The organism is Streptomyces sp. 3330 (genome assembly GCF_031456635.1).
Classification (GTDB): Bacteria; Actinomycetota; Actinomycetes; order Streptomycetales; family Streptomycetaceae; genus Streptomyces.
Window position 1 is genome coordinate 1 of sequence record NZ_JAVDVA010000026.1, and the last position, 99650, is coordinate 99650.

The window sequence follows — 99650 nt, forward strand, 5'->3', positions numbered from 1 at the left end:
GGTACTGCAGGGGGGACCCTGTGGGAGAGTAGGACACCGCCGAACAAATATTACGGGAAACCCCCGCACCTCACGGTGCGGGGGTTTTCTGCGTTCGGGCTCGTTTACAGGGCGTGATTGTTTTGACGGGCTCTCCTCAGGAGAGCCCGTTTTTGTTTTCTCTTTACAGGCGTCCTGCTGCTTTCAATGCCAGGTAGGCGTCCGCGAGGGCCGGGGCGAGTTGGTCCGGTGTCGCGTCGACGACGGTGACGCCGTGCCGGCGGAGTTGGTCGGCTGTGCGATGACGTTCCGTCTGGGCCTGGGCTGCCGCCGCTGCGTCGTACACCGCTTCGGCGTTCCCGCGGGACGTGGCCATGCGGGCGATGTGGGGGTCGGCGACCGATGCCACCAGGACCGTGTGGCGCTGGGTGAGCTGCGGGAGGACGGGGAGGAGGCCTTCCTCGACCGGGGCGGCGTCCAGGGTGGTCATCAGGACGACCAAGGAGCGTCGGCGGGCCGTGCGCAGGGCCGTGGCGGTGAGGCCACGCGCGTTCGTCTCGACCAGTTCGGGTTCGAGGGTGGCCATCGCGTTGACGAGGGAGGGGAGAACGTCGCGTGCTGTGCGTCCTTGGACGAGGGCGCGGACCCGGCGGTCGTAGGCGAGGAGGTCGACCCGGTCGCCGGCGCGGGATGCCAGCGCCGCGAGGAGGAGTGCCGCGTCCATGGAGGCGTCGAGGCGAGGAGCGTCGCCCACGCGTCCGGCGGAGGTGCGGCCGGTGTCGAGGACCAGGAGGATGTGGCGGTCGCGTTCGGGGCGCCAGGTGCGGACCGCGACCGACGCGTGGCGGGCCGTGGCGCGCCAGTCGATGGAGCGGGTGTCGTCGCCGGGAACGTATTCGCGCAGGCTGTCGAATTCGGTGCCCTCGCCGCGGGTGAGGACGCTGGTTCGGCCGTCCAGTTCGCGCAGGCGGGCCAGTTTCGACGGGAGGTGCTTGCGGCTGGTGAACGGGGGGAGGACGCGCACGGTCCAGGGGACTTTGTGGGTGCCTTGGCGGGACACGAGGCCGAGGGGGCCGAAGGAGCGGATCGTGACGCGGTCGGTCCGGTGGTCGCCGCGGCGGGTGGGGCGCAGGCGGGTGGTGACGCGGCGGCGTTCGCCAGGCGGGACCGCCAGATGGTGGCGGGAGGCCTCCGTCTCCGTTCCCGGTTGCCGGCTGCTGGGGGGCCAGGCGTCGCGGAGGTGGGCGCGCAGGGGGCGGTGGGACGGGTTGGAGACGGTGAGGGTGATGTCCGCCGGGTCGCCGAGGCGGGCGGAGGTGTCGCCGGAGCGGGTCAGGCCCAGTCGGCGTACCGGGGCGGCCAGTGCGTAGTCGCAGGCGCAGGCCACGGCCAGGGGGGCGTTGACGGCGAGGATGCCGGTCCAGCCGGCGTCCCAGATGCCGACGGGGAGGGATCCCAGGGCCGCGAGGAGCGCGGTACGTCCGGTGAGCGCCATCAGCGGGGTACGGGGACGTGGGTGAGGATCGCGGTGATGACGGAGTCGGCCGTCACGCCTTCCATCTCGGCCTCCGGGCGCAGCTGCACGCGGTGGCGGAGGGTGGGGAGGGCGAGGGCTTTGACGTCGTCGGGGATGACGTAGTCGCGGCCGGTGAGCCAGGCCCAGGCGCGGGCGGTGGAGAGAAGCGCGGTCGCGCCTCGGGGGGAGACGCCCAGGGTGAGGGACGGGGACTCGCGGGTGGCACGGCAGATGTCGACGACGTAGGCGGTGATCTCGGGGGAGATCGCCGTCTTGGCGACGGCGGCGCGGGCCGCTTCGAGGTCGGCCGGTCCCGCGACGGGGCGTACGCCGGCGGCGTGCAGGTCGCGCGGGTCGAAGCCCTCGGCGTGGCGGGTGAGGACGTCGATCTCCTCGTGGCGGGAGGGGAGCGGGATCGTCAGTTTGAGGAGGAAGCGGTCCAGCTGGGCTTCGGGGAGGGGGTAGGTGCCCTCGTACTCGACCGGGTTCTGCGTCGCCGCGACCAGGAAGGGGTCGGGGAGCGGGCGCGGGGTGCCGTCGACCGTGACCTGGCGTTCCTCCATGGCTTCGAGGAGGGACGACTGGGTCTTCGGCGGGGTGCGGTTGATCTCGTCGGCGAGGAGGAGGTTGGTGAAGACCGGACCGGGCTGGAAGGAGAACTCGGCGGTGCGGGTGTCGTAGACCAGGGAGCCGGTGATGTCGCTGGGCATCAGGTCGGGGGTGAACTGGACGCGCTTGGTGTCGAGTTCGAGTGCGGAGGCGAGGGCGCGGACCAGCAGCGTCTTGGCCACGCCGGGGACTCCTTCGAGGAGGACGTGTCCGCGGCAGAGGAGGGCGACGACAAGGCCGGTCACGGCGGGGTCCTGGCCGACCACGGCCTTGGAGATCTCGGCCCGCAGGGCCTCCAGGGAGGCGCGGGCGCGGCCCGGGTCCCCGGTGTTCCCGGCGTTGTCAGTGGTCGGGTCCATCATGGACGGCGTACCTCTCTTTCGAGGGCGTCGAGTTGGTCGGCGAGCGCGATCAGGGCCGCGTCGTCGCCTGGCGGTGGGCCGAAGAGGAGGAAGTGCAGGGACTGTCCGTCGCCGTGGAGATGGGCGGACAGGGCGGGGACGAGGGTCTCGGGCGTGTGTGCCTGGGTGACGGGGACACCGAGGAGGGGGGCGAGGCGGGTGCGGGTGGTGGAGCGAAGAGCGTCGGCCGCGCGGTCACGGGCGTCGGCTTTGCGGTAGAGGCGGGCGCGGCCTTCGACGGTTTCGGAGGCACGGATCGCCACGGGGAGTTTCTCGGGCACGAGGGGGCCGAGCCGGCGTGCCCGCCAGAGGGCGGCGAGGGCTGCCGCGACGAACAGCTGAAGTGTGCCCCAGAGCCAGCCGGACGGCAGCAGGTCGAAGAAGCTTTTTTCGTCGTCCGGGTCGGTGGCTGAGGTGTCGGAGAGCGAGGGGAGGTACCAGACCAGATGGCTGCGGGAGCCGAGGAGTTGGAGGGCGAGCGAGGCGTTGCCCTGTTCGTCGAGGCGGTCGTTGTAGAGGATGTCGGGCGCGCCGAGGACGACGGTGTCGCCGCCGCCGGTGGGGTCGGGGATGCGCAGCAGGGTGGCCAGGCGCTCGCTGGGGTAGCACTTGTCGGCGTCGAGGTGGCGGGTGGTGTAGCGGATGCCGCCGGTCTCGGCGGTGCCGGCGCGGCGGGCGGCGGGCAGCGCGCAGTCGGGGGAGAGCGCGGAGCCGCGGCTGTTGGCGGGGTCCGCGGTCACGCCGGGTGCGAGGGTGCCCACGGACCAGCCGCTGGGCGCGACGAGGACGGTGCGGCCGCCCGAGCCGGTGATCGCCGTGTGCAGGTCCCGCTGCCGGCGTTCCGTCAGGAGGTCGGGGGCGGCGACCAGGAGCGTGGTGTCGGGGCGGGCCGCGGCGCGGGCCTCGGCGAGGGTGGTGACGACGCGGGTGGACACGCCGCGGTCGGCGAGGAGTTCGGCTGTCGCGCGGCTGCCGTAGGGGTCGGCGGAGCGCGGGTCGAGGGCGCCGCGGCGGGTGTCGGACTGGAGCGCGGCGAGCGTGACGGCTCCCGCGAGGAGCAGCACGAGCGCGAGGGTGACGCCTCGCGCGCGGGTCCACAGCCGCAGGGCGGTGGGCGAGGCCGAGGTGGACGGGAGGGTGGTGGCCCCGGTCGTCATTCGGCGGCTCCCCGGCCGGCGGGGCGGGCCGCGTCATGGGGCGCGGTGTGCGTGCTGCTCGCCGCCGTGAGCTGGGGTTTGGTGCGTTCCAGGGCCAGGTCGAGTTCGGCCATGCGGCCGTACGACTGCGCGGTGGCGCGCCGGCCGCCGTATGTCACGTCGTCGAAGTCGCGGGCGGCGGCGCGGAGTCCGTCGGTGTGGGCGGGCAGCGTGCGACCGGCGTCGGCGGCTGCCTCGTCGGCGGTGCGGCCGGGGCGGGTGTCGAGGAGGGCGCGTTCCTCCAGGGAGCGGACGATGGCGCGCATGCGTTCCTGGACGGCCTGGTTCCAGTGGCCCTGGGCGGCGTGTGCCTCGGCGGCCGCGCGGTGTTCGGCGGCGCTGCGAGGGCGGTCGTCGAAGAGTGCGGCGGCGGAGGCGGGGCGGCGGCGCGGGGAGCCCAGGCGCCACCACAGGGCGGCCACGACGGCTGCCGTGGCCAGGATGACGACCACCAGGCCGAGGGTGCCGCCGGGGGTGGCGGTCGAGGCGGTGTCGAACAGGCCGCCGATCCAGTCCCAGAGGGCGTCCAGGGCGCGCTGGAAGAGGCTGGGGTCGTTCTGGTGGTACAGGTCCTTGGACAGTTCACGGCGGGCCGCCTCCCGCGCGGGATCACGCGGGACGGTGAGTGGCGGTTCGTCGTCGGAGCGCGCCGACAGGGACAGCACGGCCGCGTCGGACGCCCGCAGCAGGGCTGCGGCGGCCTCGCCCGCGCCACGGGTCAGGGCCGCCGGAGCCGCTTCGGCGATGCCGGGCGGCCCTGCCCGCACGGGCAGGGCGCCCGGGAGCGGTACCGCGGTGAGAACTCCCCCCGTCAGGCTCACCGCATCAACTCCCCGGGGTCGTGCCGGTGGCGGAGGCGCCGTAGTCCTGGAGTCCCGCGGCGCGCGCCAGGTCGAGGTCGAGGGCCTCGCGGCGGATGCGCTGGTCGACGTAGAGGAGCACGGTGACGCCGGCCGAGATCGGGAAGGTGATCATGGAGCCGATGACCGAACCGATGCCGCTGACGATCAGGTACGTCCAGCCGTAGTCGCCGCTCGCGTCGACCACGCCGCTGACGCCCCCGTCGCTCAGGGCGGCGCCGAGGATCGCGAACGGGACGACGACGATCATCGCGACGATGTTCGCGATGATCAGGGCGAGCAGCTGGATGCCGAAGACCCGCCACCAGGAGCCGCTGGTGAGCTTCGCGGAGCGGCCGAGGGCCTTCTTGATGCTCTGCTTCTCCAGCATCAGCGCGGGCGAGGCGAGGGAGAGGCGGATCATCAGCCCCAGCACCAGGACGATCGAGCCGAGGATGCCGAAGGCCTTGAGCGCTGCCCCCGCGTCGGAGTTTCCGGCGGCGCTCACGAGGATGCCCGGCAGCAGGCACACGAGGACGATGGCGGCGGCGATGAGCATCAGCAGGAAGATCAGGCCGAAGAGCTTGAGCACCTGGGGCCGGGCGTCGCGCCAGGCCTCGCCGAGGGTGACCGGTCTGCCGAGCACCGCCCGGCTGGTGACGGCGGTGAGCAGGGCGGTGGCCGTGATGGTGCCGATGAGAGTGATGAGCAGGACGGGGCCGGAGGCGCGCATGGCGTCGCCCATGGCGTTGAGCTGCTCGTCCGCGGTGGCGCTCGGGTCGCCGAGAGCGTTCGTGTCCGTGGTGGCGTCCAGGACGAGGCCCTGCAGCAGGACGACGAAGATCTCGGTGATGACGGCGACGGTCAGCGAGATGCCCAGGACCGTGCGCCAGTAGGTGCGCATCGTGGCGACCGCGCCGTCGAGGATCTCGCCGACGGCGAGCGGGCGCAGCGGAATGACGCCGGGCTTCGCCGCGGGCGGGGGGCCGCCCCAGCCGGCACCCCAGCCGGGGGCGCCGTAGCCGCCGTAACCGCCCTGTCCGGGACCTGCGGGGCCGCCGGGGTATCCGGCGCCGGGGCCGGTGGGCGGGGGGCCGCCCCAGCCGGGGCCGGGCGGCGGAGGCGGTGGGGGCGGCGGGGTCCGGCCCGCGTCGCGGCCCGGGTCCGGGGCTCCTGCGGGCGCGGACCACTGGCCGGGGCCGGGCGGCGGCTGCTCCTTGGACCACTTCGTGCCGGGGCTCTGCGGGTTCGCCTGTGGCTGGTCCGCGGGCTGGGCGCCGGCGGGGCGGTCCGTGGGCTCGGCGGGGTGGGACGCGCCGGGCTCCTGTCCGTCGGACGGGGCGGATCCGGGCGAGGCCCAGCCCGGAGTGTCTTTCATCGTCGCTCCTTCACGGTGCCCGTCCGCGGTCGCGGCGGCAGGTTGGGAGCCATCGTGCCATGGGGTGCGCATCGGTTGACCGGCCGCGGTAGGGGCTGCGCACCTTCAATTGTCCGCCGGATCGGGGGCAGACTGACGGCATGGCTGATCAGTACGCGCAATCCGGCGAGGACAAGCGGCCGGCCGAGATACCTGCGATCCGTTGGGAGGAGCTGCCGGAAGGTCCCGTGCTGGTCCTCCTCGACCAGACGAGACTGCCGGCGGAGGAAGTCGAACTCGTGTGTACGGACGCGTCCGCGCTGGTCGAGGCGATCCGTTCGCTGGCCGTGCGCGGGGCGCCGCTGCTCGGGATCGCCGGGGCGTACGGCGTCGCGCTCGCCGCCGCGCGCGGGTTCGACGTGGACGACGCCGCGAACGCGCTCGCGGGCGCCCGCCCCACCGCGGTGAACCTGTCGGTGGGCGTGCGCCGGGCCCGGGCCGCCTACCGCACGGAGATCGCCGACGGCGGAGACCCGGCGCAGGGCGCGCGGGCCGCGCTGGCGGCCGCTCGGCAGCTCCACCGGGAGGACGCCGAGGCCAGCGTCCGGATGGCCGGGCACGGGCTGGCGCTCCTCGACGAGCTGCTGCCGGGCGGCGGGCACCGGGTGCTCACGCACTGCAACACCGGTGCGCTGGTGTCGGGCGGGGAGGGGACGGCGTTCGCGGTGGCGCTCGCGGCGCACCGGGTGGGCCGGCTTCGCCGGCTGTGGGTGGACGAGACGCGTCCGCTGCTCCAGGGCGCCCGCCTCACGGCGTACGAAGCGGCCCGCAACGGCATGGCGTACACCTTGCTGACGGACAACGCGGCGGGGTCCCTCTTCGCCGCGGGCGAGGTGGACGCGGTGCTGATCGGGGCCGACCGCATCGCGGCCGACGGGTCGGTGGCGAACAAGGTGGGGAGCTATCCGCTGGCGGTGCTGGCGCGGTACCACCATGTGCCGTTCATCGTGGTCGCGCCGGTGACGACGGTGGACCTGGACACGCCGGACGGGGCGTCCATCGAGGTGGAGCAGCGCCCCGGCTTCGAGGTGACGGAGGCCATGGTCGCCCAGGCGCCGGTGACGGGCGCGGGCGGCGGGATCCCGGTGGCGCCGCTGGGGACCCAGGCGTACAACCCCGCGTTCGACGTGACGCCGCCCGAACTGGTGACGGCGATCGTCACGGAGGCGGGAGTGGTGTCGCCGGTGACGGCCGACGCGCTCGCCGAGCTGTGCGGCAGGGCGCGCCAGGTCCAGGGAGGGGCGGGAGCGGCACGCTGAGAGTCTCGTCGATCGGGCGATCGGTCGGGGCGGGCGGGCGGGCGGTCGTCCGGTCGCTCGCCTGGGTGGTTCTCCGGTCGTTCGGGCGGCCGTCTGCCGGTCGTTCGGTGGTCGCCTGCCGGCTTTCGGGCAGTTCGGTGGTCGCCTGCCGGCTGTCGGGCGGCTGATCGTTCGTCAGTGTCCGGTTGTTCGTCGCGTGGCCGGGTGGTCGTCGGGCGACCCGTCGGGCGGTCTCCGGGCGGCCGTCAGGCGGTCGGTCGTCGGCGGTTCGGCGGTTGCCTGTCTGTCGTCCGGTGATCACTTGTCGATCGCTCGTCGGACGGCCGTGAGGCGGGCTCGGTGTCACGAGCGTGCGGGCTGGTCGGCGATCAGCAGGGTGGTGCCCGCGGGGCGGAAGCCGAGGCGGGCGTAGATGCGGGCGACGGTCTCCTCCGCGTAGGCGAGGAAGACCGTCTCGACGCCGTGGGCGCGGGCGTGGGCGACCAGGGCCGCTGTCACGGCGGCGGCCAGTCCCTGGCGGCGGGCGGAGGGAAGGGTGCCGATGCCGCCGATCTCCGTGGTGCCGTGCGCCGGGTGATAGTGGCCGACGGCCAGGGGGGTGCCGTCCGGGGCGAGGGCGGCGACGAGGGTCTTGTGCCCGGCGCGGATCGTGGCGGCGACCGTGGCCACCGTGCCGTCCGCGGTCAGTGCCTCGGTGAGCCGCGACAGCTCCGTACGGTCCGCCGAACCCGTCGCTGGGGAGGGCTCCGTGACGGGTGGTTCTGTGGCGAGGGGCCGCGTGGCGGGGAGTTCGGTGGCGGGGAGTTCCGGGGCGAGAGGTTCTTCGGTGAGGTGCGCTTCGGGGAGAGGCTCCTTGGCGAACGCCAGGCGCGGGAGGGCCAGGGCCGCCGGAAGGGCGGGGTCGTCCGGGGTCAGCGCGCGCAGTGTCACGCCGCCCGGGAGGGGCTGCGGAGGCAGCGGCCGGTCGGGCGGCAGCACCATCAGCGGGCGCCGCAGCACCAGGCATCCGGCGGCCTCGATCCGCTCACGCAGCGCGGGGGCAGACTCGGCCAGCCATTCGAACGACTCCGGCACACCGAGCTCCCGTTGCCGGGCACGCACCCGGGCGATGTCAGTGGCGCCCACGGGGGCCGTGCCGGTGGGCCGGGCGTGGCTCGGGCCGCCGTAGTAGGGGGCGCCGGGTTCCTTCCGCACGAACAGGCGCAGGGGGCCGAAGTCCTCGGCGTCGGCGAACAGCAGGGGCACGGTGGCGTAGTACCGCTCGATGCGGTCGCGCAACGGGTCGCTCATGCGGCGCATCCCACCACTGGACGGGGCGCGCCGCACCGTCATTTCCCGGCGGGGCCGTCGGCGGGAGCGGAACGGGCACGAGCACCGCCGGGCTTCTTCACGCCGCGCGCCCGGAGCCGCGAGCGGCAGAGGGGGTGACTCGACGGCGGACCCCCGCCGACCTCGTCCGGCCCGGTCCCGGACGGTCCGGTCCCGGACGGCCACAATGCCGACCGAGCCGCCCGCACGCCTGCCCGCCTGTAGGTTTGTGCAGGTGAGGGGAGGGGTCGTTGTGACGATCCGGCGGATCATCGCATCGACATGTCGAGGGGTTCCGAGTGGGGGGCGAAGTGCGGAAGAAGCACAGGGTGGGGCTGGCCGCGGTAGCGGTGGTGCTCGTGGCGGTGCCGGGCGGGCCGCTGGTGAGGAGCCAGGCGGCGGCCGCCGAACGCGAGGCGGAGGAGAGGTCTCTGGAGCAGGCCGCCGAGGAGGTCTTCCAGCGGCAGGCGGACGCGCCCGATGCGTTCTGGCGGAAGGACGTTCCGCCGGCGGGCAAGGTCTGGAACCAGGCCGACGCCGGCGCGCACATCACGGCGGTGACGAGGAAGGGCGCGGAGTTCACGGTGGACGTCACGGAGTTCACCACTCCGTAGACCTCCGACAGGTGGGGCAGGGGGCTGGAGCCGACCGTGCCCCACGTCGGGTCCCACCGGTTCGTCTTCGAGCGGGACGGGGACGACTGGCGCCTCGTCGAGGACCTGACGGAACGGGATTCGAAGTAGCGCGCCGGCCCTCTGCGGGTGCCTGCGCCGTGACCCGTTCGGCCGTACCCGGTGGCGGCGGAGCGGGCGCGGCGAGACCTGGCGGGCGGGATGCCACGCACGCCCGGCGGGACCGGCGAGCCCGGGGCCGAGGGCTGAGCGCGTGCGCCGAGGGGCTGACGGCCGGCCCGCCCCGTGGTCACCGGAACGGAGGCCGTCGAACCGGGGTGAGCGGCCGGACCGCGGGCAGCCGCCGTCGGATGAGCTTTCTCTGAGTGACGACGTCCGTGCGCCGAGTGGTGGTGACATCGACGTCCGCGGACCGGGGCAGACAGTGACGGCCCCGTACGACTATCGTCACTGGCCGGTGAGGCTTCTCACCTGCGCCACCTTCACTGTTATGAGAATGGGATGATGTCGTTTATGAAGGGACGAGTCCTTGTCGTCGACGACGACACCGCACTGGCCGAGATGCTCGGCATTGTGCTGCGTGGTGAAGGTTTTGAGCCGTCTTTCGTGGCCGACGGCGACAAGGCGCTGGCCGCTTTCCGTGAGGCGAAGCCCGACCTGGTGCTGCTGGACCTGATGCTGCCCGGCCGGGACGGCATCGAGGTGTGCCGCCTGATCCGGGCGGAGTCCGGGGTGCCGATCGTGATGCTCACGGCGAAGAGCGACACCGTCGACGTCGTCGTAGGACTGGAGTCCGGCGCCGACGACTACATCGTGAAGCCGTTCAAGCCGAAGGAGCTGGTCGCCCGGATCCGGGCGCGGCTGCGGAGGTCCGAGGAACCGGCGCCGGAACAGCTCGCCATAGGCGACCTCGTCATCGACGTGGCCGGTCACTCCGTGAAACGGGAGGGCCAGTCGATCGCGCTGACCCCGCTGGAGTTCGATCTGCTGGTCGCCCTGGCGCGCAAGCCCTGGCAGGTGTTCACCCGCGAGGTGCTCCTCGAGCAGGTGTGGGGCTACCGGCACGCCGCCGACACCCGCCTGGTGAACGTGCACGTACAGAGGCTGCGCTCCAAGGTCGAGAAGGACCCCGAGCGGCCGGAGATCGTGGTGACCGTCCGTGGCGTCGGATACAAGGCAGGACCGAGCTGACATGTCCGGGGACAGTGCCGCTTCGGCCCCCGGTCGTTCCGGGGCCCGTCCGGAGCGGCCTGTCGGCCGTAGGACGCCGGGTTCACGCTTCGCACGCCTCCTCGAAGGCGGGCTGCTGCAGGGCGGGGTGCAGGGCAGCCCCGTCCTGAGGCTGCTGCTGCGCTGGGTGCGCAGGCCGCTGCTGCCCGTCATGCGGCTGTGGCGGCGCAACATCCAGCTCAAGGTCGTCGCCACCACCCTGCTGATGTCGCTGGGCGTCGTCCTGCTGCTCGGCTTCGTCGTCATCGGGCAGGTGCGCAACGGTTTGCTGGACGCCAAGGTGAAGGCGTCCCAGAGCCAGGCCACCGGCGGATTCGCCGTGGCCAAGCAGAAGGCCGACGAGGCCGCCGGCGCGGCCGACGCCGACGGGACCCCGGCCGACGGGGGCGCCTCGCAGAACGTCATCGAGTGGATGAGCGAGCTCGTGCTGTCGCTGTCCAGCGGCGGCCAGGGCGCCTTCGACGTGGTCACCCTGCCTCCCGGCGACGTCAGCGGCGTCGCCCGCGGACCGCGCGCCTCCGGCTTCGTCGACCCCGACAAGAGCGTCCCGGAGAAACTGCGCGAGCAGGTCTACAGCAGCACCGGCGCGGCCCAGAGCTACTCCCGGATCATCTACCTCAGCGACAAGGAATCCCAGCCGGCCCTGGTCATCGGCAAGCAGGTCAACGACCCCAACGGCGATCCGTACGAGCTGTACTACCTCTTCCCGCTCACGCAGGAGGAGAAGTCGCTGAGCCTGGTCAAGGGGACGCTGGCGACCGCGGGGCTCTTCGTCGTCGTCCTCCTCGGGGCCATCGCCTGGCTCGTGGTGCGGCAGGTCGTCACGCCGGTGCGGATGGCCGCCGGGATCGCCGAACGGCTCTCCGCCGGGCGCCTCCAGGAACGCATGAAGGTCACCGGCGAGGACGACATCGCACGCCTCGGCGAGGCCTTCAACAAGATGGCCCAGAACCTCCAGCTGAAGATCCAGCAACTGGAGGACCTGTCGCGGATGCAGCGACGGTTCGTGTCCGACGTCTCGCACGAACTGCGGACGCCGCTGACCACCGTGCGCATGGCCGCTGACGTCATCCACGACGCCCGCGTCGACTTCGACCCCGTCACCGCACGCTCCGCCGAACTGCTCGCCGACCAGCTCGACCGGTTCGAGACCCTGCTCGCGGACCTGCTGGAGATCAGCCGCTTCGACGCCGGCGCCGCCGCCCTCGAGGCCGAGCCGATCGACCTCAGGGAGGTCGTCCGGCGGGTCGTCAGCGGAGCCGCCCCGCTCGCCGAACGCAAGGGGACGACCGTACGCGTCATCGGCGATCAGCAGCCCGTCGTCGCCGAGGCCGACGCCCGGCGGGTGGAGCGGGTGCTGCGGAACCTCGTGGTCAACGCCGTGGAACACGGCGAGGGCAAGGATGTCATCGTCAAGCTGGCCTCCGCGGGCGGGGCCGTCGCGATCGCCGTGCGCGACTACGGCGTCGGCCTCAAGCCCGGCGAGGCCACCCGGGTCTTCAGCCGGTTCTGGCGTGCCGACCCGGCACGCGCGCGTACCACCGGCGGTACCGGTCTGGGGCTGTCCATCGCCCTGGAGGACGCGCGGCTGCACGGCGGCTGGCTGCAGGCCTGGGGCGAGCCCGGTGGCGGCTCGCAGTTCCGGCTGACGCTGCCCAGGACCGCCGACGAACCGCTGCGGGGCTCGCCGATACCGCTCGAGCCCAAGGACTCCCGCCGCAACCGGGGAGCCCTCGACGACGCCGGGGTGCCGCGCGGCGGCGGCCAGAAGAGCGCCACGGTGCCCGTGCAGCACACCGGCGAGCAGTCGTCGGCCGCACGGAGCCCGCTCGCGCCCCGAATAGCCACCGCGGCCCCCACGGCCGACCCGACGGCGCTGCCCGGCAACGGCGCGCGCGTGGTGCCCCGACCCGCCCCGCCGACGGGTGGTGCGGGCACGGCGACGGGCTCGGGCTCCGGCTCGGCAACCGGCGGTGGTGGCGGTACCGGTAGTGGTGTCGGCGGGCGCGGAGAGGACGGGCCGCGGACCGCGGACGAAGCCCAGGAGGCCGGGGAAGTGCGGCGGGCCGGGGAAGCGCGGGGCGGCGAGGACCGGGAGCGGTCGGACGCGGCCCGCGAAGAGGGCCCGGGCGGCACGGACGGCGCGGCCGACACGGGCGACGCGCGGGAAACGGCACCGAGGGGGACTCCGGACCGGCAGAGAGCCGGGGCGGAGGGCTCGAACGAGCAAGGGGAGGCATGTCGTGGGCGCTGAGTGGCGCGAGGGGGGACCCCGGCGCACGCCGGGGCGCGCGGTGGCGTACGCCACCTGCGGCGCCGTCCTGCTGGCCGGGTGCGCCTCGATGCCCGACAACGGGGATCTGCGCGGCGTGGAATCCACACCGCGCCAGGAGACCCAGGTACGGGTGTTCGCGATGCCGCCCCGGGACGACGCGCAGCCCCTGGAGATCGTCCAGGGCTTCCTCGAAGCACTCACCAGCGACGACCCCGGCTACGCGACCGCACGGCAGTACCTGACCCAGAAGGCCGCCCAGAAGTGGGAGCCCGAACGGTCCACGACGGTCCTCACGGACGGGCCGGCGACCGACGCCGGGCCCACCGGGAGCAGGGACGACGGCGACGACTACTCGTACACGCTGACCGGCACCCGGGTCGCCACCGTCGACGCGCAGCAGTCGTACGCGCCCGCCTCGGGCGACTACGGCCAGGTGGTCCACCTCAGCCGCGACAAGAAGAACGGGCAGTGGCGCATCGACGCCCTCCCCCAGGGCGTCGTCATGGGCAAGTCGGACTTCCAGCGCAACTACGTGTCCGTCAACAAGTACTACTTCGCCTCCAACACCACGGCCGACGGCTCCCGGCAGCCCATGGCCGTCGCCGACCCCGTCTACGTCCGTGAACGCGTCGACCCGATGACGCAGATGGTCCGTTCCGTGCTCACGGGCCCCACGAGCTGGCTCCGTCCCGTCGTCCGATCCAGCTTCCCGACCGGGACCGCGCTGCCCAAGGGCGTCAGCGCGCTGACCCCGGACGACCAGAACAAGCTCACGGTGCCGCTCAACGACAAGGCCGCCCATATCGGCCAGGGCAAGTGCGACGAGATGGCGGCCCAACTGCTGTTCTCCCTCCGCAGTCTGACCCCTGCCGTCGACGAGATCGCGCTGCGCGCGGGCGGCACCCAGCTGTGCTCGCTCACCCAGGAACGGGCCGCGGCCGTCGCCGCACGCGGCTCCGACACCAACCCCGGCTACCTGTACTTCATCGACGGCCAGCACCGCCTCGAACGGATGACGAGCGGCAGCGGCAACACCAAGGCCGACCCCGTCCCCGGAGCGCTCGGCGACGGCACCAAGGCACTGCGCTCGGTGGCCGTGGCCCGCGACGAGCACAGCGCCGCGGGAGTCGCGCTCGACGGCAGGACGCTCTACGTCACCTCCACCGTCTCCGGCAGCTCCCTCGGCGACCCCGTGCTCCAGAGCAAGGGCAAGACCGAGACCGACCGGCTCACCACCCCCAGCTGGGACACCCAGGGCGACCTGTGGGTCGCCGACCGCGACCCCGCCGCGCCTCGGCTGCTCCTGCTGGAGAAGGGCGCCGGCCAGCCGCTGGAGGTGCTCACCCCGGGTCTCGACGGCCGGATCAACGCCGTACGGGTCGCCGCCGACGGGGTGCGGATCGCGCTGATCGTCGACAAGGGCGGCAAGCAGTCCCTGTTCATCGGCCGGATCGAACGCGGTCCGGGCAACGGCGAGCAGCCGTCCGTGTCGCTCCAGGAACTGCGTTCCGCGACACCGGAGTTGGAGCAGGTCACGGCCATGTCGTGGGCCGGGGACAGCCGGCTCGTGGTCGTGGGGCGCGAGGCCGGTGGCGTGCAGCAGGTGCAGTACATGCAGTGCGACGGCTCGGTCCCCGAGGCGGGGACGCTCCCGGGCCTCACGGAGGTCACGAGCATCGCGGCCTCCGAGGACAGCGAGATCCCGCTCTTCGCGACCTCCAAGGACGGGCTGCTGTGGCTGCCCGGCGGAAGTGGCTGGCGGACGCTGAAGGAGACGGCTTCGGTCGCGTTCTATCCCGGGTGATCGGGTGCGGCGGTCGCGATCCCTCCCGACCGGGTGATCGGGTGCGGCGGTCGCGGCGTATCCCGATCAGGTGAGGGGGTGCGGCGGTCGTTGTACCCGATCGGGTGATCGGGGGCGGGCGTCGGTCGCGTTGTGTCCGGGGTGACCGGGGGCGGCGGTCGCGTTCTGTCCCGGCGCGCCGAGGAGCAGGCGGCCGGTGGCCGGTAATCCGTGGCGCCGGGTGCGTGTCCTGCCCGGGTGCTGCGCGGCTGGGGTGTAACTCGGGTGGCCCGAGTGGCCCAAGTGGCCAGGACGACGCGGGGAACTAATCGGACTGGTTCTCCGTTTGGTCCCGCGGATTCCTGAGAGCCGCTTTTCGTCTGAGCCTTTTGGTGTTCCGGTCGCTGCAGATGCCTTCGGGTCGACTTCCCGAAAGTTTTCCACAGGCCGCTCCGGGGTGTTTTCCACAGGGGTGGCGGCCGCCTTCCGGCGTCGGCACAGTAGTGCACGTGGAAGGCGTTCGCGGATGGTGGCAGGAACTCGCCGGCCTGGTGCTGCCCGCCGAGTGCGGGGGCTGCGGAAGGGCGCGCACGGTGCTCTGCCCAAGGTGCCGTGCGGCGCTGGGCGGGGCCGCGCCGTTCCGGGTCCGTCCGGTGCCGGAGCCGCCGGGGCTGCCCGCCGTGCACGCGGCGGCCCGGTACGCGGACGAGGTGCGCGCGACGCTGCTGGCCCACAAGGAACGCGGCGCGCTGGCACTGGCGCGACCGCTGGGCGCGGCGCTGGCGGGGGCTGTGCGGGCGGGGCTGGGGGAGGTGGGGTGGGGGGAGGGGGAGGGCCCCCAACCCCCCGGAGATCTGCTGCTGGTCCCCGTCCCCTCCGCCCGCGCCGCGGTGCGGGCACGTGGACATGACCCGGCTCGGCGGATCGCGTTGGCGGCGGCCGGTGAGTTGCGGCGGGCCGGGGTGCCGGCGCGGGTCGCCGCGGTGTTGCGGCAGCGGCGGGCCGTGGCCGACCAGGCGGGGCTGGACTTCCGGCAGCGGCTGGACAACCTGGTGGGCGCGCTGACGGTGGTGCCCGGGGGCGCGCGGGTGCTGTGCGGTGGCCCGGTGGTGCTCGTGGACGACGTGATCACGACGGGTGCCTCGCTGGCGGAGGCCGCGAGGGCGGTGCGCGCGGTTCAGGCGGTGCGCGTCGTGGAGGTGGTGCGCGCGGTTCACGTGGTGCCTGCGGTCCAGATGGTGCGGGCGACCGATGCGGTGCGGGCGGCTGCGGCGGCGGAGTGTGCGGGACAGGGGGAGAGTGGTCGGTATGGGGAGGAAGCGAGGGGTGCGTTGTGTGGTGAAGGGGCGACGGCCGGGTACGTGGGTATCACTCGGGAAGACAGTAAGAGGCTGTCCGGAGTGGAGGAGGCAGGTGTGGGTGAGGTGCCGGTGGGACCGTCGGACGACGCGGGCGGCGCCGGGTACGTCCTCTGCGCGGCCGTGGTCGCCGCGTCGCCGGACTCTTTGGAAATAAACCGGAACTGAGCGGGAAGTTGCGTCGTTGCAGGTAATGAGAGGGCCAATTCGCCTGAACGGAGGTACGCCGCAGTAGAGGGTGACGACATCCGTCCGGGCGAGATATGTTCGGTTGTGAGGGAAAGCCGCAGGCCACACCTCTCATATCCGAATGCCGTGCTGCGGTTTTCGAAATCTTCCGCGGCACCTGGGGTGTAGATCTCGCCCATGGGGGAGGAGGAGGTGGAAGTCACCGAGTCCGAGGTTCCGGTGCTCACCGGGACCTGGTGCAAAAGGGAGACGCTCCGCATCGAGGCGGAGCGATCCGGGAACGGAGTTCTGCGTGGACATCGTCGTCAAGGGCCGCAAGACCGAGGTGCCCGAGCGGTTCCGCAAGCACGTGGCCGACAAGCTGAACCTGGAGAAGATCCAGAAGCTCGACGGCAAGGTGATCAGCCTCGACGTGGAGGTGTCCAAGGAGCCCAACCCGCGACAGGCCGACCGGTGCGACCGAGTGGAGATCACACTCCGGTCCCGCGGCCCTGTGATCCGGGCGGAGGCGGCGGCCAGTGACCCGTACGCGGCACTCGACCTGGCGGCGGAGAAGCTGGATGCCCAGCTGCGCAAGCAGCACGACAAGCGTTACACGCGCCGCGGTGCGCGCAGGATCTCCGCGGCGGAGGTTTCCGACTACGTCCCCGGTGTGGCGACGCTCAACGGCAACGGCCGTCCCGTCCCCGCCGACGAATCGGACAGCGTGCCGACGAAGCGGATCGGCTCGCTGGAGGTGCAGGGCGACGGCCCCCTCGTGGTGCGCGAGAAGACCCACGTCGCCGCTCCGATGACCCTCGACCAGGCCCTCTACGAGATGGAACTGGTCGGACACGACTTCTATCTGTTCGTCGACTCCGAGACCAAGCAGCCCAGTGTCGTCTACCGGCGCCACGCCTACGACTACGGCGTGATCTACCTCGACACCGACCCGATGGTGGCCCAGGCCCACTCGCCCGAGGCGGGCGGCGCGTTGGGCGGCTGACGCTGCCCGGTGACAGCTGAGCGGTGTGCCCCTGGAGCGCTGTGTGCGCCCCCAGGGGCACCCGTGTGCGACCCCTTCGGGCACCGCTCTGTCACCGCGTTGTCGTCCGGGCATGGAATCATGGCCAGGCGGCTCAACCGGTGGGCCGCTGCCTTGGGTTGGCGACGGCACAGGACCACGGCCACAGCCTTCAGGGGGAGGAACGATGGCGGACAGCTTCGGACCGATGCGGGACGACGATGCCGACGACGGCGTCGTCGGCATGGGCCCGGACGGCGGCACCTCACGCAAGGAGCCGATCAGAGTCCTGGTCGTGGACGACCACGCCCTGTTCCGCCGCGGACTGGAGATCGTGCTGGCGGCCGAGGAGGACATCCAGGTCGTCGGCGAGGCGGGGGACGGCGCCGAGGCCGTGGACAAGGCGGCCGACCTGCTGCCGGACATCGTGCTGATGGACGTGCGGATGCCCAAGCGCGGCGGTATCGAGGCGTGCACCTCCATCAAGGAGGTGGCCCCCAGCGCGAAGATCATCATGCTCACGATCAGCGACGAGGAGGCCGACCTCTACGAGGCGATCAAGGCGGGCGCGACCGGTTATCTCCTCAAGGAGATCTCCACGGACGAGGTCGCCACCGCGATCCGCGCGGTCGCCGACGGGCAGTCACAGATCAGCCCCTCCATGGCGTCGAAGCTGCTGACCGAGTTCAAGTCGATGATCCAGCGGACCGACGAGCGTCGTCTCGTCCCCGCGCCGCGGCTGACGGACCGGGAGCTGGAGGTGCTCAAGCTGGTCGCCACGGGGATGAACAACCGTGACATCGCCAAGGAGTTGTTCATCTCCGAGAACACCGTGAAGAACCATGTGCGCAACATCCTGGAGAAGCTGCAGCTGCACTCCAGGATGGAGGCGGTCGTGTACGCGATGCGGGAGAAGATCCTCGAGATCCGGTGAGCCGTCGGGGCCGGTCCCCCGATGAGCCGTGGAACCGGTCAGCTGGTGGGACCGGTGAGCCCGGTCAGCCATCGGCCTGTGACCCTTTCCGCGGAGCCGGAGCCGGAGCCGGGACCCTGGTGCGGGTCGGTTCCGGCCTGACGCGGCTTCGGCTCGGTGCGGCTCGCCCGGGTCAGGCCAGTGCGCGGGTGAGTTCCGTGACGAGGGCCTCGCGCAGCTCCGGGGCGTCGACGCGTTCCACGCGTACGTCCGTGCAGTCCACCCAGCTTGCCGCCTCGAGCAGGGCCTGGGCCACCGCCGGGACCGCCTTCGCGCCGTCCAGGGTGACCTGTCTGGCGATCAGCGTGCGGCCCTCGCGGGCGGGGTCCACGCGGCCGACGAGCCGGCCGCCGGCCAGGACCGGCATCGCGAAGTAGCCGTGGATCCGCTTCGGCTTGGGGACGTAGGCCTCCAGGCGGTGGGTGAAGCCGAAGATCCGCTCGGTGCGCGCCCGCTCCCAGATCAGGGAGTCGAAGGGGGACAGCAGCGTCGTGCGGTGACGGCCGCGCGGAGATGTCTCCAGAGCCGCCGGGTCGGCCCAGGCGGGCTTGCCCCAGCCTTCGACCGTGACCGGGACCAGGCCCGAGTCGGCGATCACGGTGTCGACCTGCTCGCCCCTGAGACGGTGGTAGTCGGCGATGTCCGCGCGCGTGCCCACGCCGAGCGACTGGCCGGCCAGGCGGACCAGGCGGCGCAGGCACTCGGTGTCGTCCAGCTCGTCGTGCAGCAGGTCGGCGGGGACCGCGCGTTCGGCGAGGTCGTACACGCGCTTCCAGCCGCGGCGCTCCACGCAGACCACCTCGCCGTACATCAGCGCGCGTTCCACGGCGACCTTGGTGCCGGACCAGTCCCACCACTCGCTGGTCTTCTTCGCCCCGCCCAACTCCGTGGCCGTGAGCGGGCCTTCCGTGCGGAGCTGCTTGATGACCTGGTCGTACGTGCCGTCCGGCAGGGCGTGGTTCCAGTGCGGGCGGGCCCGGTAGGCGCGGCGGCGGAAGGCGAAGTGCGGCCATTCCTCGATGGGGAGGATGCAGGCGGCGTGGGACCAGTACTCGAAGGCGTGCGGACGGGCGGCGGGCGTGCCCGCGGACTCCGGCTTCCAGTACGCGTCCTCGATCGTCCTGCGGCCCACCGCGCCGAGGCGGGCGTAGGGGATCAGTTCGTGGGAGCGGGCCAGGACCGAGATGGTGTCGAGCTGGACCGCGCCGAGATGACGGAGGACGCCGCGGACTCCGGCCCTGCGGTCGGGTGTGCCGAGGAAGCCCTGCGCGCGCAGGGCGATGCGGCGGGCTTCGTCTGCCGAGAGGGTGGTGTCGGGGCGCGGGGTCGTCATGGCTCGCACGATAGGGGGTGGGACTGACAGTGCGGTGTGAGCTGGGGATTCGGCCGGGCTGCGGGTGGTCCCGGGCCGGATTCGCGCCGCGCCTGCCTCTGTGCCTGCCTCATGTGTCGGACGGGCTGGAGGGACCGGACGGGGCCGGGAGGTACGGGGCCGTCGAGGGGAGTCCCAGGTCGGACGGGAGGAGGGAGGCCAGCCAGCAGTCGCGTCGGACGCCCTTGTTGGCGATGGCCGAGCGGAGGGTGCCTTCCAGGGTGAAGCCGGCGTTCTCGGCGACCGTGCGGGAGGCGGTGTTGCCGATCTCGGCGCGCCATTCGACACGGTCGACGGGGAGGGTGGTGAAGGCCCAGCGGGCCGCGGTGAGGGTGGCCTCGGTGATGTAGCCGTGGCCGCGGTGTTCCTTGGCCGCCCAGAAGCCGACCTCGGCCGTGCCGGGGGAGCGCATGGTGAGGCTGAGGACGCCGGTGAGGGCTCCGTCGGGGAGGAAGACGCCGAAGGTGAACATGGAGCCGCTCTCCCATCCCTCCGGGGCGAGCGTCTCGGTGAAGCTTCGGGCGTGCTCCGGGAGGTAGGGGGAGGGGATCGTGGTCCAGCGCTGGATGTCGGGGTCCTGCGCGGCCGTGTAGACGGCGTCGGTGTCCCGCGGGTCGAGGGGGCGCAGGACGAGGCGGGGGGCGGTGAGGGTGACGGGCTCGGGCTCCATCGGCCGATTCTGCGCGGGGTGTCCCGGCGCGCGCCATCTTTTTGCGGTGTGTGAGCGCGTGATCACAATTCGCGCAATTCGTGCGGCGGACGCGGCACCATCGGCGGGGCCCGGCCGTTGTCCCCTGTGAAGAAGATTTTGGAGCAGGTGCGCAGCAGTGTGTGGTCCTCGTCGCGGCAGGTCTCCCGGGGCGGCGGGGTCCTCGCATACGATGGCCGTTGCTCAGTTAGTCCACTGAAACCGACCGTCCCAGGCCCGACCGGCAAGGAGACCAACCCCCGTGTCCGTCCTCTCGAAGATCATGCGTGCAGGCGAAGGCAAGATCCTGCGCAAGCTGCACCGCATCGCGGACCAGGTCAACTCCATCGAAGAGGACTTCGTCGACCTCTCCGACGCCGAGCTGCGGGCCCTCACCGATGAGTACAAGCAGCGGTACGCCGACGGTGAGAGCTTGGACGACCTGCTGCCCGAGGCGTTCGCCACCGTGCGCGAGGCCGCCAAGCGCGTACTCGGTCAGCGCCACTACGACGTGCAGATCATGGGTGGCGCCGCCCTGCACCTCGGCTATGTGGCCGAGATGAAGACCGGTGAGGGCAAGACGCTCGTCGGCACGCTGCCCGCGTATCTGAACGCGATCTCCGGCAAGGGCGTCCACCTGATCACGGTCAACGACTATCTGGCCGAGCGCGACTCCGAGATGATGGGGCGCGTCCACAAGTTCCTTGGCCTGGAAGTCGGCTGCATCCTCGCCAACATGACGCCGGCGCAGCGCCGCGAGATGTACGCGTGCGACATCACCTACGGCACGAACAACGAGTTCGGCTTCGACTACCTGCGCGACAACATGGCGTGGGCGCAGGACGAGCTGGTCCAGCGCGGCCACAACTTCGCCATCGTCGACGAGGTCGACTCCATCCTGGTCGACGAGGCGCGTACGCCGCTGATCATCTCGGGTCCGGCGGACCAGGCCACCAAGTGGTACGGCGACTTCGCCAAGCTGGTGACGCGCCTGAAGAAGGGCGAGGCGGGCAACCCGCTCAAGGGCATCGAGGAGACCGGCGACTACGAGGTCGACGAGAAGAAGCGCACGGTCGCCATTCACGAGGCCGGTGTCAGCAAGGTCGAGGACTGGCTGGGCATCGACAACCTCTACGAGTCGGTGAACACCCCTCTGGTGGGCTACCTGAACAACGCCATCAAGGCGAAGGAGCTCTTCAAGAAGGACAAGGACTACGTCGTCATGGACGGCGAAGTCATGATCGTCGACGAGCACACGGGTCGTATCCTCGCCGGCCGCCGTTACAACGAGGGAATGCACCAGGCGATCGAGGCGAAGGAAGGGGTGGACATCAAGGACGAGAACCAGACGCTCGCCACGATCACCCTTCAGAACTTCTTCCGCCTGTACAAGCGTCACGACCACAACGGCAAGGAGCAGCCCGGCCTCTGCGGCATGACCGGTACGGCGATGACCGAGGCCGCCGAGTTCCACCAGATCTACAAGCTCGGCGTGGTCCCGATCCCGACGAACCGGCCGATGGTCCGCAAGGACCAGTCCGACCTGATCTACCGCACCGAGGTCGCGAAGTTCGAGGCGGTCGTCGACGACATCGCCGAGAAGCACGAGAAGGGCCAGCCGATCCTCGTCGGCACGACGTCGGTCGAGAAGTCCGAGTACCTGTCGCAGCAGCTCTCCAAGCGGGGTGTCCAGCACGAGGTGCTGAACGCCAAGCACCACGAGCGTGAGGCGTCGATCGTCGCCCAGGCGGGCCGCAAGGGCGCCGTGACGGTCGCGACCAACATGGCCGGCCGTGGTACCGACATCAAGCTCGGCGGCAACCCCGACGACCTCGCCGAGGCGGAGCTGCGCCAGCGCGGTCTCGACCCCGAGGAGCACATCGAGGAGTGGGCCGCCGCGCTGCCCGCCGCCCTGGAGAAGGCCGAGCAGGCGGTCAAGGCCGAGTTCAACGAGGTCAAGGAGCTGGGCGGCCTCTACGTGCTGGGTACCGAGCGGCACGAGTCGCGTCGTATCGACAACCAGCTGCGCGGTCGTTCCGGCCGTCAGGGCGACCCGGGCGAGTCCCGTTTCTACCTGTCGCTGGGTGACGACCTGATGCGGCTGTTCAAGGCCCAGATGGTCGAGCGCGTGATGTCGATGGCGAACGTGCCGGACGACGTGCCGATCGAGAACAAGATGGTCACGCGCGCGATCGCGTCCGCGCAGTCGCAGGTGGAGCAGCAGAACTTCGAGACGCGTAAGAACGTCCTGAAGTACGACGAGGTGCTCAACCGCCAGCGTGAGGTCATCTACGGTGAGCGGCGCCGCGTCCTGGAGGGCGAGGACCTCCAGGAGCAGATCCACCACTTCATGGACGACACGATCGACGCGTACGTCGGCGCGGAGACCGCCGAAGGCTTCCCGGAGGACTGGGACCTGGACCGGCTGTGGGGCGCGTTCAAGCAGCTCTACCCGGTGAAGGTCACCGTCGAGGAGCTGGAGGAGGCGGCCGGTGACCGTGCCGGTCTGACCGCCGAGTTCATCTCCGAGTCCATCAAGGACGACATCCGCGAGCAGTACGAGTCGCGGGAGTCGCAGCTCGGCTCCGAGATCATGCGTGAGCTGGAGCGGCGGGTCGTGCTGTCGGTCCTGGACCGCAAGTGGCGCGAGCACCTCTACGAGATGGACTACCTCCAGGAGGGCATCGGCCTGCGCGCGATGGCGCAGAAGGACCCGCTGGTCGAGTACCAGCGCGAGGGCTTCGACATGTTCTCCGCGATGATGGACGGCATCAAGGAGGAGTCCGTCGGCTACCTGTTCAACCTGGAGGTCCAGGTCGAACAGCAGGTCGAGGAGGTCCCGGTGGAGGACGCCGCGCCGGTCGACATGGAGAAGCAGGACGTGGTGCCGGCCCAGGGGGGTTCGCGTCCGGAGATCCGGGCGAAGGGGCTGGACGCTCCGCAGCGTCGGCAGCTGCACTTCTCGGCTCCCACGGTGGACGGCGAGGGTGGCACGATCGAGGGTGACTTCGACAGTGACGAGGACGAGCCGGTGCGCTCCGAGGCCGATGGCCTCACGCGCGCGGAGCGCCGCAAGCAGGCGAAGGCCGGGCGGCGCCGCAAGAAGTAGGGCGCGGCACGAGCGGCAGGGCGCGGGCCTCCGGCGGCGCGCTCTGCCGTCTGCCGGGGCGTGAGGCGTTCGGCGCTCGGTGGACGTGGATGCGTTCGGCGCTCGACGTGACGGCGGTGGGTTCGACGACGTGACGGCGGTGGGTTCGACGACGTGACGTCGGTGGGTTCGACGCGGGGCGTGACGTCGATGTGCGCGACGTTTCGACGCGACGCACCCGGCGTGACGGGGCTGTGGGCCTCGTAGCGGCTTGAGGGCCGGGGCACCTTCGGGTGGCCCGGCCCTTCGCTGTGCGGCGGCGCCGTCCGCTGCCGGGGCGGCTCAGCCGTCCTGGGGGCGGGGCCTGCGGGTGCCGTCGAGTTCCACGGCGGTGCAGCGCCAGCGGCGGTCGGCGCCGAGTTCCAGGCGGAAGGCCATGGCCCGCAGGCGGTCGCCCGCGCTGATGCGGGCGAAGGCCTCGATGGCTCCGGCGCGCGGGACGTAGTAGCCGATGTCCCGGACGACGGGACGGGCGCCCCGGGTGTCGCGCAGCGGGCTGCGTTCGGCGAGGTGGGCCAGGTCGTCGTAGGCATGGCCGACGGTGTGCCGGAGCATGAAGTGCACGGGGCGCCGGCCGGTCAGGACCGCGAGGAGGCGGTCGGCGAAGAGGTCCGTGGGGCGCGGTGGGGAGACGGGGCGGCGGGGGGTCTGGACGGGGACGGCGCCGACGCCCGGGGAGGCGGTGGGGTCCTCGGGGGAGACGGCGGTCCTGGTACCGGGGCCGACTCCGGTACCGGTTCCGGTTCCGGCCCCGGTCGCCTGGGCGGAGCGACCGACTCCGGCCCCGGCGCCGCTCCCGGTGCCCGACCCGGGGCGGGGGGCCGAGTGGTCGGTCAGGGACTGGGGGGCGGTGGGGCGGCCGTCGGCGGGGCGGGTGCGGGTCGGGGCGCCGGTGCCGGGGGGACCGGGCGGCCGGCCGCCGGCGGGCGCCGTGCGGGGCGCGCCGGCGTTCGGGGTGCGGGGCGGGGCGCCCGTCGGGCGGCGCGTGTCACGGCGCCCGGGCGGGCGGGTGCCGGGGTGGTGCTGCGTCCTGGTCATGACCTTGTTCATGGGGTCCCCGTTCGGTGGGCTCGGCTCTACCGGTCGGTAACTTGCCGCTGTGGATCTTGTACGCGGTCGCGGTGCGTGACGGCAAGAAAGCGGAGAGTGCCCTTCGAGGGGTCGGGAAGTTCACCTATCAGGGGTGGTGGGCGATGGTGGAAGCCCGGTGCTGCCGGGGCGGGGAGGGTGAGGGGCAGGGCGCGGGGTTGACGGTCGCAGGGGTGCGGGCGGGGGCCCGAAAGGGGACGGCCGCACGTATCCTGAAGGCCCTCGGGGAGGCGCGGAAACGTGACCCGCCCGGGGTGTCGAGTCCGAGCCCGCGACCACGAAAGAGCGGCCCGCCATGCGCGTCTACGTCCCTCTGACCCTCCCCGGCCTCGCCGAGGCGCACAAGACGGGTGAGCTGGGGGCCGGGCCGCTCGTCGCGTACGCCGTCACGCCCGCGCTGCGCGAGTGGTACGTCTCCGACGACATCGAGGAGCTGGAGTACGCGGCGCTCAGCAGGGCCGCGCTCGCCTCGCTGCGGCTGCTCGCGGCCGATCCGGGCGCCCCGCGCCGCCGGGTCGTGGTCGCGGTCGACGTACCCGACCGCGCGGCCGCCGCGGACCCCAGCCGGGGGCTCGATCCGGCGGCGCTGGGCGAGGTCCGGGTGACGGGCGCCGTGCCGCTGTCCAAGGCGGCCGCGGTGCACGTCGACGCCGGGGACGCGGAGGCGGACGTGACCGCGGCGGCGGAGGCGCTCGCGGCGGCGGACGGCGGGGACGACGACGCGCAGTTCGTCGTCGACGGGGCCGAGGACCATGAGCTGTTGTGGTTCGCCCGGCAGGAGATCCCGACGCTGGTGGGGTCCGACGACTGAGGCCGCCGTGGCTCGGCGCGCACGCCATGGCTGCGTTCGTCCGGGTCGGCTGTCGGCTGCCGCCGGACTGCGCGCCTGCTTGCCCGCCGGCCGGGCCGTTCGGCTGCCGCCCGCTCTTCCTGCCTGGCCTGCCTGCTTGCCTTCGGCCTGGCCGGGCGGTGTCCCGTGACGCTTCGGTCGGCCACTTGATTGTCGGTGGCGGCGGGTACGTTTGCAGGTATGGGGAAGCAGAAAGCGGCGCATATCGTCTGGGACTGGAACGGGACGCTGTTCCACGACAACGACGCGATCATCGGGGCGACGAACGCGGCATTCGTCGAGCTGGGGCTGGAGCCGATCACGCTGGAGCAGTACCGGGCGCTGTACTGCGTGCCGGTGCCGAAGTTCTACGAGCGGCTGATGGGACGGCTGCCCACGGATGCCGAGTGGGAGGTCATGGACGACGTCTTCCACCGGTACTACGCCGAGCACCGGGTGCGGTGCGGGCTCACCGAGGGCGCGGTGGAGCTGCTGACGGGGTGGCGGTCGGCGGGGCACAGCCAGTCCCTGCTGAGCATGTACGTGCACGACGAGCTCGTGCCGCTGGTGCGCGGGTTCGGGATCGAGCCGCACTTCGTACGGGTCGACGGGCGGACCGGGCCCTCCGGGGGCAGCAAGGCCGAGCACATGGTGCGGCACCTCCAGGCGCTGACCGGGGTGCAGGCGGCGCGCACGGTGGTGATCGGGGACGCCGCCGACGACGCGGTGGCCGCGTTGCACGTGGGCGCGCGGGCGGTCCTGTACACCGGCGGGTCGCACAGCCGGGCCAGCCTGGAGGTGGTCGGGGTGCCGGTGGTGGACACGCTGGGGGAGGCGGTGGAGGTCGCGGGGCGGTTGGCCGCGGCTGCGTAGAGGGGCAAGGGGTGCCGCCTCGCGGGCCGTGCCCCACCCGCCCCCGCACAGGTGCGGCACCCCTGAGGCGCGGCACCCCTGAGACGCGGCACCCCTGAGACGCGGCACCCGATCCGAGGGCGGGGTGGGGCCGGTCGGCCGTCGCCGGTCCCGGCGTTCTGGGGGCCGGGCGTTCCGGGGTCCGGCGGTCGGGGGGCCGGGCGTTCCGGGGTCCGGCGGTCGGGGGGCCGGGTGGGGCGGGGGTCAGGTCATGTCACCGGTGCCTTGGCGCGCAGCACCGTCAGGAACTCGCGCATCCACGCCGGGTGGTCCGGCCAGGCGCGGGCGGACACCAGGGTGCCGTCGACCACTGCCTCGGTGTCCTGGAAGGTGGCGCCGGCCGACTGCATGTCGAGCTCCAGCGCCGGGTATGCCGTGACGCGTCGGCCGTGGAGGGCGTCGGCGGCCGCGGTGAGCAGGGGGCCGTGGCAGATCTGGGCGACCGGTTTGTCGGCGTCGAAGAACGACTTGAGGATCTTGCGGAGTTCGGGGTCGTTGCGGAGGTACTCGGGGGCCCGGCCGCCGGGGATGACGACGGCGGCGTACTGGCCGGGGTCGACCTCGGAGAAGGCGAGGTCGGCGGGCCAGGTGTAGCCGGGCTTCTCGGTGTAGGTGTCGAAGCCGGGCTCGAAGTCGTGGACGACGAACTGGAGCTTCTTGCGGGTGGGGGCGGCGATATGGACCTCGTAGCCCTCCTCGCGGAGGCGCTGGTAGGGGTAGAGGACTTCCAGGGACTCCGCTGCGTCGCCGGTGACGATGAGGATCTTCGCGGTCATGGTGGGCGGCTCCTCTCGGGCGGGGCGTTGCCAGGGACAACGTGCCTCTTGGGGGTGGGCTTGCCAAGAGGGGGGCGCTTTCAGCGTCCCGCGCGGTGGGGCCGGCGTCGACTTTTCTCGCCCCCAGCGCCCCTACCCGTCCCGTCCGAGGAACTGCGCCCCTTCCACCCCCTCAGAGGCCCGCCCCCTTCCCACGCCCGGGCCCGATTCGCCTCTGTGCAGAACGGCAAAGTTATGGGCTGTCTTTTGTACACATACGGCTCATGACGGGAGGCCCGGGAGGGGCGATAGCCTTGGTGGCGTGATCAGCGCGATAGCTTGCGGGGGCATCGTCGCCCCTGCCCTGCGCCCGGTGTGTGCGGACCATCTCCGCAGCCGGGCGGCGGACGCTGGTCGGCGCGGGCGGGACGGGGCCGAGAGGGCCCCCAGGACGCCGTGCACCCCCCGGATGCGGTCGACGCGGAGAGCAGCGTCACACCCGGGAGTGGTGTCGAGAATGGCCGATAACCCCCCGCTCATCTCACCTTGCGGCATAGCGTCGGAGCAGACCGGAGACCCCGGGCCGTGGCGTCGAGCCGCAGGGGAAGAGACCGTACTTCCTTCTACGTCACGCAACGGCGCGCGACAGGAGCCAGAGGACAATGCAGACCAAGCTGGACGAAGCCAAGGCCGAGCTGCTCGAGAGGGCGGCGCGGGTCGCTGAGAACAGCCCGGTCGGGGGGCACCTACCGACTGGGACGACGAGCGAGGGCACTCCGGGGACCCCGGACCACGCCACCCTCCTCGCGTTCCTCCAGCGCTACTACCTGCACACCGCTCCGGAGGACCTGAGCGGCCGTGACCCGGTCGACGTCTTCGGAGCCGCGCTCTCGCACTACCGGCTGGCCGAGAACCGGCCGCAGGGGACGGCCAACGTACGGGTCCACACGCCGACCGTCGAGGAGAACGGCTGGACGTGCAGCCACTCGGTCGTCGAGGTCGTCACCGACGACATGCCGTTCCTCGTCGACTCCGTCACCAACGAGCTGACCCGGCAGGGGCGGGGGATCCACCTCGTCATCCACCCGCAGGTCGTCGTGCGGCGCGATGTGACCGGCAAGCTCATCGAGGTGCTCAGCGCCCCGCCCGTCGCCGCCGACCTGCCGCACGACGGGCACGTCGAGTCGTGGATCCACGTCGAGATCGACCGTGAGACCGACCGGGCCGACCTGAAGCAGATCACCGCCGACCTGCTGCGCGTCCTGTCCGACGTCCGGGAGGCCGTCGAGGACTGGGAGAAGATGCGGGACACCGCGCTGCGGGTCGCCGATCACCTCCAGGAGGAGCCCGTCCCCGGCGATCTGGCGCGGCCCGAGGTCGAGGAGGCCCGTGAGCTGCTGCGCTGGCTGGCCGCCGACCACTTCACGTTCCTCGGCTACCGCGAGTACCAGCTGCGCGGGGACGACTCCCTCGCCGCCGTTCCCGGGACCGGGCTCGGCATCCTGCGCTCCGACCCGCAGCACGCCGACGCGGACAGCCACCACGCCCACCCCGTCAGCCCCTCCTTCGAGCGGCTGCCCGCCGACGCCCGCGCCAAGGCGCGTGAGCACAAGCTGCTGGTGCTGACCAAGGCGAACAGCCGGGCCACCGTGCACCGGCCCTCCTACCTCGACTACGTCGGCGTGAAGAAGTTCGACCAGGACGGGAACGTGGTCGGGGAGCGCCGGTTCCTCGGGTTGTTCTCCTCCGCCGCCTACACCGAGTCCGTGGTCCGGGTGCCGGTCGTGCGGCGCAAGGTCGAGGCCGTGCTGAAGGGCGCCGGGTTCTCGCCCAACAGCCACGACGGGCGCGACCTGCTCCAGATCATGGAGACCTACCCGCGCGACGAGCTCTTCCAGACGCCGGTGGACGAACTGCGCTCCATCGTCACGTCCGTCCTCTACCTCCAGGAGCGCCGCCGGCTGCGGCTGTACCTGCGCCAGGACGAGTACGGCCGCTACTACTCGGCGATCGTCTACCTGCCCCGCGACCGGTACACCACGGGTGTGCGGCTGCGGATCATCGACATCCTCAAGGAGGAGCTGGGCGGGACGAACGTCGACTTCACCGCCTGGAACACCGAGTCCATCCTGTCCCGGCTGCACTTCGTCGTGCGGGTCCCGCAGGGCACCGAGCTGCCGGAGCTGTCCGACGCCGACAAGGAGCGCATCGAGGCGCGGCTGGTCGAGGCGGCGCGTTCCTGGGCCGACGCGTTCCAGGAGGCGCTCACCGCCGAGCTCGGCGAGGAGCGGGCGGCCGAGCTGCTGCGGCGCTACAACAACGCTTTCGCCGAGGGGTACAAGGCCGACCACAGCCCGCGTGCCGCGGTCGCCGACCTCTGCCACCTGGAGCGGCTCACCGAGGAACGGAACTTCTCGCTCAGCCTGTACGAGCCGGTGGGCGCCGCGCCCGGCGAGCGCCGCTTCAAGATCTACCGCAAGGGCGACGCGATCTCGCTGTCGGCCGTGCTGCCGGTCCTGAACCGGCTCGGCGTCGAGGTGATCGACGAGCGGCCGTACGAATTGCGCTGCGCGGACCGCAGCAACGCCTGGATCTACGACTTCGGTCTGCGCATCCCCAAGTCGCTGGCCGGTCCCGGTGGGGACTTCCTCGGTGACGACGGGCGCGAGCGGTTCCAGGAGGCGTTCTCGGCGACCTGGACCGGCAAGGCGGAGAACGACGGGTTCAACGCGCTGGTGCTGGGCGCCGGGCTGCACTGGCGGCAGGCGATGGTGCTGCGCGCGTACGCCAAGTACCTGCGCCAGGCCGGGTCCACGTTCAGCCAGGACTACATGGAGGACACCCTCCGGACCAACGTCCACACCACCCGGCTGCTCGTGTCGCTGTTCGAGGCGCGGATGTCGCCGGACCGTCAGCGCGCCGGGCACGAGATCGTCGACGCGCTGCTGGAGGAGCTGGACGCCGCTCTGGACCAGGTGGCGTCGCTCGACGAGGACCGGATCCTGCGGTCCTTCCTCACCGTCATCAAGGCGACCCTGCGGACGAACTTCTTCCAGGAGAGCGCGGGCGGCGAGCCGCACGACTACGTCTCCATGAAGTTCGACCCGCAGGCCATCCCGGACCTGCCGGCGCCCCGGCCGGCGTTCGAGATCTGGGTGTACTCGCCGCAGGTGGAGGGCGTGCACCTGCGGTTCGGGAAGGTCGCGCGCGGTGGTCTGCGCTGGTCGGACCGGCGCGAGGACTTCCGCACCGAGGTGCTGGGCCTGGTGAAGGCGCAGATGGTGAAGAACACCGTCATCGTGCCGGTCGGCGCGAAGGGCGGCTTCGTCGCCAAGCAGCTGCCCGACCCGGCGGTGGACCGTGACGCGTGGCTGGCCGAGGGCATCTCCAGCTACAAGACGTTCATCTCGGCGCTGCTCGACATCACGGACAACATGGTCGGCGGGGAGGTCGTGCCGCCGGCCGACGTCGTGCGGCACGACGAGGACGACACCTATCTGGTGGTCGCCGCCGACAAGGGCACGGCGACGTTCTCCGACATCGCCAACCAGGTCGCCGAGTCGTACAACTTCTGGCTCGGGGACGCCTTCGCGTCGGGCGGCTCGGCCGGTTACGACCACAAGGGCATGGGCATCACCGCGCGCGGCGCCTGGGAGTCCGTGAAGCGGCACTTCCGGGAGCTGGGCGTGAACACGCAGGCCGAGGACTTCACGGTCGTCGGCATCGGTGACATGTCGGGTGACGTGTTCGGCAACGGCATGCTGCTCAGCGAGCACATCCGGCTGGTCGCCGCCTTCGACCACCGGCACATCTTCATCGACCCGAACCCGGACGCGGCGACCTCGTACGCCGAGCGCCGCCGGCTGTTCGAGCTGCCCCGCTCCAGCTGGGCCGACTACAACGGCGAGCTGATCTCCGCCGGCGGCGGCGTCTTCCCGCGTACGGCGAAGGCGATCCCGGTCAACGGCCACATCCGTGAGGCGCTGGGCATCGAGGCGGGCGTCACCAAGCTGACCCCGGCCGACCTGATGAAGGCGATCCTGCGGGCCCAGGTGGACCTGCTGTGGAACGGCGGCATCGGCACGTACGTGAAGTCCGGCGCGGAGTCGAACGCCGACGTCGGCGACAAGGCCAACGATCCGATCCGGGTGGACGGCGCCGACCTGCGCGTCAAGGTCGTCGGCGAGGGCGGCAACCTGGGCCTGACCCAGCTCGGCCGGATCGAGTTCGCGCTGCACGGCGGCAAGATCAACACGGATGCCATCGACAACAGCGCGGGCGTGGACACCTCCGACCACGAGGTGAACATCAAGATCCTGCTCAACGGTCTGGTCGCCGAGGGGGACATGACCGTCAAGCAGCGCAACAAGCTGCTCGCGGAGATGACCGACGAGGTCGGCGCTCTCGTCCTGCGCAACAACTACGCGCAGAACACGGCGATCGCCAACGCCCTCGCGCAGTCCAAGGACATGCTCCACGCCCAGCAGCGCTTCATGCGTCATCTGGTCAGGGAGAAGCACCTGGACCGGGCCCTGGAGTTCCTGCCCACCGACCGGCAGATCCGTGAGCGTCTCGGCGCGGGCCAGGGCCTGACCAGCCCGGAGACGGCCGTCCTGATGGCCTACACGAAGATCACGGTGTCGGACGAGCTGCTGGACACCTCGCTGCCGGACGACCTGTACCTGCGCGGCCTGCTGCACGCCTACTTCCCGACGGCGTTGCGCGAACGGTTCCCCGAGGGCATCGACAGCCACCCGCTGCGCCGCGAGATCACCACGACGGTCCTGGTCAACGACACGGTCAACACGGGCGGTACGACGTATCTGCACCGGCTGCGGGAGGAGACCGGCGCCTCGCTGGAGGAGATCGTGCGGGCCCAGACCGCGGCGCGGGCGATCTTCCGCTCGTCGCCGGTGTGGGACGCGGTGGAGGGTCTCGACAACCAGGTCGAGGCCGACGTCCAGACCCGTATCCGGCTGCACTCGCGGCGGCTGGTCGAGCGCGGTACGCGCTGGCTGCTGAACAACCGGCCGCAGCCGCTCCAGCTCGCCGAGACCGTCGACTTCTTCGCCGAGCGCGTCGAGCAGGTGTGGTCGCAGCTGCCGAAGCTGCTGCGGGGCGCCGACCTGGAGTGGTGGCAGCGGATCCACGACGAGCTGGCCGACGCCGGGGTCCCGGACGAGCTGGCCACCCGGGTGGCCGGGTTCTCCTCGGCCTTCCCGGCGCTGGACATCGTCTCGGTGGCGGACCGCATGGGGCGCGACCCGCTGGACGTCGCCGAGGTGTACTACGACCTCGCCGACCGTCTGCACATCGCGCAGCTCATGGACCGCATCATCGAGCTGCCGCGCGCCGACCGCTGGCAGTCCATGGCCCGCGCCTCCATCCGCGAGGACCTGTACGCGGCCCACGCGGCGCTGACGGCGGACGTGCTGGCCGTCGGCAACGGCACGTCGACGCCCGAGCAGCGGTTCGAGGCCTGGGACGAGAAGAACGCGGCGATCCTGGGCCGGGCGCGCACCACGCTGGAGGAGATCCAGAGCTCGGAGACGTTCGACCTGGCCAACCTGTCGGTGGCCATGCGCACGATGCGCACGCTGCTGCGGACGCACTCGTAGGAGCCTGGAGGCACGAGGGCTCCGGGGACACCGGAGCCCGGGAGACAGGGGTGCCCCCGCGCCGCGACGGCTCGGGGGCACCCCTGTTCGTCTGCCGGTCCGTCAGGCGGGCTTGGCCTTGGGCTTCTTCTTCTTGTCGCCGGTGAACGCCTCGTACGCCTCCAGGACTTCCTCCGTCGGGCCGTCCATGCGCAGTTCGCCGCGCTCCAGCCACAGCACCCGGTCGCAGGTGTCGCGGATCGCGGCGTTGCTGTGGCTGACGAGGAAGACGGTGCCGGCGTGCGCGCGCATCTCCTGGATGCGTTCCGCCGAACGTGCCTGGAACCGGGCGTCGCCGGTCGACAGCGCCTCGTCGATGAGCAGGACGTCGTGGTCCTTGGCGGCGGCGATGGAGAAGCGCAGCCGGGAGCCCATGCCGGAGGAGTAGGTGCGCATCGGCAGGGAGATGAAGTCGCCCTTCTCGTTGATGCCGGAGAAGTCGACGATCTCCTGGTAGCGCTCCTTGATCTGCTCGCGGGTCATCCCCATGGCGAGTCCGCCCAGGTAGACGTTGCGTTCGCCGGTCAGATCGCCCATCAGGGCGGCGTTGACGCCGAGCAGGGAGGGCTGGCCGTCGGTGTAGATCTTGCCGTTCTCCACCGGCTGGAGGCCCGCGATCCCCTTGAGCAGGGTCGACTTGCCGGAGCCGTTGGTGCCGATGAGGCCGATCGCCTCGCCCTTGTACGCGACGAAACTGACGTTCTTGACGGCGTGCACCATGCGCATGCCGGCGGCCTTCTGGGCCTGGCGGGGGCGCAGGATGCGGTTGAGGGCGGCCGTCGCACTGCCCCGGCCGCTGCCGGTGCCGTTGACCCGGTAGACGATGTCGACGCCGTCCGCGATGACGGTGGGGGCCCGCTCGTCGACGGGCTCGGTGGGCGCGGTGGGCGCGGTGCGCGTTGCGTTCTCAGCCACGGCCGTACGTCTCCTCTGCCTTCCAGAAGTAGATGAAGCCGCCGACGCCGGCGAGCAGTGCCCAGCCGGTCGCGACCAGCCACACGTGGGGCGGCAGCTGGTCCGCGTGGAAGCTGTCGATCAGCGCGAAGCGCATCAGGTCGATGTAGACGGCGGCGGGGTTGGCCCGCAGCAGGTCGGCGATCCAGGCCGGCATGCCCTGGTGCTTCTCGAGCAGGTTGTCGATGCTCCACATCACGCCCGAGATGTACATCCAGGTGCGCAGGATGAACGGCATCAGCTGGGAGATGTCCGGGGTGTTCGCGCCGAGCCGGGCCAGGATCATCGAGACGCCGGCGTTGAAGACGAACTGGAGGGTCAGGGCCGGGAGGACGAGGACCCAGGACAGCGCCGGCGGCACGCCCACGGCGAACAGGATGATCAGCAGGGCGGCCATCGAGAACAGCAGCTGCTGGAGCTGCTGGAGGCAGAACGAGATCGGCAGGGCGGCCCGGGGGAAGTGCAGGGCCCGCACCAGGCCGATGCTGCCGCCGATGGCCCGGGTGCCCGCCATGATCGAGCTCTGCGTGAACGTCCAGACGAACACGCCCGTGACCAGGAACGGGATGAAGTCCGCGACGCCCTTCTTGGTCTCCAGCAGGACGCCGAAGATGAAGTAGTAGACCGCCGCGTTCAGCAGCGGGGTCATCACCTGCCACACCTGGCCCAGCTTCGCCTGGCTGTACTGGGCGGTGAGCTTGGCGGTGGCGAACGCGGTGATGAAGTGGCGGCGCGCCCAGAGCTGGCGGATGTACTCGGGCAGGGACGGGCGGGCGCCGCTGACCGTGAGGCCGTGACGGGCGGCCAGAGCCGCGAGGTCGCCGTGGGGGGCGGCCTGTGTCTGGGGCGGTGTGTGGAGGACCTGACTCACATCCGCTGCTTTCGCTCGGGGAAGGGGGGTGCGGGCGGCGGCGTTTCCGTGGCCGCCCGACGTTTTCCTTACGCTTTTCTTTACGTTTTCTTACGTCGGGACGGGACCGTATCGTCGCAACGTGAGAGTAGGCCGATTCGTCGTCGGAACGCAACCGTTTCGTCGTCACGCCCTATGCTGGTCCGTATGACGCAGAACGCGACGAACGCCGATGGACCCCAGGTGCGCCCGCGCCGCCGGGCCCCCGCGGGCGCGGCCGTGCTCCGCGAGGATGTGACGGAGGCCATCCGGGCCGCCGTGTTCGAGGAGCTGGCGACCGTCGGCTATGCGCGGATGTCCATCGAGGGCATCGCCCGGCGTGCCGGGGTGGGCAAGACCGCGGTGTACCGGCGCTGGCGCTCCAAGCTGCACCTGGTCCTCGACATCGTCTCGGTGATAGCCGTGCAGGGCCTGCCGGCCCCGGAGACGGGCAGCCTGGAGGGCGACCTGCGCATGCTCTACGAGGTGAGCTCGCGGGCCCTGCGGCACCCGGTGGCCTCGCAGATCATCCCCGACCTCCAGGCCGAGGCGGCCCGCAACCCGGACATCGCCGAGGCCTTGCAGAAGGCGCTGAAGCAGGGGCAGGACGAGGTCGCGCTGAAGATCGTGGCGGCGGCGGAGCGGCGCGGCGAGGTCCGCGAGGGGCTGGACGAGGAGCTGGCGCTCGATCTGATCTCGGGCCCCCTCTACTGGCGGTCGGTGGTGATCCGCAGCCCGAAGCTGCCCAAGGGCTACCTGGGCGCGCTGGCCCGTGCGACCACCGAGGCGATCAAGGCGCTGTGAGCGGCGCGGACGCCGTGACGGGGGTCGGGACGGCATGAGGGCCGTGCCGGCCGAGGAGGCCCTGCCCGGGGAGCGCCCGGTCCTGCTGCCTGCCCCGTGACGAGGGGCCGCGGGTCACCGGGCGGCGGCCGTACGGCTTTCGGGTGGTGGCAGCCGTGCCGCACCTCCCGCGCGACGCGTCCGGCGAGCACGGGCGGGGCGTCGTGCGCGAGCAGCCACGGCATCCCGGCGCGGGCGGCCGGCCGGGCCGGGGCCAGGGCCGCGAGGGCGGGGACGGCGGGGACGGCGGGGAGGGCGCGAAGACGGCGGCGTCTCGGCACGCGCGGATCGCAGATCGGGCGAGACCTCAGGAACTCATCGGTGCCGAACTGCCCGCCCGTGACGCGAACGGTCCGTCATCCGCGCTCCTGCTCCTCCGCCGGGGCCGCCTCCGCCAGGGCCGCCGCGTCGAGGGCCGAGGTGAGCTGGTCGAGGTGGTCGCGCAGATCCTGGATCTCGTCCAGGCCGAAGCCGGTCGCCGCGACGATCCGGTGCGGCACCTGCAGCGCCCGCCCGCGCAGGGCCGCGCCCTCCTCGGTGAGCCGGATCTCCACCGAGCGCTCGTCGCGCGCGCTGCGTTCCCTGCGCACCAGGCCGGCCGCCTCCAGCCGCTTGAGCAGCGGCGAGAGCGTGCCGGAGTCGAGGCGGAGGTGTTCGCCGAGCTTCTTGACGGGCAGTTCCCCGTGTTCCCACAGGACCAGCAGCACCAGGTACTGCGGGTAGGTCAGCCCGAGTTCTTTGAGGATCACGCGGTAGACGCCGTTGAAGGCGCGCGAGGCGGCGTGCAGGGAGAAGCAGATCTGGCTGTCCAGGCGGAGCCAGTTCTCCTCGGCGTCCTGCTGCGCTGCGGGTGGAGGCGTCGCGGTCATGGCTCCAGGGTAGCTCTGGTGAGCCATTTAATTGTGCACAACTGAGTTGTGTGCTCTACTTATCTCCGTGAGGCGGTCCGGACGCGAACAGCGCGAGGGCCGGCCACCCCCCGACACGACTTCCGAGAGGGATGGTTCATCCATGGACGCGCTCTACACCGCAGTCGCCACCGCCACCCACGGCCGCGACGGTCGCACCGTCTCCTCCGACGGCAAGATCGACCTCCAGCTGGCCCCGCCGGTGGAGCTGGGCGGCAACGGTCAGGGCACCAACCCCGAGCAGCTCTTCGCCGCCGGTTACGCGGCCTGCTTCGGCAGCGCCCTCGGTCTCGTCGGCCGCCAGGCGAAGGTCGACGTCACCGACGCCGCCGTGACCGCCGAGGTCGGCATAGGCAAGCAGGGCGAGGGCTTCGGCCTCAAGGTGACGCTGCGCGTCGAACTGCCCGACGGCCTGGACGAGGCGACCGGCCGCAAGCTGGTCGAGACCGCCCACCAGGTCTGCCCCTACTCCAACGCCACCCGCGGCAACATCGAGGTCGACCTCGTCATCGAGTAGCCGCCGGCCGCCTCCGGGCGGTTCAGCGGGTCCCGACCCGCGCCAGCACCTCCCCCGTCCGCCTGCTCCACGCCACCACCACGGCCTCCTCGGGCACCGGGTGCCGGCGCGTCAGCAGCAGCCAGCGGATGCGGTAGCGGTGGGCGATCCCCACCCGCTCGGCGCGGGTCGACCCGAGGGAGAGATAGGTGCGCACGTCCGCGAGCCGCCGCAGCCGCTCCCGCTCGTCCAGGGCCGCGTCCGGCCAGGCCGGCGCGGCCAGGTTCGGCCCGTACCCGGCGATCGTGTGGACCGCGTAGTACCCGTCGGTGACCACCACCTCGCCGGGTTTGATGTGCCGCGCCGCCCAGTCGTACGCGGGCCAGCGCGGCGGCGGCGCGAAGCCGACCGGATCCAGCGCGCGCGGCACGACCGCCCCCGCCTGCACCGTGAGGAAGCCGAGGCAGGCCGCGCCCGCCGCGACCACGCCCAGCACCCGTCGACCCACCCGCCAGGGCCGGGGCGCCGCCAGCTCCACGGCCAGGGCGAACTGGAGCGGCACCAGGGTGAGCCCGAGGATCCGCCCGCAGGTGTAGTGGCCGCTGACGAAGCCGTACGCCACCACCAGGCACTCCAGGACGAACATCAGCACCAGCGGGTCGCGCACCGAGCGGCGGCCCCGCGCCCAGAGCGCCGGCACCCCCAGCAGCGCCAGCCAGAAATGGCCCACGAGCCCGTCGTAGAGCCGCCGGTGCATCGCGTCCACACTGCCGTCCCCGGCCAGCCCGAACACGTCGAAGTACGGCCAGGCCGCGGCCACCAGCAGCGCCACGGCCGCCGCCACCGCCCACCGGGCGGCCACCGCGGCCCGCCATCCCCGCTGCCACCCCACGACGAAGGCCGCGCCCCCGCAGACCGCCGCGACCGCCGTGATCGGATGCACCAGCAGGATCACCCCGTACAGCACGCCCAGGGCCGCGTACCCCGGGTAGCCGCGCAGTCCGCCGGGGCCCACGTAGCGCACCCGGCGCGGGTCACGCGCGCGCGTGCCCGCCAGGGCCCACGCCCAGAAGGTGAGCCCGATGGCGAAGGTCGACGGGTAGCCGAGGTTGCCGGTCATCGACATCAGGCCCAGATAGCCGCTCCACCAGGCCCGCTCGGTGCCCCACAGCAGCGTCATCGCCGCCAGACCCAGCACCGGCGCCCACGGGCGCGGCGTCAGCACGCGCGTGAAGCGGCCGATGCCGGTCAGCAGCACCAGCAGGTTCACCGGACCGGCGACCCGCAGCACCGCCCAGCCCGTCAGCCCGCTCACCCGGGCGAACGCGCCCTCCGCCACCGCGTACGGCGAGTAGTAGGGGCTGCCCGCACCCGGCAGATCGCCCATCGGGTGCCGCGGGTCCAGCAGACGGTCCTTCAGACGCTCGACGACCGCCGCGTGCTGGCCGGCGTCGCAGCACTGCGGCACCCGCCAGTACGCCAGCGACATCAGCAGCCAGAACAGGAAACCGAAGGCCTGGTACGGCGTCGGCCGCCACCCCCGCCCGCCGCGCAGCGCCGTCACCCCGAGCGCGGGCCGCCGGATCAGGACACCGGAGCTCACCGGACCGCACCCGACCGGGCCGCGCCGTGGCCGACCGCACCGGACCGGGCCGCACCGGACCGGGCCGCACCGGGGAGGGTCGCGTCGGGGAGGGGCGCGTCGGGGAGGGAGTCGAACGGGGAACCGGGCCGGGAACGCGACACCGCACCGCACCGGGGTCCGGGCTGGGCAAAGAAGGGCATTGGCCATACCTTCCCGTCCGGTCAACGGCCTTGCCGGAAGTCACCTCAAGGAGTGAGCCCGTTCGGAGCCTTCTTGGGCCGGCAGGGCCACCCGCCCCCGCAGCACCGGCTCCAGCAGCAGCGGCACACCCAGCACCGGCAGCAGCCACGCCAGCACGATCAGCCGGTCGCCCCAGATGGTGATGTCCGGATGTCCGGCCTGCGTCAGGACCCCGGTGCCGGCCGCGCCGAGCACGAAGACGCCGAACGCCCGCCGCCGCCCCCGCGCGACCCCCCAAGCCCCGGCCGCGAGCGCGGCCGCGAACAGCGGCTGCCACAGCTGCCGGCGCAGCCACTCCACCCAGAAGTTCCCCTGCAGCCGCAGGAACTCCGGCCACACGTCCGCGCGGTCGGGCCGGGCGAAGTGGTCGGTCAGCAGATCCTGGAGACTCTCCGACCCGGACGGCCAGTGCAGCAGCCTCGCCAGCACCAGCGTTCCCAGCACCCCGGAACCACCCACGACGGCCACCGTGACCACTGCGGACCCCGGCGGGCGGCCGCGCCGCCGGCGCCGTACGGCGATCAGCGCGCCCGCGCCCGCCAGACCCAGCCCGAGGAACAGCGCCTGCGAGTGCTTGACGGCGAACAGCGCGGCCAGCGAACCGCCCACCAGCCACGCCCCGGCCCGTACCGCGCCGTCCAGCGCCAGCGCGCACCCCCACACCGCCGTCAGCGTCAGCGCCAGCATCAGGCCCTCGCTCATCGGGCGCATGGCGGTCGTCCCGCACGGCAGCACGTAGTAGAGGGCCTGCCCGGTCAGACAGACGGCCGTCGGCGCGCGCCGGGTCCGCAGGATCAGGAACACCAGCACCCCGCCCGCCGCCGTCACCGCGACACCCGCCAGCCACACGCCCCAGGTCACGCCGAACAAGGTGACGAACGGCAGCAGGAACACCGGGTAGCCGGGGCGCGCCTCGAAGATCCGCATGAAACGCTCCGGCATGAACGGCGCGGTGTGCCCGCCGGTCTGCCCCGCCCGCAGCCTCGCCCCGACGGTGCGCCACTCCCGCTTCCGGCACTCGGCGTCCACCCGGCGGCCGGGGTCGGGAGCGTCGAAGCGGAGCACGTCCACGCTCTGCCGGCGGGCCGCCCGCGAGGCCTCGCCCGCGCAGACGTAGGCGATGGTCGCGGCCGCCGCCTCGCGCTTGCCCTCGCCGCGCAGACTCAGCGCGTACGACAGGTAGTTCTTGCTGTCCGGGGTGTCCCGGCCGGTCACGTTCGCGAGCTGGAGCAGCGCGAACACGGCGGCCAGGACCAGCACCCAGGTGCGCGGCCGCGGGGGAGCCGTCACGTCGACGCGAGCAGATCGCGGGCGCCGGCCGGTCCGGGAACCCGCGCGACGACGGCGGGCCCCTCGGGGAACTCCTCGCCCAGCAGCAGCCGCCGCACGACCCGCTCGGCGGCCCGCCCGTCGTCGTAGGCGCAGAACCGCTCCCGGAAACCCGCCCGCAGCCGCGCCGACTCCTCGTCGCGCCAGCTCCCGGAGGCCAGCAGCCACGCCAGTTCCCGGTAGGTGCGCGCGACATGGCCGGGCGCGTCGGCGGTGACGTCGAAGTAGGCGCCCCGGCTCGCCGTGTACGCGGCCCAGTCGTCGGCGTGCACGACGATCGGCCGGTCCAGGTTGGCGTAGTCGAACATCAGGGCCGAGTAGTCGGTGATCAGCACGTCGGAGGCCAGCATGACGTCCTCGACGTGCGGCTCGTCCGTCGCGTCCACCAGCACCCCGCGCCGGTGCAGGTCGGCCAGGCCCGCCCCGCGCGCCGGACCGGTGGCCAGCGACGGGTGCAGCCGTACGACGAGGGTGTGCCCCTCGCCCAGGTCGGCGGCGAGCCGGGCCGGGTCGAACCGGTCGACGTGTCCGCCGCGCACATAGTCGCGGCGGGTCGGCGCGTACAGCACGACCGTGTCGCCGGCCGGGATGCCGAGCCGGGCGCGGACCGCGAGACCCGCCTGCGCGCCGGCGTTCACCAGCACGTCGTTGCGCGGGCTCCCGGACCGCACCGACGTGAAGTGGCACGGGTACGCCCGCTCCCACACCAGCTCGGAGTGCTGGTTGGCGACCAGGCTGTAGTCCCAGCGGTCGGCGCGGCGCAGCATCTGCGGCACGTCCACGCCGTGCCGGGCGCCGGGCCGCCGGAGCAGGTCGGCCGCCATGTACTTCAGCGGGGTGCCCTGGTGGGTGTGGATGTGGACGCTGCCCGGCCGTTTGGCCAGGGCGCCCGGCCAGTTGACGTTGTTGACGAAGAAGCCGGCCCGCGCGGCGACGCGCCGGTAGGCGGGGGAGTCGAGCAGGACGTGCTCCACGCCCGCCGGCAGCCGCTCGGCCGTCTCCTCGTCCCGCACCACCCACACCCCGCGCAGCTGCGGTGCGATCTCCCGCGCCTTCGTGTAGACGGCTCCCGGATCGCCGAGCACGCCCCGGTGCGAGAACGCCGAGTACAGGACGAGCCGCGGGTCCGGCGGGCGGTGCCCGCGCACGGCGCCCGGCACCCGGCGCAGCCGCCCGGCCGCCGCCCGGCCCGCCTGCCCGCCGCGCCGGGCGGCTTCCCGGCCCGCCTGCGCGGCCCTCCGCCTGATCCGGTAGGCCGCGTAGCCGCCCTCCAGGGAGCGGAGTCCGGCGGGCACCGGCTCACCGGCGGGCTTGTGGCGGGCGAACAGCTCGGCCGTGCGGCGGAAGAACTCGCCCTTGTCGGCGGGCGGCAGCCGGTCCGGCTTGGCGAGGATGTCGAGACAGTGCTCGCCCATCTTGCGGTGCAGGTACGGCCGCCAGCCCGCCAGTTCCGGACGGGAGTCGACGAAGGCGAAGACCCGCTCGTACTGGTCGTGGATGTCGAAGTGCTTGCGGCTGGTGGTGGACAGGATGTTGCCCTGCCGCCGCTGTCGGTAGTGGAGGCAGATCCGGTCCAGGGCGGCGATCCGCTCCGCGCTGAGCATGACCGGGAACGTCCAGGGCGTGTCCTCGTAGTAGCCGGGCGGGAAGGAGAACCCGTTCCGCCCGACGAACTCCCGCCGGTAGACCTTGTTCCACACGACCATCAACAGGTCGAGGATCTCGGGCCGTTCGGCGGCCGTGAAGGTGCCGTCCCCGGCCTCGGCGAGGACATGGGCGAGGGCGTTCCTGCGGGTGCCGCCCCACCAGTAGGTGCGCGCGTAGTCGAAGACCAGCACGTCCGGGTCGCCGGCCTCGTCGAGCCGGTCGGCCATCGCGCCCAGCGCGCCCGGGGTGAGGGTGTCGTCGCTGTCGAGGAAGAACAGGTAGTCGCCGCCCGCGAGCGGCATGCCGGCGTTGCGGGCGCGGCCGAGGCCGGCGTTCTCCGGCAGGTGCAGGACCCGGACACGGTCGTCGCGGGCCGCGTACTCGTCGAGGATCGCGCCGCAGCCGTCGGGTGAGCGGTCGTCGACGGCGATCACCTCGATGTCCCGGTACGACTGCTCCAGGACCGAGTCGAGACACTCGCGCAGGAAGCCCTGCACCTTGAAACAGGGGACGATGATGCTGAAGCGGGGCACTGCGGAGGTCAGCTCCTTACGAGGGTGGAGGCGGCGGGGGCCGGGACGCGCTCGGCGAGCGGCCGCACGGGCGCGATCGCCTCGGGGGGCTCGCCGAGCAGCACCCGGCGCACCACGCGCTCGGCGGCCCGGCCGTCGTCGAACTGGCAGAAACGGGACCGGAACGCGGCCCGGCGGGCGGCGGACGCGCGGTCCCGGTACGCGCCGTCGCGGAACACCCGGGCCAGTTCCCCGGGCGTGCGGGCGACCGGCCCCGGCGGGGCCGCCATCAGGTCGAAGTAGACGCCCCGGGTCTCCCGGTAGACGTCCCAGTCGTCGGCGTACACGACGATCGGCCGGTCCAGGTTGGCGTAGTCGAACATGATCGACGAGTAGTCGGTGACCAGCGCGTCGGCGGCCAGGCAGATCTCCTCGGAGGAGCGGTGACCGGTGACGTCGATGATCCGGCCGGTGCCGCGCCGGCCGCCGCCGTCGTAGAAGTAGTGCGCACGCAGCAGCACGACGACGTCCTCGCCGGCCGCCTCGCAGAAGGCCTCCAGGTCCAGGCCCGGCTCGAAACCGGTGTGGTAGTCGCGGTGGGTGGGCGCGTACAGGACGGCCGTGCTGCCCTCCGGCACCCCCAGCTCCCGCCGGATCCGGGCCACGTCGGCGGCGGTCGCCGTGTAGAAGACGTCGTTGCGCGGATAGCCGTACTCCAGCTGTTCGTACGAGCCCGGGAAGGCGCGCTCCCACATCTGGGTGGAGTGGGTGTTGGAGGAGAGGTTGTAGTCCCAGCGGTCCACGCGGCCCAGCAGCTTGGTGAAGGAGCCGGTCGCGGCGGCGACGACCGGGTACGTCGACTGGTCGACGCCCATCTTCTTGAGCGGGGTGCCGTGCTGGGTCTGCACATGCACACTGCCCTCGCGCTTGACGACGCCCTCCGCGAAGTTGGCGTTGTTGACCAGGTACTTGGCGCGGGCCAGGACCTGCCAGGAGCGGCGGCTGCCGATGACGGCGTGGTCGACGCCGTCCGGCATCGCGTGCGCCTGGTCCGCCTCGACCAGGAACACCGAGCGGATGTGCGGGGCGAGTTCGGCGGCCTTGGCGTGGATCGCGGCCGGGCTGCACGCGTAACCGCGCCCCCAATAGGCGCAGTACACCGCCAGGTTGGGGTCGATACGGCGGCGCAGGTGACGCCGGTAGAGCAGGCGGGTGCGCAGTCCCCGGGGGCGCGGGAGCCGCTCGACGGCGCCCGCGGCCTTCTGGTTGGCGCCGCGCAGCGCGCGGAACGCGGTGTACGCGCCCACCGCCAGCAGCCGGTGCTGCACGCCCAGGCTGCCGCCCGGCCCGCGGAAACCGGCCGGGCGGTGGCGCCGGTACAGCCGGCCCGCGCGGCGGAAGAAGGCCCGGCGGTGGCGTCCGGTCAGCCGGGCCGGATGCGCGGCCGTCTTCAGGACGGCGGCGAAGAGCTGCTCGAAGAGCGGGCCCGTCCGGTCCCCGGACAGCCCGAGTTCGGCGGCCCGGCTCAGCACCGCGTCGGTCCGGTCCAGGAGCTCCGGATGGTGGGCGCCCGGCAGCTGCAGCCGGTTGCCCTGCCGCCGCAGCAGATGCCGTACGACGACCGAGCGCAGCACCGCGATCCGCTCGGCGTGCACGGTGACCAGACCGCCGAAGCCGACGTCCGTGAAGTGCCCGTCGGGGAAGGCGAGCCGGTGCTCGGTGACGAAGGAGCGCCGGTAGGCCGTGCCCCACGCGGGCAGCCGCACGCCGGTGAGGTGCGGGGCCTCGGCGGGGGAGAAGGCGCCCTTCGGGGTCCCCGCCAGCAGCGCGGCGGCCGGGTTGGCCGGCTCCCCGTCCCACCAGGGGGTGCGCTCGTGCTCGGCGTACAGGACGTCGACGTCGCCGGTCTCGGTCAGCCGGGCGTCCAGCGCCGCCAGGGCGCCCGGGGCGAGGACGTCGTCACCGTCGAGGAACAGCAGATACGCGCCGGTCGCCGCCCGCATGCCGGTGTTGCGCGCCCCGCTCAGCCCCGCGGACGGCGGCGAGTGCACCGGGGCCACCCGGGAGTCCCGCCGGGCGTACCCGGCGGCGAGGCCCGCGGCCGGGGCGCCGGGTGCGTCGCTGACCGGGATCAGCTCGAAGTCGCCGAAGGACTGGGCCAGGACGGAGTCCAGCGCCAGGGACAACCGGCCCGCGACCCCATGGGACGGGACGATGATGCTGAAGCGGGGCATGCTGCTCTTTCTCTGTCGTTGCGGCGGACGGTCCGCGACGGACGGGCCACCGGGGCCGGTCCGCGGCGGAGTTCTTCGGGCGACGGCCGGGCCGCCCGGCCGGCCGCCAGGCGGGCGGCCGGGTCGGGGTGGGCCGCGACGAGCCGGCGGAGGACATGGCGACTCCCGGAGGGGCGGACGGGTTCAGCGCCGGTCGGTGACGGGGGTGACCGGGCCGGCGGGCGGTGGCACATGGGCGAGCGCCGGGCGTCCCGCGGGCATCGCCGCCGAGGCGGCCGCCGACGGCACCGGACGGCGCTCGGCGAGCGGCACGACCGGGGGCAGCCGCGTCTCGCCCAGCACGACCCGCCGTACGACGCGCTCGGCGGCGCGGCCGTCGTCGTGGGGGCAGAACCGCTCGCGGAACGCGGCCCGCAGCTGGGTGGAGCGCGAGCCGCGCCAGTGACCGGTCGCGAAGATGTCGATCAGCTCGTCCTCGCTGCGCGCGACCGCGCCCGGCGGGCAGGCGCGCAGGTCGAAGTAGGTGCCGCGGGCCGCCTCGTAGGCCTCCCAGTCGTCCGCGTGGATCACGATCGGACGGTCGAGGCCCGCGTAGTCGAACATGAGGGACGAGTAGTCGGTGACCAGGGCGTCCGAGGCCAGGCAGAGGGACTCCACGCTCGGGTGGTCGGTGACGTCGATGACACCGGGCACCGGCCGGCCTTCCGGCGCCTCCTGCCAGTAGTGGGCGCGGGCCAGGATCACGAAGCGGGGCCCCAGGCGGCGCAGGACGCGCTCCAGGTCGAGATGCGAGCGCTGGACGCGGCGGTAGTCGCGGTGGGTGGGCGCGTAGAGGACGGCGACCGTGTCGCGGGGGATGCCGAGGGACTCGCGCAGCCGGGTCACGTCGTCCGGGGTCGCCCGCTGGAAGACGTCGTTGCGCGGATAGCCGTACTCGAGCGTCTCGTAGCGGCCGGGGTAGACCCGCTCCCAGGTGAGGGTGGTGTGGCGGTTGGCCGACAGGACGTAGTCCCACTTGTCGACGCCCCTCAGCAACTCGGCGAAGTCCATGTCGCGTGCGGCCGCGGGGCGTTCCTGGAGGTCGAGGCCCATGTGCTTGAGGGGCGTGCCGTGCTGGGTCTGCACGAAGACCTGGCCGGGGCGCTTGACCAGCCGCCGGTCGAAGTTGACGTTGTTCACCAGGTACTTGGAGCGGGCCAGCGCCGTCCAGTAGGCGGCCGTCCCGGGACGCACCTGGCGCGGTCCGGGCGGGACGGCCGCCTGGTGCTCGGGCCGGGCGATCCACGCGGTGCGGACCTGCGGCGCGAAGGTGCGGAACGCGGCCTCCAGCGCGCCCGGGTTGCAGCTGTGCCCGCGCCCCCAGTACGCGGCGAACACGGCCCGGTCGGCGCGCAGCGGCAGCTTCAACTGGACGCGGTAGTGGGCCTGCAGGACGGCCGCACGCAGCCCGCGGGCGAGTTTCGCGACGGCCTTGTGGGTGCGCCGGCGCACGGTCATGGACGCCTGGAGCACACGGTAGGTGCGGTGCACGCCGAAGTGGACGAGCGTGTGGCGCAGCCGGGAGCGCAGCGGGACCGGGAAGCCCGGGGTGCGGTAACGGCGGTAGTGGGCGCGGGCCCTGCGCAGGAACTCGGCGCGAGAACCGCGCGGGAGCCGGTCGCGCTTGGTGAACACGGTCGAGAGGTGGTCGACCATGCGGCGGAACAACACCGGCCGCCAGTGCGCGAGTTCCGGCCGCTGCTCGACGAACGCGAAGACCCGGTCGTACTGCTCGAAGACGTCGAAGTGTCCCCGGCTGGTGGTGGACAGGATGCTGCCCCGGCGTCGCTGCCGGTAGTGCACGCAGACCCGGTCCAGCGTCGCCAGCGACTCGGCGGCCATCAGCGCCGGGTACGTCCACGGGGTGTCCTCGTAGTAGCCGGACGGGAACGTCAGGCCCACGCTCTCGACGAACTCCCGCCGGTAGGCCTTGTTCCAGGCCACCATCAGCACCCTGAGCAGCCCCGGACGGTCCTCCAGCCGGAAGGGCGCGTCGCCCTCCTCGGTGAGCTGCGCGGCGAACTGGTTGCGTACCGTCTCGCCCGACCAGTACGTGCTCGCGTAGTCGTAGACCAGGACGTCCGGCTCGTCCGTCTCCCGCACCCGGTCGGCGATCGCGCGCAGCGCGTCCGGGGTGAGGGTGTCGTCGGAGTCCAGGAACAGCAGGTAGTCGCCCGTCGCCCGCTCCAGTCCCGCGTTGCGGGCCTGCCCCAGGCCGACGTTCTCCGGCAGGTGCACGGCGCGCACCCGCTCGTCACGGGCCGCGAACTCGTCGATGATCTCGCCGCAGGCGTCCGGGGAGCGGTCGTCGACGACGATCAGTTCGAGATCGGTGAACGACTGGGACAGCACCGAGTCGAGGCACTCGTGCAGGTACGCCTGAACCTTGTACGCGGGGACGATGACACTGAACCTGGGCAAGGGACATCCATGGGTCGGCGCGGGCGGAAGACAGGGCCTTGCCCGGAAACGGCCGATGGAGTGAATCGGTTACGGTTCGTACGGCATTCGGGGGATTGCGGGTGAACGGAAAGGGACGGGCCGATGATCCGGCCCGCCCCTGGTCCACCGGCCGCCGACCGGCTACTTGACCGCGCCCGCCATCACGCCGGACACGAACTGCCGCTGGAACGCGAAGAACACGGCCAGCGGGATCACCATCGAGATGAACGCGCCGGGCGCGAGCACGTCGATGTTGTTGCCGAACTGCCGTACCTGGGTCTGGAGGGCGACCGTGATCGGCTGGCTGTCCGCGTTGGTGAACACCAGCGCCACCAGCATGTCGTTCCACACCCACAGGAACTGGAAGATGGCCAGGGACGCGATCGCGGGCCCGCCGAGCGGCATCACGACGCGGGCGAACAGCCGCAGTTCACCGGCGCCGTCGAGACGGGCCGCCTCCAGCAGTTCGCGGGGGATCTCCGCGAAGAAGTTCCGCAGCAGGAACACCGCGAAGGGCAGTCCGAACCCGACGTGGAACAGGATCACCCCCAGGATGTTGCCGAACAGGCCGATCTCGCCGAACAGTTCGGCGATCGGGATGAGCGCCACCTGCACGGGCACGACCAGCAGTCCCACGACGCCCAGGAACCACCAGTCCCGGCCCGGGAACTCCATCCACGCGAACGCGTAGCCCGCGAGCGCGCCGATGACGACGACCAGGACCGTCGCCGGCACCGTGATCAGCACGGTGTTGACCAGGGAGCTGGTGATGTCGCCGTTCTCCAGCAGCTTCCGGTAGCTGTCGAAGGTGAGTCGGGAGGGCTCGCTGAACACGGTCCACCAGCCGTCGGCGCTCATGTCCTCGGGTGCGCGGAGCGAGGAGATCAGCAACCCGATGGTCGGCACCAGCCAGAACAGGCCGACGACGATCAGGAAGGCGCGCACCAGCCCGCCGTTGAGCTTGGCCATGACCCACTCGAGTCGCCCGCTCATCGCCTGACCTCCCGCCTGAGCCGACGCACGTTGAACCACATCACCGGGATCACCAGCAGCAGCAGGAACACCGCGATGGCGCTGGCGATGCCCGGCTGGTCCTCGGAGAAGCCCTTGCGGTACAGCTCCAGGGCGAGCACGTTCGCGTCGTCCTGCGAGGAGCCGGGGGCGATGATGAAGACCAGGTCGAAGACCTTCAGCACGTTGATCATCAGGGTGACGGCGACGACCGCGAGGACCGGCGCCAGGAGCGGGACGGTGACTCTGCGGAACACCTGCCACTCGTTGGCGCCGTCCACCCGGGCCGCTTCGAGCAGCTCCCGCGGGATCCCCGACAGGCCGGCCGCGATCAGCACCATCGCGAAGCCCGCCCACATCCAGATGTACGAGCCGATGATCGCCGGCGTGACCAGCGACGGGCCGAGCCAGTCCAGGCCGTTGTACGCCTCCTTGAAGTTGCTCGCGGGCAGCCGGAGCCGCGCGCCGTCGGCCTCGCCCGGCAGCGTGAAGGTGCCGTCGGCGGCCGCCTTCGTCGAGGCCACCACCTCGCCGTCCTTCACGGCCTCGATCTTCATCCCGGCGTAGCCCCGTTCGGACGGGTCGGGCGCGCCGAGGGTGCCGACGCCCTTGCCGCGGGTGAAGTCCTGCCAGGCGGTCCCGGTGATCTCCCCCTGGGCGGGCCGCGCCTTCACCGCCTTCTTTGCACTGCCGGGCATCTGGTCCGGGGCCACGCCGACCAGCGGAAGGGCGACCGGGACGCCGGTGCGCACCGGGGCCTCGGTGATGAAGCCGCCGCCCTGCGGCCGCAGCGGCGAGTCGCGGCCCGGGTGGGCCTTCGGGAACGCCGACGACTCGGCGAACGTGTCGTGGACGCCCACCCACACCGCGTTGGCGACGCCCTTGTCCGGGTCCTGGTCGTAGACCAGCCGGAAGATGATGCCGGCGGCGAGCATGGAGATCGCCATCGGCATGAAGACGACCAGCTTGAACGCGGTGCCCCAGCGCACCCGTTCGGTGAGCACCGCGAAGATCAGACCGAGCGCGGTCGCGACCGTCGGCGCGAACACCACCCAGATCACGTTGTTCTTCAGGGCGGTGCGGATGCCGTCGTCCGTGAAGAGGGCCTTGTAGTTGTCGGCGCCGGCGAATCCGTCGCCGGACTGGTCGTAGAGACTGCGCACGACCGAGTACCCGATCGGGTAGACCACGAGCGCGCCGAGCAGCACCAGGGCGGGCAGCAGGAACAGCGCGGCCACGGTCCTTCGGGTGCCGGTCACACTCTTGCGCGGGCGAGGAGGGGCGGGGGCCCCGGGAGCCCCCGCCGCCGCGGGCGTCGCCATCTCCGCGTCAGTTCCCGTACGCCGCTGCCGCGTCCGACTCCAGTTTCGCCTGGGTGCCGGCCACGTCCGTCGGGTTCTTCAGGAAGTCCTGGAGGTCCTTCCACTCGCCCTTGCCCGGGGTGCCGCCGAAGGCCTGCGGGGCCTGGTCGGACATGTCGAAGCGGAAGTCGTCGCCGGCCGCGATCAGCGCCTTGGCGATCGTCTGCTGGACCTCGTTGGGGTACACGGAGACGTCGACGTTCTTGTTCGGCGAGAGATAGCCGCCGAGCTTCGCCTGGATCTCCGCCGCGTCCGGCGAGGCCAGGAAGGTCGCCAGCGCCTGGGCGCCCTTGGAGTCCTTCAGGATGACGGCCGCGTCACCCCCGGAGACCACCGGCGCGGTGTCGCCGACCTTCGGGAACGGGAACACCTTGGCGTCCGTGCCGACCTTCGCCTTGGTGTCGGCGATGTTGACCTGCACGAAGTCGCCCTCGTAGACCATCGCCGCCTTGGGCTGCTCGCCGCCGGTGAAGGTCTGGGTCACCGAGGCGGGGAACTCGGTCTGGAGCGCGCCGCTCGCGCCGCCCGCCACCCAGTCCTTCTTGCCCCAGACCTGGGCCAGCGTGGTCAGGGCCTCCTTCACGGAGGGGTCCGTCCACTTGATCTTGTGCTGGGCGAGCTGGTCGTACTTCTCCGGGCCGGCCTGGGAGAGGTAGACGTTCTCGAACCAGTCGGTGAGGGTCCAGCCGTCGGCGCCGCCGACGGAGAACGGGGTGACGCCGGAGTCGTACACCGTCTGCGCGGTGGCCAGCAGGTCCTTCCACGTCGCGGGGTCGCCGGCGCCCGCGTTCTCGAAGACCTTGGCGTTGTACCAGATCAGCGACTTGTTGGCGGCCTTGTAGTAGACGCCGTACTGTTTGTCGCCCACCTTCCCGATGTCCTGCCAGCCCTGCGAGTAGTTCTTCGCGAGCTCCGCCTGGGCCTCGGCGCCCAGCGGTTTGGCCCAGCCCTTGTCGGCGGCCTGCTTGATGGCGCCCGGCTGCGGCAGCATCGCCACGTCCGGCGGTGAGCCGCCCGCGATCTTCGAGCCGAGGAAGTTGATGATCGGGTCCTGTGCGGGCACGAAGGTGATCTTCGCGCCGGTGCGTTTCTCGAACTCGGCGAGGACCTTCTTGAAGTTCGCCTGTTCCGTGCCGGTCCAGACGGCGGCCACTTCGAGCGTGGTGCCGTCGAGCTCGGGGAGGGCGAGCGTGCCGCCGGACTCCTTGCTTCCGGTGCTGCTGCCGCTCCCGCCGCTCTTGTCGTCGTCGCTGCCGCACGCGGTGAGCGAGAGCGCGAGCGCTCCCGCCAGGAGCGTGGCGGCCGCCTTCACGGTTCTGCGTGTCCCGATGGTGTTGCTCGTGCTGCGCATCACTGCCCCGTTCTTCGTCCTCGTCGACTCGTGAACGTTCGAGCGCTGTCCCGTGAGCACTGGTCTACGCCGGGTGTCCGGGCTCGGCAAGAGCGCCTGTGCTGTCAACCGGGGGATCGTGACCGCGTCGTGATCGCACCGGGCGAGATCGCACCGGGCGTGATCGCACCGGGCGCGTGGCCGGTGCGGTGCCGTGCCGGACCGGCGCGGGGGCGGTGTGTAGTGGGGTCGGTGCAGGGCAGGGCAGGGCCGGGTTCGTCCGACGCGGCCGTGGACCGGGGGCCGCCTCCCCGTGGGTGACCTGCTCGGGACGCCCGGGCCGATGCCGGGCCTGCCTGGGCTGACGCCGGGCCTGCCTGGGCTGACGCCGGGCCTGCCTGGGCTGACGCCGGGCCCGCCCGGGCCGACACCGGCCCCGAAGGGCCTCGGCTCACGCGCCGCCGGCGGGCGCGCTTCCGGTCGGGCTGAGCTGCCGTGCGGCGCGCTCCAGGGCGCTGGCCAGCAGGGCCAGGTCCGTCGGGCCGTTGCCCAGTTCCCGTACCGGGCGGCGGGCCGGGGGATCGCCCATGCGCTGCCACTCCAGGGGGACCACCGTGGGGCGCTGCGTCGCCGTACGGGGGATGCGGCCCGTGACACGGCCGCCCTGGAAGGGGGTGAGGCGGCCGTCCGCGCCCTTGAGCCGCCCCCGGCCGGGCGCCGGTTCGTCGGTGCCGGAACCCGGCGGGTCCAGAGTGATCCGAACGGTGGACAGCCGGGCCGGTTCCGACTCCGCCGTACGGCCCCCGGGGCCCGCCGCGACCACCAGGTGCACGCCGAGCCGCTCGCCCTCGCGGGCCACCGCCTCCAGCGCGCGCATCACCGAGCCGGCGGCCGGCCGGCCGGGGGAGCCGAGGGCGGGCGAGACGAGGGCGTCCAGGTCGTCGACGACCACCACCAGACGGGGCAGCGGGGGCGCCGCCTCGGCCCGCTGCCGGGCGGCCGCGCCCGGGCGCAGCCGCAGCGTGGCACTGGACGGGCTCTCGATGTCCGCGGCGCCGCCGCCGGAGCCACCGAGCGCGGCTCCCGGGGACGGGGCGTTCGGGGTGCGTTGCGGGACGATACGGCCGGACACCGCGCGCTGGGTGTGCCACTCCACGAAGCCGGACCGGCCCAGCAGTTCGGACCGCCGCTTCAGCTCGGCGCTCAGCGACTGCGCGAACTCCCGCATGCGGACGGGGTCGTTGGCGGTGAGGTGGGTGGTGACATGCGGTACGTCCGTACAGATCCGCAGGCCGTCGCCGTGACCGTCGCCGCCCTTGCCGACGGTGTCGCGGCCGTCCAGCAGGACGATGCCCAGCCGGTCCGGCCGCTCGGCGGCGGCCAGCGAGGCCACGACCGCCCGCAGCAGCTCCGTACGCCCGCTGCCGGTCGGGCCCTCGATCAGCAGATGCGGGCCCTCGGCGACCAGGTCCACGCCGACCGGGCCGCGCGGCCCCGCGCCGAGCACGGCCCACGCCCGGCCGCCGAGCGCCTCGGCGTCGTCCGCCGCGTCCGCCCAGCGGGCCATCAGCGAGGCGGGCGTGGCCCGGGCGAGCCCGAGCTTGTCCAGGAGCCGGGCCGACTGGGGCAGCGGAGCCGACACACGCGTGTGCCGCTCGCCGCCGCCGGCGCCGTCCGGGCGCAGCGGTGCGAGGGCGCGCGCGAAGCGTTCGGCCCAGGCGAGGGAGACCGCGTCCACCGCGCCGACCGTGCCGGGCCCCACCGGGCCGGGCCGCTCCGTCTCCGCCCCGGCCGGCGCGACCCGCAGCAGCCGCAGCGCCGTCGCCACGTCCCCGCTGAGCAGCGCGACGGCTCCGCAGGCGCGGAAGGTGGGTGCTGCGGCACAGGCCGCTTCGTAGGTCTCGGTCACCGGAGAGGAAGGGGAGGCGGCGGGCGTCTCGGCCAGGCAGACGAGGTGTATCCCGGCGCGCGGTCCGGCCACCGCCAGCCGGGCCACCGCCTCGCGCAGGTCGGCGCCGCCGGGATCGCCGTCCACGACGACCACGGTGTACGGGCCGGGGAAGCCGCCGTCGCCCGTCTCGTCCGGCACGGCCCAGGAGGGACGGCGGGCCGCGCCGCGAGGCGCGGGCACCACCGGTCCGGCGCCGCTTCCCGTGCCGCTCGGGCCGCCCGCGCTGTCGGCCAGGTGGTCCTCCAGGCGGCGCAGCAGCTCGTCGGCGCGGGCCGTGGCCTGGTCGCGGTCGTAGGCGAGCAGGAGACGGCAGTCCTGTCCGTGCCCCGGGCGCAGCTGCGGCAGCCAGCCGAGCCAGGACCACTCGGCGACCCGCTCCTCCTCGGAGCGGGCGCGGTCGGTGCTGATCAGGACGATTTCCAGGGTGTCGGGGGAGTGCAGCGCGGCCAGCTGGGCCAGCACCGCGCGGGCCAGCCCGGACAGCCGCGGGCGCGGTCCGGCCAGACCGAGCGCGCCGACCTCGCGCAGCCCCGTCGTCACCGGGACGGCGGGCAGCAGGCCCGAGCCGTCGGGCGCCGGCCGGTCGGCGGTGCCGAGCCGCACGGTGAGCGCCTCGGGGTGCCCGGGGCCGCGTTCCCACAGCCGGGGGCCCGGGCCGAGCGCCGTCAGCAGCAGCGCCGCCGGGTCCGGCCAGGTCTCGGGCGCGGGGGAGGCGGCGGCCGACGGGTACGACCGCGTCCCGGCCTCCTCCTCGCGGCTCCCGGGGGCGTCGTCCGTGTCCGGTGTGTCGCCGCGGCCGCCGGCCAGCCGGCGCGCCCACGCGGAGAGGCCTCCGCGCTTGCGGACGCCCGGGGGGACGTCGGTGCCGCGCAGCGGGGTGCCCTTGCGGCGGGCGGCCGCGCGCGGGTCGGCTTCGGGGACGTCGTCGTAGGGGTACCCGGCCGGGACGTCGGAGCCGGGGGCGGAGGCGGCGGGGCGGTGCGGGGCGCGCGTGTCGTCCGGCGCGCCGTGCGGTCCGCGGACGGCGTCGTGGGTCTGCGCGTACGAGCCGAGGCCCGAGCGGCCGGCGTGGGTGGCCGAGGAGCCCTCACCCGGTGCGGACACGCCGCCGGAGGGAGCGGCTGCGGGCGGGTTCCCGCGCACGGATTCTGCCGTGCGCGCCACGCCGCCGGACCGGCTCTCGATGCGCGGTGCCGTGCCCTGGCCGGGCACCACCGCGGGTGCCCGGCGGGTGTCCCCGGCGTCGCGGGCCCGCCCGCCCCGGCCTTCCGGCGAGCCGTGCCAGTCCACCGTGCCGTGGGCGTGGCCGGTCGGGCCCGCGGGGGCTTCCCGGCCGGCCGCGCCGTCGCCCGCCGCACGCGCGTGCGGCGCGCCCGCGGCCGGGCCCAGACGGTCGCCGGACGGTTCGCCGTCCGCCGCCGGGTCGGTTCCCGCGCAGGGCACCCGGACATGGCCCTCGCCGTCCGGCGTGGTGGCCGCCCGCGGGCCCGGGCCGCCGGGCGGGGCCAGGCGCAGCGCCGACTCGCCGACGCGCAGCAGGGCGCCGGGGACGAGACGGACGGGACGGTCCTGGATCCGGGAGCCGTCCAGGGTGGTGCCGTTGGTGGAGCCGAGGTCGGCGACCGTGACACGGCCCTCGGGGGAGAGCGTTATCGCGCAGTGCAGGCGCGAGACGTCCGGGTCGTCGAGGGGCACGTCGGCGTCGGCGGAGCGGCCCACGCGGACCTGGCCGCCGTGCAGCAGATGGACCCCGCCCGCGTCGGGCCCGGCCACCACGTGCAGACGGGCCGGGGCTTCGTCGACCTCGGGATGCGGCTCGGGGTCGGCCGGGGCGCCCAGGGACAGCACCGCGCCGTCGATCAGCGGCGGTTCGCCGAGCGTGCAGCGCTGGGTGTCGAGCCGCTCCACGCCCGCGTAGAGCACGACCGCCGCGGCGGAGGAGGCCGACGGGGCGCCCTCCCCGGAGACCGCCGCGGCCAGCGCGGACGCCACCGCGGCCAGGGCGGTGCCGGCGGGCGCCGTGACGAGCACGTCGCAGCTCGTGGTGCGGGCCCGCGCCTGAGGTGCTCCCGCGCGAGCGGAGCCCGGCGCCGGGGAGGGCGGGCCCGTCGGGTCTACGACGGTCAGCCGGATCTGCATCGCCGTCAGCGGTCCCTTCTGCACGGGCGCGGACTTCCCCCACCCCACACGAGCACAGCGGCCAGTACTGCAGGCATCCTCGCACCTGTCACCGACAACGCGCCCCACACCGGGGAACAAGTGATCTTGATTGGTCGGCTCTGCCCGCAAAAGTGCCTGACAAGTGCGTCACCGGCGATCAGTTGAGATCGGTCACGTCCGGTCGCGGCAACCAGGAGGACCGGGTGAAGCGTCTTTCTTTCGGATAAGGACGACAGCCCCGGGTCCGCACTGCGGCACTACAGTGGGTCGGAACACGGACAGCACAGGCAAGCAAGCAGCAGGGAGCGCGTGACGTGCGGCCAGTCGGCAGCAAGTACCTGCTCGAGGAGCCGCTCGGACGCGGCGCCACGGGCACCGTCTGGCGAGCGCGCCAGCGCGAGACCGCGGGCGCCGAGGCGGCCGTGGCCGGCCAGCCCGGGGAGACCGTCGCGATCAAGGTCCTCAAGGAGGAGCTCGCGAACGACCCCGACGTCGTGATGCGCTTCCTGCGCGAGCGGTCGGTGCTGCTGCGGCTGACCCACCCGAACATCGTCCGGGTCCGCGACCTGGTCGTCGAGGGCGATCTGCTGGCGCTGGTCATGGACCTCGTCGACGGCCCCGACCTGCACCGCTACCTGCGTGAGAACGGCCCCTTCACCCCGGTCGCCGCCGCGCTGCTCACCGCCCAGGTCGCCGACGCGCTCGCCGCCAGCCACGCCGACGGCGTCGTGCACCGCGACCTGAAGCCGGCCAACGTCCTGCTGATGCAGAACGGCGGGCAGATGCACCCGCTGCTCACCGACTTCGGCATCGCGCGCCTCGCCGACTCCCCGGGCCTGACCCGCACCAGCGAGTTCGTCGGCACGCCCGCCTACGTCGCGCCGGAGTCCGCCGAGGGCCGCCCGCAGACCTCGGCCGTGGACATCTACGGCGCCGGCATCCTGCTGTACGAGCTGGTCACCGGGCGTCCGCCGTTCTCCGGCGGCTCCGCCCTCGAAGTCCTCCACCAGCACCTGAACGCCGAGCCGCGCCGCCCGTCCACGGTCCCCGACCCGCTCTGGACGGTCATCGAGCGCTGCCTGCGCAAGAACCCCGACGACCGGCCGAGCGCCGAGAACCTCGCGCGCGGGCTGCGCATCGTCGCCGAGGGCATCGGGGTGCACGCCAACTCGATGCAGATCGCCGCCGCCGACGGCGTCGGCCACCTGCTCGCGCCCGACCCGGCGCCCGCGACCGTGCCGGGCGGCGCGGCCTACGACCCGAACGCCGCGACCAGCGTCCTGCCGCACACCGGCGGACCCGCGGGCGCCGCCGACCCCACGGCGGTGCTGCCGCACACCGGCGGTCCTTCGGGCGCCGCCGATCCGACGGCCGTCCTGCCGCCGGTGCCGCCGCACCAGCAGGGCCAGCAGGGCCAGCAGGGCCAGCAGGGCCAGGAGCCGCATCCCTGGCAGTCCCAGATGCGGGCCGCCCGCGACCGCAACGAGCCGACGCAGGTCCAGCAGTACCTCGACCCCGGCGAGGACCCGCTGCGCCGCCGCCCCCAGCGGCAGGTCTCCCGCCAGCAGCAGCAGCCGCAGCAGCCGCAGCAGCCGTATCCGCAGCAGAACCAGCAGCGGCCTCAGCAGCAGCGGCCCCAGCAGCGCCAGCAGCAGCCCCCCGGCTACGGCTACCCGGGGCAGCAGCAACAGCAGTACGCGCCGCCGCAGCAGCCGCAACAGCAGCCCCAGCGGTACGCGCCGCAGCCCCAGCAGCAGCCGAGGCGGCGGCCCGAGCCGGAACCCCGCCCGCCGCGGGAGCCGAGGCAGCGCAGCGCCAACCCGATGAAGATCCCCGGGCTGGGCTGCCTGAAGGGCTGCCTGTTCACGATCGTCATCCTGTTCGTGGCCGGATGGCTGATCTGGGAGCTGAGCCCGCTCCAGGGCTGGATCGGCACCGGCAAGAACTACTGGCAGCTGATCAGCGGCTGGTTCAACGACGTCACCGGCTGGATCGGCGACCTGGCCGACTCGAGCGGCAGCGGCTCGGGCGGCACCGGTACCGGCAACTGAGGCACGGCGACCGAGGCACCGGCACCGGCGACCCGGGCACCCGTGACGAGGGGCATCTGCGCCCCGGGCACCCGTGACGGGAGTACCTGCGACCCGGGCGCCGGAGGCCGGCGCGGGCTCCGGCCCTGACCGCGAGTTTGTGTACTTGTCGACATCTGGCGGGTGATTTCCGTCTCCGCGGTGAAGGTTGGCTCCTCGGACGCGTACTTTGATGGGCAACACGCGTCTGTAGGAGCAGCCTTGGCACGGAAGATCGGCAGCCGGTACACCGCCCACCAGATCCTGGGACGGGGCAGCGCCGGCACGGTGTGGCTGGGCGAGGGACCGGACGGACCCGTCGCCGTCAAGCTGCTGCGCGAGGACCTCGCCTCCGACGAGGAGCTCGTGGGCCGCTTCGTGCAGGAGCGCACGGCACTGCTCGGCCTGGAGCACCCGCACGTGGTGTCCGTACGGGACCTGGTGGTGGACGGCAACGACCTGGCCCTGGTCATGGACCTCGTCCGCGGCACCGACCTGCGCACCCGCCTCGAACGCGACCGGCGGCTCGCGCCGGAGGCCGCCGTGGCGATCGTCGCGGACATCGCCGAGGGGCTCGCCGCCGCGCACGCGGCCGGGATCGTGCACCGCGACGTGAAGCCCGAGAACATCCTGCTCGACATGCAGGGCCCGCTCGGCCCCGGCGGCTCGCACCGCGCGCTGCTGACCGACTTCGGCGTCGCGAAACTGATCGACACCCCCAAACGGACCCGCGCCACGAAGATCATCGGCACGCCGGACTACCTGGCCCCGGAGATCGTCGAGGGCCTGCCGCCCCGCGCCTCCGTGGACATCTACGCCCTGGCGACCGTGCTGTACGAGCTCCTCGCGGGCTTCACCCCGTTCGGCGGCGGCCACCCCGGCGCGGTGCTGCGCCGGCACGTCACCGAGTCCGTCGCCCCGCTGCCCGGCATCACGGACGAGCTGTGGCAGCTCCTCGTGCAGTGTCTGGCGAAGGCCCCGGCGTCCCGGCTGCGGGCGTCCGAGCTGGCCGCGCGGCTGCGGGAGCAGCTGCCCGCGCTGGCCGGGATGCCGCCGCTGGACGTCGACGAGCCGGACCCGGAGCAGGAGGAGGGCGAGGGTGAACCGGCCGAGGCCGCGCCCTCCGCGTCCTCGCCCGCGGCTCCCTCCGGACGGGTGCGGCGCGGTTCGGTGCCGCTGGTGCCCGGCGCGAAGCCCGACTCCAACCGGGACACCCACACGTCGATGCGGGTGCCCGCGCCGGACGAGCTGGCGGGCGGCGCCCACGGCACGGCACGGGTCCCGCGGGCGGCCGGCGCCCCCCGCCCCGGCTCGGCACGGAACCGTTCCGCCACCCGGCGGCGGCGGATCACGCTGAGCGTGGCGGCGGTGACGCTGGCGGCCGCGGCGGGCATCGGCACCTGGGCGGCCACCTCGGGCGACGACGCGGGGGCGACCCCGCAGGACACGACGAGTACGTCCCCACCTGCAACGCCGTAGAAGCACCGCCCGGAATGCCTCCGCTCGCCGTGTCTGAGCGGCGGCTTGCCGGATGCCCTTCCGGTGAGCGGGCCGGGAGTCGGTCCGGCTGGGGAAGGTGGCAGTTTCGGGCCACATCGCCTTGCGGGGAGCCGGTCCCGGCATCCCGCCAGGCGGTGTTCGACGAGCACCGGACCGTGTCCGTAGCCGACATCGACACCCGGAGTCGCCAGTTCGGAAATCGGTGTGCCCACCGTCAGAGAGGGCCTGAACGGGAGGCTCGCCCTGTTCTGGTGTTCGATTTTGAGACGTCTCCCCGTGTCATGCCTGCCGGATTTACCAGTGGCGCAGGAGATTCTCGGTACGACAAAGGGCGCTGCGCATGGTGATGCCGCCTTGACGGGAGGTGATGGAGAGCCTTTGGATGTGGAGAACTTGAGGATCATGTGACTGTGGGGGGCGCATCTCAGTGCAGGGCAAACGGGGCAGCAGGCGGTCAGCGAGATGTCATGTGCATGTCCGATGGCGGAGATCTGGGGCCGCGACGGCTGCCTTCGCCGCCCTATTGGCGATTCTGGTCACGCCCGTTCCACAGGCGTCTGCTTCTCCCTCGGAGGCCACCCCGCTGTCCGAGGGGCAGCAGGCGTCGGCGGAGGCCAAGGAGTCGGGTCGGCCGGTGGAGGTGACGGGGGAGCGTTCGGAGCGGACAACGGTCTATGCGAATCCCGATGGCCTCACCTTCACGTTGCAGGAGTCGGTGGTTCCGGTTCGTGTGGCGAAGCCGGATGGTGGCTGGCAGGCGCCGGATGCGACGCTGGGGAAGCGTTCCGACGGTCTGGTGGGTCCCAAGGCCGCAGCGCTGGACATTGCCTTCTCGGGCGGGGGCGCGAAGGCGCCGCTGGCCCGGATGGAGGACGAGGGGAAGTCGCTCGAACTGCGGTGGCCGGGAACGCTTCCGGCGCCGCAGCTGGACGGGACCAGTGCTCTGTACGCGGAAGTACTGCCGGGCGTGGACCTGAAGGTGAACACGACTCCGGAGAGTTTCCAGCCGGTGTTCGTGGTCAAAACGGCCGAAGCAGCGGCGAACGAGGGGCTGAAAAAGCTCACGTTCGGGCTCAATGCCGTGGGCTTGGACGTGCGCGAAGGGGCGTCCGGCAACCTCGCGGCCGTGGACGACAGTGGCCGTACGGTGTTCAAGGCGCCGCCGGCCCAGATGTGGGACTCGGCGGGTTCGCCTTCCGGCACGCAGACGCAGTTGATGACGGTTGAACCGCCAGGCAGCGGTGAGGTGGGGTCGGCCGACCCCTCGGAAACGGCGCCTTCGGGTTCCGGATCGGAGCCTGGACAGGGCGACCACGTGGCCCGCATGGATGTCGCGGTCACCAAGGACTCGCTGTCGGTGGTTCCGGACGCGGAGATGCTCACCGAATCCAAGGCGTCGGCGTTCCCGCTGTTCATCGACCCGACCATCACGTGGGGCGAGTCGGAGCGCACGCTGCTGCGCAGCGACGGTTATGAGTCGTACGGCTGGGGCAACGGCGACGACGATCTTGGGAAGGGCGTAGGTAAGTGCGGTACCTGGAACGGCTACTACTGCGGTCCTGGGTACGTACAGCGACTCTACTTCGAGTTCTCGCCAGCCAGTCTGAAGGGTAAGAACATCCTGGACGCCACATTTCGGGTGACGGAGCCGTGGGCGTTCCAGTGTGATCCGCGTTGGGTGGATCTGGTTCGTACGAACAACATCTCTTCCTCCACCACGTGGTCGACGCGTCCGGCGGAACTGGACCTGATGGTGGACCGCAATGTCTCGGCCGGTCGTGGCTCGTTGTGCGATCCGGATTTGCCGGACGCGCCGATCGAGTTCAACGACAGCGCGGAGGAGACGAACGAGAACCTGACGCCGACGGTGAAGAACTTCGCGGCGGGCAAGTTCTCCATGCTGACGCTCGAGGTCCGGGCACATGACGAAACCGATGCCTCGGCGTGGAAACGGTTCAGGAACGACGCCGTGATCGCGGTGAAGTACGTGGGCCTGCCGGCCACGCCCACTGAGGTCGGCGCGGTCACGGGCTCTTCCTACGTGTGCTCGACCAGTTCGGCCTCTCCGAACGTGGTGTCCGACCCGACGCCGCTGGTACAGGGCAAGCCACGAACCGCTGTGGGCGGTTCGGTCGGGGCGAATCTCCGGATCCGCTGGCGGACGGAGAAGTACGACGGCACAGCATGGACGCTCGCCCACACTGACATCGACGGCCCGACATCTGGCTATGTGGGGAACCTGGTCAAGCAGTCGAGGAGCCTGCCGACGCTGCAGGAGGGTGTCCTGTACCGACTGAGAGCGCTGACCCTTTCCTACTACGAGGACGGCACCAACCGTCTTAACTCCGCTTACAGCACGCCCTGTTACTTCAAGGTCGATCCGACTGCGCCCAAGGCGCCGACGGTGACCTTCGGTTCCCCGTACACCGAGTGCACGACCAACGCCTGTGCGGGGCAGGGCGGACCGGGCGTGAAAGGCACGTTCACGTTCGCGCCTGCGTCGGGTGAGACGAACATCGCCGCCTACCAGTACAGATTGTCCAGTGCGGACGCCTGGTCGGCCGACCAGGCGGGCTTGACGGCATCGGTCGCTGTCACGCCGGAAGAGGCGGGCCTGACCACGTTGTACGTGCGAGCCAAGGACAACGTCGGCACCGGCCGCTTCGGCGCGGAGATGGCGGTCGATTTCCTGGTGAGCGCCGGCGACGGGCCGGTCGGGCGGTGGAATTTCGGCGAGGCGAGCGGTGCTGCGCTGGACTCGGCGACAGCCGACGGTGCGGACAACGCCACGCTGGTCGGTGGGGCGGCGCGGGATGACAGGGGACGCCGTGGGCTGATCACCCGTGACTCTCAGGGGATTCCCCTGGAGACGCCGATCACTGATACGGGATTGTCCCTGAACGGGTCCACTGCCTACGCACAGACGAGTGCCCCGGTTCTTGAGACCCGCTCGGCCTACACCCTGTCCGCTTGGGTGCGGCTGGAACGCGACGACCGCAGCGCCGCAGTGCTCTCGACGAAGGACAGCGTCAGTAGCCCGTTCCTCCTAGAGTACGACGTCAGTAAGAAGACCTGGTGCTTTGCTATCCGTCAGCCGGGCGCAACCGACTTGTACACGGGTCAGTTCGCGGCCTATCCGGCGCAGGTCGGCGTATGGACGCACCTGGCCGCTACCTACGATCCGGCGACGGGCAAGCTCCAGCTCTACGTGGACGGCCGCAGGCAGTACCAGGGTCAGAGCGTGGAGGGCTCTTACCCGTCGACCGGGCCACTGGACTTCGGTCGGCATCAGTTCAGCACAGGCCCCGGTTACTACTTCCAAGGTTCGGTCGATGAAGTCGCCGTCTGGCAGCGTGCCTTGACGGCACAGGAGATTGCCGAAGAGTCCCAGCTGATGGTGTCCGGCGGGGAATTCGCCGGCGTCGAGTTGGTGGCGGACTGGAACGCGGAACGTGGCAGTGGCACGACTGTTCCCGACAGTACTTCCGGGTACGGCAAGAGTCTGGCACTGACAGGCGGTGCGTCGCTGAAGGACGGCGCCATCGTGTTCGACGGGGTCGACGGCGCGGCGACCACAGCAGGCCCCTTGGTGTACGAGCACGCATCGTTCACGGTGACGACCTTGGTGCAATTGGATGCCGCGAAGATCCTTGCCAAGGATGTCGGCTACATCGGACAGGTGTTGGGGCAGCGCACCGCGGACGGGTCCGCGTGGGGATTCTTCTACCAGCTGACCGGCAAACAGACTGTATGGGACGAGGGGGCGATGGAAGAGCGGACCGTCCCGGTCGGTAGGTGGCAATTCGGGCGACTCAATGATGACGGCAGCTTCTCGGCCGTTGCCTCCGACGATGTCGCCGAATTGGACAGCCCAGTGCGGTTGACCGGCATCTACGACCCGTTGGACGGGACGATCAGCCTCTACCTCGGGCACAACCAGAACGGCAGTGCTCAAGCCTTCACGGTCAAGCTCGGCAGCGGCGATTTCACGATCGGCAGGGGCTTCGTCGCCGGTGCCTGGAAGCACTACCTCCCCGGCCGGGTCTGGGAGGCGCGGGTCTGGGCCGGCGCCATGGCGAGTAGCGAGCAACTGGACGAGAGCGTCGGCGACTGACGGGCAGTGGGGGAGGGCGGCTCTCGACTGCCCTCCCCCGGAATCGACGGGCGTCGCGTGACGGCCTGAGAACGACTTGACGTACATCTCTCACGGGACTGGGCGGGGGACGAAGAGCGATGGCATTTGGCGTGGGCACCTCAAGATGGCCTCGGAGTGGTCGGTATCGTGCCGGCCGGCTTCTGTTGCAGTCGCTGGCTTTGGCACTTGTCGTGCCTGTGGCTGTGGCGCAGGCGGCCGAAGTCGCGGGATCGGAGGGACTCGGCCGCCCTGATGTGCCGAAGCCCCGTGTCAGCGACGTGAAGGTAGTCAAGGGGCCAGGTGCGAAGAACGCGCGGGAACAGGTTGCCCGGGAGCAGAAGACCAACGCTGACCAGGCCGAACAGGCACAGGCGGAACGACAGGCGAAGTGGCCCGGGGAAGGCGAGGCGACAATTGTCCTGACGGCCGGGAAGACGGTCGTGGCGAAGGCGAACGGTCTGCCCGTGTCCCTCCTACCGCAAGCCGGAGGCCATGCCGCCTCCGGTACTGCACGTGTCACTGTGCTGGATCAAAAGGCCGCCCGAGAAGCCGGAATCACCGGCGTGCTGCTGACCGCCGAGGCAGCCACGGCGGGCAGCGCTGAAGTGACCGTTGACTACGGCGGTTTCGCCTCGGCCATCGGCGGTGACTGGTCCCAGCGGCTGAAGCTCGTACAGTTGCCAGCCTGCGTCCTGACGGCACCGCAGAAGCCGGAGTGCCGTAAACAGCTACCGCTTTCGTCGCAGAACGACTCCGCGCATCAGTCGGTCTCGGCCAAGGTTCACCTGGCTGAATCTGTCGTTGGCCGGTCCACGCAGCTCTTGCGGGATGCCGACAGCACATCGACTGCCACTGTGCTGGCCGTCACCGCGACCGCTACGGGCTCCGGTCAGTCGCCCAAGGGCGCTGGAGACTACTCCGCCACCCCACTCTCGGAGTCGTCCTCCTGGCAGTCGGGGAACAGTGCGGGTTCCTTCACGTGGTCGTACGACTTCACGATGCCGCCGGCTGCAGCGGGTCCGGTGCCGCCGCTGTCGCTGTCGTACGACTCGGGCAGCGTGGACGGCCGTACCGCGGCGACCAACAACCAGGGCTCGGCGGTCGGTGAGGGTTTCACGCTCACCGAGTCCTACATCGAGCGCTCGTACGGTGTCTGTGACGACGACGGGCACGCGGACGCCTTCGACCTCTGCTGGAAGTACGACAATGCCCGTCTGGTGTTGAACGGCAAGTCCACTCGTCTGGTCAAGGACGGCGAGGGTGGCCAGTGGCGTCTGGAGAACGACGACGCCTCCAAGGTCACCCGCTCCACGGGCGGGGACAACGCCGATGACGACGGCGAGTACTGGACCGTGACGACGGGCGACGGCAAGAAGTACGTGTTCGGTCTGAACAAACTGGCAGGAGCGGATACACAGCGCACCAACTCCGTTTGGACGGTGCCGGTGTTCGGTGATGACTCGGGCGAGCCGGGCTACTCGGCCGGTGACACCTTCGCGGACCGGTCAATCTCGCAGGCGTGGCGGTGGAACCTCGACCTGGTCGAGGACACTCGCGGTAACGCGTCCACGTACTGGTACACAAAGGAGTCGAACTTCTACAAGAAGAACAAGGCGACCACGGCGAACGCGGCCTACACGCGTGGCGGCTACCTGACGCGCGTCGAGTACGGTCTGCGGGCCGGGGCACTGTTCACCGACAAGGCGGACGCGAAAGTCACCTTCTCCCACGCTGAGCGCTGCACCGCCGCCGACTGCTCCAGCCTGACGAAGGACACCGCGGACAACTGGCCGGACGTTCCGTTCGACGCGATCTGCTCGAGCGGAGACGCCGAGTGCAAGGCAACCGGCCCGTCCTTCTTCTCCCGCAAACGCCTGACCGGGATCGACACCTATTCCTACAACGCCACCACGGCCGTCTACGACCCGGTGGACTCCTGGGACATGGTCCAGCAGTACCTGGACGGTGGGGACATCGGCGACAGCTCCGACCAGATGCTGACCTTGAAGTCTGTCAAGCGGACCGGCAAGGCCGGCGACACGGCGATCGGGCTCGACCCGACCTCGTTCACCTACCAGATGCGCCCCAACCGGGTCGATGCCACGGACGACATTCTGCCCCTGACCCGGGCGCGCATCTCGACGATCACCTCGGAGACGGGGGCGATCACCACAGTGACGCTGTCGGGCGAGGAGTGTGTACGTAGCGAGGTGGCAGGCGCGGCCCCCGACACCAACACGCGTTCGTGTTATCCGCAGTTCTGGCGCATCAACGGTGGTGCAAACGCCTCGATCGACTGGTTCCACAAGTACCGCGTGCTGGCGGTGACCGTTTCCGACCCGGCGGCGGCCAACGAGACGGTTGAACACGCCTACTCCTACAGCGGTGCGGCCTGGCACTACAGCGACAACCCGTTCGCCCCGGCCGACGAGCGCACATGGTCGGACTGGCGCGGCTACCGCCAGGTCACCGCGTGGACCGGTTCGACGGACGTCACCCGCTCCAGGACTGTCTCCCTCTACATGCAGGGCATGCACGGCGACAAGAACAAGGACGGCACCACCAAGACGGCCTCCGTCGCCCCCCTCAGCGCTCCGGCCCTCGGAGCCGCCACGCTCACCGACAGCGATCAGTACGCCGGACAGCTCCGCGAACAGGTCACCTACGACGGAACCACGACGATTTCGGCAACCATGAAGGACCCCTGGTCACAGGAGACCGCCCGACAGACAGCGCCCGATGCCGGTGATCACGTAGCCCGCTACGTCCGAACCCAGAAGACGCACGCCTACACGTACCTGTCGGCATCCCAGACGTGGCGTGAGCGGCAAACCGCCACCACCTTCGACAGTTACGGCTTGCCAGTCACTGTCGAGGACTCAGGCCAGGTCGGCAAGAACGACGACGAGACCTGCACCCGCACCTGGTATGCCCGCAACACCGAGGCCGGCCTGATCAACCTGGTCTCACGTACCCGTACGGTTGCCGACACGTGTGCGACGGCGGACACCGCCTTGACGATGCCGGTGACCAAGGGCACCCGGGGTGACGTCCTGACGGACACGGCGGTCGTCTACGACACGGCGAACGCCACCACCTGGTCGGCCGTGCAGAAGCCGGCCAAGGGCCAGCAGACCTGGACCGGCCGCGCCACCGGCTACGCCGCGACGTCGGATCTCAACGGCGACAGGCTCCCCTCGGGCTGGCAGACGACGGCGACCACTACGTACGACGGCCTGGGACGTCCCCTTAGTGTGACGAACGCGGATGGGAAGAGCACCACGACGGCGTACACGCCGACCGACGCCGGCCCGCTGACCAGGACCATCGTCACCGACGCAGCGCCGGCGCAGTTCAAGACGATCAACTTCGTCGACGCACGGCGCGGTCTGACCTTGCGCACCTACGACCGCAACAACAGCAAGACCGAGAGCGCCTATGACGCTCTGGGGCGGGTGACCGCTGTCTGGCTGCCCAACCGAATCCGAGGCTCAGACGCGGCCAACATGACCTTCGCCTACCACCTGGACAACCTCAAGCCGTCCTGGGTATCGACCTCGACCCTCAAGAAGGACGGCAAGACCTACAACACCAGCTACACGCTGTACGACTCGCTCCTGCGCCCGCTTCAGACGCAGTCGCCGACGCCACTGGGTGGCCGTCTGCTGACGGACACCCGCTATGACACCCGGGGCCTGGCCTACGAGACGTACGCCGACATCTTCGACACCACCAGCACCCCCAACGGCACCTACACGCGTGCCGAGTACGGTGAGGCCCCGAAGCAGACGGCCACGGTGTTCGACGGAGCGGGCCGACCGACTACCAACACGCTCTACGTGCTCGGTGTCGAGAAGTGGTCCACCAGCACCAGCTACACGGGTGACTCCGTGGCGACGACCGCCCTCCAAGGCGGGTCAGCCCAGCGCACGATCACGGATGTACGCGGGCAGACGACGGAGATGCGTTCCTACGAGAGCACGAGCCCGGCAGACACCGCCTTCGGGACCAGTCCTGGTGCTTCGTACGCCTCCACGAAGTTCACCTACACCCTGGACGGCAAGCAGAAGACGATCACCGGGCCGGACGGCGCCACATGGTCGTACGGCTACGACCTCTCCGGCCGCCAGACCAGCGCCAAGGACCCCGACAAGGGAGCAACGAGCACCGAGTACGACGTCCTGGACCGGGTCACCAAGACCACGGACGCGCGCGGCAAGTCCATCATCGTGGGTTACGACGAGCTGAGCCGGGTCACCGGCACCTGGGCGGGCACGAGGACGGACGCCAACCAGCTCACGGGATACACGTACGACACGGTGCTGAAGGGCTTGCCCACCTCCGCCACCCGCTACGTGGGCGGCAAGACAGGCGACGCCTACACACAGACCGTCACCGCCTACGACAGTTTGGGCCGGGCCACGGAGACCCAGCTCGAGCTACCGGCCTTCGACCCGTTCGTGAAGGCGGGCGAGGCGGCCGTGCTGAAGTCCGAGGCGTACTACAACCTCGACGGCACCTTGCAGAACAGCAGTGAGCCCGCGATGGGCGGCCTGGAGTCGGAGACGATCGGCTTCACCTACAACGACCTGGGCGACCTGGCCACCATCGGCGGTGTGCTCGACGTCTCCTACTCCGCTCTCTCCCAACCGCAACAGCTGACGCTGGGCGCAGGCGGCAGCGACAACAAGAGTGTCTATGTCACCAACCGTTACGAGGAGGGCACCGGCCGCTTGGCCCGCAGCCATGTCACGGACCAGACCCACGGCTACATGCTTCAGGACCTCAACTACAGCTACGACCAAACCGGCAACGTCACGTCGATCAATGACCCCACAGCGCTCGGCGGCTCCGGTTCGGCGGACACCCAGTGCTTCGCCTACGACGGGCACCAACGCCTGACCGAGGCCTGGACCCCCGCCTCCCAGAACTGCGCCGACACCCGCAGCGCCACCAGCCTGTCGGGTCCGGCACCGTACTGGACGAGCTATGACTACAACGACGCCGGCCAGCGGACCAGCGAGACGGTGCACCAGAGCACCCACGACACCAAGACGAAGTACTGCTACACCAAGCCCGCGCAGCCTCACACCCTGACCGGCACCACAACCGGCACGGACTGCGCCGCTCCGGAGCGTGCCTACGCCTACGACGCCACCGGGAATACCACCAGCCGCCCTGGAGGCACGGCCATACAGAGCCTGGCCTGGTCCGACGAGGGCAGACTGGCCAGACTGACGGAGAACAACGCATCGACCGACTACCTATACGACGCCTCCGGCACCCTGCTGATCCGCACCGCCGAGAACGGTGAACGTGTCCTGTACACCGGCGCCACCGAACTCCACCTGCGAGCCGACGGCACGACCTGGGCCCAGCGCTACTACTCGGCCGACGGCATCACGGCCGCCGTCCGGTCCAACCAATCCGGTACGGACAAAGTCACCTATCTCACAGGGGACCACCACGGCACCTCAAGCCTGGCGCTCAACCCGGACACGAACCAGACCTTCACCAAGCGTTACACGACGCCCTTCGGTCAAGACCGAGGTAAGACCGCCTCCGGTTCCTGGCCGGACGACAAGGGCTTCCTGGGGAAGACCAGCGATATCGACACGGGCTTGACTCGCATCGGAGCCCGCGAGTACGACCCGGCCATCGGCCAGTTCCTCAGTGTCGACCCAGTACTTCAGCTCGAAGCGCCGCAGACGCTGAACGGGTACAGCTACGGATCCCAGAACCCGGTCACCTTCTGGGATCCGACGGGAACCGAGATCGGCTCACGGCCCAACTCCTGCCAGTACTCGCTGGAGTATTGCGACAAGGCGACCCAGGACGCCGTCGGCTATGACAAAAAAACGGGCAAGACTGACTACACCAAGGGAACGTCAGTAGGTGACGGATCCATCCTGGAATCCGGTAACGGCACGTCCGTCACGGAGAAGGAACGCCTCAAGCTGGACCCGAAGGTGGTCGAGTGGCTGACAAAGGACCTCGGCTATCGAGGCAGTGTCTATCTTGGAAATGGAGAGGCGAAAGCCTGGATCGAGGGACTGGCAGACGACAAGAAAACCAAGGAACTCCAGGAGGCTGCTACAAGCTTCTTTGGCTGCTATATAAGTCGGGCAAAGGGGAGTACCGGCTGCATGAAGGATGTGCAGAAGACCTATAAGAAGCAATTCGGGAAAGAGAGTGGCTGGGATAAGACTCTCGGCATCTTCAAGAAGCTCGCAGGTCCGGTGGCCGGCATTATCGCAGGTATAGGATGCGCGTTCGTCACTGGCCTTACCGCCGCTGCCTTTTGTGCCGTGGGAGCTGCAATGCTCACCGGGGTGATCGACAATGCCTTGTCCGATGATTCAGACAAGAGCGTTGCGGGCTATGCCGAGGCAGCTGCTATACAGGGCGTGTTGACGGTGGGCTCCTTTGGCGCGGCTAGGTGGGTCGGTCCGATTGGCGCTCGAGCGCAGTCGAACCGGGAACTTTGGGACCTTGTCCGCGGGGGGTGGTGATCGATCCATGGCGCTCCGCGCCTTGCCTCTGTAGCAGGCTGCGGAGCCCAAGCGGGACGAGTCGGGCGTGCTCGGTCTGTGACATTTTGGTGGAATAATGCAGCCCGTTGACACAGGCACGGTGACCCAAAGATGGCAAAAGGAGGGCTGGTCATGCGGGACTGGCAGAAGGTATTGCTGGCGCTCGACCGCCGCTTCGGATCTGGCCAACCTCCCTCCCGTCTTGAGGTGAAAGTGGCTCGTCACCCCGTGCGGGCCGGCGTGATCTTCGGTGCTGTGTTAGCGGCGTCGATCGCTTGGACTTTGTCTGGTAGTGATGACCCTGTGGTGCTGCTGCAGGCATCCCTGATCGGTGCAGGTATGGGCGTGTTGTGCTGGGCGGCTCTCCGAGCTGCGCGGTGGCAACACGCCTACGACGAGAGAACCGGAAGGTTCGACACGGCGCGACAGCAAGACCGACGGGCTGAATTGAAGGCTGTTTCGCCGACAAGGCGCGCTTTGCTCCTCGCCGGAAAATGGCTGGTGATATCGAGTGCGATTTGGATGATCAGCCCCCTGATTGATATGCCTCGAAGTATTCCCTGGGCCGCACTCTCTGGAATCCTGTTTGTCGGTGCGGTGATCACGGCCGGATGGATCAAACGCACAAGGTCTTGAGGGTCGATACGGTCCGCCAGTCTTGCCGCTGGGCCGCCCTCGCGCCGGGCAGATCTCTCGTGCGGCTGGAGGGCCGGAGGAGTGCCGGGCCACACAGCGCGGGACGCTTGCGATCGGTGCCTCGCCGGAGTCCGCCGCTTGGCGGAGCCGTTACGCTGGAGGCGTGGCAGTCGTCGATGTATCCGAAGAGCTCAAGTCCCTCTCCTCGACCATGGAGTCGATCGAGGCCGTTCTGGACCTCGACAAGCTGAGGGCAGACATCGCCGTGCTCGAGGAGCAGGCGGCCGCGCCGTCCCTGTGGGACAACCCGGACGAGGCGCAGAAGATCACCAGCAAGCTGTCCCACCTCCAGGCCGAGGTCAGGAAGGCGGACGCGCTGCGCAGCCGGATCGATGATCTCGCCGTGCTGTTCGAGATGGCCCAGGAGGAGGACGACCCGGACACCCTCGCGGAGGCCGAGTCCGAGCTCGTCTCGGTCAGGAAAGCGCTGGACGAGATGGAGGTCCGTACGCTGCTCAGCGGCGAGTACGACTCCCGCGAGGCGCTCGTGAACATCCGCGCCGAGGCCGGTGGCGTCGACGCCGCCGACTTCGCGGAGAAGCTCCAGCGGATGTACCTGCGCTGGGCGGAGCAGAAGGGCTACAAGACCGAGATCTACGAGACGTCGTACGCCGAAGAGGCCGGCATCAAGTCGACCACCTTCGCCGTGCAGGTCCCGTACGCCTACGGCACCCTCTCCGTGGAGCAGGGCACGCACCGGCTGGTGCGGATCTCCCCCTTCGACAACCAGGGGCGCCGTCAGACCTCGTTCGCGGGCGTCGAGATCCTTCCCGTGGTCGAGCAGACCGACCACATCGAGATCGACGAGTCCGAGCTGCGGGTGGACGTGTACCGGTCCTCCGGCCCCGGCGGCCAGGGCGTGAACACCACCGACTCCGCGGTGCGCCTCACCCACCTCCCCACCGGCATCGTCGTCTCGTGTCAGAACGAGCGCTCGCAGATCCAGAACAAGGCGAGCGCGATGAACGTGCTCCAGGCCAAGCTGCTCGAGCGGCGCCGCCAGGAGGAGCAGGCCGCGATGGACGCGCTCAAGGGCGACGGCGGCAACTCCTGGGGCAACCAGATGCGTTCGTACGTCCTGCACCCGTACCAGATGGTCAAGGACCTGCGCACCGAGTTCGAGGTCGGCAACCCCGAGGCCGTGTTCAACGGTGAGATCGACGGGTTCCTGGAAGCCGGAATTCGCTGGCGCAAGCAGCAAGAGAAGTAACTATGTCGACAAGGCAACCGCCCCTGATTCAGGGGCGGTTGCCTTTTACATCACATTCACAGCACCAACGACACGCAAAGCGCCCCGACTTGGACATTGCGCACGCAACGACCTTGACGATGCTTTGAAAAGTGGGGAAGGTGCAGTGTGGCATGCGTATCTCCGGGGCGCATGTGAACCGGGGGGCTTCAGCTACATCTCAGCTACCTCCGTCGATCACGGCCCCGGACGCGGCCTCATCGACGATTCAGCTACTGGGGGTAGCAGCTATATGACCAAGAAGACGCGGATCCGGTTCGCGCGCATAGCCGCCGGCGCCGTGATCGCCGCGGGCGCCTCGCTGACGGTCGCCGGCGTCGCCTCGGCCGATGATGACGCTCTGGTGGACACGAGCACGATCGTCCCCATGGACGGCGACGACGACTGCACCATCATCATCACCCCGGAGTGCGAGACCGGCGGCACGTCCACCGGTAGTTCGGAGGGTACGTCCACGGGTACTTCGGAGGGTACGTCGGAGGGCACCTCGACGGGTACGTCCGAGGGCACGTCCACCGGAACCTCGGAGGGTACGTCCACCGGAACCTCGGAGGGTACGTCCACGGGTACCTCGACCGGTACGTCCGCCGGCACGTCGACGGGTACTTCGGCGGGTACGTCCACCGGCACTTCGACGGGTACGTCGACGGGTACCTCTGCCGGTACCTCGACGGGCACGTCCACCGGTACTTCGACGGGGACCTCGACCGGTACCTCGAACGGCAACACGTCCTCGGGTAACACGTCCTCCGGGAGCTCCAGCGAGGGTAATACCTCGTCGGGCTCGTCCTCCGAGGGCAGCACCTCGTCGGGCTCGTCCTCGCAGGGCAGCACCTCCGCGGGTACCGGCACCGACACCGACGGCACCTCCACCCAGGAGGAGGGCAGCTCCGCGCTGACCGACACCTCGGACGCCGCCGCCGACACCAGCGCGCAGGGTGGTGGCAAGGAGCTCGCCGAGACCGGTGCCGGTCAGACCACGTTCCTGATCATCGGCGCCGCCACGATGATCGCCGGCGGCATCGGCTTCCGGGTGCTGCCGCGCCTCGCGGCCGGCCGTGACGGCGCCGCTGCCTGACGCCAGGTAGTCGCGCCGTACGTGACGTACACGCGAAGGGGCCCGGAGCAGCCAGCTCCGGGCCCCTTCGTCTGCGCGTTCGGGGGTTACGCGGTCTGGTGGGCGAGCAGCGCCAGCGCCGCCACCAGTACCGCGAGCAGCGCGATCAGCGCCATCGGGTTCAGCCCCGCGAAGAAGTTCTCCTGTTGCTGCATCCGCTCGCGGTTCGCGCGGCACACCGGGCACCGGCCCTCGCTCACGGGCGCGGCGCAGTTAGCGCACACCAGCCGGTCGTACGTCATGCGCTCGCCCTCCTTGCACCGGTTCCACGTACACAACGCCTCGGGGAACGGGAACGTTCCCCCTCCACTGTGCCAGGTTCCTCCGGGGGCCGCGCGGCCCACCCGGAGAGCGGGGGGTGTACAAAGTCCCGTACAAAAACGCACAAGCCCCACTCAACCCCTCCCGACGCCTGCGCCGCCCTCCCCGGTTCGCGTATGGTCACGCTCATCTACCCCCGGCGACCCGTGGTGCATCCGTGATCCGATTCGACAACGTGTCCAAGGTCTACCCCAAGCAGACCCGCCCCGCACTCAGGGATGTCTCCCTCGAGGTGGAGAAGGGCGAGTTCGTGTTCCTCGTGGGATCCTCCGGCTCCGGCAAGTCCACCTTCCTGCGGCTGGTCCTCCGGGAGGAGCGCACCAGTCACGGTCAGGTGCACGTCCTGGGCAAGGATCTCGCGCGCCTCTCCAACTGGAAGGTGCCGCAGATGCGCCGCCAGCTGGGGACGGTCTTCCAGGACTTCCGGCTGCTGCCGAACAAGACGGTGGCGGAGAACGTCGCCTTCGCGCAGGAGGTCATCGGCAAGTCGAAGGGCGAGATCCGCAAGTCCGTGCCGCAGGTGCTCGACCTCGTCGGGCTCGGCGGCAAGGAGGACCGGATGCCCGGTGAGCTGTCCGGCGGTGAGCAGCAGCGCGTCGCCATCGCGCGGGCCTTCGTGAACCGGCCCAAGCTGCTGATCGCGGACGAGCCCACCGGCAACCTCGACCCGCAGACCTCCGTCGGCATCATGAAGCTGCTCGACCGGATCAACCGGACGGGCACGACCGTGCTGATGGCCACGCACGACCAGAACATCGTGGACCAGATGCGCAAGCGCGTCATCGAGCTGGAGCAGGGCCGCCTCGTCCGCGACCAGGCGCGCGGCGTCTACGGCTACCAGCACTGACCGCCCCCGCCATCGCCCCCGCCCTCGCGGACGTCCCCGGAAAGGCCTGAACAACTCGCCATGCGCGCCCAGTTCGTACTGTCGGAGATCGGTGTCGGTCTCCGCCGCAACCTGACGATGACCTTCGCCGTCGTCGTCTCCGTCGCCCTGTCCCTGGCGCTCTTCGGCGGGTCGCTCCTGATGAGCGACCAGGTCAGCACGATGAAGGGCTACTGGTACGACAAGGTCAACGTCTCGGTGTTCCTCTGCAACAAGAGCGACGCCGAGTCCGACCCGAACTGCGCCAAGGGCGCGGTCACCGCGGACCAGAAGAAGCAGATCAAGTCCGACCTCGACAAGATGGGGGTCGTCGAGAAGGTGACGTACGAGTCGCAGGACGACGCGTACAAGCACTACAAGGAGCAGTTCGGCGACTCCCCGCTGGCCAGCTCCCTCACGCCGGACCAGATGCAGGAGTCGTACCGCATCAAGCTGAAGGACCCGGAGAAGTACCAGGTCATCGCGACCGCTTTCGACGGGCGCGACGGCGTGCAGTCCGTGCAGGACCAGAAGGGCATCCTGGACAACCTTTTCGGGCTGCTCAACGGCATGAACTGGGCGGCGCGGGCGGTCATGGCGCTGATGCTCGTGGTGGCGCTGATGCTGATCGTCAACACCGTGCGCGTCTCGGCCTTCAGCCGGCGGCGTGAGACGGGGATCATGCGGCTCGTCGGCGCCTCCGGGTTCTACATCCAGGCGCCGTTCATCGCCGAGGCCGCGGTGGCCGGGCTGATCGGCGGCACGGTCGCCTGCGGGTTCCTGGTGATCGCCCGGTACTTCATCATCGACAACGGCCTGGCCCTCTCCGAGAAGCTGAATCTGATCAACTTCATCGGCTGGGACGCCGTGCTGACGAAGCTTCCGCTCATCCTCGCCACGAGCCTGCTGATGCCCGCGCTGGCCGCGTTCTTCGCGCTGCGCAAGTACCTGAAGGTGTGACGCATGCCCCGAAGGGCCGTACGGTCAACCGACCGTACGGCCCTTCGCGTTCCCCTAGACTCACCGCCATGTCAGGCCGTGACCTGTTCTGTCAGCCCCGCCGCTTCGGCCGCGGGGCCGCCCTGACATTGGTGTTCGCGAGCGTGCTCGTCGCCGGCGCCGCCACCGGATCCCTGCCGGGCGACCCCGCGCAGGGCGGGCGGGGCGCCTCGGGCGCCGCCCCCTCCCCGGCCGCCGCCGGCCGCTCCGAGGACGTGACGCGGGCCGCCGAGGAGGCCGCCGCGGACGGCAAGTCCCCGATGGAGGCCGCCGAGCGCGCCGTCAGCCGCAGCGGCGACCGCTGGGCGGCCGTCTACTCCGAGGGTGAGTACGAGGAGTTCGAGGCGTCCCTCGACGGCCGGTACACCGGCGTCGGCCTGGAGGCGCGGGGCGACCGGGACGGCCGGATCGAGGTGACCAAGGTGCGGTCGGGATCGCCCGCGGCCGCCGCCGGGCTCCGCGCGGGCGACCGGCTGCGCAGCGTGGACGGACGGTCCGTCGAAGGGCTCCCGGTCACCGACGTCGTCTCCTTACTGCGTGGTGACGCCACGGACGCGACGGCCGGCAGCACCGTCCGTCTCGGCCTGGAGCGCGGCACGCGCGCGTGGACCGAGACCCTGCGCCGGGCGCTCCTGTCCACGGACTCCGTCACCGTCCACCGGCTGTCCGGCGACACCACCGTCATCACCGTCGCCGCCTTCACCAAGGGCGTCGGGGACAGCGTGCGCAGCGCCGTGCGCCGGGCCCCGGCCGGGGCCGGGATCGTCCTCGATCTGCGCGGCAACTCCGGCGGCCTGGTCACCGAGGCCGTCTCCACCGCGTCGGCCTTCCTCGACGGCGGCCTCGTCGCCACCTACGACGTCGACGGCGACCAGCGCGCCCTGCACGCCGAGGGCGGCGGCGACACCACCAGCCCCCTGGTCGCGCTCGTCGACGGCGGCACGATGAGCGCCGCCGAACTGCTCACCGGAGCCCTCCAGGACCGGGGCCGCGCGATCGTCGTGGGGTCCCGCACCTTCGGCAAGGGCTCGGTCCAGATGCCTAGCCGGCTGCCCGACGGCTCCGTCGCCGAGCTCACCGTCGGGCACTACCGCACCCCCTCCGGGCACGGGGTGGACGGCCGGGGCATCACCCCCGACCTGGAGGCGGAGGACGGGGCGCTCCAGCGGGCCGAGACCGTGCTGAGCGGTCTCGGGGACGCGCCCTGAGCGACGGCTCCGTAATCGGCTTTCCCTCAGCGGGCCTCCGGGTGCGAAACTGGCTTCACTATGAGCAAGGGAATGTACGTACCGAAGGAGTCCCAGCCGAAGCAGGGCGGGGCGGCCGCGTCCGGCAAGGTCAAGGACGGCAAGCGCAAGATCGTCGCGCAGAACAAGAAGGCCCGGCACGACTACGCGATCATCGACGTCTACGAGGCCGGACTCGTCCTGACCGGCACCGAGGTGAAGTCGCTGCGCGAGGGGCGCGCCTCGCTGACCGACGCCTTCGTCCAGATCGAGGGGAACGAGGCGTGGCTGCACGCCGCGCACATCCCCGAGTACTTCCAGGGCAGCTGGACCAACCACTCCGCGCGCCGCAAGCGCAAGCTGCTCCTGCACCGCGAGGAGATCGACAAGCTGGCGGTGAAGTCCGAGGAGACGGGCCACACGATCGTGGCGCTCGCCGTCTACTTCAAGGACGGCCGGGCGAAGGCCGAGATCGCGCTCGCGCGCGGCAAGAAGGAGTACGACAAGCGGCAGACCCTGCGCGAGCAGCAGGACCGCCGGGAGACCGAGCGGGTGATCGCCGCGGCGAAGCGCAGGCAGCGGCACGCGTAGCCGCCGCACACCGCGCGCGGCCGTCGTGCGCGGGGTCGCCGGGAATACAGTGGCATCGCCGGGCGTTGGTCACGTACGATGGCACCAGTGCCGCACAGCAGGCACGAGCCCTCCTCGGAGGGATTGAAAAATCAACATGGGGATGATCGGTTTCGACAGCGACTGTTGAAGCAGGGGAAGCGTGTCGAGGAAGCGGCAATGATCTCGTAAACCATATGTCGCAAAAAATAATCGCCAATACCAAGAGCGATTCCCAGTCCTACGCCCTCGCTGCCTGATAAGCAGTGATGTAGGACCCTAAAGGGTGTCAGCCCGGGAGTGTTCCCGGCCCGGATCCTGGCATAATCTAGGGAACTAAACCATCTGGCCCGGTCACGGGGTCGGATGGGAAATCAAACAGTGACTGGGCCCGTCGGCGACTTGTTCGCGTGATCACCGGGGCCGAGAAAAGCGCAGCGAACTGCACACGGAGAAGCCCTGATTCTGCACCGTTGGACGCGGGTTCGATTCCCGCCATCTCCACTCATCCCATGTGAACAAGAACCCCGTCGCTTCCGAGCGGCGGGGTTCTTGCCGTAACAAGAGCCGTGTCCGGAGCACCGGCCGTGTCCGGAGCACCCGCCGTGACGCGAGCAGATGCCGTGACGAGGGCAAGAGAGGGAGGGCCCGGTGGACGATCCGCCGCACATCACACTCCTGGGCGAGTACCACGCGCTTCCGCTCCGCAGGGGTCCCCACGACGACTTCGCCCCGGACGACCCCGCCGCCGCCCTCGGTCTGTCCGCCGACCTGGTCGCCGACCTGTCCGCCTGGGCGAGCGGCATCGACGCGGCCATGAACACCTGGCTGGCCGACCGTGACGACCGCCTCTGGGACGCCGCGTTCGTGCGCCTGCACGAGGAGGGCGAGACGCTGGCCCAGCGACTCGCCCGGGAACTCGCCCCCGGCCGCACCGTCAGCTACGAGGGCGTCCAGGGCGTGTCCTGCGCGCTGCTGGGGACCCGCCTCGGCAACCCGGTCAGCGTGGACTGACCGTCCGCGGCGCGGTGCTCGCCCGCCGGGTCAGCACGGGCGGCAGCAGTGTCGCCCCCGGCACGGTCTCACCGTCGAGCTTGCGCATCAGCAGCTCCACGGCCCGCTCGCCCACCTCCGCCGACGGCAGCGCGACCGAGGTGACCGGGACCCGGAGCCCCGTCGCGAGCTCGTCCGGGCAGATCGCCGTGACCGAAAGATCGCCGGGAACCCGCAGGCCCCACTGCTCGAACGCGTCGACCAGGGGCTCCAGGACCGCCTCGTTGTGGACCACCACCCCCGTCAGAGCCGGCTGCTCGCGCAGGAGCTGTTCGGCGACCCGCCGGGCCGCGGCCGGAGTCGCCTCGCAGGGGTGGACCGCGGAGGCGAGTCCCGCCCGGTCGGCCGCCGAGGTGAACCCCTGGACCACGCGCTGCGCGAAGGCCGTCCCGCGCACGTACACCTCGGGCGGCGACCCGACCAGCCCGACCACCCGGTGCCCGAGCTGCGCCAGATGTTCCACGCACCGCTCACCCGCCGCCCGGAAGTCGAGGTCGATGCAGGTCAGCCCGTCGGCGTCGAGCGGGAAACCGATCATGACGGACGGCCGGTCCAGGGAGCGCAGCAACGGCAGCCGGGGGTCGTGGAGTTGGACGTCCATCAGGATCAGCGCGTCGACCAGGGCGGTGTCCGCGACCCTGCGCAGCCCCTCCTCGCCCTCCTCCTGGGTCAGCAGCAGCACGTCGTGGTCGTGCCGCCGGGCCGCCGTCACCACCGACACCGCGAACTGCATGACGACCGGGACATGGATGCCGGCCCGCAGCGGCACGACGAGCGCCAGCACGTTCGAGCGGCTGCTGGCCAGCGCCCGGGCGCCGGCGTGCGGGCGGTAGCCCAGCGCGCGGGCGGCCTCCTCGACCCGCCGCCGGGTCTCCTCGGAGATCGGACGTTTGCCGCTCAGCGCGTACGACACGGTGCTGGGGGAGACCCCGGCGTGCCGTGCCACATCGGTGATCTTCACCATCAGCCGCGCTCCCCGTCGTCCGGCGTCTCCAGGGTCAGGAACCCGGTGCCGGCCGCCGCCCGGGCGACCCGGTCCCCGGCCGCCAGCGCCCAGGGCGCGCGGGGGTCGCTCGCGGACGCGCGCAGGGTGCCCCCCTCCCGTACGACGGTGAAGGTCGCGTCCCCCACCCGTACCGTCACCTGGGCGCCGCGCTCCAGACCGTAGGCGCGCAGGGTGACGCCGTCGGCGTGCCGGTAGTCCGGCCGGTCGGCCCGGTCGCCCATCGGGAGCACCGCGCCCGGCCGCACCAGCAGCGGCAGGCCGAGGAACCCGTGGCGTTCGCGCACCCAGCGCGGCCCGGTCACCGTCCGGCCCGTGAGGCAGTGGGTCCAGACGCCCTCGGGGACGTAGTACGTCACGTCCCCCGCGTCGCTGAACACCGGCGCCACCAGCAGGTCCGGGCCGAGCATGTACTGCCGTTCCAGGTGGGCGCACCCGGGATCCTCGGGGAACTCCAGCACCATCGCCCGCATCATCGGCGTCCCCTCCTCGTGGGCGACGCGGGCGGCCTCGTACAGATAGGGCATGAGGCGCAGCTTCAGCCGGGTGAAGTGCCGCAGCACGTCCACCGACTCCTCGTCGAACAGCCAGGGCACCCGGTACGAGGAGCTGCCGTGCAGTCTGCTGTGCGAGGACAGCAGGCCGAAGGCCAGCCAGCGCTTGAACAGCGCCGGTGTCGGCGTGCCCTCGAAGCCGCCGATGTCGTGGCTCCAGAAGCCGAACCCGGACAGCCCCAGGGACAGCCCGCCGCGCAGCGACTCCGCCATCGACTCGTACGTCGCCTCGCAGTCGCCGCCCCAGTGCACCGGGAACTGCTGGCTGCCGGTCGTCGCCGACCGTGCGAAGACGACCGCCTCGCCCTCGCCCCGGTGCTTGCGCAGCACGTCGAAGACCGTGCGGTTGTAGAGGTACGTGTAGTAGTTGTGCATCCGCTCCGGGTCGGAGCCGTCGGACCAGGCCACGTCGACCGGGACGCGCTCGCCGAAGTCGGTCTTGAAGCAGTCGACGCCCTGCGCGAGCAGTGCCTCCAGCTTGGCCGCGTACCAGTCGCGGGCGGCGGGACGGGTGAAGTCGACGAGGGCCATGCCGGGCTGCCACAGGTCCCACTGCCAGACGCTCCCGTCCGGCCGCCGCAGCAGATGACCGAGTTCCCTGGCCTCCGCGAAGAGCGGCGACCGCTGGGCGATGTACGGGTTGATCCACACGCTGATGTGGAGGCCCTTGGCCTTCAGCCGGGTCAGCATGCCCTCCGGATCGGGGAACACCCGGGGGTCCCAGCGGAAGTCGCACCAGTGGAACTCCCGCATCCAGAAGCAGTCGAAGTGGAAGACGGAGAGCGGGAGTTCGCGCTCGCGCATGCCCTCGATGAACGAGGTCACCGTCTCCTCGTCGTAGGAGGTGGTGAACGACGTCGACAGCCACAGGCCGAACGACCAGGCGGGCGGGAGGGCGGGGCGGCCGGTCAGGGCGGTGTACGTGCGGAGGATGTCCTTCGGGGTGGGGCCGTAAATGACGTAGTACGTCAACTCCTGTGTCTCGGCGCTGAACTGGACCCTCGACACCGCTTCCGAACCGACCTCGAAGGACACCTTGCCCGGGTGGTCGACGAAGACGCCGTAGCCCGCGTCCGTGAGGTAGAACGGCACGTTCTTGTAGGCCTGTTCGGTCGCCGTGCCGCCGTCGGCGTTCCAGATGTCGACGACCTGGCCGTTCCGCACGAGCGGCCCGAAGCGCTCGCCGAGGCCGTAGACGGACGTGCCCACGCCGAGGCCGAGCTGTTCGCGCAGGTAGTGGCCGCCGGTCGCCGCGTCCCGCATGATGCCCATGCCCTTGGGGCCGCTGGAGGTGAGGGTGCGGCCATGGGCGAGGAACTCCACGTGCCAGGGGCCGGAGCGGGCGACCTTCACGGAGAGCGCGCCGGAGGTCAGGGTCGCGTACGCGTCGTCGTAGGAGAGCCGGGGGGCGGGCTGCGCCCCGGTGAGCTCGAAGGCGGGCTCGCGGGGCCGCTCGCCGGTGAAGTGGGTGAGGGTGAGGCCGACGACGTCGCGCATCGGGCTGTGGGCGGTGATCGTCATGACCGGTCCCGTCATCAGGTCGCCGCGGCTGCGGATGGGCCGGGTCGGCGCGTGGATCTCCAGCGCGCCGTGCGACGCGGTGACGTCGAGGACCTCGGCCGGGTGGGCGGCCGTGACGCCCTCGCGCAGCAGCCAGTAACCGTCGGTGAACTTCATGGGTGGGGGTCCTTACTGCTCGGTCCTCACTCCTTCACGGCGCCCACGGCGATGCCGCGCGTGAGGGTCCGCTGGAAGGCGAGGAAGAAGACGAGGGCCGGGAGCACGCCGAGGAGGGCGGCCGCGTCGGTCATCGTGGCGTCCATCAGGCGCTGTCCCTGCAGGACGCCGAGGGCCACCGACACGGTCTGGTTGTCGTTGGAGATCAGCATGACCAGCGGGAGCAGGAACTCGTTCCAGGTCCAGACGAAGAAGAAGACCAGCAGCACGCCGAGGGTGGGCCGGCTGACGGGGACGACGATCCGCCACAGCACCTGCCGGCGGCCGGCGCCGTCGATCCGGGCCGCCTCGATGATCTCGCGCGGGAACCGGCTCAGCACGGAGGAGAGCAGGTACGTGCCGAACGCCGCCTGGATCACGGTGAAGACGATGATCACGCTGAGCCGGGTGTCGTACAGTCCGGCCTCCTTGCTCAGGTAGTACACCGGGTAGACCAGCGCCTCCTGCGGAAGCATCGTGGCCAGCACGAAGAAGGCCAGGATCCAGGTGCGGCCCCTGATCCGCCCGATGCCGATCGCGTACGCGTTCAGCACCGACAGGACCACCGCGCCCACCGCCACCGAGCCGCTGATCAGGACCGAGTTCAGCAGCTTCCGGCTGTAGTCGACGCGCTCCCAGAAGTCCTTCAGACCGTCCAGGTACAGGCCGTCGGGCAGGCTCAGCGGGCCGTTCCGCGCGTACTCGGCCGGGGACTTGACCGCGTTCACGGCGACGATCACGAAGGGGACGACCATGAAGAGGGCGGCCAGGCACAGGGCCAGCAGGACCGGGGAGCGGCGCAGGGCGCGCACGGCCTTCATGTCCGGTGTCCTTCCTCCGCGTCCTCCGCCCGGGTCTGCAGCCGCAGGCCGACCAGGGAGAGGGCGAGGATGATCACGGTGAGCACGGTGGAGATCGCGGCGCCGTAGCCGACCTGCGTCTTCTCGAAGAACGTGGCGAAGGAGAAGTAGGAGGGGACGTTCGTCGCGCCCCCCGGGCCGCCCTTCGTCAGGACGTACACCGCGCCGAACACCTTCAGCGCGGCGATCGTGCACCAGGTCAGGACGACGTGGACCTCCGGGCGGAGCTGCGGCACCGTGATGTGCAGGAAGCGACGCCACCAGCCGGCGCCGTCCAGCTCCGCCGCCTCGTACAGCTGCGGGTCGACGCGTTCCAGCCCGGCCATGAAGACGACCAGCGGGAACCCCAGCTGCACCCACACCATCACGCCCATGACGCTGTAGAGCGCGAGGTCGGGGTCGCCGAGCCAGTCGTGCCGCCAGGAGCCGAGGCCGACGACGCGCAGGAGCTCGTTCAGCGAGCCGTCGTCGGGCGCGAGGATCCAGCTCCAGACGATGCCGGCCACCGCGATCGGCAGCACCTGCGGGAGATAGAAGCAGGCGCGCAGGACGGACGCCGTCCGGCCGCCGAAGTGCTTGCCGACCCAGTCGGACAGGGCGGCGGCCAGGACCAGTCCGAGGCCCGTGGGGAGCACCGCCATCGCGACGACCATGAACAGGCTGTGCCGGAAGCTCTCCCAGAACTCCGCGTCGTCCGTCAGCTCGCGGTAGTTGGCGAGCCCGGCCCACTCGGGGCGGCCGACGCCCTGCCAGTCGGTGAGGCTCACCCCGGTGTTCATCAGGAACGGGACGATGACGACGGCGAGGAAGGCGACGACGCCCGGAAGCAGGAACAGCGCGTAGGAGTCGCGGGCACGGCGCGGGGGAACGGGTCCGTCCTGCTCGCCGCTCACCCGCCCGCCCCGTTCGGCGGTCGCCGTCATGTCTTCGGTACGCCCTTGTCGTACGCCTCCTGCAACGCGTCCAGGTAGCCGTCCGGCTTCCCGCTGCCGTTGATCAGCTTCTGGGTCTCGGAGACGAGGACGTCGTAGAAGCCGGGGACCGGCCAGTCGGGGTAGAAGGCCAGGCCGTCGCGGCCGGACAGGGTGGTGAAGTGGGCGATGAGCTCCTGGGACTTCGGGTCGGTGATGGCGGCGGGGTCGGCCGCGACCGGGATACCGCCCTTGTTGCCGAGCAGGTTCTGGATCTTCTTCGACAGGGTGATGTCGATGAAGTCGTAGGCGAGCTCCTTGTTCCGGGCGCTCTTGGGCACCACCCAGAGGTTGCCGCCCGATCCCGGGGAGAGGTCCGCTCCGGGCCACAGGGTGGTGCCCCAGTCGAACGTCGCCTCGTCCTGGAAGCGGCCGTACCACCAGCTGCCGGAGAACAGGATCGGCGCCTTGCCCTGGAGGAAGGAGACGCCCGCCTCCTCGGACTTGGCGCCGGTGGAGCTCTTGCCGATGTAGCCCTTCTTCACCCAGTCGGCGAAGGTGTCGGCCGCGTATGTCCAGGCCGTGTCGTGGAAGTCGGTCTTCCCCCGGTACAGCTCGTAGGAGTCCACCCAGGAGCGGTCCGCCCGGGACAGGGCCAGCTGGTAGACGTACTGCTGGGCGACGTACTCCGCGCCGGAGTTGGCGAGCGGGGTGATCTTGTGCTTGACGAAGGTGTCCATCGCCGCGACCAGGTCGTCGAACGTCTTCGGCTCGGCGAGCCGGTGCTTCGCGAACAGGTCCTTGTTGAAGTAGACCATCGTGTACTCGGCGTAGTTGGGCACGCCGTACCACTTGCCGGAGCCCATCACGCCGTTCGTGTCGTACCGGCTGGTGGTGCGCACGCCCGGGCTGAGCAGCTTGTCCCAGCCGCGCTTCGTCACCTCGTCCGACAGGTCGGTGAGGAGGCCCTGCCGGGAGAGCAGGCCGGCCGTCGCGTTGCCCTTGTTGTACTCCATGAGGTCGGGCGCGTCCGAGGAGTTGAGGACCATCGGGGCGGTCTTCTGGATCTGTTCGAAGCTCTTCTCCTCGAACTCCACCTTCACGCCCGGGTGCCGGGTCTCGAACTCCTCGATCGCCGCGGTCCAGGCCGCGCCCATCGCGCTGTTCGGGGCCTCGTAGTGCCACAGCCGCAGGGTCTCCGCGTCGGCGGCGCCGCCGTCGGGGCCGCCGCAGGAGGCCAGGAGCAGGGATCCCGCGAGGAGCGCCGCCGCGCTCGCCGTTCCCCGCCGTGCCATCACACGCCTTCGTGCCGTCAACATCCTGTGCCTCCGGGGGAGTCGGATGGGTCTGAGGGCGTCACGGTGCGTCCATCGAATCGATTCGATGGGTGACGTCGAAGCGCTTCGACGGGGAAGTTATGTGGCCGCTGTGGTCACGTCAATGGGGCGGGTGGGGAAAACGGGCAATCCGGTGTTGGCGCCAGTGAACTTTCCGGCCATGCCTGGGACGGCTCTCCGCCTCTTCTTCTGAGTCGGCGGAGTGTCCCGTTGTGTCACCGATGCGCCGAAACGTCCTGACCCCCTCGATCTTTGATGCGCATCGAGGGTCACTTTCGGGATCGGGGTGATCGAAGTGCGACCGCCGAGGTCGAGCCAGGGGCGATTTTCAGCCATGGACATGGGCATGACTTCTGTCCATATATGACACATCGCGAACACAGGGCCCAAGCCTGCGCTAGATTCATAGATCTGAGCGCAATGGGATAAATGGGGCGCTGGAGCTGGGTGGGGGCCCGGTTTCGTCGACGTGCGCTCAGGGTCGTCGGCGCACCCGGAACAGTTCCGTGGGGGGAAGTAGCACATGAAGAATTGGCGAGAAGACGCCCAACCGCACTGGCCGGAGGCGGCATCGCCGACCCGGGACGTGCCGGCACTGGGGGCGGGATCGCAGAGTCTGGCCGGGGTCGGGGGGCAGTCGCTGGCACCCATGGCCGGAGAGAGCGCCGGATACCGGTCATTGATGGACGTACCGCGAGAAAGCGGTCTCCTGGCGCCGTCGAACATCTCGAACGGCCTTTCCGAAAACGAACGGTCGAGCGAACTCCGGGACCCCTGGGGAGAGGAGCCGGGCGGCGCGGACGGGGAGGGGAGCGACCCGGGCGAGGTGACCGTCCAGCTCGACTCCCTCAAGAAGGGGCGGTCCGACGGTGCGGACGCCGACGTCCCGGTGTTCGTCGACGAATCGGGCCGCCGCAGCCGTACGTTCCGCCGGATCGGCATCGTCGTGGCCATCGCCTGCGGGGCGTACGCCGTCGTCATCGTGGCCGCTCTGCTCTCGGGCAATGCGGGCGCGCCCTGGCTGCCGGTCCCCGTGCCGGGCCAGGCCGACGACAAGCCGGCGGCCGGCAAGGTGGACAGCACGGCGGAGCCCGACGAGTCCGCGAGCCCGCGCCCCGGGGTTCCCGGCGGCGCGGTGCCGGGCGCCCCGGGCGCCACCGCCCCCGCGTCCGGCGCGGTGTCCGGCAAGAAGGGCGCGAGCAAGGCGCCCGGCACGTCGGGAAGCGCGGCTCCGTCGGGCGGGGCGTCCACGGCGGCCCGGCCCTCGGCGAGCGGGACCACGCGTCCCAGCACCGGCCCCACGGCCTCGGTCCCCTCGGGGTCCGGCCCGAGCAGCCCGGTGGTCGCGCCGCCCCCGTCCACGCCACCGCCGGCGTCCTCGCCCGCCGCCTCTCCGTCCGCCGTCTCCTCGCCGTCCCCGGCCGGAGGGGCCTCCACCACGGTCGCCGACGGCCCGCCGGAACCGGTCCCGGCGGCATCGAGCCCGGCAGCCTGAACGGGACCCGTGAGAGTCGCCGGCCGATGGCCATGGACGGCACGGGCGGCACCGGCCCCGGCACGCGGCGGACCCCACATCCTGCGACCGGCTTCGGCTTCGGCTTCGGCTTCGGATCCGGATCCGGATCCGGCTTCGACGGTGGCTTCGGCGGCGATCGCGGCTTCCGCGGACACCGGATCGACGTTGTTGCTGTTGCTGTTGCTGTTGCTGTTGCTGTTGCGGCGGCGGCGGTGGTGGTCGCGGCGACCCCGGGCCTTCGGGGGCGCGGATCGAGCCGGTCACGGGGCCTGGACCGGGGCTTCGGCCTCCCGGGCCCGGGACGCGGGCTTCGGCCCGCCGGACTCCGGACGGGGCTTCGGCCTCCCGGGCCGGGGCGGCCGTCTCGGTCACCGGGGCCCGGGCCGGGGCTTCGGGCGACCTGGCCCCGGAACGGGTGCAGGCCTCCCGGGGCGGGAGTCGGTTCCCGCTCCGGGGCCGGGACCGCGAGGGCTTCGGCCGTCGACGACCGGGCCCGGGTTCCGGCCCTGAGCGCGGGAGCTCCCGACGACCGGGCCGGGACTCCGGCCACCGGGCGGCGGGGAGCGTTCCCTGTCGATCCGCCTCCGGCCGCTCGGCTCCACCACGGCTCCACCCCCGCCGGAAGACCGGGTCCGGATCCCGGGGCCCGGCCCCCGGGGATCCGAACCCGCAGGCCCGTCAAGGGCTCGCGTCACGGGTGCGGGTCCTGACACGACAACCCGACACGACAGGGCCCCGGCGCGTCAGTCCCGACGCGACAGGCCCTGGCACCACAGCCCCGACGCCTCATGATCCCGGCGCGCCGGTCCCGGCGCACCGGACCCGACGCGGACAGCCCCGGTGCGACAGCCCCGGTGCGACGGGGCCCAGCACTTGAAGTCCGCACCCTGTCAGCGAGGTCCTGATCCTCGCTCCCCGCCGCTTCAGCTCGCGGCGCGTACCTTCGCCCGACCTCGTCCCCGGAGAACCACCTCTCATGGCACCACGTACCAGCCGCCGCTCGACCCGAAGGTCAGCTGTCGGGCAGTCCGCGCACTCGACCGGCGGCCAGGCCGCGTCCGCTTCACCGCCGACGGGGGACGCGCCGGGAGGCGACTCGGCCGGCGGGCCGCGCGGCGGAGGGCGGCGGTCCTCCGGCCGGCGCTCCGGCCCGGGGCAGGGGCGGGTCCGGGCCTTGGGACGCGCGGCCGGCGGCTCCTCGCACGCCGTGCCGCGGTCCCCCGAACGCCGGCGCCTGGTGTCGCTCCGGCTGCGTCATCTGCTGCCGCTCGTCGTGCTGATGGCGATGATGGCGATGCTGATGCTGCGCGGCTATGTGCACAGCGAGATCCTCGCCGACTACCGCATCCGCCCCGAGGCCGCCGCCGACAAGGTGCCGCAGAAGGTGCTCGACGGCGGGCCGGTCGTCGACACCCGCAACGGGCAGCAGGCCAGCCTGGACGTGCCGGACCACCGGATCGTGCTCACCTTCGACGACGGGCCCGACCCGAAGTGGACCCCCGAGGTCCTCGACGTCCTGAAGAAGCACCACGCGCACGCCGTCTTCTTCATCACCGGCACCATGGCCTCCCGCTACCCGGACCTGGTCCGGCGGATGGTGGAGGAGGGCCACGAGATCGGACTGCACACCTTCAACCACCCCGACCTCTCCTACCAGTCGAAGAAGCGCATCGACTGGGAGCTCACCCAGAACCAGCTCGCCCTGGCGGGCGCCGCGGGGATCCGGACCTCGCTCTTCCGGCCGCCGTACTCCTCCAGCACGGACGCCCTCGACAACGCCTCCTGGCCGGTCACGCAGTTCGTCGGCACCCGCGGCTACCTCACCGTCTTCACCACCGCCGACAGCGAGGACTGGCGCAGGCCCGGCATCCGGGAGATCATCCGCAACTCCACCCCGCAGGGTGGCAAGGGCGCGATCGTCCTCATGCACGACTCCGGCGGCGACCGTCACCAGACGGTCCGGGCCCTCGACACCTATCTCCCCGAACTCCAGGGCAAGGGCTACACGTTCGAGAACCTCACCGAGGCCCTGGAGGCGCCGAGCGCGCACACCCCGGTCACCGGGGTCGACCTGTGGAAGGGCAAGGCGTGGGTCTTCCTGGTCGAGGCCTCGGACGACATCACCGGCGTCCTGGTCGTCGGCCTCGCCGTCATCGGCGTCCTGGTCTTCGCCCGCTTCGGGCTGATGCTCCTGCTCTCCGCGATCCACACCCGCCGTACCCGCCGCAAAGGCTTCGTCTGGGGGCCCGACGCGCCCGTCACCGAGCCGGCGTCGGTGCTCGTCCCGGCCTACAACGAGGCCAAGTGCATCGAGAGCACGGTGCGTTCGCTGATGAAGAGCGAGCACCCGATCGAGATCCTCGTCATCGACGACGGCTCCAGCGACGGCACCGCCCGCATCGTCGAGGACCTGCACCTGCCCGGCGTCCGGGTCGTCCGGCAGCTCAACGCGGGCAAGCCCGCCGCCCTCAACCGGGGCATCGCCAACGCCCGTCACGACCTCATCGTGATGATGGACGGCGACACGGTCTTCGAGCCCTCCACGGTCGGTGAACTCGTCCAGCCCTTCGCCGACCCGAAGGTCGGCGCGGTCGCCGGCAACGCCAAGGTCGGCAACAAGGACACGCTGATCGGCGCCTGGCAGCACATCGAGTACGTGATGGGCTTCAACCTGGACCGCCGGATGTACGACGTGCTGCGCTGCATGCCCACCATCCCGGGGGCCGTCGGGGCGTTCCGCCGCAGCGCGCTCGACCGGGTCGGCGGCATGAGCGACGACACGCTCGCCGAGGACACCGACATCACCATGGCCATCCACCGGGACGGCTGGCACGTCGTGTACGCGGAGAAGGCGCGCGCCTGGACCGAGGCCCCGGAATCCGTGCAGCAGCTGTGGTCGCAGCGGTACCGCTGGTGCTACGGCACCATGCAGGCGATCTGGAAGCACCGCCGGGCCCTCGTCGAGGGCGGACCGTCGGGCCGCTTCGGCCGCGTCGGTCTCCCGCTGGTCTCCCTCTTCATGGTGGTCGCCCCGCTCCTCGCCCCGCTCATCGACCTCTTCCTCGTCTACGGCCTGCTCTTCGGGCCGACCGGCAAGACGATCGCCGCCTGGTTCGGCGTGCTCGCCGTCCAGGCGGGCTGCGCGGCCTACGCCTTCGTGCTGGACCGCGAACGCCTCACCCCGCTCGTCTCCCTCCCGCTCCAGCAACTCCTCTACCGCCAGCTGATGTACATCGTCCTGCTCCAGTCCTGGATCACCGCCCTCACCGGCGGCCGGCTGCGCTGGCAGAAGCTCCGCCGCAAGGGCCAGGTGGCGGCACCGCCCGGCGCGGCGGTCACCGCGGACGGAGGAGCGGTCTGATGAGCACCCACCCGACGGAGTCCACCGCCGAGTTGCCCGAGCTTCCCCACCCCTCTGCCCCGAACGCCGCGCCGGATCGGCTGAGTCCGGAACGGGAGGGCTCCCACCGGCGCTCCGACCCGCAGGTCTCCGACCGGCAAGCCCCCGAGCGGCGGGGCTCGGAGGAGACGGGTACGGAGGAGAAGGGTTCCGGGGAGAAGGGCGGCCGGAAGAAGGGGGGCGGCCGGGACCGCTACTTCGACCTGCTCCGGGCCGTCGCCCTCTTCCGGGTCGTCTTCTACCACCTGATGGGCTGGGCCTGGCTGCCCGTCGTCTTCCCCTCCATGGGCGTGATGTTCGCGCTCGCCGGCAACCTCATGGCCCGCTCGCTGGCCCGCCGTCCCGCGCCGGAGGTCGTACGGGGCCGGCTGCGCAGGCTGCTGCCCCCGCTGTGGCTGCTGGGTGCGGTCGGGGTGACGGGCATGCTGGTGGCGGGCTGGGGCCCGGACGACGAGGGGCGCCCCGGCTGGTGGTGGCTCCACCTCGCGTACTGGATCCTGCCGCTGAGCGACCCGCCGTACGGCGACGGCCTGCCCGGCGTGCACGGGCTGATCAGCGACGGCTGGGCCGGGGACATGGGCGTCCCCCTCTGGTACATCCGTGCCTACCTCTGGTTCGTGCTGCTCTCCCCGCTCCTGCTGCGCGCCCTGCGCCGGCTGCCCTGGCCGACGATCCTCGCGCCCGTCGCGCTGTCCGCCGCCCTGGAGTTCGGCTCGCTGGCGGTGCCGGGCTGGCGGCTCGAGGCCCAGCTCAGCGACTTCGGGGCGTTCGGCGCGTGCTGGCTGCTGGGCATGGCGCACCAGGAGGGCGTCCTGCGCCGCCTGCCCCGGTACGCGGTGCCGTCGCTGGCGCCCGCGGTGGCGGGGATCGGCCTCTGGTACATGCTGACCCACGACCTCAAGGAGGGCCACGACCTGGACGACATGCCCTTCGCCCAGTCCCTGTGGTCCTTCGCCGCGGTGCTGCTGCTCCTGCACATCAGCCCGTCCTGGTCCGAGTGGCCGGCCAAGCTGCGCCGCTGGGACCGGCTGATCACCCTGCTCAACTCCCGGGCCGTGACGATCTACCTGTGGCACAACGTCTGCATCGGGATCGTGGAGGCCCTGTGGGACCGGCTGTGGGGCATCTCCTGGCTGGAGGCGGACGCCCCCTGGGTCCTGGAGAGCCCGTGGCCCCAGTTGCCGGCCGTCTGGCTGTTCACCGCGGCCTGCGTGATCTGCTTCGGCTGGGTGGAGGACCTGGCGGCCCGCCGCAGGCCACGCCTGTGGCCGGACGGACGGGGCGGCGCCGGGACGCACCGGTCCTGAACGGCGCTCCGCGCCCCGAACCGGACACCGCGCGCGCGGGTCCGTGCGCCGCGGCACGGCCGTACGCCGTTCGCCCGGTTCGGGGTGCGCCCGCCGGAAGCCCTGGTGACCATGGCCCGGTATGCCCGTCCGTGGGGCGGGCCCGAGCCAGGGTTTCGGGATGGAGGAACGTGAGCAGGACGCGCCGGACCATTGTTCTGGCCATGACGGGTGTGCTGGCGGCGGTGCTCTCGGTCGGGACGGCCCTCGCGGGGCCCGTGTCCGCCGGCGGAGGGCCGAAGCCGCCGGGCACGACCCCTCCGCCGGGCACCCCGGCCTACGGCGAAAGCCCGAAGCCACCGGGGACGACACCGCCGCCCGGGACCGGAAACCCCAACGGCGAGGCATGGGCGTGGACCCAGCTGACCAGCCGGGGGACCCAGATCCGCTATGTCACCACCGACTCCTCCGGCACCTGCCCCTCCGTGCGGTACACCCTGGGCATCGTGCGGACCGCCTACCGGATGCGGCTGCTGAGCCGTCCCGCGCCGCCGCAGTTCCCCACCACGGTGTGCGAGCTGGTCGTGCCCCTCGGGGCCTATGACGCGGTCCTCGCGCAGTCGACGGTCGCGGCGGCCGTGGTGCACCCCGCGAACCGTCAGCTTCCCCTGCCGAACTGGACGGCGAACACCCGTCCCGGCACCATCGCCGTCCTGGGCGACTCGGGGTGCCGCGTCACGACGGCGGGCCCCGAGCAGGACTGTGCCGACCACCAGAACGGCTGGCCGTTCCCGCGGATCGCGAACAGCGCGGCCACGGTGACACAGCCGGATCTCGTGCTCCATGTCGGCGACTACCTCTACCGTGACGACCCGGCCCGGGCCGACGACACGGCGGCGAACCCGGGCTGCACGACCTCGGCGGACAGGTTCAGCTGGGCGTGTGTGGTCGCCGACTTCTTCAGACCGGCGGAGAGTCTGCTCTCCGTGGCGCCGGTCGCGTTGACGCGCGGCAACCACGAGGACTGCCGCACCCCGCCCGCGACGGGCGGCGCGGGGGCCGCGTGGTTCCGCTACCTCGCCGACGAACTCAGGGCCGACGGATCGTGCTCCTTCTACCCCGATCCGGTGGAGATCAGGGCAGGCGCCCTGCACCTGCTCTCCGTGGACTCCTCGTTCGCCGACCCGGCCGACAGCGGAAGCCTCGCTCAGCAGGCGATCTACACCCGGCAGTTCGAAGCGGTGAACCAGGCCGCGACGCAGCAGCCCGGCCACGACTACTTCCTCTTCACCCACAAGCCCGTGTGGATGGTGAGATCGGCAGGCCCCCCGGCGGAGACGTTCACCCCCGTCCTCGACCGGGCCGTCGCCGGTACGACCCTGGGACGGCCGGCGGACAACATCCGCATGGTGCTCTCGGGCCACGCGCACCTCTACCAGATGGTCGATTTCGACACCACGCGGCCCCCGCAGGTGACGGTGGGCTTCTCCGGTGGAGCCCCGCTGGAGCAGGGGCCGAACGACGCCGCCGTCATCGGCAAGGCGGTGGGGACCCCGGCGCAGCCCGTGCATCACTCCGTCACCCAGGGAGGGGTCTTCGGGTACGCGGTCCTGAGCCGCAACGCCGGGACCTGGGACCTCACCGCTCACGACCCGGCCGGTGCGGTCCGCGGCCAGACCTGCACGTTGAGCGCGAGCACCGCCAACAAGGAGTTCGTCTGCCACTGACGAACGCCCCGCGCCTCGGCGGACGTGCCCCCCCCCCCGGTCCTCGGACCGGGGGCGGGGGCACGTCCGGCCGCGCGGACGCGGACTCCGCCCTCCGGCCCGGCGGTTCCCCCCAGGCGGTGTCCGGTTGTCGCGTCCTGCCCACGACCTCTCACCGGCCCTCCGCGCAAGGTGAGAGCAACGTTCCTTTCCGGTCACCCACAGCCACAGCGTGGAAACGCGCCCTCCCTACCTTCGGGACTCATCACCGCTCATCCCCCCGGAACACCTGAGCCCCGGAGCACCGTGGAGGCGTCATGACAGCCCCGAGTACAGCCCCCGCACCCTTGCCCCCCACGAAGAAGGGGAGCCGCTGGATCGAGGAGTGGGACCCGGAGAACGAGGCCTTCTGGAACGAGAAGGGCGAGAAGATCGCCCGTCGCAACCTCCTCTTCTCCGTCCTCTCCGAGCACATCGGGTTCTCGATCTGGACGATGTGGTCCGTGCTGGTGCTCTTCATGGGCCCGGAGTACGGCCTCACCCCGGCCGACAAGTTCCTGCTGACCTCGATGGTGACGCTGGTCGGGGCGGTCGTGCGGGTGCCCTACACCTTCGCCGTCGCGGTCTTCGGCGGCCGGAACTGGACGATCATCTCGGCGGGGCTGCTGCTGATCCCGACCATCGCCGCGTTCACGGTCATGGACCCGGGGACCTCGTTCACCACGTTCCTGCTGGTCGGCCTGCTCGCGGGCATCGGCGGCGGCAACTTCGCCTCCTCCATGACCAACATCAACGCCTTCTTCCCGCTCCGTAAGAAGGGGTGGGCGCTCGGGCTCAACGCGGGCGGCGGCAACATCGGCGTGCCGGTGATCCAGCTGATCGCCCTCGCCGTCATCGGCGCCAGCGGCGGCCCGCGCGTGCTGCTGGGGATCTACATCCCGCTCATCGTCGTCGCCGCCACCCTCGCCGCGCTGTACATGGACAACCTGTCCTCCGTGAAGAACGACACGGGCGCCGCGATCGACTCGGCGAAGGACGTGCACACCTGGATCATGTCCTTCCTCTACGTCGGCACCTTCGGGTCGTTCATCGGCTACAGCTTCGCCTTCGGGCAGGTCCTGACGAACCAGTTCGGGCGGACGCCCCTCCAGGCGGCCTACCTCACCTTCATCGGCCCGCTGCTCGGCTCCCTCATCCGTCCCGTCGGCGGCTGGCTCGCCGACCGCTACGGCGGCGCCCGCATCACCCTCTACAACTACATCGGCATGGCCGCCGCCACCGCCGTCCTGGTCTTCGCCAGCATGCAGAAGTCGCTCCCGCTCTTCGTCTGCGTCTTCGTGGTGCTGTTCGTGCTCAGCGGCCTCGGCAACGGCTCGACGTACAAGATGATCCCCGGCATCTTCCAGGCGAAGGCCGTGGCCAAGGGGCTGGAGGGCGAGGCGGCGGCCGCCTACGGCCGACGCCTGTCCGGCGCGTCCATGGGGCTGATCGGCGCGGTCGGCGCGCTCGGCGGTGTCGGGATCAACCTGGCCTTCCGGCAGTCCTTCCTGTCCTACGGTTCCGGGACCGGCGCCTTCGTCGCCTTCCTCGCCTTCTACGCGGCGTGCTTCGGGGTCACGTGGGCCGTATACCTTCGCCGTCCGTCCGGAAGGATCACGGCAGGAAGCACCGCTTCCGAGGCGAAGCAGCAGCTCAGCTACGCCGAGGTGTGACGTAACACCGGCGACACGTAGCCGAACCGAGCCTGTCACGCACCGTTGACAGGCTCGTCGGCATGTAGGTGCAAACGGGACTCGAGCGGGACGAGAGTGATGTACGAGCAACAGCAGCGATCCGACGCCGGCCCCCAGGGCGCCGTCGAACACGGGCCCCTCGCGGGCTTCACCGTGGGCGTGACGGCCGCGCGCCGGGCCGAGGAGCTCAGCGCGCTGCTCCAGCGGCGGGGAGCGGCGGTGCTGCACGCGCCCGCCCTGCGGATCGTGCCGCTCGCCGACGACGGTGAGCTGCTCGCCGCCACGAAGGAACTCATCGACCAGGTGCCGGACGTGGTGGTCGCCACCACGGCCATCGGCTTCCGCGGCTGGATCGAGGCCGCCGACGGCTGGGGGCTCGGCGAGCAGTTGCTCGACCGGCTCGGCGGCGTCGAGCTGCTGGCCCGCGGCCCCAAGGTCAAGGGCGCCGTGCGGGCCGCCGGGCTGACGGAGGACTGGTCGCCGTCCAGCGAGTCCATGGCCGAGGTGCTCGACCGGCTCCTGGAGGAGGGCGTCGACGGGCGCCGCGTCGCCGTCCAGCTGCACGGTGAGCCGCTGCCCGGGTTCGTGGAGTCGCTGCGGGCCGCGGGCGCGGAGGTCGTGGGGGTGCCCGTCTACCGGTGGATGCCGCCGGAGGACGTCTCGCCGCTCGACCGTCTCCTCGACGCCGCCGTCTCGCGCGGACTGGACGCGATCACCTTCACCAGCGCGCCCGCCGCCGCGTCCCTGCTGTCGCGCGCGGAGGAGCGCGGTCTGCTGCCCGAGCTGCTCGCCGCGCTCGCCCATGACGTGCTGCCCGCCTGCGTCGGTCCGGTCACCGCGCTGCCGCTCCAGGGGCGGGGCGTGGACACCGTCCAGCCGGAGCGGTTCCGGCTCGGGCCGCTTGTGCAGTTGCTGTGCCAGGAGCTGCCGTCGCGGGCCCGGGCGCTGCCGATCGCCGGGTACCGGGTGGAGATCCGGGGTCACGCGGTGCTGGTGGACGGGTCCTTGAAGCCGGTGCCCCCGGCGGGCATGTCCTTGTTGCGGGCGCTGTCCCGGCGGCCGGGGTGGGTCGTGCCGCGCTCCGATCTGCTGCGGGCGCTGCCCGGCGCCGGGCGGGACGAGCATGCCGTCGAGACGGCGATGGCCCGGCTGCGGACCGCGCTCGGGGCGCCGAAGCTGATCCAGACGGTGGTGAAGCGGGGGTACCGGCTGGCGCTGGATCCGGCCGCGGACGCGAAGTACTCGGACGAGTAAGGGGTTTCTGTCCCCTGCCCCTGCCCCTGCTCCCCTTCCTTCTGCCTTCTGTCTTGCGTCCCTCTCCCCTCTCCCCTCTTCCTCCTTCCCCTCACGGTTTCCCTCCAGCAGGGGCGAGGAGGGGGATCAGGGAGGGGGGATCGAGGGGAGATCAGGGACGGGGGATCAGGGAGAAGGAGCGGAAGGGGGAGTCCTCGTCGTCCGGACGGGCCGAAATGCACTGACCTGCGTCAAAGGGCCCGGGGGGTTCCGGTGGCGCTCGCGGCCGGGCACTGTGAGAGGGACGGTTTCCCAGGAGTGCCCCCTCGGTTGGCGGTGACACGCGCATGGACGAGCTCCGGTTCGACGCCGGGCGGATCTGTCTCGACCTTCTCGCTACCGCGCATCCCCTCGAACGGCTCGACGCCGTCGCGCCGTTGTGCGCGTGGATCCGCGGCTCCGGACTCGTCCCGCCGGACACCCCGCTCACCCACGCCGACGCGTCCTGGCCGCCCGCCTTCCGGGAACTGCGTCGCAACACGGGACAGTTGGTGCACGGGTGGCTCGCCCGGCACGACGCCGGGTCGTACGACCTCGCCCTGGCCCGCGTCAACGACGCCGCCCGGGCCGTGCCCCCGGTCCCGCGTGCGGTGCGCGGCGAAGACGGGGGGCTCGTGCGCGAGTTGGCCGGGCCGCCGGCGTGTGCCGCGCTGCTGGCCGCGGTGGCCCGGGACGCGGTGGAGCTGCTCACCGATCCCGTCGCCCGGACGGGGCTGCGGCAGTGCGCGGGGGACAACTGCCCGATCGTCTATGTCGACATGTCCCGGGGGCGCCGGCGCCGCTGGTGTTCCAGCGAGGTCTGCGGGAACCGGGAGCGGGTGGCGCGGCACCGCCGACGAGCGGCGCTCGCCTCGCAGACGTAACTCGCCTGCCGGGTATGCGGCTTTCGTGGACGCGTCGTCGGCCGACTGTCGAAGTGATTTCGATTACACGCTGTTTACCCGGGCCGCGCGCCGGGCAGCCCGCGAGATCTTGTCGATGTGGCGGAAATGTAAAGAAGAAGCGGTGGGAATGTGCCGCCATGTCCCCGCTCGTCATGACACCCCGAAGAAAAGTCTCTCCACGGTTTGAACGCTCAACACCCCGCTTGCGTACCCGTCGTCGAGCGACCGACTGGGGGAACCCCCGGACACCGGAGGTGGGCGTGCGCAAGGATGCGGCCGTGGCCAATGAACGTGGATCGAGGGCCCGACATCGCATGTCCCAGCCCTCGGAACCTGACGAGGAGCTGATGCGTGCTCTGTATCGGGAGCATGCCGGACCCCTGCTTGCGTATGTCCTGCGCCTGGTTGCCGGAGACCGGCAGCGCGCCGAGGACGTCGTGCAGGAGACGCTCATCCGTGCCTGGAAGAACGCCGGTCAGCTCAATCGTGCGACCGGATCTGTACGCCCCTGGCTGGTGACGGTCGCACGCCGCATCGTCATCGACGGCCACCGCAGCCGGCAGGCCCGGCCGCAGGAGGTCGACCCGTCGCCGCTGGAGGTCATTCCTGCGGAGGACGAGATCGACAAGGCGCTGTGGCTGATGACGCTGTCCGACGCGCTCGACGACCTGACCCCGGCCCACCGGGAGGTGCTCGTCGAGACGTACTTCAAGGGGCGTACCGTCAACGAGGCGGCAGAGACGCTGGGCATACCCAGCGGCACCGTGCGCTCACGGGTCTTCTATGCCCTGCGGTCGATGAAGCTGGCTCTGGAGGAGCGGGGGGTGACGGCGTGATGAGCGTTTACGGGGGATTCGGAGCGGGTGGTTCGGGTATGTCTGGACCCATGCAGGGATCTACGGGATCTCCGAGCCCGAGCGAACACGAGACCGTCGGCGCCTACGCCCTCGGGATTCTCGACGACGCCGAAGCAACCGCTTTCGAGATGCATCTCGCGGGCTGCGAGTGGTGCGCCCAGCAGCTCGACGAGCTCGCCGGCATGGAACCCATGCTGGCCGCCCTCGCGGACCTGCCGGGCACCGGCACCCCCGCGATCGGCGAGTCCCTGTCCGCCCGGCCCAGCCCGCGGCTCGCGGAACGGCTGGTCGACGAGGTGTCCGAGCGCCGCGCGGTCAAGCGCCGCCGCTCGTTCTTCCTGGTGGCGGCCGCGGCCGCGCTGATCATCGGCGGCCCGCTCACCGTGCTCGCGGCGACCGGCGGCGACAGCGGCACCAAGAGCACCGAGGCGAGCTCCACCAAGTCGGCGAACTCGGCCAAGACCACCTTCGCGACGCTCACCGACCGCGTCTCCGCGACCGACTCCGCCTCCAAGGTCTCCGCGACCGTCGCCATGGGCGAGAAGGCGTGGGGCACGGAGATCGGCGTCGAGCTGAAGAACGTGACGGGTCCGGAGAAGTGCTCGCTCATCGCCGTCGGCAAGAACGGCGAGCGCGAGACCGTCTCCTCCTGGTCGGTCCCGGAGTGGGGCTACGGCATCCCGAACGCCAAGACCGAGCAGGCCAAGAACCCGCTCTACGTCGTGGGCGGCGCCGCGTTCAAGACCAACGAGATCGACCATTTCGAGGTCATGACCTTCGACGGCAAGAAGCTGGTCCAGATCGACGCGTAACTTCCTACACGGGGTCCCCTTCGCGTACGGTTGACGGCTGCCCAGCACGTCAGAAGGGGGCCCGGTGGCCGTTCAGGCACAGCAGGAAACCGCGGTCGGATCGGTTCGGCACACCGCGCCGGATTCGGTGCGGGACCGAGAGATCGGCATCGAACAGGAACACCTCGACCGGGTGTACCGGCGCCTCGAGGAGAAGATCCACGAGGCGGAGTTCCTGATGCACGACGCGGCCAAGCGCGGGCAGGTCGGCACCCCCGGCGCCCTCGCGGAGCGGGACGCCCAGGTGTTCCGCGCCGGTGTCCACCTCAACCGGCTCAACAACGAGTTCGAGGACTTCCTGTTCGGGCGGATCGACCTGCTCGCCGGGAAGGACGGCAAGAAGGGTCCGGACGGCGCCTACACCGCCGTGGAACCCGCCGAGGGGGCCGTCCGCCCCGACAACACGGCCGACATCGCCGAAACGCTCCACATCGGCCGTATCGGAGTCCTCGACTCCGACTACTCGCCGCTGGTCATCGACTGGCGGGCGCCCGCCGCGGCGCCGTTCTACCGGTCCACCCCGGTCGACCCGGGGCGGGTCGTGCGGCGCCGGGTGATCCGCTCGAAGGGGCGGCGCGTCCTCGGCGTCGAGGACGACCTGATGCGTCCCGAGCTGAAGGCGGTCCTCGACGGCGGCGAACTGCCCGTCATCGGCGACGGCGCCCTCATGGCCGCCCTCGGCCAGGCCCGCAGCCACACCATGCGCGACATCGTCGCCTCCATCCAGGCCGAGCAGGACATGGTCATCCGCGCCCCCGCCGCCTCCGTGACCTATGTCGAGGGCGGTCCGGGCACCGGAAAGACCGCGGTCGCGCTGCACCGGGCCGCCTATCTGCTCTACCAGGACCGGCGCCGGTACGCGGGCGGCATCCTGATCGTCTCGCCCACCCCGCTGCTCGTGGCGTACACCGAGGGCGTGCTGCCCTCGCTCGGCGAGGAGGGCCAGGTCGCCATCCGCGCCATCGGCTCCCTGGTCGACGGCGCCGAGGCCACCCTGTACGACTCCCCGGCGGTGGCCCGGGCCAAGGGCTCGTACCGGATGCTGAAGGTGCTGCGGAAGGCGGCGCGCGGCGCGCTGGAGAGCGGCGGCCGGGCCCCGGCGCAGCTGACCCTCGGCGAACCCGACGAGGCCCCCGCTCCCGCGGGGACCCCCACCCGGCTGCGGGTCGTCGCCTTCGGCCGCCGTCTGGAGCTGGAGGCCGCCGACCTGGACCGGGTCCGGCAGAACGCCCTCAGCGGCACCGCCCCGGTGAACCTCCTGCGACCCCGCGCCCGCAAGCTGCTCCTTGACGCCCTGTGGGAGCGCTCCGGCGCGGCCGGCCGGCACAGCGACCCCGAGCTCGCCGCCGAGCTGCGCTCCTCCTTCGACGAGGACGTGACCACCGAGGACTCGTTCATCGCCTTCCTCGACGCCTGGTGGCCCGAGCTGACCCCGGAGGCGGTCCTCGCCGCCATGGCCGACGAACGGCGGCTCGGCCGCTGGGCCCGGCGGGTCCTCAACCCGGGCGAGGTCCGCAAGGTCGCCCGGGCCCTGAAGCGGGACGGCCGCTCGGTGCACGACATCGCCATGCTCGACGAACTCCAGGCGATCCTCGGCGCCCCGCTGCGCCCCCGCAAACGGCGCGAGTACGACCCGCTGGACCAGCTCACCGGCCTGGAGGAGCTGATGCCGGTGCGCGAGGAGACGCAGCGCGAGCGCGCCGAGCGGCTCGCCCAGGAGCGCACCGAGTACGCGCACGTGATCGTGGACGAGGCACAGGACCTCACCCCGATGCAGTGGCGCATGGTCGGCCGCCGCGGCCGGCACGCCACCTGGACGGTCGTCGGCGACCCGGCCCAGTCCTCCTGGTCCGACCCCGACGAGGCCGCCGAGGCCCGTGACGAGGCCCTCGGCACCCGCCCGCGCCGCCGCTTCCAGCTGACGGTGAACTACCGCAACCCGGCCGAGATCGCCGAGCTGGCCGCGAAGGTGCTGGCCCTGGCGATGCCGGGAGCCGAATCCCCGTCGGCGGTCAGGTCGACGGGGGTCGTGCCCCGCTTCGAGGCCGTCACCGACGCCCTGGGCGCCACCGTGCGCACGGAGGCCCAGCGTCTGCTGGAGCGGGTCGACGGGACCGTCGGCGTCGTGGTCGCCATGAACCGGCGCGAGGAGGCGAGACGCTGGCTCGCCGGGCTCGGCGACCGGGTGGTGGCCCTCGGCAGCCTGGAGGCCAAGGGCCTGGAGTACGACGCCACGGTCGTCGTCTCCCCGGCGGAGATCGCGGACGAGAGCCCGGCCGGCCTGCGGGTGCTGTACGTGGCCCTCACCCGGGCGACGCAGCAGCTCACGGTCGTCTCGGGGGAGCGCGACGAGCCGGACGCGCACGGTGTCCCGGACCTGCTGAGGGACTGAACGGCCGATCGTTTCCTGTGAACTCCGCGGACGGGAATGGTCTTCCGGCTTCCGTTTGTTAGCCTGGTCGTGACACCGGCTCGATCCAAGCCCCCGGGCCCAACCTTCGTCGCTACGAGCGACCACTTGCCGCGAGGCGAGCATGGCGGGCCGGTGTCATGAACGCGAGAGAGGCCCACATCACTTGTGATGTGGGCCTCTCTTTTCTGCTCCCGCCGCCCTTCCGGGGCCCGCTCCGGGTGCCCCCAAAGGCTTGATGGAGAACAAAACGATCGCAACCCGGGGCGGCTTTCATGTACTCGTCGGTAGGTGCGACGATCGGACGGCAAACCCGCGACCCAGCAGTGCAGAGGAAGTCGGCCATGGCAACGGCGCCCAGCGTCTCCTACTCGATCACGGTCCGTCTGGAGGTGCCCGCGAGCGGAACGGCGGTCTCCCAGATCACCACGGCCGTGGAGTCCCACGGAGGCTCGGTGACCGGCCTCGACGTCACCGCGTCCGGCCACGAGAAGCTCCGCATCGACGTCACCATCGCCGCCACCTCCACCGCCCACGCCGACGAGATCGTCGAGCAGCTGCGCGGCATCGAGGGCGTCACCCTCGGCAAGGTCTCCGACCGTACGTTCCTGAT

At 71.4% G+C, this 99650-nt stretch carries 64 protein-coding genes, 1 other RNA gene and 1 pseudogene; 37 read left to right on the forward strand and 29 right to left on the reverse strand.

Translation table 11 applies throughout. The annotated features are described in order from the left end of the window. Positions 1-163: 163 nt before the first annotated feature. Genes J2X68_RS32745 through J2X68_RS32765 form a run of 5 tightly spaced genes read right to left on the reverse strand, consistent with a single transcriptional unit; the run spans position 164 to position 5918 of the window. Complete coding sequence (locus tag J2X68_RS32745) at positions 164-1474, reverse strand: DUF58 domain-containing protein (RefSeq protein ID WP_310436232.1); 1311 nt, start codon at positions 1472-1474, stop codon at positions 164-166. Continuing rightward, on the reverse strand, positions 1474-2463 hold the full coding sequence (locus tag J2X68_RS32750) for a MoxR family ATPase (protein ID WP_310436285.1): 990 nt from the start codon (positions 2461-2463) through the stop codon (positions 1474-1476). Before J2X68_RS32750 ends, J2X68_RS32745 begins: the two co-directional genes overlap by 1 nt. Then, positions 2463-3662, reverse strand: coding sequence for a DUF4350 domain-containing protein (locus J2X68_RS32755; RefSeq protein ID WP_310436233.1), 1200 nt, complete (start codon positions 3660-3662; stop codon positions 2463-2465). The genes J2X68_RS32750 and J2X68_RS32755 overlap by 1 nt, the downstream gene beginning before the upstream one ends. Beyond that, positions 3659-4522: a DUF4129 domain-containing protein gene (locus J2X68_RS32760; protein WP_399041402.1), complete on the reverse strand. Its 864-nt coding sequence runs from the start codon at positions 4520-4522 to the stop codon at positions 3659-3661. The genes J2X68_RS32755 and J2X68_RS32760 overlap by 4 nt, the downstream gene beginning before the upstream one ends. Positions 4523-4526: 4 nt before the next feature. Then, positions 4527-5918, reverse strand: a complete 1392-nt coding sequence (locus J2X68_RS32765) for a hypothetical protein (protein WP_310436234.1) — start codon at positions 5916-5918, stop codon at positions 4527-4529. A 140-nt stretch (positions 5919-6058) separates the two neighbouring features. On the opposite strand from J2X68_RS32765, the gene mtnA reads away from it, so the two are divergent. Further along, positions 6059-7216, forward strand: a complete 1158-nt coding sequence (gene mtnA / locus J2X68_RS32770; protein ID WP_310436235.1) for an S-methyl-5-thioribose-1-phosphate isomerase — start codon at positions 6059-6061, stop codon at positions 7214-7216. A 342-nt stretch (positions 7217-7558) separates the two neighbouring features. Here mtnA and J2X68_RS32775 read toward each other — a convergent pair whose 3' ends face one another. Beyond that, positions 7559-8515 (reverse strand): GNAT family N-acetyltransferase, encoded by a 957-nt coding sequence (locus tag J2X68_RS32775; RefSeq protein WP_399041406.1) that lies wholly within the window; start codon positions 8513-8515, stop codon positions 7559-7561. Positions 8516-8835: 320 nt separating this feature from the next. Here J2X68_RS32775 and J2X68_RS32780 point away from each other — a divergent pair, with 320 nt between their 5' ends. The 7 genes from J2X68_RS32780 to J2X68_RS32810 all read left to right on the forward strand — a co-directional run bounded on the left by J2X68_RS32780 (position 8836) and on the right by J2X68_RS32810 (position 17928). Beyond that, positions 8836-9138, forward strand: coding sequence for a hypothetical protein (locus tag J2X68_RS32780; protein WP_310436237.1), 303 nt, complete (start codon positions 8836-8838; stop codon positions 9136-9138). 519 nt (positions 9139-9657) lie between these two features. Then, complete coding sequence (gene mtrA, locus J2X68_RS32785) at positions 9658-10347, forward strand: two-component system response regulator MtrA (RefSeq protein WP_187281934.1); 690 nt, start codon at positions 9658-9660, stop codon at positions 10345-10347. Position 10348: 1 nt separating this feature from the next. After that, positions 10349-12640: an MtrAB system histidine kinase MtrB gene (gene mtrB / locus J2X68_RS32790; RefSeq protein ID WP_310436238.1), complete on the forward strand. Its 2292-nt coding sequence runs from the start codon at positions 10349-10351 to the stop codon at positions 12638-12640. Continuing rightward, positions 12630-14465, forward strand: a complete 1836-nt coding sequence (locus J2X68_RS32795) for an LpqB family beta-propeller domain-containing protein (protein ID WP_310436239.1) — start codon at positions 12630-12632, stop codon at positions 14463-14465. Before mtrB ends, J2X68_RS32795 begins: the two co-directional genes overlap by 11 nt. Positions 14466-14953: 488 nt before the next feature. Continuing rightward, entirely contained in the window at positions 14954-15970 is a 1017-nt protein-coding gene (locus J2X68_RS32800) for a ComF family protein (protein ID WP_310436240.1), read from the forward strand. A gap of 313 nt (positions 15971-16283) precedes the next feature. Next, positions 16284-16976: a ribosome hibernation-promoting factor, HPF/YfiA family gene (gene hpf, locus J2X68_RS32805; protein WP_054240279.1), complete on the forward strand. Its 693-nt coding sequence runs from the start codon at positions 16284-16286 to the stop codon at positions 16974-16976. Positions 16977-17181: 205 nt separating this feature from the next. Continuing rightward, positions 17182-17928 (forward strand): response regulator transcription factor, encoded by a 747-nt coding sequence (locus J2X68_RS32810; RefSeq protein ID WP_020133042.1) that lies wholly within the window; start codon positions 17182-17184, stop codon positions 17926-17928. Between the two features lie 172 nt (positions 17929-18100). Here J2X68_RS32810 and J2X68_RS32815 read toward each other — a convergent pair whose 3' ends face one another. Both J2X68_RS32815 and J2X68_RS32820 read right to left on the reverse strand, forming a co-directional pair. Then, positions 18101-19300: a DNA glycosylase AlkZ-like family protein gene (locus J2X68_RS32815; RefSeq protein WP_310436241.1), complete on the reverse strand. Its 1200-nt coding sequence runs from the start codon at positions 19298-19300 to the stop codon at positions 18101-18103. Positions 19301-19409: 109 nt separating this feature from the next. Next, entirely contained in the window at positions 19410-20009 is a 600-nt protein-coding gene (locus J2X68_RS32820) for a GNAT family N-acetyltransferase (RefSeq protein WP_310436242.1), read from the reverse strand. Positions 20010-20289: 280 nt separating this feature from the next. Here J2X68_RS32820 and secA point away from each other — a divergent pair, with 280 nt between their 5' ends. Beyond that, positions 20290-23136, forward strand: a complete 2847-nt coding sequence (secA, locus tag J2X68_RS32825) for a preprotein translocase subunit SecA (RefSeq protein ID WP_310436243.1) — start codon at positions 20290-20292, stop codon at positions 23134-23136. Between the two features lie 321 nt (positions 23137-23457). Here the strand turns inward: secA and J2X68_RS32830 are convergent, their stop codons facing one another. Then, a complete protein-coding gene (locus J2X68_RS32830) occupies positions 23458-24225 on the reverse strand; it encodes an Rv3235 family protein (RefSeq protein ID WP_310436244.1) in 768 nt (255 codons plus the stop codon). Positions 24226-24559: 334 nt separating this feature from the next. Here J2X68_RS32830 and J2X68_RS32835 point away from each other — a divergent pair, with 334 nt between their 5' ends. Continuing rightward, positions 24560-25075: a DUF6912 family protein gene (locus J2X68_RS32835; protein ID WP_310436245.1), complete on the forward strand. Its 516-nt coding sequence runs from the start codon at positions 24560-24562 to the stop codon at positions 25073-25075. Positions 25076-25294: 219 nt separating this feature from the next. Next, positions 25295-25966, forward strand: coding sequence for an HAD family hydrolase (locus J2X68_RS32840; protein ID WP_310436246.1), 672 nt, complete (start codon positions 25295-25297; stop codon positions 25964-25966). A 248-nt stretch (positions 25967-26214) separates the two neighbouring features. Here the strand turns inward: J2X68_RS32840 and J2X68_RS32845 are convergent, their stop codons facing one another. Then, positions 26215-26781, reverse strand: a complete 567-nt coding sequence (locus J2X68_RS32845) for a DJ-1/PfpI family protein (RefSeq protein WP_310436247.1) — start codon at positions 26779-26781, stop codon at positions 26215-26217. Positions 26782-27422: 641 nt separating this feature from the next. Between J2X68_RS32845 and J2X68_RS32850 the strand changes: the two genes are divergently transcribed. After that, positions 27423-32378: an NAD-glutamate dehydrogenase gene (locus J2X68_RS32850; RefSeq protein WP_310436248.1), complete on the forward strand. Its 4956-nt coding sequence runs from the start codon at positions 27423-27425 to the stop codon at positions 32376-32378. A gap of 102 nt (positions 32379-32480) precedes the next feature. Here J2X68_RS32850 and J2X68_RS32855 read toward each other — a convergent pair whose 3' ends face one another. Together J2X68_RS32855 and J2X68_RS32860 are read right to left on the reverse strand one after the other, a co-directional pair. Beyond that, positions 32481-33332, reverse strand: coding sequence for an ABC transporter ATP-binding protein (locus J2X68_RS32855; RefSeq protein ID WP_310436249.1), 852 nt, complete (start codon positions 33330-33332; stop codon positions 32481-32483). Further along, positions 33325-34242: an ABC transporter permease gene (locus J2X68_RS32860; RefSeq protein WP_310436250.1), complete on the reverse strand. Its 918-nt coding sequence runs from the start codon at positions 34240-34242 to the stop codon at positions 33325-33327. Before J2X68_RS32860 ends, J2X68_RS32855 begins: the two co-directional genes overlap by 8 nt. Before the next feature lie 174 nt (positions 34243-34416). Here J2X68_RS32860 and J2X68_RS32865 point away from each other — a divergent pair, with 174 nt between their 5' ends. Next, the gene (locus tag J2X68_RS32865; RefSeq protein ID WP_310436251.1) at positions 34417-35064 is read left to right on the forward strand and encodes a TetR/AcrR family transcriptional regulator; all 648 of its coding nucleotides are present in this window, start codon (positions 34417-34419) and stop codon (positions 35062-35064) included. A 395-nt stretch (positions 35065-35459) separates the two neighbouring features. On the opposite strand, the gene J2X68_RS32870 is transcribed toward J2X68_RS32865, so the two are convergent. Beyond that, a complete protein-coding gene (locus J2X68_RS32870) occupies positions 35460-35972 on the reverse strand; it encodes a MarR family transcriptional regulator (RefSeq protein ID WP_310436252.1) in 513 nt (170 codons plus the stop codon). A 142-nt stretch (positions 35973-36114) separates the two neighbouring features. On the opposite strand from J2X68_RS32870, the gene J2X68_RS32875 reads away from it, so the two are divergent. Beyond that, positions 36115-36528 (forward strand): organic hydroperoxide resistance protein, encoded by a 414-nt coding sequence (locus J2X68_RS32875; RefSeq protein WP_310436253.1) that lies wholly within the window; start codon positions 36115-36117, stop codon positions 36526-36528. Positions 36529-36550: 22 nt separating this feature from the next. On the opposite strand, the gene J2X68_RS32880 is transcribed toward J2X68_RS32875, so the two are convergent. The 9 genes from J2X68_RS32880 to J2X68_RS32920 form a co-directional block, all read right to left on the reverse strand. Then, positions 36551-38110, reverse strand: a complete 1560-nt coding sequence (locus tag J2X68_RS32880; protein WP_310436254.1) for a hypothetical protein — start codon at positions 38108-38110, stop codon at positions 36551-36553. Between the two features lie 222 nt (positions 38111-38332). Beyond that, positions 38333-39592: a hypothetical protein gene (locus J2X68_RS32885; protein ID WP_310436287.1), complete on the reverse strand. Its 1260-nt coding sequence runs from the start codon at positions 39590-39592 to the stop codon at positions 38333-38335. A gap of 26 nt (positions 39593-39618) precedes the next feature. Further along, positions 39619-41841 (reverse strand): CDP-glycerol glycerophosphotransferase family protein, encoded by a 2223-nt coding sequence (locus tag J2X68_RS32890; protein WP_310436255.1) that lies wholly within the window; start codon positions 41839-41841, stop codon positions 39619-39621. Positions 41842-41849: 8 nt separating this feature from the next. Next, positions 41850-44054 (reverse strand): CDP-glycerol glycerophosphotransferase family protein, encoded by a 2205-nt coding sequence (locus J2X68_RS32895; RefSeq protein WP_310436256.1) that lies wholly within the window; start codon positions 44052-44054, stop codon positions 41850-41852. 183 nt (positions 44055-44237) lie between these two features. Further along, positions 44238-46514: a bifunctional glycosyltransferase family 2 protein/CDP-glycerol:glycerophosphate glycerophosphotransferase gene (locus J2X68_RS32900; RefSeq protein WP_310436257.1), complete on the reverse strand. Its 2277-nt coding sequence runs from the start codon at positions 46512-46514 to the stop codon at positions 44238-44240. Positions 46515-46676: 162 nt separating this feature from the next. Beyond that, the gene (locus J2X68_RS32905; RefSeq protein ID WP_310436258.1) at positions 46677-47528 is read right to left on the reverse strand and encodes a carbohydrate ABC transporter permease; all 852 of its coding nucleotides are present in this window, start codon (positions 47526-47528) and stop codon (positions 46677-46679) included. Then, positions 47525-48805, reverse strand: coding sequence for a sugar ABC transporter permease (locus tag J2X68_RS32910; protein WP_310436259.1), 1281 nt, complete (start codon positions 48803-48805; stop codon positions 47525-47527). Before J2X68_RS32910 ends, J2X68_RS32905 begins: the two co-directional genes overlap by 4 nt. A gap of 70 nt (positions 48806-48875) precedes the next feature. Continuing rightward, complete coding sequence (locus tag J2X68_RS32915) at positions 48876-50258, reverse strand: ABC transporter substrate-binding protein (RefSeq protein WP_310436260.1); 1383 nt, start codon at positions 50256-50258, stop codon at positions 48876-48878. 430 nt (positions 50259-50688) lie between these two features. Then, the gene (locus J2X68_RS32920; RefSeq protein WP_310436288.1) at positions 50689-54327 is read right to left on the reverse strand and encodes an FHA domain-containing protein; all 3639 of its coding nucleotides are present in this window, start codon (positions 54325-54327) and stop codon (positions 50689-50691) included. A 335-nt stretch (positions 54328-54662) separates the two neighbouring features. On the opposite strand from J2X68_RS32920, the gene J2X68_RS32925 reads away from it, so the two are divergent. The 6 genes from J2X68_RS32925 to prfB all read left to right on the forward strand — a co-directional run bounded on the left by J2X68_RS32925 (position 54663) and on the right by prfB (position 70491). Continuing rightward, positions 54663-56399, forward strand: coding sequence for a serine/threonine-protein kinase (locus tag J2X68_RS32925; RefSeq protein WP_310436261.1), 1737 nt, complete (start codon positions 54663-54665; stop codon positions 56397-56399). Between the two features lie 240 nt (positions 56400-56639). After that, positions 56640-57896: a serine/threonine-protein kinase gene (locus tag J2X68_RS32930; RefSeq protein ID WP_310436262.1), complete on the forward strand. Its 1257-nt coding sequence runs from the start codon at positions 56640-56642 to the stop codon at positions 57894-57896. 544 nt (positions 57897-58440) lie between these two features. Next, positions 58441-62031: a LamG domain-containing protein gene (locus tag J2X68_RS32935; RefSeq protein WP_310436263.1), complete on the forward strand. Its 3591-nt coding sequence runs from the start codon at positions 58441-58443 to the stop codon at positions 62029-62031. Between the two features lie 119 nt (positions 62032-62150). After that, a complete protein-coding gene (locus J2X68_RS32940; RefSeq protein ID WP_310436264.1) occupies positions 62151-68564 on the forward strand; it encodes an RHS repeat-associated core domain-containing protein in 6414 nt (2137 codons plus the stop codon). Between the two features lie 153 nt (positions 68565-68717). Continuing rightward, complete coding sequence (locus J2X68_RS32945) at positions 68718-69221, forward strand: hypothetical protein (RefSeq protein ID WP_310436265.1); 504 nt, start codon at positions 68718-68720, stop codon at positions 69219-69221. Positions 69222-69384: 163 nt separating this feature from the next. After that, a complete protein-coding gene (gene prfB / locus J2X68_RS32950) occupies positions 69385-70491 on the forward strand; it encodes a peptide chain release factor 2 (RefSeq protein WP_310436266.1) in 1107 nt (368 codons plus the stop codon). Positions 70492-70758: 267 nt separating this feature from the next. Here the strand turns inward: prfB and J2X68_RS32955 are convergent, their stop codons facing one another. Further along, entirely contained in the window at positions 70759-71403 is a 645-nt protein-coding gene (locus tag J2X68_RS32955) for a hypothetical protein (RefSeq protein WP_310436267.1), read from the reverse strand. A gap of 291 nt (positions 71404-71694) precedes the next feature. After that, complete coding sequence (locus J2X68_RS32960) at positions 71695-71889, reverse strand: hypothetical protein (RefSeq protein WP_310436268.1); 195 nt, start codon at positions 71887-71889, stop codon at positions 71695-71697. Between the two features lie 236 nt (positions 71890-72125). On the opposite strand from J2X68_RS32960, the gene ftsE reads away from it, so the two are divergent. The 6 genes from ftsE to J2X68_RS32990 all read left to right on the forward strand — a co-directional run bounded on the left by ftsE (position 72126) and on the right by J2X68_RS32990 (position 76681). Further along, positions 72126-72815, forward strand: a complete 690-nt coding sequence (gene ftsE / locus J2X68_RS32965) for a cell division ATP-binding protein FtsE (protein WP_020132390.1) — start codon at positions 72126-72128, stop codon at positions 72813-72815. A gap of 60 nt (positions 72816-72875) precedes the next feature. Beyond that, complete coding sequence (gene ftsX, locus J2X68_RS32970) at positions 72876-73793, forward strand: permease-like cell division protein FtsX (RefSeq protein ID WP_020132391.1); 918 nt, start codon at positions 72876-72878, stop codon at positions 73791-73793. Positions 73794-73861: 68 nt separating this feature from the next. Further along, the gene (locus tag J2X68_RS32975) at positions 73862-75040 is read left to right on the forward strand and encodes a S41 family peptidase (protein WP_310436269.1); all 1179 of its coding nucleotides are present in this window, start codon (positions 73862-73864) and stop codon (positions 75038-75040) included. A 72-nt stretch (positions 75041-75112) separates the two neighbouring features. Continuing rightward, on the forward strand, positions 75113-75649 hold the full coding sequence (gene smpB / locus J2X68_RS32980) for an SsrA-binding protein SmpB (RefSeq protein ID WP_310436270.1): 537 nt from the start codon (positions 75113-75115) through the stop codon (positions 75647-75649). A gap of 138 nt (positions 75650-75787) precedes the next feature. Then, positions 75788-76174: a transfer-messenger RNA gene (gene ssrA / locus J2X68_RS32985) on the forward strand. Positions 76175-76318: 144 nt separating this feature from the next. Next, a complete protein-coding gene (locus tag J2X68_RS32990) occupies positions 76319-76681 on the forward strand; it encodes a hypothetical protein (protein ID WP_310436271.1) in 363 nt (120 codons plus the stop codon). On the opposite strand, the gene J2X68_RS32995 is transcribed toward J2X68_RS32990, so the two are convergent. The 5 genes from J2X68_RS32995 to J2X68_RS33015 are packed head-to-tail and all read right to left on the reverse strand — an operon-like array spanning position 76668 to position 83059. After that, positions 76668-77684 (reverse strand): LacI family DNA-binding transcriptional regulator, encoded by a 1017-nt coding sequence (locus J2X68_RS32995; RefSeq protein WP_310436272.1) that lies wholly within the window; start codon positions 77682-77684, stop codon positions 76668-76670. The two genes, J2X68_RS32990 and J2X68_RS32995, sit on opposite strands and share 14 nt — an antisense overlap. Continuing rightward, positions 77684-79954: an alpha-xylosidase gene (gene yicI, locus J2X68_RS33000; RefSeq protein ID WP_310436273.1), complete on the reverse strand. Its 2271-nt coding sequence runs from the start codon at positions 79952-79954 to the stop codon at positions 77684-77686. Before yicI ends, J2X68_RS32995 begins: the two co-directional genes overlap by 1 nt. 26 nt (positions 79955-79980) lie before the next feature. Continuing rightward, positions 79981-80814 carry a carbohydrate ABC transporter permease gene (locus J2X68_RS33005; protein ID WP_310436274.1) on the reverse strand — a complete coding sequence of 278 codons (834 nt, stop codon included), beginning with the start codon at positions 80812-80814 and terminating at the stop codon, positions 79981-79983. Continuing rightward, positions 80811-81776: a sugar ABC transporter permease gene (locus tag J2X68_RS33010; protein ID WP_310436275.1), complete on the reverse strand. Its 966-nt coding sequence runs from the start codon at positions 81774-81776 to the stop codon at positions 80811-80813. The genes J2X68_RS33005 and J2X68_RS33010 overlap by 4 nt, the downstream gene beginning before the upstream one ends. Then, a complete protein-coding gene (locus J2X68_RS33015; protein ID WP_399041425.1) occupies positions 81773-83059 on the reverse strand; it encodes an ABC transporter substrate-binding protein in 1287 nt (428 codons plus the stop codon). Before J2X68_RS33015 ends, J2X68_RS33010 begins: the two co-directional genes overlap by 4 nt. Before the next feature lie 724 nt (positions 83060-83783). On the opposite strand from J2X68_RS33015, the gene J2X68_RS33020 reads away from it, so the two are divergent. From J2X68_RS33020 to J2X68_RS33070, 11 genes and pseudogenes are all read left to right on the forward strand, one after another. Next, positions 83784-84596: a hypothetical protein gene (locus tag J2X68_RS33020; protein ID WP_310436277.1), complete on the forward strand. Its 813-nt coding sequence runs from the start codon at positions 83784-83786 to the stop codon at positions 84594-84596. A gap of 1300 nt (positions 84597-85896) precedes the next feature. Continuing rightward, positions 85897-87978: a bifunctional polysaccharide deacetylase/glycosyltransferase family 2 protein gene (locus tag J2X68_RS33025; RefSeq protein ID WP_310436289.1), complete on the forward strand. Its 2082-nt coding sequence runs from the start codon at positions 85897-85899 to the stop codon at positions 87976-87978. Next, a complete protein-coding gene (locus J2X68_RS33030; protein ID WP_310436278.1) occupies positions 87978-89324 on the forward strand; it encodes an acyltransferase family protein in 1347 nt (448 codons plus the stop codon). Before J2X68_RS33025 ends, J2X68_RS33030 begins: the two co-directional genes overlap by 1 nt. Positions 89325-89494: 170 nt before the next feature. Then, positions 89495-91030, forward strand: coding sequence for a metallophosphoesterase (locus J2X68_RS33035; RefSeq protein WP_310436279.1), 1536 nt, complete (start codon positions 89495-89497; stop codon positions 91028-91030). Between the two features lie 296 nt (positions 91031-91326). Continuing rightward, positions 91327-92721, forward strand: coding sequence for a nitrate/nitrite transporter (locus tag J2X68_RS33040; protein ID WP_310436280.1), 1395 nt, complete (start codon positions 91327-91329; stop codon positions 92719-92721). Positions 92722-92820: 99 nt separating this feature from the next. Beyond that, on the forward strand, positions 92821-93996 hold the full coding sequence (locus tag J2X68_RS33045; protein ID WP_310436281.1) for a uroporphyrinogen-III synthase: 1176 nt from the start codon (positions 92821-92823) through the stop codon (positions 93994-93996). A gap of 326 nt (positions 93997-94322) precedes the next feature. Beyond that, positions 94323-94898 carry an ABATE domain-containing protein gene (locus J2X68_RS33050; RefSeq protein ID WP_310436282.1) on the forward strand — a complete coding sequence of 192 codons (576 nt, stop codon included), beginning with the start codon at positions 94323-94325 and terminating at the stop codon, positions 94896-94898. 335 nt (positions 94899-95233) lie between these two features. Further along, a complete protein-coding gene (locus J2X68_RS33055) occupies positions 95234-95755 on the forward strand; it encodes a sigma-70 family RNA polymerase sigma factor (RefSeq protein WP_010039908.1) in 522 nt (173 codons plus the stop codon). Positions 95756-95805: 50 nt separating this feature from the next. Then, positions 95806-96588: a zf-HC2 domain-containing protein gene (locus tag J2X68_RS33060; RefSeq protein ID WP_310436283.1), complete on the forward strand. Its 783-nt coding sequence runs from the start codon at positions 95806-95808 to the stop codon at positions 96586-96588. Positions 96589-96652: 64 nt separating this feature from the next. Then, entirely contained in the window at positions 96653-99019 is a 2367-nt protein-coding gene (locus J2X68_RS33065; protein ID WP_310436284.1) for a UvrD-helicase domain-containing protein, read from the forward strand. A gap of 362 nt (positions 99020-99381) precedes the next feature. Then, a pseudogene (locus J2X68_RS33070) lies at positions 99382-99650 on the forward strand (NAD-dependent malic enzyme); the annotation flags it as partial.

Coding starts and splice junctions, on each gene's coding strand:
- J2X68_RS32835 (WP_310436245.1), top strand. CDS start 24,560: ATGCGCGTCTACGTCCCTCTGACCCTCCCCGGCCTCGCCGAGGCGCAC.
- yicI (WP_310436273.1), bottom strand. CDS start 79,954: ATGAAGTTCACCGACGGTTACTGGCTGCTGCGCGAGGGCGTCACGGCC.
- J2X68_RS33050 (WP_310436282.1), top strand. CDS start 94,323: ATGGACGAGCTCCGGTTCGACGCCGGGCGGATCTGTCTCGACCTTCTC.
- J2X68_RS33060 (WP_310436283.1), top strand. CDS start 95,806: ATGCAGGGATCTACGGGATCTCCGAGCCCGAGCGAACACGAGACCGTC.
- J2X68_RS32875 (WP_310436253.1), top strand. CDS start 36,115: ATGGACGCGCTCTACACCGCAGTCGCCACCGCCACCCACGGCCGCGAC.
- J2X68_RS32960 (WP_310436268.1), bottom strand. CDS start 71,889: ATGACGTACGACCGGCTGGTGTGCGCTAACTGCGCCGCGCCCGTGAGC.
- J2X68_RS33015 (WP_399041425.1), bottom strand. CDS start 83,059: ATGGCACGGCGGGGAACGGCGAGCGCGGCGGCGCTCCTCGCGGGATCC.
- mtnA (WP_310436235.1), top strand. CDS start 6,059: ATGGCTGATCAGTACGCGCAATCCGGCGAGGACAAGCGGCCGGCCGAG.
- J2X68_RS33030 (WP_310436278.1), top strand. CDS start 87,978: ATGAGCACCCACCCGACGGAGTCCACCGCCGAGTTGCCCGAGCTTCCC.
- J2X68_RS32870 (WP_310436252.1), bottom strand. CDS start 35,972: ATGACCGCGACGCCTCCACCCGCAGCGCAGCAGGACGCCGAGGAGAAC.
- J2X68_RS32895 (WP_310436256.1), bottom strand. CDS start 44,054: ATGCCCCGCTTCAGCATCATCGTCCCGTCCCATGGGGTCGCGGGCCGG.
- J2X68_RS32755 (WP_310436233.1), bottom strand. CDS start 3,662: ATGACGACCGGGGCCACCACCCTCCCGTCCACCTCGGCCTCGCCCACC.
- mtrB (WP_310436238.1), top strand. CDS start 10,349: ATGTCCGGGGACAGTGCCGCTTCGGCCCCCGGTCGTTCCGGGGCCCGT.
- J2X68_RS33020 (WP_310436277.1), top strand. CDS start 83,784: ATGGACGTACCGCGAGAAAGCGGTCTCCTGGCGCCGTCGAACATCTCG.
- J2X68_RS32865 (WP_310436251.1), top strand. CDS start 34,417: ATGCTGGTCCGTATGACGCAGAACGCGACGAACGCCGATGGACCCCAG.
- J2X68_RS32815 (WP_310436241.1), bottom strand. CDS start 19,300: ATGACGACCCCGCGCCCCGACACCACCCTCTCGGCAGACGAAGCCCGC.
- J2X68_RS32845 (WP_310436247.1), bottom strand. CDS start 26,781: ATGACCGCGAAGATCCTCATCGTCACCGGCGACGCAGCGGAGTCCCTG.
- J2X68_RS32765 (WP_310436234.1), bottom strand. CDS start 5,918: ATGAAAGACACTCCGGGCTGGGCCTCGCCCGGATCCGCCCCGTCCGAC.
- J2X68_RS33040 (WP_310436280.1), top strand. CDS start 91,327: ATGACAGCCCCGAGTACAGCCCCCGCACCCTTGCCCCCCACGAAGAAG.
- J2X68_RS32915 (WP_310436260.1), bottom strand. CDS start 50,258: ATGCGCAGCACGAGCAACACCATCGGGACACGCAGAACCGTGAAGGCG.
- J2X68_RS32995 (WP_310436272.1), bottom strand. CDS start 77,684: ATGGTGAAGATCACCGATGTGGCACGGCACGCCGGGGTCTCCCCCAGC.
- mtrA (WP_187281934.1), top strand. CDS start 9,658: ATGATGTCGTTTATGAAGGGACGAGTCCTTGTCGTCGACGACGACACC.
- J2X68_RS33055 (WP_010039908.1), top strand. CDS start 95,234: ATGTCCCAGCCCTCGGAACCTGACGAGGAGCTGATGCGTGCTCTGTAT.
- J2X68_RS32750 (WP_310436285.1), bottom strand. CDS start 2,463: ATGGACCCGACCACTGACAACGCCGGGAACACCGGGGACCCGGGCCGC.
- J2X68_RS32745 (WP_310436232.1), bottom strand. CDS start 1,474: ATGGCGCTCACCGGACGTACCGCGCTCCTCGCGGCCCTGGGATCCCTC.
- J2X68_RS32905 (WP_310436258.1), bottom strand. CDS start 47,528: ATGAGCGGGCGACTCGAGTGGGTCATGGCCAAGCTCAACGGCGGGCTG.
- J2X68_RS32940 (WP_310436264.1), top strand. CDS start 62,151: ATGGCATTTGGCGTGGGCACCTCAAGATGGCCTCGGAGTGGTCGGTAT.
- smpB (WP_310436270.1), top strand. CDS start 75,113: ATGTACGTACCGAAGGAGTCCCAGCCGAAGCAGGGCGGGGCGGCCGCG.
- J2X68_RS33010 (WP_310436275.1), bottom strand. CDS start 81,776: ATGACGGCGACCGCCGAACGGGGCGGGCGGGTGAGCGGCGAGCAGGAC.
- ftsX (WP_020132391.1), top strand. CDS start 72,876: ATGCGCGCCCAGTTCGTACTGTCGGAGATCGGTGTCGGTCTCCGCCGC.
- J2X68_RS32830 (WP_310436244.1), bottom strand. CDS start 24,225: ATGAACAAGGTCATGACCAGGACGCAGCACCACCCCGGCACCCGCCCG.
- J2X68_RS33025 (WP_310436289.1), top strand. CDS start 85,897: ATGGCGATGATGGCGATGCTGATGCTGCGCGGCTATGTGCACAGCGAG.
- J2X68_RS32810 (WP_020133042.1), top strand. CDS start 17,182: ATGGCGGACAGCTTCGGACCGATGCGGGACGACGATGCCGACGACGGC.
- J2X68_RS32775 (WP_399041406.1), bottom strand. CDS start 8,515: ATGCGCCGCATGAGCGACCCGTTGCGCGACCGCATCGAGCGGTACTAC.
- J2X68_RS32850 (WP_310436248.1), top strand. CDS start 27,423: ATGCAGACCAAGCTGGACGAAGCCAAGGCCGAGCTGCTCGAGAGGGCG.
- J2X68_RS32820 (WP_310436242.1), bottom strand. CDS start 20,009: ATGGAGCCCGAGCCCGTCACCCTCACCGCCCCCCGCCTCGTCCTGCGC.
- J2X68_RS33045 (WP_310436281.1), top strand. CDS start 92,821: ATGTACGAGCAACAGCAGCGATCCGACGCCGGCCCCCAGGGCGCCGTC.
- J2X68_RS32920 (WP_310436288.1), bottom strand. CDS start 54,327: ATGCAGATCCGGCTGACCGTCGTAGACCCGACGGGCCCGCCCTCCCCG.
- J2X68_RS33005 (WP_310436274.1), bottom strand. CDS start 80,814: ATGAAGGCCGTGCGCGCCCTGCGCCGCTCCCCGGTCCTGCTGGCCCTG.
- J2X68_RS32945 (WP_310436265.1), top strand. CDS start 68,718: ATGCGGGACTGGCAGAAGGTATTGCTGGCGCTCGACCGCCGCTTCGGA.
- J2X68_RS32840 (WP_310436246.1), top strand. CDS start 25,295: ATGGGGAAGCAGAAAGCGGCGCATATCGTCTGGGACTGGAACGGGACG.
- J2X68_RS32975 (WP_310436269.1), top strand. CDS start 73,862: ATGTCAGGCCGTGACCTGTTCTGTCAGCCCCGCCGCTTCGGCCGCGGG.